84 protein-coding genes, 3 tRNA genes, 1 pseudogene and 2 riboswitches are annotated in these 101,804 nt (G+C 70.9%); of the genes and pseudogenes, 25 read left to right on the forward strand and 63 right to left on the reverse strand.

Annotated features, from left to right (window positions below; all coding sequences use genetic code 11):
* The first annotated feature begins 50 nt into the window (after positions 1–50).
* A riboswitch (SAM riboswitch) is annotated at positions 51–153 on the forward strand.
* A 16-nt stretch (positions 154–169) separates the two neighbouring features.
* Both M3E84_RS01125 and M3E84_RS01130 read left to right on the forward strand, forming a co-directional pair.
* Positions 170–1,381: a cobalamin-independent methionine synthase II family protein gene (locus tag M3E84_RS01125; protein WP_259894102.1), complete on the forward strand. Its 1,212-nt coding sequence runs from the start codon at positions 170–172 to the stop codon at positions 1,379–1,381.
* A gap of 115 nt (positions 1,382–1,496) precedes the next feature.
* Positions 1,497–2,690 carry a cobalamin-independent methionine synthase II family protein gene (locus M3E84_RS01130; protein WP_259894103.1) on the forward strand — a complete coding sequence of 398 codons (1,194 nt, stop codon included), beginning with the start codon at positions 1,497–1,499 and terminating at the stop codon, positions 2,688–2,690.
* Between the two features lie 82 nt (positions 2,691–2,772).
* Here the strand turns inward: M3E84_RS01130 and M3E84_RS01135 are convergent, their stop codons facing one another.
* Positions 2,773–3,345 carry a PaaI family thioesterase gene (locus M3E84_RS01135; RefSeq protein WP_259894104.1) on the reverse strand — a complete coding sequence of 191 codons (573 nt, stop codon included), beginning with the start codon at positions 3,343–3,345 and terminating at the stop codon, positions 2,773–2,775.
* A gap of 187 nt (positions 3,346–3,532) precedes the next feature.
* Here M3E84_RS01135 and M3E84_RS01140 point away from each other — a divergent pair, with 187 nt between their 5' ends.
* Together M3E84_RS01140 and M3E84_RS01145 are read left to right on the forward strand one after the other, a co-directional pair.
* A complete protein-coding gene (locus tag M3E84_RS01140; protein WP_259894107.1) occupies positions 3,533–4,069 on the forward strand; it encodes an NADPH-dependent FMN reductase in 537 nt (178 codons plus the stop codon).
* A gap of 178 nt (positions 4,070–4,247) precedes the next feature.
* Positions 4,248–6,326 (forward strand): M13 family metallopeptidase, encoded by a 2,079-nt coding sequence (locus M3E84_RS01145; protein ID WP_259894109.1) that lies wholly within the window; start codon positions 4,248–4,250, stop codon positions 6,324–6,326.
* Between the two features lie 80 nt (positions 6,327–6,406).
* Here the strand turns inward: M3E84_RS01145 and M3E84_RS01150 are convergent, their stop codons facing one another.
* On the reverse strand, positions 6,407–7,228 hold the full coding sequence (locus tag M3E84_RS01150) for a carbon-nitrogen hydrolase family protein (protein ID WP_259894111.1): 822 nt from the start codon (positions 7,226–7,228) through the stop codon (positions 6,407–6,409).
* Positions 7,229–7,354: 126 nt separating this feature from the next.
* Here M3E84_RS01150 and M3E84_RS01155 point away from each other — a divergent pair, with 126 nt between their 5' ends.
* Positions 7,355–7,750: a YidH family protein gene (locus tag M3E84_RS01155; protein WP_259894112.1), complete on the forward strand. Its 396-nt coding sequence runs from the start codon at positions 7,355–7,357 to the stop codon at positions 7,748–7,750.
* A gap of 5 nt (positions 7,751–7,755) precedes the next feature.
* Complete coding sequence (locus tag M3E84_RS01160; protein WP_259894114.1) at positions 7,756–8,157, forward strand: DUF202 domain-containing protein; 402 nt, start codon at positions 7,756–7,758, stop codon at positions 8,155–8,157.
* Between the two features lie 69 nt (positions 8,158–8,226).
* Here M3E84_RS01160 and M3E84_RS01165 read toward each other — a convergent pair whose 3' ends face one another.
* Positions 8,227–9,621, reverse strand: a complete 1,395-nt coding sequence (locus M3E84_RS01165) for an amino acid permease (protein WP_259894230.1) — start codon at positions 9,619–9,621, stop codon at positions 8,227–8,229.
* A 260-nt stretch (positions 9,622–9,881) separates the two neighbouring features.
* Positions 9,882–11,168: an adenylosuccinate synthase gene (locus M3E84_RS01170; protein WP_259894115.1), complete on the reverse strand. Its 1,287-nt coding sequence runs from the start codon at positions 11,166–11,168 to the stop codon at positions 9,882–9,884.
* 193 nt (positions 11,169–11,361) lie between these two features.
* Positions 11,362–11,461: riboswitch (SAM riboswitch) on the forward strand.
* Between the two features lie 124 nt (positions 11,462–11,585).
* Between M3E84_RS01170 and metE the strand changes: the two genes are divergently transcribed.
* Complete coding sequence (gene metE, locus M3E84_RS01180; RefSeq protein ID WP_311200408.1) at positions 11,586–15,014, forward strand: 5-methyltetrahydropteroyltriglutamate--homocysteine S-methyltransferase; 3,429 nt, start codon at positions 11,586–11,588, stop codon at positions 15,012–15,014.
* A gap of 110 nt (positions 15,015–15,124) precedes the next feature.
* On the opposite strand, the gene M3E84_RS01185 is transcribed toward metE, so the two are convergent.
* From M3E84_RS01185 to M3E84_RS01255, 15 genes are all read right to left on the reverse strand, one after another.
* Positions 15,125–15,544, reverse strand: coding sequence for a DUF3151 domain-containing protein (locus M3E84_RS01185; RefSeq protein ID WP_259894117.1), 420 nt, complete (start codon positions 15,542–15,544; stop codon positions 15,125–15,127).
* Positions 15,545–15,758: 214 nt separating this feature from the next.
* Positions 15,759–17,633, reverse strand: a complete 1,875-nt coding sequence (gene glmS, locus M3E84_RS01190; protein ID WP_259894118.1) for a glutamine--fructose-6-phosphate transaminase (isomerizing) — start codon at positions 17,631–17,633, stop codon at positions 15,759–15,761.
* A 194-nt stretch (positions 17,634–17,827) separates the two neighbouring features.
* Positions 17,828–18,973, reverse strand: a complete 1,146-nt coding sequence (locus tag M3E84_RS01195; protein ID WP_259894119.1) for a mannitol-1-phosphate 5-dehydrogenase — start codon at positions 18,971–18,973, stop codon at positions 17,828–17,830.
* On the reverse strand, positions 18,970–20,949 hold the full coding sequence (locus M3E84_RS01200; RefSeq protein ID WP_259894234.1) for a PTS mannitol transporter subunit IICBA: 1,980 nt from the start codon (positions 20,947–20,949) through the stop codon (positions 18,970–18,972). The genes M3E84_RS01195 and M3E84_RS01200 overlap by 4 nt, the downstream gene beginning before the upstream one ends.
* 514 nt (positions 20,950–21,463) lie before the next feature.
* Positions 21,464–22,486 carry a class II fructose-bisphosphate aldolase gene (gene fbaA, locus M3E84_RS01205; protein ID WP_259894121.1) on the reverse strand — a complete coding sequence of 341 codons (1,023 nt, stop codon included), beginning with the start codon at positions 22,484–22,486 and terminating at the stop codon, positions 21,464–21,466.
* Between the two features lie 122 nt (positions 22,487–22,608).
* The gene (locus M3E84_RS01210; RefSeq protein WP_259894123.1) at positions 22,609–23,700 is read right to left on the reverse strand and encodes a putative glycoside hydrolase family 15 protein; all 1,092 of its coding nucleotides are present in this window, start codon (positions 23,698–23,700) and stop codon (positions 22,609–22,611) included.
* Positions 23,697–25,511 carry a GT4 family glycosyltransferase PelF gene (gene pelF / locus M3E84_RS01215; RefSeq protein ID WP_259894124.1) on the reverse strand — a complete coding sequence of 605 codons (1,815 nt, stop codon included), beginning with the start codon at positions 25,509–25,511 and terminating at the stop codon, positions 23,697–23,699. Before pelF ends, M3E84_RS01210 begins: the two co-directional genes overlap by 4 nt.
* Positions 25,512–25,630: 119 nt before the next feature.
* Positions 25,631–27,073 (reverse strand): hypothetical protein, encoded by a 1,443-nt coding sequence (locus M3E84_RS01220; protein WP_259894126.1) that lies wholly within the window; start codon positions 27,071–27,073, stop codon positions 25,631–25,633.
* 374 nt (positions 27,074–27,447) lie between these two features.
* Complete coding sequence (locus tag M3E84_RS01225; protein WP_259894128.1) at positions 27,448–28,125, reverse strand: RNA methyltransferase; 678 nt, start codon at positions 28,123–28,125, stop codon at positions 27,448–27,450.
* Complete coding sequence (gene pyrE / locus M3E84_RS01230; protein ID WP_259894130.1) at positions 28,118–28,702, reverse strand: orotate phosphoribosyltransferase; 585 nt, start codon at positions 28,700–28,702, stop codon at positions 28,118–28,120. The genes M3E84_RS01225 and pyrE overlap by 8 nt, the downstream gene beginning before the upstream one ends.
* Positions 28,703–28,712: 10 nt before the next feature.
* Positions 28,713–29,744 (reverse strand): Gfo/Idh/MocA family protein, encoded by a 1,032-nt coding sequence (locus M3E84_RS01235; RefSeq protein WP_259894132.1) that lies wholly within the window; start codon positions 29,742–29,744, stop codon positions 28,713–28,715.
* A gap of 28 nt (positions 29,745–29,772) precedes the next feature.
* Positions 29,773–30,411, reverse strand: a complete 639-nt coding sequence (locus M3E84_RS01240; RefSeq protein ID WP_259894133.1) for a sulfate/molybdate ABC transporter ATP-binding protein — start codon at positions 30,409–30,411, stop codon at positions 29,773–29,775.
* Complete coding sequence (locus M3E84_RS01245; protein ID WP_259894236.1) at positions 30,408–31,301, reverse strand: ABC transporter permease; 894 nt, start codon at positions 31,299–31,301, stop codon at positions 30,408–30,410. Before M3E84_RS01245 ends, M3E84_RS01240 begins: the two co-directional genes overlap by 4 nt.
* Before the next feature lie 101 nt (positions 31,302–31,402).
* Positions 31,403–32,176 carry a molybdate ABC transporter substrate-binding protein gene (gene modA / locus M3E84_RS01250; protein WP_259894135.1) on the reverse strand — a complete coding sequence of 258 codons (774 nt, stop codon included), beginning with the start codon at positions 32,174–32,176 and terminating at the stop codon, positions 31,403–31,405.
* On the reverse strand, positions 32,173–32,577 hold the full coding sequence (locus tag M3E84_RS01255; RefSeq protein ID WP_259894136.1) for a molybdopterin-binding protein: 405 nt from the start codon (positions 32,575–32,577) through the stop codon (positions 32,173–32,175). Before M3E84_RS01255 ends, modA begins: the two co-directional genes overlap by 4 nt.
* Before the next feature lie 129 nt (positions 32,578–32,706).
* Here M3E84_RS01255 and nadE point away from each other — a divergent pair, with 129 nt between their 5' ends.
* Positions 32,707–33,528 (forward strand): ammonia-dependent NAD(+) synthetase, encoded by an 822-nt coding sequence (gene nadE, locus M3E84_RS01260; RefSeq protein WP_259894137.1) that lies wholly within the window; start codon positions 32,707–32,709, stop codon positions 33,526–33,528.
* Between the two features lie 45 nt (positions 33,529–33,573).
* Here nadE and M3E84_RS01265 read toward each other — a convergent pair whose 3' ends face one another.
* Complete coding sequence (locus M3E84_RS01265; protein WP_259894138.1) at positions 33,574–34,740, reverse strand: putative glycoside hydrolase family 15 protein; 1,167 nt, start codon at positions 34,738–34,740, stop codon at positions 33,574–33,576.
* Between the two features lie 485 nt (positions 34,741–35,225).
* On the opposite strand from M3E84_RS01265, the gene M3E84_RS01270 reads away from it, so the two are divergent.
* Both M3E84_RS01270 and M3E84_RS01275 read left to right on the forward strand, forming a co-directional pair.
* The gene (locus tag M3E84_RS01270; RefSeq protein WP_259894140.1) at positions 35,226–36,029 is read left to right on the forward strand and encodes an exodeoxyribonuclease III; all 804 of its coding nucleotides are present in this window, start codon (positions 35,226–35,228) and stop codon (positions 36,027–36,029) included.
* Between the two features lie 34 nt (positions 36,030–36,063).
* Positions 36,064–36,927 carry a hypothetical protein gene (locus tag M3E84_RS01275; protein ID WP_259894142.1) on the forward strand — a complete coding sequence of 288 codons (864 nt, stop codon included), beginning with the start codon at positions 36,064–36,066 and terminating at the stop codon, positions 36,925–36,927.
* A 40-nt stretch (positions 36,928–36,967) separates the two neighbouring features.
* Here M3E84_RS01275 and hutH read toward each other — a convergent pair whose 3' ends face one another.
* Together hutH and M3E84_RS01285 are read right to left on the reverse strand one after the other, a co-directional pair.
* Complete coding sequence (gene hutH / locus M3E84_RS01280; protein ID WP_259894144.1) at positions 36,968–38,578, reverse strand: histidine ammonia-lyase; 1,611 nt, start codon at positions 38,576–38,578, stop codon at positions 36,968–36,970.
* A gap of 150 nt (positions 38,579–38,728) precedes the next feature.
* On the reverse strand, positions 38,729–39,511 hold the full coding sequence (locus M3E84_RS01285; protein ID WP_259894146.1) for an IclR family transcriptional regulator: 783 nt from the start codon (positions 39,509–39,511) through the stop codon (positions 38,729–38,731).
* A 239-nt stretch (positions 39,512–39,750) separates the two neighbouring features.
* On the opposite strand from M3E84_RS01285, the gene M3E84_RS01290 reads away from it, so the two are divergent.
* Positions 39,751–41,211 carry an amino acid permease gene (locus M3E84_RS01290; protein ID WP_259894147.1) on the forward strand — a complete coding sequence of 487 codons (1,461 nt, stop codon included), beginning with the start codon at positions 39,751–39,753 and terminating at the stop codon, positions 41,209–41,211.
* 119 nt (positions 41,212–41,330) lie between these two features.
* On the opposite strand, the gene M3E84_RS01295 is transcribed toward M3E84_RS01290, so the two are convergent.
* The 9 genes from M3E84_RS01295 to M3E84_RS01335 all read right to left on the reverse strand — a co-directional run bounded on the left by M3E84_RS01295 (position 41,331) and on the right by M3E84_RS01335 (position 46,507).
* Positions 41,331–42,620 carry a hypothetical protein gene (locus M3E84_RS01295; RefSeq protein WP_259894149.1) on the reverse strand — a complete coding sequence of 430 codons (1,290 nt, stop codon included), beginning with the start codon at positions 42,618–42,620 and terminating at the stop codon, positions 41,331–41,333.
* A gap of 134 nt (positions 42,621–42,754) precedes the next feature.
* Positions 42,755–43,219 carry a hypothetical protein gene (locus tag M3E84_RS01300; RefSeq protein ID WP_259894151.1) on the reverse strand — a complete coding sequence of 155 codons (465 nt, stop codon included), beginning with the start codon at positions 43,217–43,219 and terminating at the stop codon, positions 42,755–42,757.
* The gene (locus M3E84_RS01305; protein WP_259894152.1) at positions 43,207–43,473 is read right to left on the reverse strand and encodes a hypothetical protein; all 267 of its coding nucleotides are present in this window, start codon (positions 43,471–43,473) and stop codon (positions 43,207–43,209) included. Before M3E84_RS01305 ends, M3E84_RS01300 begins: the two co-directional genes overlap by 13 nt.
* Before the next feature lie 168 nt (positions 43,474–43,641).
* Entirely contained in the window at positions 43,642–44,925 is a 1,284-nt protein-coding gene (locus M3E84_RS01310) for a hypothetical protein (RefSeq protein WP_259894154.1), read from the reverse strand.
* Positions 44,926–45,128: 203 nt separating this feature from the next.
* Positions 45,129–45,593: a hypothetical protein gene (locus tag M3E84_RS01315; protein ID WP_259894155.1), complete on the reverse strand. Its 465-nt coding sequence runs from the start codon at positions 45,591–45,593 to the stop codon at positions 45,129–45,131.
* A gap of 28 nt (positions 45,594–45,621) precedes the next feature.
* Positions 45,622–45,945 (reverse strand): ASCH domain-containing protein, encoded by a 324-nt coding sequence (locus M3E84_RS01320; RefSeq protein ID WP_311200410.1) that lies wholly within the window; start codon positions 45,943–45,945, stop codon positions 45,622–45,624.
* A 100-nt stretch (positions 45,946–46,045) separates the two neighbouring features.
* A tRNA-Phe gene (locus M3E84_RS01325) sits at positions 46,046–46,118 on the reverse strand.
* A 56-nt stretch (positions 46,119–46,174) separates the two neighbouring features.
* Positions 46,175–46,248: transfer RNA gene (locus M3E84_RS01330), tRNA-Asp, on the reverse strand.
* Between the two features lie 183 nt (positions 46,249–46,431).
* Positions 46,432–46,507, reverse strand: a tRNA-Glu gene (locus tag M3E84_RS01335).
* Positions 46,508–46,638: 131 nt separating this feature from the next.
* Here M3E84_RS01335 and M3E84_RS01340 point away from each other — a divergent pair.
* Both M3E84_RS01340 and M3E84_RS01345 read left to right on the forward strand, forming a co-directional pair.
* A complete protein-coding gene (locus M3E84_RS01340; RefSeq protein WP_259894156.1) occupies positions 46,639–46,986 on the forward strand; it encodes a metallopeptidase family protein in 348 nt (115 codons plus the stop codon).
* An 85-nt stretch (positions 46,987–47,071) separates the two neighbouring features.
* Positions 47,072–48,424, forward strand: coding sequence for a D-arabinono-1,4-lactone oxidase (locus M3E84_RS01345; RefSeq protein WP_259894158.1), 1,353 nt, complete (start codon positions 47,072–47,074; stop codon positions 48,422–48,424).
* A 176-nt stretch (positions 48,425–48,600) separates the two neighbouring features.
* Here the strand turns inward: M3E84_RS01345 and M3E84_RS01350 are convergent, their stop codons facing one another.
* The 11 genes from M3E84_RS01350 to M3E84_RS01400 all read right to left on the reverse strand — a co-directional run bounded on the left by M3E84_RS01350 (position 48,601) and on the right by M3E84_RS01400 (position 61,337).
* Positions 48,601–50,013, reverse strand: a complete 1,413-nt coding sequence (locus M3E84_RS01350; RefSeq protein WP_259894160.1) for an FAD-dependent oxidoreductase — start codon at positions 50,011–50,013, stop codon at positions 48,601–48,603.
* Between the two features lie 88 nt (positions 50,014–50,101).
* A complete protein-coding gene (locus M3E84_RS01355; protein WP_259894161.1) occupies positions 50,102–51,058 on the reverse strand; it encodes an ABC transporter permease in 957 nt (318 codons plus the stop codon).
* Positions 51,048–51,815, reverse strand: coding sequence for an ABC transporter ATP-binding protein (locus M3E84_RS01360; RefSeq protein WP_259894163.1), 768 nt, complete (start codon positions 51,813–51,815; stop codon positions 51,048–51,050). The genes M3E84_RS01355 and M3E84_RS01360 overlap by 11 nt, the downstream gene beginning before the upstream one ends.
* Positions 51,812–52,984, reverse strand: a complete 1,173-nt coding sequence (locus tag M3E84_RS01365) for an ABC transporter substrate-binding protein (protein WP_259894164.1) — start codon at positions 52,982–52,984, stop codon at positions 51,812–51,814. The genes M3E84_RS01360 and M3E84_RS01365 overlap by 4 nt, the downstream gene beginning before the upstream one ends.
* On the reverse strand, positions 52,985–54,412 hold the full coding sequence (locus M3E84_RS01370) for a sulfate adenylyltransferase subunit 1 (RefSeq protein WP_396415531.1): 1,428 nt from the start codon (positions 54,410–54,412) through the stop codon (positions 52,985–52,987). It lies immediately after the preceding gene.
* A 52-nt stretch (positions 54,413–54,464) separates the two neighbouring features.
* Positions 54,465–55,397, reverse strand: coding sequence for a sulfate adenylyltransferase subunit CysD (cysD, locus tag M3E84_RS01375; RefSeq protein WP_259894167.1), 933 nt, complete (start codon positions 55,395–55,397; stop codon positions 54,465–54,467).
* Between the two features lie 59 nt (positions 55,398–55,456).
* Positions 55,457–56,218, reverse strand: coding sequence for a phosphoadenylyl-sulfate reductase (locus tag M3E84_RS01380; protein WP_259894169.1), 762 nt, complete (start codon positions 56,216–56,218; stop codon positions 55,457–55,459).
* Positions 56,215–57,921: a nitrite/sulfite reductase gene (locus M3E84_RS01385; protein WP_396415532.1), complete on the reverse strand. Its 1,707-nt coding sequence runs from the start codon at positions 57,919–57,921 to the stop codon at positions 56,215–56,217. Before M3E84_RS01385 ends, M3E84_RS01380 begins: the two co-directional genes overlap by 4 nt.
* Positions 57,922–57,991: 70 nt before the next feature.
* Complete coding sequence (locus M3E84_RS01390) at positions 57,992–59,320, reverse strand: glycosyltransferase family 2 protein (RefSeq protein ID WP_259894174.1); 1,329 nt, start codon at positions 59,318–59,320, stop codon at positions 57,992–57,994.
* Positions 59,317–60,342 (reverse strand): hypothetical protein, encoded by a 1,026-nt coding sequence (locus tag M3E84_RS01395; RefSeq protein ID WP_259894175.1) that lies wholly within the window; start codon positions 60,340–60,342, stop codon positions 59,317–59,319. Before M3E84_RS01395 ends, M3E84_RS01390 begins: the two co-directional genes overlap by 4 nt.
* Positions 60,339–61,337, reverse strand: coding sequence for a WcbI family polysaccharide biosynthesis putative acetyltransferase (locus M3E84_RS01400; protein WP_259894176.1), 999 nt, complete (start codon positions 61,335–61,337; stop codon positions 60,339–60,341). The genes M3E84_RS01395 and M3E84_RS01400 overlap by 4 nt, the downstream gene beginning before the upstream one ends.
* A gap of 145 nt (positions 61,338–61,482) precedes the next feature.
* Between M3E84_RS01400 and M3E84_RS01405 the strand changes: the two genes are divergently transcribed.
* The 4 genes from M3E84_RS01405 to M3E84_RS01420 are packed head-to-tail and all read left to right on the forward strand — an operon-like array spanning position 61,483 to position 65,388.
* Entirely contained in the window at positions 61,483–62,481 is a 999-nt protein-coding gene (locus M3E84_RS01405; protein WP_259894177.1) for a glycosyltransferase, read from the forward strand.
* Positions 62,478–63,527, forward strand: coding sequence for a glycosyltransferase (locus M3E84_RS01410; RefSeq protein ID WP_259894178.1), 1,050 nt, complete (start codon positions 62,478–62,480; stop codon positions 63,525–63,527). The genes M3E84_RS01405 and M3E84_RS01410 overlap by 4 nt, the downstream gene beginning before the upstream one ends.
* On the forward strand, positions 63,524–64,516 hold the full coding sequence (locus M3E84_RS01415) for a glycosyltransferase (RefSeq protein WP_259894179.1): 993 nt from the start codon (positions 63,524–63,526) through the stop codon (positions 64,514–64,516). Before M3E84_RS01410 ends, M3E84_RS01415 begins: the two co-directional genes overlap by 4 nt.
* A complete protein-coding gene (locus M3E84_RS01420) occupies positions 64,513–65,388 on the forward strand; it encodes a glycosyltransferase family 2 protein (RefSeq protein ID WP_259894180.1) in 876 nt (291 codons plus the stop codon). Before M3E84_RS01415 ends, M3E84_RS01420 begins: the two co-directional genes overlap by 4 nt.
* Here the strand turns inward: M3E84_RS01420 and M3E84_RS01425 are convergent.
* The gene (locus M3E84_RS01425; protein WP_259894181.1) at positions 65,377–66,540 is read right to left on the reverse strand and encodes a glucose-1-phosphate adenylyltransferase family protein; all 1,164 of its coding nucleotides are present in this window, start codon (positions 66,538–66,540) and stop codon (positions 65,377–65,379) included. The two genes, M3E84_RS01420 and M3E84_RS01425, sit on opposite strands and share 12 nt — an antisense overlap.
* 182 nt (positions 66,541–66,722) lie before the next feature.
* Here M3E84_RS01425 and M3E84_RS01430 point away from each other — a divergent pair, with 182 nt between their 5' ends.
* The 3 genes from M3E84_RS01430 to M3E84_RS01440 all read left to right on the forward strand — a co-directional run bounded on the left by M3E84_RS01430 (position 66,723) and on the right by M3E84_RS01440 (position 70,338).
* Complete coding sequence (locus M3E84_RS01430; RefSeq protein ID WP_259894183.1) at positions 66,723–67,157, forward strand: YchJ family protein; 435 nt, start codon at positions 66,723–66,725, stop codon at positions 67,155–67,157.
* 352 nt (positions 67,158–67,509) lie between these two features.
* Positions 67,510–68,880: an NCS2 family permease gene (locus M3E84_RS01435; protein ID WP_259894239.1), complete on the forward strand. Its 1,371-nt coding sequence runs from the start codon at positions 67,510–67,512 to the stop codon at positions 68,878–68,880.
* A gap of 234 nt (positions 68,881–69,114) precedes the next feature.
* Positions 69,115–70,338, forward strand: coding sequence for an IS110 family transposase (locus M3E84_RS01440; protein ID WP_259894184.1), 1,224 nt, complete (start codon positions 69,115–69,117; stop codon positions 70,336–70,338).
* An 88-nt stretch (positions 70,339–70,426) separates the two neighbouring features.
* Here M3E84_RS01440 and M3E84_RS01445 read toward each other — a convergent pair whose 3' ends face one another.
* From M3E84_RS01445 to M3E84_RS01455, 3 genes are all read right to left on the reverse strand, one after another.
* Complete coding sequence (locus tag M3E84_RS01445; protein WP_259894186.1) at positions 70,427–71,308, reverse strand: spermidine synthase; 882 nt, start codon at positions 71,306–71,308, stop codon at positions 70,427–70,429.
* A 10-nt stretch (positions 71,309–71,318) separates the two neighbouring features.
* Positions 71,319–71,708 (reverse strand): N-acetyltransferase, encoded by a 390-nt coding sequence (locus M3E84_RS01450; protein ID WP_259894187.1) that lies wholly within the window; start codon positions 71,706–71,708, stop codon positions 71,319–71,321.
* A gap of 140 nt (positions 71,709–71,848) precedes the next feature.
* A complete protein-coding gene (locus tag M3E84_RS01455; protein WP_259894188.1) occupies positions 71,849–72,190 on the reverse strand; it encodes a thiamine-binding protein in 342 nt (113 codons plus the stop codon).
* Positions 72,191–72,407: 217 nt separating this feature from the next.
* On the opposite strand from M3E84_RS01455, the gene pta reads away from it, so the two are divergent.
* The 3 genes from pta (at position 72,408) to M3E84_RS01470 (ending at position 76,841) form a co-directional block, all read left to right on the forward strand.
* Positions 72,408–74,501 carry a phosphate acetyltransferase gene (gene pta / locus M3E84_RS01460; protein WP_259894190.1) on the forward strand — a complete coding sequence of 698 codons (2,094 nt, stop codon included), beginning with the start codon at positions 72,408–72,410 and terminating at the stop codon, positions 74,499–74,501.
* Between the two features lie 55 nt (positions 74,502–74,556).
* Positions 74,557–75,789, forward strand: a complete 1,233-nt coding sequence (locus tag M3E84_RS01465) for an acetate/propionate family kinase (RefSeq protein ID WP_259894192.1) — start codon at positions 74,557–74,559, stop codon at positions 75,787–75,789.
* Positions 75,790–75,893: 104 nt separating this feature from the next.
* Positions 75,894–76,841: an Abi family protein gene (locus M3E84_RS01470; RefSeq protein WP_259894194.1), complete on the forward strand. Its 948-nt coding sequence runs from the start codon at positions 75,894–75,896 to the stop codon at positions 76,839–76,841.
* A 3-nt stretch (positions 76,842–76,844) separates the two neighbouring features.
* On the opposite strand, the gene M3E84_RS01475 is transcribed toward M3E84_RS01470, so the two are convergent.
* The 4 genes from M3E84_RS01475 to M3E84_RS01490 all read right to left on the reverse strand — a co-directional run bounded on the left by M3E84_RS01475 (position 76,845) and on the right by M3E84_RS01490 (position 81,502).
* The gene (locus M3E84_RS01475) at positions 76,845–77,348 is read right to left on the reverse strand and encodes a phosphoribosyltransferase (RefSeq protein ID WP_259894196.1); all 504 of its coding nucleotides are present in this window, start codon (positions 77,346–77,348) and stop codon (positions 76,845–76,847) included.
* A gap of 61 nt (positions 77,349–77,409) precedes the next feature.
* Positions 77,410–78,435, reverse strand: coding sequence for an LLM class flavin-dependent oxidoreductase (locus M3E84_RS01480; RefSeq protein WP_259894197.1), 1,026 nt, complete (start codon positions 78,433–78,435; stop codon positions 77,410–77,412).
* Positions 78,436–78,497: 62 nt separating this feature from the next.
* Positions 78,498–79,754: a lipopolysaccharide biosynthesis protein gene (locus tag M3E84_RS01485; RefSeq protein ID WP_259894199.1), complete on the reverse strand. Its 1,257-nt coding sequence runs from the start codon at positions 79,752–79,754 to the stop codon at positions 78,498–78,500.
* 176 nt (positions 79,755–79,930) lie between these two features.
* Positions 79,931–81,502, reverse strand: coding sequence for a hypothetical protein (locus M3E84_RS01490; protein ID WP_259894201.1), 1,572 nt, complete (start codon positions 81,500–81,502; stop codon positions 79,931–79,933).
* Between the two features lie 327 nt (positions 81,503–81,829).
* Here M3E84_RS01490 and M3E84_RS01495 point away from each other — a divergent pair, with 327 nt between their 5' ends.
* Positions 81,830–82,486 carry a tyrosine protein kinase gene (locus tag M3E84_RS01495; RefSeq protein ID WP_259894203.1) on the forward strand — a complete coding sequence of 219 codons (657 nt, stop codon included), beginning with the start codon at positions 81,830–81,832 and terminating at the stop codon, positions 82,484–82,486.
* A 46-nt stretch (positions 82,487–82,532) separates the two neighbouring features.
* Here M3E84_RS01495 and M3E84_RS01500 read toward each other — a convergent pair whose 3' ends face one another.
* From M3E84_RS01500 to M3E84_RS01515, 5 genes and pseudogenes are all read right to left on the reverse strand, one after another.
* Complete coding sequence (locus tag M3E84_RS01500; RefSeq protein ID WP_259894205.1) at positions 82,533–83,297, reverse strand: WecB/TagA/CpsF family glycosyltransferase; 765 nt, start codon at positions 83,295–83,297, stop codon at positions 82,533–82,535.
* Positions 83,263–84,396 carry a hypothetical protein gene (locus M3E84_RS01505; RefSeq protein WP_259894206.1) on the reverse strand — a complete coding sequence of 378 codons (1,134 nt, stop codon included), beginning with the start codon at positions 84,394–84,396 and terminating at the stop codon, positions 83,263–83,265. Before M3E84_RS01505 ends, M3E84_RS01500 begins: the two co-directional genes overlap by 35 nt.
* Complete coding sequence (locus M3E84_RS01510) at positions 84,393–84,968, reverse strand: glycosyltransferase family 4 protein (protein WP_259894208.1); 576 nt, start codon at positions 84,966–84,968, stop codon at positions 84,393–84,395. Before M3E84_RS01510 ends, M3E84_RS01505 begins: the two co-directional genes overlap by 4 nt.
* A 33-nt stretch (positions 84,969–85,001) precedes the next feature.
* Positions 85,002–85,466: pseudogene (locus tag M3E84_RS12440) on the reverse strand (glycosyltransferase); the annotation flags it as partial.
* The gene (locus tag M3E84_RS01515; RefSeq protein WP_259894210.1) at positions 85,463–86,929 is read right to left on the reverse strand and encodes a hypothetical protein; all 1,467 of its coding nucleotides are present in this window, start codon (positions 86,927–86,929) and stop codon (positions 85,463–85,465) included. The pseudogene M3E84_RS12440 and the gene M3E84_RS01515, both read right to left, overlap by 4 nt.
* Before the next feature lie 341 nt (positions 86,930–87,270).
* Between M3E84_RS01515 and M3E84_RS01520 the strand changes: the two genes are divergently transcribed.
* The gene (locus M3E84_RS01520) at positions 87,271–87,936 is read left to right on the forward strand and encodes a YveK family protein (RefSeq protein ID WP_259894212.1); all 666 of its coding nucleotides are present in this window, start codon (positions 87,271–87,273) and stop codon (positions 87,934–87,936) included.
* Positions 87,937–87,967: 31 nt separating this feature from the next.
* Here the strand turns inward: M3E84_RS01520 and M3E84_RS01525 are convergent, their stop codons facing one another.
* From M3E84_RS01525 to M3E84_RS01560, 8 genes are all read right to left on the reverse strand, one after another.
* On the reverse strand, positions 87,968–89,359 hold the full coding sequence (locus M3E84_RS01525; RefSeq protein WP_259894215.1) for an AMP-binding protein: 1,392 nt from the start codon (positions 89,357–89,359) through the stop codon (positions 87,968–87,970).
* A gap of 114 nt (positions 89,360–89,473) precedes the next feature.
* Positions 89,474–90,859 carry an AMP-binding protein gene (locus tag M3E84_RS01530; RefSeq protein ID WP_259894217.1) on the reverse strand — a complete coding sequence of 462 codons (1,386 nt, stop codon included), beginning with the start codon at positions 90,857–90,859 and terminating at the stop codon, positions 89,474–89,476.
* A 123-nt stretch (positions 90,860–90,982) separates the two neighbouring features.
* Positions 90,983–94,681 (reverse strand): proline dehydrogenase family protein, encoded by a 3,699-nt coding sequence (locus M3E84_RS01535; RefSeq protein WP_259894219.1) that lies wholly within the window; start codon positions 94,679–94,681, stop codon positions 90,983–90,985.
* A gap of 181 nt (positions 94,682–94,862) precedes the next feature.
* Positions 94,863–97,352, reverse strand: coding sequence for a polysaccharide pyruvyl transferase family protein (locus tag M3E84_RS01540; RefSeq protein ID WP_259894220.1), 2,490 nt, complete (start codon positions 97,350–97,352; stop codon positions 94,863–94,865).
* Positions 97,353–97,416: 64 nt separating this feature from the next.
* Positions 97,417–99,504, reverse strand: a complete 2,088-nt coding sequence (locus M3E84_RS01545) for a glycoside hydrolase family 15 protein (RefSeq protein ID WP_259894222.1) — start codon at positions 99,502–99,504, stop codon at positions 97,417–97,419.
* Between the two features lie 310 nt (positions 99,505–99,814).
* Complete coding sequence (locus M3E84_RS01550) at positions 99,815–100,459, reverse strand: hypothetical protein (RefSeq protein WP_259894223.1); 645 nt, start codon at positions 100,457–100,459, stop codon at positions 99,815–99,817.
* Positions 100,460–100,624: 165 nt separating this feature from the next.
* Complete coding sequence (locus M3E84_RS01555) at positions 100,625–101,026, reverse strand: hypothetical protein (RefSeq protein WP_259894225.1); 402 nt, start codon at positions 101,024–101,026, stop codon at positions 100,625–100,627.
* A gap of 143 nt (positions 101,027–101,169) precedes the next feature.
* Positions 101,170–101,804: hypothetical protein (locus tag M3E84_RS01560; RefSeq protein WP_259894228.1), on the reverse strand; the 635-nt coding region annotated here is incomplete at its 5' end.

The following is a 101,804-nucleotide window of genomic DNA, read 5'->3' on the forward strand; positions in this document are numbered from 1 at the left end:
CGTTGGGGCGGATTGGGTTCGACGTCCGCGGCATGGCAGGATGATCGGCGTCACCATCACGAGCGACCGAGAGACCTTGGCTCGAAGACGTCGCAGCAACCATGCGGGGATCCGTCCCCAGCGCAGAGGTGCTCCCGCCAGGACCGATGGAAAGGACGTGCCTTCGCGCATGCTGAACACCGACCGCATCCAGACCACCCACGTGGGCTCCCTGCCCCGCACCCCCGAGCTGCTGGCCGCGAACGAGGCCTACCAGGCCGGCACGATCTCGTGGGAGGAGCTCGTGGCCACCATGCAGCAGGGCGTGCGCGACATCGTCGCCCGGCAGTCCGAGATCGGCATCGACATCGTCAACGACGGCGAGTACGGGCACACCATGTCCAGCTCCGTCGACTACGGCGCCTGGTGGAACTACTCGTTCTCCCGCCTGGGCGGGCTGAGCCCCTCCGACGAGGACCGCTGGGACCCGAACGCCGGCGCCAAGCGCTCCTCGCCGGGCAACATCGTGCTGACGTCGTTCGCCGATCGCCGCGACCGGCAGCGCTTCGCCGAGGCCTATGCCGATCAGTCCTCCGGGATCCTCACCGCCCGCAAGCGGGTGGCCCAGCCCAAGATCACCGGGCCGCTGACCTACACCGGCCACGACGCCGTGCAGGCGGACATCGCCAACCTCAAGTCCGCGCTCGAGGGGTCCGGGGCCGAGCAGGGCTTCATCGCAGCACTTTCCCCGGGCTCCTGCGCCCGGGTGAGCAACGAGTACTACGCCACCGACGAGGAGCTCGTCTACGCCTGCGCCGATGCCATGCGCGAGGAGTACCAGGCGATCGTCGACGCCGGGCTGATCGTGCAGATCGACGACCCCTCGATCGCCGAGTCGTGGGATCAGATCAACCCGGAGCCGTCCCTGGAGGACTACCGCTCCTTCATCCAGCTGCGCATCGATGCGCTGAACCACGCGCTGCGCGGGCTGCCGCAGGAGCAGATCCGCTTCCACCTGTGCTGGGGCTCCTGGCACGGCCCGCACACGACCGATCTGGAGCTCAAGCACCTGATCGAGCCGCTGCTGCAGATCGACGCCGGCGGCTACTCCTTCGAGGCCGCTTCCGCCCGTCACGGGCATGAGTGGCGCGAGTGGGCGGATGCCGCCCTTCCGGAGGACAAGGTCATCATCCCGGGCGTCGTCTCGCACTCCACCAACGTGGTCGAGCATCCGGAGCTGGTGGCCGAGCGCATCGAGCGCTTCGCCTCCGTCGTGGGTCGCGAGCGCGTCATCGCCTCGACCGACTGCGGTCTGGGCGGACGTCTGCACCCGCAGATCGCCATGGCCAAGCTCGAGTCACTGGCCGAGGGCGCGCAGATCGCCTCGAGCCGCCTCTTCTGACCCCCTCCCCACCGCCGAGTGGATACCCAGTTGCGCTATCTGCCTGAACAGCGCAACTGGGTATCCACTCGGCGGGGTGGCCGCATACCCATCTCACGCAGAAAGGAATCTCTTCATGCACCGCTCCGAGAACCGCATCCTCACCACCCACGCCGGCTCCCTGCCGCGCACCGATCAGCTCATCGAGGCCAACCGCGCCCGCACCGGCGGGCAGGACTACGACCAGCTGCTCACCGAGTCCGTCGTCGACGTCGTCCAGCGCCAGAAGGACCTGGGGATCGACGTCGTCAATGACGGCGAATACGGCCACGCCATGTCCGAGGACACCGACTACGGCGCCTGGTGGCACTACATCTTCGACCGCCTGGACGGGCTGGGCCCCGGCTCGGTGGACCTGTGGAGCCAGCCGGCCGTGCGCTCCGAGCCGGGTCAGGTGCGGCTCACGAGCTTCGGCGACCGTCGTGACCGGCAGCGCTTCCAGGACGCCTACACCGACCCCTCCAGCGGGATCTCGACCGGCAATCTGCCGCCGTTCCCCGAGTTCGTGGGCCCGATCCGCTATGTGGGCCAGGAGGCCGTCGCTCGGGACATCGCCAACCTCAAGCGCGCGCTGGAGGACACGGGCGCGTCCGAGGGGTACCTGGCTTCGCTCTCGCCGGGGTCGTGCGCGCGCCTGGAGGACAAGCACTACGGCGACGAGGACGAGGTCCTGCAGGCATGCGCCGAGGCCATGCGCGAGGAGTACCGGGCGATCACCGACGCCGGGCTGATCGTGCAGATCGACGACCCCTCGATCGCGGAGAACTGGGATCAGATCAACCCCGAGCCGTCGGTCGAGGACTACCTGGCGTTCACGGCCAAGCGCGTGGAGGCCATCAACTACGCGCTCGAGGGCATCCCCGCCGACCAGGTCCGCTTCCACCTGTGCTGGGGCTCCTGGCACGGCCCGCACACCACGGATCTGGAGTTCAAGCACCTGGCGCGCACCATGCTGCAGATCAACGCCGGCGCGTTCTCCTTCGAGGCCGCCAACGCCCGCCACGAGCACGAGTGGCGCGTGTGGGAGGACGTCTCCTTGCCCGAGGACAAGCTGATCATCCCGGGCATCGTCTCGCATGCGACCAACGTGGTCGAGCACCCGGAGCTGGTGGCCGAGCGCATCGAGCGCTTCGCCTCGGTGGTGGGTCGCGAGCGCGTGATCGCCTCGACCGACTGCGGTCTGGGCGGGCGCATCCACCCGCAGATCGCCGCCGCCAAGCTGGAGGCACTGGCCCAGGGCGCCGAGATCGCCTCGTCCCGCCTCTTCTGACACCCCACCCCACCGCCGAGTGGATACCTGGTTGTCCTAAGAGGCAGAACAGCGCAAATAGGTATCCACTCGGCGGTGGGGGTCAGAGCTCCTTGAGGAAGCAGGTGATGCGCACGGTCGAGATGCGGCGATTGTCCGCCTCGGCGCGCACCACCACCTCGTAGGTCGCGATCGAGCGCCCGAGCTGCAGCGCCTCCGCAGTGGCGATGACCCAGCCGCTGCGGGCGGAGGCATGGTGGCTCGTGCTGACCTCGAGCCCCACGGCCACGCGCCCGAGCCCCGCACCGTGGATGAAGGCCCCCATGGAGCCCAGCGACTCGGCCAGCGAGATCGTGGCCCCGCCGTGCAGCAGGCCCACGGGCTGGCGGTTGCCCTCGACCGGCATGCGCGCGACCACCCGCTGGGCCGAGGCCTCCAGGTACTCGATGCCGAGCTTCTCGCAGAGCTCGCCGCCGTGCGCGTTGAGCGCGGCCGCCTTGTCCGAGGCCTGCGCCAGATCAGCCAGGGCCTGCGGGATGCCGGACTCCGAGAGCTTCTGCGCCCCCTCCGCGATCCGCTGCGAGGACGGGGTCACGCGGCGCGCATCGGGCGGGGTGGGATCCTCGTGGGCTGCCGGGGACCGATCCTCGGCGGGCTGCTGATGGGGAGCGGTCATGACATCTCCTGGGGCTGTGCGATCGGCGCAGCGGCGCCGCGTGTGATCCGCTCCTCACGGTAGCCGAGTTCGCCCTGTGAGCCGACTCACGGCATCACCCCTGGACAGCGCAGACGCACAAAGCGGATGATGTGTCACGCATTTGCGGTCGACCCCCCGGCCGCGTGGAGACCTCAAGGAGACAGCTGTGAAGATCGGCATCATCGTGGGAAGCGTCCGTGACGAGCAGGTCGGCGCCTCCGTGGGCGAGTGGGTCCTGCGCCACGCCCAGGCCAAGGGCGGCGCCGAGTTCGAGCTCGTGAGCCTCAAGGACTTCGACCCCCCGGTCTTCTCCTCGGCCACCCTGCCCGCCATGGCGGAGAAGTCCTACGACGACGCCAAGGTCCAGGCCTGGTCCCGCGTGATCGACGACCTCGACGGCTACATCTTCGTCACCCCGGAGTACAACCACGGCGTCCCCGGCGGCTTCAAGAACGCGGTCGACTCGCTGGGCTCCGAGTGGAACGGCAAGGTCCTCGCCCTGGTCGGCTACGGCGCCGTGGGCGGCGTGCGCGCGGTCGAGCAGTGGCGCCTGATCATGGCCAACTTCTCCCAGACCGTCGTGCGCGCCGCCGTGGATCTGAGCATCTTCACCGACTTCGCCGACGGCGCCGTCGTGGACTCCGATCCCAAGGTCGGCGCGCTGAACGGCGTGCTCGACGAGGTCATCGCCGCCGGCGCCTGATCGCACACCGGGGGCCGCGGCCGGGCCCTGCATCCGCCTGAGACGACCCGGGGGCGACGCCCGCCCCCGTCGTCAGCTCCCCGGCGGCTCCGAGCACCTGCGCGCGGGGCCGCCGTCGTCGTCACGCGCTCGGCGAAGCGGGCCCACCGGCACCCTCCGGGGCCATTAGCCTGGCGTTATGACCGACAGCACCGCCATGCCCGGATCCGATCCCGACGAGACGCCGGAGGAGGCCCTGACCTCCCTGGACGCGACCACCTTCGACCGCGCGGTCCGGCCGCAGGACGACCTCTTCCGCTACGTGAACGGCCCGTGGCTGCGCGAGGCGAAGATCCCGGAGGACAAGGCGCTGATCGGAGCCTTCGTCGTGCTGCGCGACCGCGCGGAGGAGGCCGTGCGGGAGATCGTGACCGAGGCCCCCGGCGAGGACCCGGATCCGATCCGCGCCAAGATCGCCGATCTCTACGCCTCCTACATGGACGAGCAGCGCCTCGAGCAGCTGGGCGCGCAGCCGCTGAGCGAGGACTTCGCGGAGGTCGAGGCCGTCCAGGACGCGCAGGGGCTCTCCCGGCTGTTCGGCCGGCTGCTCGCCCGCGGCGTCTCCTCCGTGCTGGGCCTGGACACGGACGCCGACCCGGGTGATCCGAACCGCAGCCTGGTCTTCATCGGCCAGTCCGGGATCGGCCTGCCGGACGAGGAGTACTACCGCGAGGCCCAGCACACCGAGATCCGCGAGAAGTACCGCGAGCACATCGCCCGGATGCTCGAGCTCGCCGGGATCGAGCGCGCGCACGATCAGGCCGAGCGGGTCTTTGCGCTGGAGACCGAGATCGCCCAGCGCCACTGGGACAAGGTCGAGGTCCGCGACCTCACCAAGATGTACAACCCCCAGTCGCTCGAGGAGCTCCAGGAGCTGAACCGGAACCTCGACTGGCGCGCCCTGCTGCTCGAAGGCCTCGGCCTGCCGGAGACGGCGCTGGAGACCGTGGTGGATCAGCAGCCGTCGTTCTTCTCCGAGCTCGATCCGCTGTTCCACGAGGCGCGCCTGGAGGACTGGAAGGCCTGGGCCCGCTGGCAGATCGTGAACTCGCGGGCGGCCTATCTCTCCTCGGCGTTCGTAGAGGCGGACTTCGCCTTCTACGGCACGGTCCTGTCCGGCACCCCGGAGCTCAAGGAGCGCTGGAAGCGCGGCGTGGGCCTGGTCAACGGCGTGCTGGGCGAGGCGGTGGGCCGCGTCTACGTGCAGCGCCACTTCTCCCCCACGGCCAAGTCCCGCATGGACGAGCTCGTCGAGAACCTGATGGCCGCCTATCGGCGCTCGATCGAGACGCTGGATTGGATGACCGAGACCACGCGCGCCGAGGCCCTGCGCAAGCTGGCGGCGTTCACACCCAAGATCGGCTACCCGGAGAAGTGGCGGGACTACTCACCGCTCGAGATCCGCCCCGACGACCTCGTGGGCAACATCGTGCGCACCGCGGACTTCGAGCGCGCCGAGCTGATCCGCAAGGCCGGCCAGCCGATCGAGAAGCACGAGTGGCTGATGACCCCGCAGACGGTCAACGCCTACTACCACCCGCTGCGCAACGAGATCGTCTTCCCGGCCGCCATCCTGCAGCCCCCGTTCTTCGACGAGGACGCCGAGGACGCCATCAACTACGGCGGCATCGGCTCCGTGATCGGCCACGAGATCGGCCACGGCTTCGACGACAAGGGCTCCACGGCCGACGGCGACGGCCGCCTGCGCAACTGGTGGACCGACGAGGACCGCGCCGCCTTCGAGGAGCGCACCGAGCGCCTGGTCAGCCAGTACGACGGCCTGGTGCCGGACCAGCTCGCCGATCGCCCCGAGCCGCCGACCGTCAACGGGCGCATGACCCTGGGCGAGAACATCGGCGACCTCGGCGGGCTCTCGATCGCCTACAAGGCCTGGGAGCTCTCCAGGGGCGTGGCCGAGTCCGCCGATGACCCGGGTGAGGCGCGCGATCACGCCGCGGCAGATCCCGAAGCCTTCGACGCCCAGGACGACGACGGCTTCACCCCGGCGCAGAAGCTGTTCCTGTCCTGGTCCTTCATCTGGCAGCAGAAGGCCCGCGACGAGACCACTGCCCAGCGCCTGGCGGTCGACGTCCACTCCCCCAACGAGTTCCGCGCCAATCAGACGGCGCGCAACGTGGACGCCTTCCACGAGGCCTTCGGGACCTCGGAGTCGGATCTCATGTGGCTGGATCCCCAGGAGCGCGTGCGCATCTGGTGATCACCCCGGCATGACTGCGGCCGGCCGCTCCCTGCGACAAGGGTGCGGCCGGCCGTCGTCATGCTGTCCTGCGCGAGCGCTCAGCCCTGCTGCTGCCCGAGCGGCTGCTCGGCCAGGGAGCCGGGGCGGAACCGGCGGTTGGCCAGCGACGGCACCGTCGCCCGGACCTCGTCGACCCGGGCGGGGTCGATCTGGGTCACGAGCAGGCGCTCGCCCTCCTCGACCCGGGCGGTGAGCACACCCAGGGGGTCGCGGACCTGGGAGTACCCGACCGTGTGGTCGTTGAAGGTGTCTGCGGCCGCGACCCACAGGGTGTTCTCCAGCGCCCGCGCCGAGAGCAGGGTCTCCCACTGCCGGACTTTCTCCGGCCCGGAGAACCAGGCCGCGGGCACCAGGACCAGCTGGGCGCCGTCGTCGGCCAGGCTGCGGTAGAGCTCGGGGAAGCGGAGGTCGTAGCAGGTGCTCAGGCCCACGCGCATGCCGGCCACCTCGATCACGGCAGTGCCGGAGTCCCCGGGCCGGATGCGCTCGGACTCCTGGTAGGAGAAGGCGTCGTAGAGGTGCAGCTTGCGGTAGGCGGCCAGCAGGGAGCCGTCCGGCCCGGCGGCCACGAGCGTGTTGTACGGGCGGTGATCGTCCGAGGGCTCATAGGCCCCGGCCACGATCGTGATCCGCTCCTGGTGGGCCAGCTCCTGCAGCGAGGTGACGAAAGTGGGCCACTCGCGCGCGACGATCTCCGGGAAGCTCTCCCGGATCCCGCTCTCCACGCCGAGCATGGACTCCTCCGGGAACACCACCAGGTCCGCGCCGCGCACGGCCGCATCGAGAACGTGGCGGCGGATGGTCGCCAGATTCTCCGCGACGTCCGGGGCCGGGTCGATCTGGGCGAGGGCGAGTCGCACGGGGATCCTCCTTATGCGGCCACCGCGACGGGTGGCGGGTTCGAGCGTCCAGCGCACAGCCTATGACCCCCGGCGGACAGCCCCGAAAGGCCGGGACATCGTGCGGCGCCCGGTAGCGTGGCTCCCATGAACCGCACTGCGCAGCCGCCCGGGGATCCCGGGCGGTCTCCGTTCGCACGGCGACTGCTCGGCGGCGGCCTCGAGCCGGACCCGCGCTTCACCCTGGCCAACGAGCGGACCTTCCTGGCCTGGATCCGCACCTCCCTGGGGCTGCTGGCCGGCGGCATCGCGCTGGAGGCCTTCGCCGGGGAGATGATCCCCTCGGCCGTGCGCGTGGCCCTGGCCGCCGGGCTCATCGGTCTGTCCATGCTCGTGGCGATCAGCGCCAACGTGCGCTGGCTGCGGGTCGAGCGCGCCATGCGCCGACGCGCGCCGCTGCCGATCGCGATCATGGCCCCGCTGCTGTCGCTGGGCGCCGCGCTGGCCGCCGGCGTGCTGCTCGGCGTCCTGATCGGGCGCTGAGCCCCGTGCCCGTGCGCACCGGCCACGACGACGGACCCGTCCGGCCCGGCGGCATCCGAGACCGCCAGCGCACCCGCCCCGTCCGCAATCACCCGACCCACGACGACCCGGGTCTGCAGCCCGAGCGCACCTCACTGGCGTGGGGGCGGACCCTGCTGGCGCTCGTGGTGGCCTCCGCCCTGCTGCTGCGCTGGTTGCCGCATCACGGGATGGCCGCAGTGGTGCCCCTGGCCGCGGCAGCGGTGCTGGCGCTGGGCCTGTGGCTGCGGCAGGGCCTGCGCTACCGGCGCGGAGTCCGCAGCATGGCTCGGGAGACCGCAGCCCCCGATCCGGTCGAGATCGCGGCGGTCAGCGGAGCCGTCGTGATGCTGGGGGCGCTGAGCCTGCTCACGATCCTGTGGGCCTGATGCCCCGCCGACACGAAGAGGGGGCCTCGGTCTCCCGAGGCCCCCTCTTCGCGTCCTGGTCCCGCCGACTCAGCCGCGCGAGAGATCCGCCTGCGCGGGATCCACGGCCGGCTCCTTGGTGGAGATCTTGTGCCCGATCCAGAACGCCAGGAACAGCGGCAGTCCGATGTACGACGACAGCAGCGACATGGGCGTCACCGTACCGGTCACGAAGGCGTCGTAGCCCTGGCCCAGGATGACCAGCAGGCACATGATCAGCGCGACGATCGGCCCGGCGGGGAAGAACCGCGAGCGGAACGGCAGCTCGGACAGCGGGCGCCCCTGGGCCCTGAAGGCCCGACGGAAGCAGTAGTGCGTCCAGGCGATGCCCGCCCACACGATGAAGCCCGCCAGCGCCGAGGCGTTGAGCAGCCAGGTGTAGGCCGCGCCCTCGCCGATGAACGTGGTGAGGAAGGCCAGCAGGCCGAAGGAGGAGGTCACCAGCAGCGCCCGCATGGGCACACCGCGGCGGTTGACCTTGGCCAGGAAGGCCGGGGCCTTGCCGTCGGTGGCCATGGACCAGAGCATGCGCGTGGAGGCATACAGCCCGGAGTTGCCGGCCGAGAGGATGGCGGTGAGGATCACGGCGTTCATGACGGAGCCGGCGAAGGCCACGCCCGCGTTCTGCAGCACCAGCGTGAACGGCGAGATCGCGACGTCCTGGATGTCCGAGGCCAGCAGGTTCGGGTGCGTGTACGGCAGCAGGAAGCCGATCACGATGATCGCCAGTACGTAGAACAGCAGGATGCGCACGAACACGGTGCGGATCGCCTTGGGGACGGTGCGCTCGGGATCCTCGGCCTCACCGGCGGCCACGCCCACGAGCTCGGTGCCCTGGAAGGCGAAGCCGGCGACCATGAAGATCGCCAGTACCGACATGGGCCCGCCCACGAACGGCGCCTCCCCGTCGGTCCAGTTGCCGAAGCCGGGGGCCTCTCCGCCCATGATGCCCAGCACCATCAGGATGCCCAGCACCAGGAAGATCACGACGGCGGCGACCTTGACCGCCGAGAGCCAGAACTCGCCCTCGCCGTAGGCACGCGTGGACATCGCATTGAGACCGAAGACGATCAGCAGGAACAGCCCCGACCACACCCAGGCGGGGACGTCGGGGAGCCAGTAGCGCATGACCAGGGCCGCCGCCACGAGCTCCGCGGCCAGGGTGATGGCCCAGTTGAACCAATAGTTCCAGCCGATCGCGAAGCCGAACGACGGCGAGACATAGCGCGCCGCGTGATCGCCGAAGGATCCGGAAGTGGGGCGCCAGGCGGACATCTCGCCCAGGGACTGCATGAGCAGGAAGACCATGAACCCGATCGCGATGTAGGCCACCAGCGCACCGCCGGGTCCGGCCGTGGCGATCGAATTGCCGGAGGCCACGAACAGCCCGGTGCCGATCGCGCCGCCCATGGCGATCATGGTCATGTGCCGGGTCTTGAGGCTGCGGCGCAGGCCCTCGCCCTCGGACCGCGCCGCGGCGGGGTCCAGTCTGGTGCTCTGTGTGGACACGGTCAGTCACTTCCGACGTCGGGGATCGAGCAAGGCGAGCGCAGGCATCGATCGGGGGCGCCTGCATGCCCGATGAGGCGCAGCACGCCCAGGGGTCTGCCAGATGCTATCCGACACGGCCGGCGAGCCCGGTCCGCGCGATCCAGAGCGCCTGTCATCGCACAGGCGAGGCGACATCAGTCGATCAGGTCGCGCAGCTCGATCGTGTTCTCGCGGCCCGGGCCCACGCCGATCGCGGAGAACCGGGTGCCGGACATCTCCTCGAGCGCCAGGACGTAGTCCTTGGCGTTCTGCGGGAGATCGTCGAGGGTCTGGGCCTGCGAGATGTCCTCCGACCAGCCGGGGAACATCTCGTAGATCGGCTTGGCGTGGTGGAACTCGGTCTGCGTCATGGGCATCTCGTCGTGGCGCACGCCGTCGACGTCGTAGGCCACGCACACCGGGATCTCCTCGAGCCCGGTGAGGACGTCGAGCTTGGTCACGAAGTAGTCCGTGAAGCCGTTGATCCGCGAGGCGTGACGTGCCATGACGGCGTCGTACCAGCCGGTGCGGCGGGGGCGCCCGGTGTTCACGCCGAACTCGCCGCCCACGGAGCGCAGGCGCTCACCGGAGTCGTCGAACAGCTCGGTGGGAAACGGGCCGGCGCCCACACGAGTGGTGTACGCCTTGATGATGCCGATCGAGCGGGTCAGGCGCGTGGGCCCGATGCCCGCGCCCACGCAGGCGCCGCCGGTGGTGGGGTTCGACGAGGTCACGAACGGGTAGGTGCCGTGATCGACGTCCAGGTAGGTGGCCTGTCCGCCCTCGAGCAGGACGGTCTCGTCGCGGTCCAGGGCGTCGTTGAGCAGGCGGGTGGAGTCCACGATCATGGGCGCCATGCGCTCGGCATAGCCCATGAAGTAGTCCACGATCTCGTCGGTCTCGAAGGCGCGGCGGTTGTAGACCTTGAGCAGCAGCTCGTTCTTCTGCCGCAGGGCGCCCTCGATCTTCTGGCGCAGGATCGACTCGTCGAGAATGTCCTGCGCGCGCAGGCCCAGGCGCCCGATCTTGTCCATGTACGCCGGCCCGATGCCGCGACCGGTGGTGCCGATCGCGCGCTTGCCCAGGAACCGCTCGGTGACCTGGTCGAGGGTCTGGTGGTACGGGGCCACCAGGTGCGCATTGGCCGAGATGCGCAGCTTGGAGGTGTCCGCGCCGCGGGCCTCGAGGCCGTCGATCTCCTCGAACAGCGCCTGCGGGTTGACCACCACGCCGTTGCCGATCACGGGGGTGGCCCGCGGGGAGAGGATGCCTGCGGGCAGCAGCTTGAGCTCGAACTTGTCGCCGCCCACCACCACGGTGTGCCCGGCGTTGTTGCCGCCGTTCGGCTTCACGACGTAGTCCGCGCGGCCGCCGAGGATGTCCGTGGCCTTGCCCTTGCCCTCATCGCCCCACTGGGCTCCGACGATCGAGATGGCTGGCATGCGACTGCTCTCCTGACTGGGCCCGCACGAGGTCTGGAGGCTGCGCCACGCGCCTTGTGGAGGCCATGGCGGATCGCGCGCCACGGGCCGGGGGCGCGGCGGTCCGTGGCGATCCTATCGCGGGAGCTCCCGACGCCTGCGGGAGATCTCGGGGGTTGACAAGCGAGATCTCTTGGGGTGATATCTATCTCGCTATCTATCCAGAGCGACCGAGAGACCTGGCTCGTCGACGTCGCAGCAACCATCCCCGCAGATCTTGCGGGGAACGGTGCTCCCGCCAGGACCGATGGAGCGTCTTCTCAGACTCCCGTGGTCCACCGGACCCGTGCTCCGCCGCGTCTTCAGCGGCGGCGCGGGCCTCCGTGCGCACCCCGTGGTCTGCCCTCCATCGGGCATCCACGGAAAGGCGAACACGGAATGCCCGATCACCACCCCGCAGCACCGCGCTCGGATCGTCCCCCGGAGACGGGGGCGCCGTCGCCCCGCAGGCCGATCCCCGCGCTGTCCTACGAGCTCTACCCGCCGCGCAGCGCAGCGAGCACCGAGTCCCTGCTGCAGACCATCGAGGCCCTGGCGCCCACGGTGCCGGACTACGTCTCGGTCACCGCAGCAGTCGATCCGCAGCGCCGCGTCCAGTCGATGGCGCTGCTGTCCCACCTGATCTTCGAGACCCCGCTGCGCCCACTGGCCCACGTGCTGTGCACGGGAGTCACTGAGACGCAGCTGCGCGAGCTGATCCACGAGCTGCTGGACCTGGGCGTGCGCGGCGTCCTGGCCCTGCGCGGGGACCGGGATCCGGCCGTCGAGCCCGGCCCTGATGAGCTGCCCTTCGCCCGGCATCTGGTGGACCTGGTCCGCTCGGTCGAGCGCGACCGAGCCGCCCAGCTGTGCGCCGGCAACGTCTCGATCGGCGTGGCCGCCTATCCGATCAAGCACCCCGAGTCGACCTCCGTGCACCAGGACCTCGAGGTGCTGCTGGCCAAGCAGCGCGCCGGCGCCGACTTCGCGATCACTCAGCTCTACCCCGAGGCCGACGACTACGCGGCCTTCGTGTCCCGGGCTCGTCGCGCCGGAGTGGAGCTGCCGATCATCCCCGGAATCATGCCGGTCACGAGCCTGCGCCGGTACCTGCGCATCTGCGACCTGGCCGGCCTGGAGCCGGACCCGCTGCTGGCCCACAAGCTCGAGACGGCCGACTCGGACGCCGAGCGCCACCGGATCGGCGTCCGCTCTGCCGTGCACAGCGCACGCGCTGCCCTGGACTCCGGTGCACCGGGACTGCACCTCTACACGTTCAACCAGCACGAGGCCGCGCTCGATGTCCTGGAGCAGCTCGATCTGCCCCGCCCCACCCCTTCCGCCGGACTCGCCGGCCTCATCCCCGCATCCCAGCCCGCCGACGGGCGCCCCATCCGCACCTATGAGGAGACCGCAGTGACCATCTCGAACGACGCCCAGCCCACCGCCTTCCCGACCGCCACGATCCTGGGCTACCCCCGCATCGGCCCGAACCGCGAGCTCAAGCGCGCGCTCGAGTCGCACTGGGCCGGTCGCAGCGACCTGGACCAGCTCGAGGCCTCAGCCTCCGCGCTGCGTGCCTCGACCGCCGAGCGCCTCGAGCAGCTGGGCCTGGAGCAGGCCTCGGCCGTGCCCGGCTCCTACGCGCTCTACGACCACGTGCTCGACACCCTGATCGCCGTCGGCGCGGTGCCGACCCGCTTCGGCGACCTGCGCACCGAGACCGGAACCGTGGACCGCTCCGGGGAGTTCGTGCTGGCCCGCGGCGACGAGGCCCGACAGCCGCTGGAGATGACCAAGTGGTTCGACACCAACTACCACTACCTGGTGCCCGAGATCGGCGCGCAGACGCAGTTCGCCGCAGCGCCCGGCCGCCTGCTGGAGCAGCTGGCCGAGGCCTCCGAGCAGGGCCGGAGCCTGCGCCCCGTGCTCGTGGGCCCGGTGACCTTCCTGGCCCTGGCCAAGGACGACGGCACCGCAGCCGAGCCCATCGAGCCCCTGGATCGCCTCGAGGAGCTGCTGCCGGTCTACGGCGAGATCCTGGCCGCGCTCAAGGATGCCGGGGCTCAGTGGGTGCAGATCGACGAGCCGGCTCTGGTCGCCGATCACTCCCGCCTGTCGCAGGAGCAGCTGCGCACGGCGATCGAGCGCACGGCGAACTACCTGGCCCAGCTCGAGGACCGACCCCAGCTGCTGCTCACCTCCCCCTACGGCGATGCGGGCGAGCTGCTCGGCGCGCTGACCGGCTCGGGTGCCGAGGCCGTGCACGTGGACCTGGTCCGCGGAGGCCTCACCGATCAGCAGCTGGGCCTGTTCACCGGCCCCGAGGCCCCGGTGCTCGTGGCCGGAGTCGTCAATGGGCGCAACGTGTGGCGCACCGACCTCTCCGCCGCGCTCGAGCGGCTCGAGGGCTTCCGCGACGCCGGCGCCCGGATCTCCGTAGCCACGTCGAACTCCCTGATCCACGTCCCGCACACGCTGGAGGCCGAGCCCGATCTCGACCCCGCGATCCGCTCGTGGCTCGCCTTCGCCGATGAGAAGGTCCGCGAGGTCGCCGTGCTGGCGCGCGGGCTCGCCGAGGGCCGCGAGGCCGTGGCCGCCGAGCTGCAGGAGGCCGACGAGGCCCGCCGGTCCCGCACCTCAGCCCCGGGCGTGCGCATCGACGAGGTGCGCGAGCGCACCGCCTCCCTGACCGAGGCCGACTCGCAGCGCGGCACCGCCGAGCAGCGTCGCGCCGCCCAGGCCGAGCGATCGTTCGGCAGCGGCCGCCTGCCGGTGCTGCCCACCACCACGATCGGATCTTTCCCGCAGACCGGCGAGGTCCGCCGCGCCCGCGCCGAGCACCGCGCCGGGCGGATCGACGACGCCGCCTACGACGGCTTCCTGCGCGAGGAGATCTCCCGGGTCATCGCCCTGCAGGACGAGCTCGGCCTGGACGTGCTGGTGCACGGCGAGCCGGAGCGCAACGACATGGTCCAGTACTTCGCCGAGCACTTCGACGGCTTCGCGACCACCGCCAACGGCTGGGTGCAGTCCTACGGCTCCCGGGCCACGCGCCCGTCGATCCTGTGGGGCGATGTCTCCCGCGAGGGCGAGGGGCTGCGCGGCGAGGCCTTCACGGTCCCGTGGATCACCTGGGCCCAGCGCCAGACCGACAAGCCGGTCAAGGGCATGCTCACCGGGCCCGTCACCATCCTGGCCTGGTCGTTCGTGCGCGATGACCAGCCGCTGGCCGAGACCGCCGATCAGGTGGCCCTGGCGCTGCGCGATGAGATCGCCGACCTCGAGGACGCCGGGATCGGCATCATCCAGGTCGATGAGCCCGCGCTGCGCGAGCTGCTGCCCCTGCGCCGGGCCGATCGCAGCGCCTACCTGGACTGGTCGGTGGAGTCCTTCCGCCGGGCGACCTCCTCGGTCGACGATGCGACGCAGATCCACACGCACTTGTGCTACTCGGAGTTCGGCGAGGTCATCGCCAGCGTGGACGCCCTGAACGCCGATGTCACGAGCATCGAGGCGGCGCGTTCGCGCATGGAGGTCCTGGCCGACGTCCGCGCGGTCGGCTTCGAGCGCGGGCTCGGCCCGGGCGTGTGGGATATCCACTCCCCGCGCGTGCCCAGCGCCGATGAGATCGAGTCCCTGCTCACCCAGGCCCTCGAGCACGTCAGCTCCGAGCTGCTGTGGGTCAACCCCGACTGCGGCCTGAAGACCCGCGGCTACGACGAGACCCGCACCTCCCTCGAGCACCTGGTCGAGGCCACCGCCCGCGTGCGCGAGACGCTGGGCGCGGATCGCTCGGCCTCCGTCGAGGTCGCTTCGGCAGTCTGATCTCCATCCAGGGCCCTCGCGGCTCCTCGGTACGACGAACGGCGCAGCCCGCACACCCCTGCTGCAGGGGTGTGCGGGCCGCGCCGTTCGTCGTCAGGCCGTCGCCGGCCTCAGCCCTGGAGCTGCTCGGCGGCCGTGGGGTCGGAGTCGTTGAGGAACTTCTGGATGCGCTGGGCCTCGTCGAGCTCGCCGATGGCCGCTGCAGCGTGACCCAGGGCCGACAGGGCGCGCAGGAAGCCGCGGTTCGGCTCGTGGCTGTAGGGCACCGGGCCGTGGCCCTTCCAGCCGCTGCCGCGCAGGGCGTCCAGGCCGCGGTGGTAGCCCACGCGGGCGTAGGCGTAGCCCTCCAGCGTCCGGCCGTCGGCCAGCGCCTCCTCGGCCAGGATCGCCCAGGGAAGCTGCTCCTTGGGGAAGGTCTGCGCCAGGTCCTCGGCCTCGTCGCCGGCGTCGAAGCGCGCGACCATCTCCGCGTTCTCCTGCAGCAGGGTGGGATCGGGCTCGCCCAGCAGGTTCTTGCCGATGCTCGACATCGGTGCTCCTCTCGTCGTGCGTGTCCCGGCCTCACCGGGACGCTCTGCTCCCAGCCTATGCGTCGCGGCGCCGCGCCCGCTCGGCCGCCGAGATCGTGCTTCCGTGCAGCTCAGCCGCCGTGCGGGGCGCAGCAACGACGACGGCCCGGCAGCCCCTTGTCACAAGAGGGCGCCGGGCCGCCGTGCGGTCGCGCGGATCAGGCCGCGCGTGAGGTCACTCGACCGTGACCGACTTGGCCAGGTTGCGCGGCTGGTCGACGTCGTAGCCCTTGGCCTCGGCCATGGCGGAGGCGAAGATCTGCAGCGGCACGGTGGCCAGCAGCGGCTGCAGCAGCGTGGGCGACTGCGGGATGCGGATGACGTGGTTGGCGTAGTCCTCGACCGAGGAGTCGCCCTCCTCCGCGATCACGATGGTCTCGGCGCCGCGGGCGCGGATCTCCTGGATGTTGGAGACGACCTTGGAGTGCAGCGAGTCGCGCCCGCGCGGGGACGGGACGATCACGAAGACCTTCTGGCCCGGCTCGATCAGGGCGATCGGGCCGTGCTTGAGCTCGCCTGCGGCGAAGCCCTCCGCGTGGATGTAGGCGATCTCCTTGAGCTTGAGCGCGCCCTCCATGGCCACCGGGAAGCCGACGTGGCGACCCAGGAACAGCACCGAGGTGGTCTCGGCGAAGTCCTTGCCGAGCTGGCGGATCTGGTCCTCGTCGTCGATGACGGCCTGGACCTTCTCCGGCATGGCCTGGAGCTCCTCCAGGACGTCCTGGATCTCATCGGCGTACATGTTGCCGCGCAGCTGCGCCAGGTACAGGCCCAGCAGGTAGGCGGCGGTGATCTGCGCCAGGAACGCCTTGGTGGAGGCGACGGCGATCTCCGGGCCGGCGTGCGTGTAGAGCGAGGCATCGGCCGCACGCGGGATGGATGAGCCGTTGGTGTTGCAGATCGCCAGGACCTTGGCGCCCTGCTCCGAGGCGTGGCGCATGGCCATGAGGGTGTCCATGGTCTCGCCGGACTGCGACAGCGCGACGACCAGGGTCTTCTCGTTGACGATCGGGTCCCGGTAGCGGAACTCGTGGGCCAGCTCCACCTCGGTGGGGATGCGGCACCAGTGCTCGATGGCGTAGCGAGCGACCTGGCCGGCGTAGGCGGCGGTGCCGCAGGCGATCACGACGATCTTGTCCACGGAGCGCAGGACGGACTCGTCGATGCGCAGCTCGTCCAGGGTCAGCTTGCCCTTCTCGTCCAGGCGGCCCAGGAGGGTGTCGCGCACGGCCGAGGGCTGGTCGTGGATCTCCTTGTCCATGAAGGACGGGAAACCGCCCTTCTCCGCGGCCTCGGCGGACCACTGGACCTCGAACGGCTTGCCCTCGGAGGGGGCGCCGTCGAAGTCGGTGATCTCGAAGCCGTCGGGGGTGACCGTGACGATCTGACGATCCTCCATCTCGACGGCGGACTTGGTGTGATCGATGAAGCCCGAGACGTCCGAGCCCAGGAAGTTCTGGCCCTCGCCGACGCCGATGACCAGCGGGGAGTTCAGACGGGCCGCCACGATCTGGTCCGGGTGGTCGACGTGGATGGCCAGCAGCGTGAAGGCGCCCTCGAGGCGGGCGCAGGCCAGCTGCATGGCTCGGGTCAGGTCCTTCTCGGCCTGGTTCTCGTAGATGTCGGCGAGCAGTGAGGCGGCGACCTCGGTGTCGGTCTCCGAGACGAAGGTGAAGCCCTTCTCCGACAGCTCCTTCTTGAGCTCGACGAAGTTCTCGATGATGCCGTTGTGCACCACGGCCAGACGGCCGCCGGCGACGGCGTGCGGGTGGGCGTTCTCATCCGTGGGGCCGCCGTGGGTGGCCCAGCGGGTGTGCCCGATGCCCAGCGGGGACATCGGCAGGGGGCGCTCGGCGAGCTCGGCATCGAGCGCGGCGACCTTGCCGGCCTTCTTGCGCACCTCCATGACGCCGTCGGCGAGCACTGCCACGCCTGCCGAGTCATAGCCGCGGTACTCCAGGCGACGCAGTCCCTCCAGGACCACGTTCAGAGCATTCCGGTTCTCATCGATCTCGGGGGCTCGCCCGACATATCCCACGATTCCACACATGCCGGGAATGCTACCGCAAACCTGCGACCGCACACCGGTGTCGACGCAGGCAGCGGGCACCGGCCTGCGACGACAGGGCACCGAGTTCGTCACGCGTCGTCGGGCGCTGCTGCGCACCCGTCACACTGCGACGACGACGGCCCCCGCCCCATTCCCCGAAGGGGCAGGAGCGGGGGCCGACGAGGCAGTGATGATCAGGCCGCGGCGAAGACCTCGGACAGCGCTGGGAACAGCGGGTGCTCGTCGGCGATGCCGGTCAGCTCGGTGACCAGCGCATCGGTGGCCTGACGATCCCCGCGCGCGGCGGCCAGGCGGGCCTGCAGCTCGGCCGACTCCGGGTCCTCCGGGACATCGAAGGCCAGCGCCGCGGCGACGGCGGCCACCAGGGCGTCGGCGCTCAGGCCGCGCTCGGCGAGCTCGGCGGCGGGACCCACGAAGCGCTCGGTGCGGGAGATCTTGCGCAGCGGGGCACGGCCCACGCGCTCGACGGTGTCCGGCAGGTGCGGGTTCGTGAAGCGCGTGATGATCTTCTCGACGTAGGCCTGCTGGACCTCCGGGGCGAAGCCGAACTTGGCCACGAGCAGCTCCTTGGTCTCGGCCAGCACGGCCTCGACCTGGGAGCGGACCTGCGCATCGGCCAGGACGTCGGAGATCTTGGTGATCCCCGCCTGACGGCCGAAGTACGCGGTGGCCGCGTGTCCCGTGTTGACCGTGAACAGCTTGCGCGTGATGTACGGCTCGAGGTCCTCGACCCAGGTGATGCCCGGGACGTCCGGGGTCTGGCCCTGGAACGGCCCGGACTCCACGGCCCACTCGTGGTAGGTCTCGACCGTGACGTCCAGGCCCTGGCCCGGCGCCTGATCCGGGACGATCCGGTCCACCGCGGTGTTCGCGAAGATCGCGACCTGATCGGCCTCCGGGTACACCGCGCGGATGGCCTCGGCCAGGCCGTCGGTCGCGTTGATCGCGTTCTCGCAGGCCATGACCGCCACGCGGCCCTCGACCCCTGCCTCGACACGGGCGCGCAGGCCCTCGGCGATGGTGGGCGCGATGATCTGCAGGACCCGCGGACCCACGGCGGTGGTGATCATGTCCGCCGAGACGATCTGCTCGCGCAGCCCGTCCGGATCGGAGGCCGAGTTCACGCCGGAGAAGCCGGTGACCTCGTGATCGCGCGCGCCCTCGCCGACCTCGTGGACCACGTACGAGTCCTGGTCGTCGATCTGCTGGATCAGGGCGTCGGCGACGTCCGCGAAGACCAGCTCGTAGCCGGCCTCGTGGAGCAGGACCCCGACGAAGCCGCGGCCGATGTTGCCTGCGCCGAAGTGCAGTGCCTTCATGAGTTCACCTTTCCGAAGATGTCGAGGATCTCCTCGGGGGTCTGCGCCGCCTCGAGCTGGGCGACCGACTCCTTCTTGGAGAAGATCTTGGCGATCTTGGACAGCAGGCCCATGTGGCCGCCGTCCGCACCGGCGATGCCGATCACGAAGCGGGCCTCCTTGCCGTTCCAGTCCACCGGCTCGTCGTAGCGGATGAACGACATGGCCGAGGTGCGGATCGAGTCCTTGGCCTCGTTCGTGCCGTGCGGGATGGCCAGGCCGTTGCCCATGAACGTGGACACGGACTGCTCGCGCTCGTGCATGGCGGCCACGTAGCTGCCGTCCACGGCGCCGACCTCCACGAGCAGCTGACCGGCACGCTCGATGGCCTCCTCGCGGGTGGCCGCCGGGGCGCCCAGCACGATGGTGCGCGGGGTCAGGACCTGCTGCGACTCGGTCTGGCCGGACTGCGCGGACCCTGCGGGGGCCTCGGCCGGGGCGGCTGCCACGGCGGTCGCGGTGCCTGCTGCGGCACCGGCACCGGCGCCTGCAGCAGCGCTGCCCGACGTGCCCTGCTCGGCGGATTCCGCGCCGCCCTCGCGCTGCTCGCGGATCAGCTCCACGATCTCGTCGTAGCGCGGGGACTGCATGAAGTTGTCCACGGTGACGTGATGCGCCGAAGGCGTGGGGGTCGCCGCGCGATCGGCCAGGTCCTCGTGCGAGACGAGCAGGTCGTACTCGTCGGTCAGCGAGTTGATGGCCTTGTTGACCACGGTGACCTCATTGCCGAAGCCGGCGTCCTTGATCTTGCTCCGCAGCACGGAGGCACCCATGGCGGAGGAGCCCATGCCGGCGTCGCAGGCGAAGACGATGGACTTGATCTCGGGGATCGAGCCGGTCGAAGCGCCCGCGGCGCCGCCGGCTGCGAACATGCCGCCCACGGAGGACTTCTTGCCCTTCATGGCCTCCATGTCAGCGGCGGCCTTGGCAAGGTCGCCCTCCTCGGACTTGGACATGCGCAGGATGATGCAGGAGATCACGCCGGAGACCACGGTGGCCGTCAGGAAGCCCAGGATCACGCCGAGCATCTGAGCAGGCGGCGCGTTGCTGATCAGGAAGATGATCGAGCCCGGGGCTGCCGGAGAGCGCAGGCCGGCGTCGAAGAGCAGCTCCACGAGCACGCCGGACATGCCGCCCAGGATGGTCGCGATGAGCAGCTGGGGCTTCATGAGCACGTACGGGAAGTAGATCTCGTGGATGCCGCCGAAGGTGTGGATGATCGCGGCGGCCGGTGCCGAGCCGCGCGCCATGCCCTTGCCGAAGATCATGTAGCCGATCAGCACGCCCAGGCCCGGACCGGGATTGGCCTCCAGCAGGTAGAGGATCGAGTAGCCCTGATCGAGCGACTGCTGCGTGCCCAGCGGGGTCAGGATGCCGTGGTTGATCGCGTTGTTCAGGAACAGGATCTTGGCCGGCTCGATCAGCAGCGAGGCCAGCGGCAGCAGGGAGCTGTCGATCAGGAACTCGACGGCCGCGCCGGCGCCTTCCATGAGCAGCAGCATGACCGGGGCCAGCAGGAACATGGAGGCGATGGCCATGACCGCGCCGATGATGCCGGCAGAGAAGTTGTTGACCAGCATCTCGAAGCCGGCGGGGATGCGGGGCACGGCCCACTGATCCCACTTCTTGATGACCCAGGCCGAGAGCGGGCCCATGATCATGGCGCCCAGGAACATGGGCGAGGCGGGGGCCTCGCCGATGAACACCGGCGAGGAGGTCGCCAGGATGACACCCATGGTGCCCACTGCGCCCACGACGCCGCCGCGGACATCCGCCACGAGCTTGCCGCCCGTGTAGGCGATCAGCAGGGGCAGCAGGTACGTGACCATGGGCCCGACCATGGAGCCGATCTTCTCGTTCGGCGTGAAGCCGGCCGGGATGAACAGAGCGGTGATGATGCCCCAGGCGATGAAGGCGCCGATGTTCGGCATGATCATGGAGGAGAGGAAGGTGCCGAACTTCTGCACGCGGACGCGCGCTCCGCCCTTCTTCTTCTCGGTCTGCGCGGGGGCAGACGCGGTGGCGGTGGTGGACAAGGGACTCCCCTGGTGTTTCAAGTCGCCTCGCCTCGAGGGGCAGAGCCTGCAAGCGGGGCTCACGGACCGGTCTCGAAGGCGGAGTCGAGCGGTGGTGCGGCCTCCGGTCGGAGGGCGCGGAAGGCGTCGGTCTCGACGCGCGTTCGGTCAGCTGGTGGTGCGCTCGAGAAGAGCCCCACAAGGGGCAGTGCCCGGATGCTGCCCACATGCTAGTACCCCGGGTCACACCTGGGAACACGCTGCACCACATCTGAAAGGCCGAACCCGACAGGTGAGCGGGGGCCGCGGTTCTCGCACCGGGGCACCGGAGCGGGCACGAGAACGGGCCACCCTCCCCTGCAACGGGGAGAGCGGCCCGTGGAGCCGACGACGGCAGCGCTGCCAGCGCAGCGCGCCGCGGCAGGTCAGCGCAGGATCACTTGACGCTGGTGCCGGCCGAGCCCAGGTTCTCGCAGGCCTGAACCACGCGAGCGGCCATGCCGTCCTCGGCCTTGGCGCCCCAGACGCGGGGATCGTAGAGCTTCTTGTTGCCGACCTCGCCGTCGACCTTCAGCACGCCGTCGTAGTTGGCGAGCATGTGACCGGCGACCGGGCGGGTGAACGCGTACTGGGTGTCGGTGTCGACGTTCATCTTGATGACGCCGTAGGACACGGCATCCGAGATCTCCTGCTCGGAGGAGCCGGAGCCGCCGTGGAAGACCAGGTCGAACGGGCGGTCCTTGCCGTACTTCTGCCCGACCTCGTCCTGGATCTGCTTGAGCAGCTCGGGACGCAGCCGCACGTTGCCCGGCTTGTAGACGCCGTGCACGTTGCCGAAGGTCAGGGCCGTGATGTAGCGGCCCTTCTCGCCCAGGCCCAGGGCCTCGACGGTCTTCACGGCGTCCTCGGTGGTGGTGTAGAGGGTGTCGTTGATCTCCCCGACGACACCGTCCTCCTCGCCGCCGACGGCGCCGATCTCGACCTCCAGCACGATGTGCGCCTTGCCGGTGCGCTCGATCAGGTCCGCGCCGATGCGCAGGTTCTCGTCCAGGTCGATCGCGGAGCCGTCCCACATGTGCGACTGGAAGATGGGGTCCTCACCGCGGGCGACGGCCTTCTCCGACTCCTCCAGCAGCGGCAGCACGAAGCCCTCGAGCTTGTCCTGCGGGCAGTGGTCGGTGTGCAGGGCGATGTTGACGTCGTACTGCTTGGCGACCTCGCGGGCGAAGGCGGCGAAGGCCAGCGAGCCCACGACCATGTCCTTCTTGGAGGAGCCGGACCAGTAGGCGGCGCCGCCGGTGGAGACCTGGATGATGCCGTCCGAGCCGGCCTCCGCGAAGCCGCGGATGGCGGCGTTCAGGGTCTGGGAGGAGGTGACGTTGATCGCGGGGTACGCGAAGCCCTTCTCCTTGGCGGTGTCGAGCATCTGGCCGTAGACGTCAGGTGTGGCGATGGGCATGCCTGGCTCCTTCTTCCTCTGGAGGATCTCCGGACGGACGCTGAAGCTGCGCTGCCCGGTACGTGCTCCCTCCAGTCTAGGCCGTGCGTCCTCGCGGCGGCAGGCTCCGGCCAGCTGAGGCTTCAGTTGCCGGACGCAGCCGTGCCCGCACGCAGCACCACGCCGCGATGCGGCTCCAGCACAATCGAGCCGCCCACGGTCCGACCCTGCCCGTCGACGAGCCCGGGAGGCAGATCGATCCGCCGCCGGCGTCGTCCGTCCTGGTTCAGGTTCACGGCGGCGAAGCCGTGCGCGAACCGCCGCTGCCAGACGTGCCGATCCCCCTGCGGCTCCTCGAGGGGGGCACCCAGGTCCATGTCGAGCTCGGGGACGTGCTGGAGCTTGGAGTAGTCGTCGTGGCCGGTGGCCGAGTAGGCACCGCGGCCCTCGCCGAAGATCCAGAAGGCCGCCAGGCCGTACAGGAAGTTCGGGTGGGTGTCGGTGCCGTCCGTGGGGACCCGCAGGATCGACAGCCCAGGCCCGGCAGCCTGGGGCAGCTGTGCCTCGGCGGTGACGGGGTCGAACAGGTCGGTGGGGCTGTAGCCCAGCCAGACCTCCTCGAACCCGCCGCCCCAGCGCGCGTGCTCCTGCCAGCGCCCCGGGGTGCGTCGCGATTCGGCGATGTTGGGGATCAGGAGCTTGCCGCGGTCCTGCAGCCCTTCCCCGGCGGCCGCCACGAGCTCGCCCAGGGCCTCGCGGATCTGCGCCATGGACTCGATGCCGCGCAGCGGCAGGTCCAGGCCGTAGTAGTCGTCGTAGACGTCGTTGTCGGCCATGACGCCGTCGAACGGCGAGTCGGCGAGCTCGTCCACGACATTTCGGACCCATCGCTGCCGATACCGCGGATCCCACACGGCCATCTGCCAGTGCCCCGGATAGCGCTGCCACTCGATCCGTGATCCGTCCGGGCGCCGGGCGAACCAGTCGCCGCCGGCGCCCTCGGCCTCCGCGTGGGAGACGCCCGAGGAATGGACGGGCCCGGGCTCGTAGGAACGTGTGGAGGACAGGCACTTGTAGCAGATGACCGTCATCTCCGGGCGGCGGCGCTTGAGCTGCGCCGCCGCCTCGAGCTCCCAGGGCTGCAGGATCGCTGCCCGGTAGTGCTCGGCCGCGAAGTCGAGCTCCTCAGGGCGCAGAGGCTCGCCGTAGCGGATCCAGGCCCCGGCGCCGCTCACCGGCGGCGCCCGGACTCGCGGATCTCCGCGAGGTCGAGCACGGTGTCCAGCTGCGAGACCGCGGACTCGTCGGCCTGCTGGGCCGCAGCGGCCAGCGGGCCGTCCACCCGGTCGAGCAGCTCGTAGTCCTCGAGGTACAGCGAGGCCGGCACGCGTCCGGGGATCCCGCCGAGCATCCGGTAGAGCTGGTTGTAGGAGGCCATGACCTCGTGCAGCTGGAAGAAGTTCTGCACGCGGTCGCGAGCGGTCTGGCTGTAGGCGCGATAGCGCTCGGGATCGCTGATCACCGCGCGGATGCCGTCGGCCATCATGCGGGTGTCGCCGGCCTCCACGAGCTGACCGCAGGGGCCGTAGACCTGATCGTCGGCGCCCTTGAGGTCGTCCCAGAGCAGCTGCTGCATGCCGCCCACGTTGGTGCCCACGGTGGGGATCCCGGCGGCCATGGCCTCCAGGACCACGATCGGCTGGCCCTCGTTGTAGGACGGCAGGACCAGCAGGTCGAACTCGTGCAGCATCTCGCGCACGTTGACCGTGCCGTAGATCGTGACCATGTCCTCGAGGTCCAGGGCCTTGATCTTCTGCAGGCACATGTCGCGATAGCCCGGATCGTGCTCGGTGGGGCCCAGCACGTGCAGGTGCACGTTGCCGTGCCCGGACTCGCGCAGCATGGACATGGAGTCCAGCAGGTCGAGCAGGCCCTTGATGGGCACCAGGCGGGCGATGTAGACGAGGTTCCAGGTGTGGCTGGACGGATCCGCGAGCATGGACTGCATGGCCTCGACCCGGGCCATGTACGGGCGCTCGAACTCGTCGATGACCATGCCGTTGGGCAGCACGACCGCCTTGTCGATGTCCGAGCCCAGCGAGGCTGCCTCGGCGATCGCCGACGGGTAGAGGTAGGTGACCACCTTGGCCGACGGATAGCAGAAGTGGCCCATCTCGATCCACCAGGCCATCCAGGCCCGCTCCTCGGCGGAGACGTCGAAGGTGCGGTAGTCCCCGGAGGCGATCGGCAGGGCCATGTTGCGCCCCAGCAGGGTGTTCACGGTGTCGCGGACGTACAGGTTGTGCTCGGTGAGCAGGAAGGACGTGCCGTGCTCGCGCGCCGCGCCGGCGGCCATGAGCGAGGCATAGCCGGTCGTGTGCGCGTGGTAGACGCGGGCCCGCGGCATGGTCTCGCCCAGCACCGCATGCGCCAGCGAGAAGTAGTTGCGCAGCAGCCAGAACGCGTCCGACAGGGACATCCCGAGCCCCGGCAGGCGGCGGGAGACGCCCTCCATGAACTCGCGGGTGCCCAGCAGCGCCCACAGCGGGTACGTGCGGGTGGACTCGAGCATGCCCTCCTCGAGCAGCTCCCACAGGGGGCCGTCCTCGCGGCGCTCGGCCAGGGCCTCGAGCGCATCGAAGAGACGCTCGACGAGACGGCGCCGCTCGCTCGAGCTCATGCCCAGGGCCTCGGGGCGCACCGAGGAGAAGTCATGGCGGTGCTCGTCGAGGGCCAGGAAGACCGGACGGACCCACTTCACGTTCGAGGGGACGTCGTAGAGATCCGTCAGCGGGGAGTTCGAGTCCCAGGCGATGTGGATGATGCCGAACTCGATGTCCGGGTTGCCCACCACGATGTCGTGCACGACGGCCGAGACGCCGCCCTTGAGGTAGGGGTAGGTCGACTCCATGACGATCGCGACGTCGACATCGGGGTAGTCCCCGCTGCGGGCGGCGACGGCCGGGATGGACATATCGGTCGAGGGCGTGCCGAAGTCGGGGCGACGGCGGCCGAAGGCGCTGGTGAGGTGGTCGAGGATGCTCATGCGGAAGTCTCCTGTGCGGCGATGCTGCGCGGGTCTGGGTGTCGAGCGGACGACGGGGCGTCGGCAGGCGGGGCCTGCAGGGGGGTCGGCGCAGGAGAGCCCGGCGCCGACCCGAGGGGTCACCAGGCGACGGCGTGGCGCCAGAAGAGCGTGTACTCCGGCTGCGACCAGTGCCGCTTGTAGAGGACCCAGGCGATCGTGACCAGGACCAGGTCGGCCAGCAGGACCACGCCGTAGGCGCTGACCAGGGGCAGCAGCCAGAACGACAGGGCGAGCACGGCGATGTGGACGGCGCCCAGGGACTGCGGGGCGAACCGCTCGCCGATGTAGTCCAGCTCGTAGCTGAGCATGGTCAGCATCAGGAAGCACCAGGACGACAGGGCGACGACGACGGCGAGCATGAGCTGCTCGGGGAAGATCGAGCCCAGCACCAGGGAGCAGGCCAGGGTGAGGACCATTCCCAGGGCGCCGGTGCGCAGCACCGAGCGGTCGATCACCCGGGACAGGCGTCCCGAGGTCGAGATGAGCTCGTTCATGGACTCGCCCTGGATCGCGGCGTGCAGGCCCTGGATGGACTTGTCGACGGCCGGGGCGAGGTTCACGAAGTAGAAGTTGTAGGCCAGCACGGCAGGCAGCATGGCCATGAAGACCACGATCACGTGGAAGCCGCCGTCGGTGCTCAGGAAGAGCACGAACTTGTCCGCCCACAGCACGGCGCCGAGCAGCAGGCCGCGCACGAGGTCCTTGGCCACGTCCTGGTGCGCCAGGCGCTGCATGGCCGCGATGTGGCGCAGGTTCCCGCGGATGAACCAGAGCTGGGTCGCGGCGGCGGCCAGCGGCGGCAGCCACACCCAGGTGGGGGCCACGGCCAGCGCCAGGGCGTAGGCGGCCCAGGCGGCGGCCCAGTGGCCGCGGTTCTGGCCCACGTTGGCGATCACGAGCGACTGGACGAACAGCAGGTGCAGGAGGCACAGCACGCCGTAGAGCCCCACGGCCTGCAGGTTCCACCCGGTGGCCAGCCACAGGGGCACGGCGAAGAGGACGACCAGCGGCATGGACTGCACGAACATGGGCAGCCAGCCCTGGCAGAACCGCCGTGCGATCCGGTCCATGTCCTTCTCGGCCATCATCTCGGCGATGCCGCGGTAGGCCGGCATGCAGGCCGCCTGGGCGAGCCAGGGGGTGGTGATCGAGCTGGCCAGGATGATGTGCGTCAGCGAGACGCCCGCGAACTCCTGCTGGGAGATCGTCGGCGAGACCAGCGGGAACACGATGTTCAGCAGGATCAGCGGCGACAGGTAGAGCACCAGGGCCACGCCCTGGCGCATGGTGCCCGCGCTCTCGTGCTCTCCCACGATCGCGGAGTTGAGCCTGGTGCTGGGCATGGACATCACGGTCACCAGGCCGATGACCACGCCGGCGGCCAGGACGATGCCGCGCTGCCCCTGGGGGACGCTCGGCAGCAGCAGCGGAACGGCCAGCGTGGCCAGTGCCGCGACGGCGATGGTGATGATGCGTCGACGGCTGTAGACGTCGTGAAGGACTTCGGACACGGTGGCCATGGGCTCTCCCCGGAAATCGTGCGCCGACGAGATGACATGCCTGCGGACCCCCCGGTCCTCACGGACTCCCCGGTCCGCTGAGCTGTCAGACATTCCTGCGGGAATGGTCGTCGCGCCCCTCAAGAATGGGCCGAGACGACGGGAGCCTTCCCATCTTGTCGCGGTGACCTTCACCACGGCTCCGCTCCAACCAGGGACGATGAACTGTCATAGAGCGAGGTCATGCCCGCGATCTTGCGGATCGTTCATTTTCAGGACACGACCGCGATCACACCTGTTCGCGCTGGTCGCAGCGGACTATGACGAGTTGCTACGCGCGGGTACGATGAATTCGCACTTATATAGATGCAATAGCATTTCTAGAGAGGCAGGTCTCAGCTCTCACCAGCGGGGATCTGCCCGTGGACATGCCGTCGGATCCACGCATGCATGGTCACAGCTGCCGCGGCACCGGCATTGATCGAGCGGGTCGAGCCGAACTGCTCGATCGCCACGGTGGCCGTGGCCGCCTCCAGGACCTCGGGCGAGACGCCGGGGCCCTCCTGGCCGAACAGCAGGACGCAGCGCTGCGGCAGGTCGAAGAGCTCGAGCGGCTCGGAGCCGGGGACGTTGTCCACGGCGATCACCGGCAGCCCCTCCTGCCGCGCCCAGGACAGGAACTCCTCCGAGGTGGGGTGATGGCGCAGATGCTGGTAGCGCTCCGTCACCATGGCCCCGCGCCGGTTCCAGCGGCGGCGCCCGATGATGTGGACCTCCCGTGCCAGGAAGGCGTTGGCTGTGCGCACCACCGAGCCGATGTTGAAGTCGTGGCCCCAGTTCTCGATCGCCACATGGAAGTCGTGGCGCCGCTCGTCCAGGGCGGCGACGATCGCCTCCAGCCGCCAGTAGCGGAACTCGTCGGCCACGTTGCGCCGATCGCCGAGGCGCAGCAGCTCCGGATCCCAGTGCTCGCCCTCCGGCCACGCCCCCTCCCAGGGCCCGACGCCGACCTGCGGGGCCCCGGCTTCTGCCGGAGGCTCGGACCCTGCGCCCGGCGAGGAGGGCTCAGTCAAGCCCGAGCTCGTCCTTGCCGAAGGCGTAGAGGCAGGGAACGCCGGTGGATTCCTCGATGCGCTCCTTGGCGCCGGTGGCGCGGTCCACGATGATCGCGACCGCGACCACCTCCGCTCCGGCGCGCTGCAGGGCCTCGACCGCGGTCAGCGCGGAGCCGCCGGTGGTGGAGGTGTCCTCCACGACGACCACGCGGCGCCCCTCGACCGAGGGGCCCTCGACCTGACGGCCCATGCCGTAGGACTTCTGCGCCTTGCGCACCACGAAGGTGTCGATGGGGCGTCCGGCGTCGCCGGCTGCGTGCATGATCGCCGAGCCGACCGGGTCGGCGCCCATGGTCAGTCCGCCGGCGGCGTCGAAGTCGATCCCCGCCTCGTCGAGCAGACCGAGCATGATCTGACCCACCAGGCGGGAGGCCTCGTGCTGCAGGGTCACGCGGCGCAGGTCGATGTAGTAGTCGGCCTCGATGCCCGAGGCCAGGGTGACCCGCCCGCGCACGACCGCGAGCTCGACGATGAGCTCGCGCAGCCTCTCGCGAGCGGCGGCGGGATCCAGGGCGGTCTGCGTCTGAGTGGTCATGGTGGAGATTCTAGGCGGCGGGTGAGTCGTGATCGGGGTAGCGCAGCCCGATCTGGGCGCGCAGCTCGTCGAGCAGCTCCATCTGCCGGAGGGTGTCCGCCCACGGCATCACGGGAGATTCCTGCAGGCCGTCCTGGATGCAGCGGGTGGCCTCGCGCATCTCGTAGCAGTACCCCGCGCCGACGACATCGAAGCTCTCCTCCCGGCGCTCGCCCTGGGCGTCGGTCACCGTGAAGGACCCCGGGCGGTGCATGGGCGAGGCGATCTCGATCATGCCGTCCTCGCCGGAGATCACGGCCCGGCGCGGACCCTGGGACAGAAGCGAGACGGTCATCTGGGCGCCGCCGTGCTCGGTCTGCAGACTGATCTGCGTGAGTCCGTCGACGTCGCCGCGGAAGACCGCCGAGGCGCTCAGCCGGGTCGGCTCCCCGAGTGCCAGCCACGGCCAGTGCAGGGCGTAGCAGCCCATGTCGAGCAGGGCGCCGCCGCCGGCGTCGACGCGCCACAGGCGGTGCTGGTCGTCGTCGGGGCCGCGGAAGCCCAGGTCCGCCTGGACCCAGCGGACACGCCCGATCTCTCCGGCCTCGAGGATCTCGGCGATGCGGCAGCGCACGGGCGTGAAGCGCGTCCACAGCGCCTCCATGAGGAACACCCCACGCTCCCGGGCCAGCTCGATGGCCTCCCTGGCCTGCCCGGCGGTCATGGTGAAGGCCTTCTCGCACACCACGTGCTTGCCCGCACCCAGCGCGGCCAGCAGGTGCTCGTGGTGCTGCCCGTGGGGCGTGGCGATGTAGACGACGTCGACCTCCGGGTCGGCGAGCAGCCGCTGCATGCCGCCCGCTCCCCCGTAGGCCCGCTCGATCCCGTGCTCGGCGGCGAAGGCCTCCGCGGCCTCGGCGGTGCGCGAGGACACCGCGACCATGCGGGCGTCGTCCAGGGCGGCGATGCCCGGCACGACCTTGCCGGCGATCGCTCCGGTGGAGATCACGCCCCAGCCCAGGGTGCGGCCGGTGGCGGTCAGGACAGGATCGGAGGCGCTCATGGCCTCCATGCTGGCACGGGGGTGCGACTCAGCGGATCCGCCCGGACTCCAGGTGCAGGCTGCGATCGGCGAGCGCGCGGGCGTCGTCGGGGTCATGGGTGACCACCACGGCGGTGCGGCCCTCCAGGTGGCGCGCGAGCAGCTCGCGCAGGTCCCGGGTCCCGGCGGCGTCCACGGCGGCCAGGGGCTCGTCCAGCAGCAGCACCTCGGGCTCGGCGGCCAGTGTCCGGGCCAGGGCGACGCGCTGGGACTGCCCGCCCGACAGCTCGTGGGCTCGACGCCGCGCGAGGTGCTCGGCGCCGGTCTCCTCGAGCCAGCGGCGGGCCCGCCGTCGGGACTCGGCGCGCCCGGCCCCCTGGGCGCGGGGCCCGAAGGCGACGTTGTCGAGCACGTCCAGGTGGGGCAGCAGCAGCGGTCGCTGGGCCATGAGGGTGATCCGTCGCCGGTGCGGCGGAACCCAGAGGCCGCGGCCGTGCAGATCCATCAACCGGCGCCCTCCCAGCTCGAGACTGCCCCGATCGGGCACCAGCAGACCTGCCAGCACCTCCAGGATCGTGGACTTGCCGGAGCCGTTGGGTCCCCTCAGGGCAACGGTCTGCCCGTCGGCGACCTCGAGGCCGACGGCGAGGCCGCGCTGGGCGATCGCGAACTGCGCGCGCAGGCTCACGGGCGCTCACCGCCGGAGACCGGAGCGGCGACGACGGGCCCGTGGGGATCGTCGTCCCCGGGAGCAGGTTCTCCCCTGCCGTCGTCCCGAGGCCCGGCATGACGAGCGCCCACGGGACGGGCCCGTTCGAGCTGCCGGGGCGCGGAGACCCCCACGATCAGCACCGCGACCAGCACCAGGACGAGCGCCAGCGCCACGGCCGCCTGCGGATCGGACTCCCGCTGCAGGTAGATCTCCAGGGGCAGGGTCCGGGTGACGCCCTGCAGGGATCCCGCGAAGGTCAGCGTCGCGCCGAACTCCCCCAGGCACCGGGCGAAGGCCAGCACCGCGCCCGAGCCCAGCCCCGGCAGCACCAGCGGCAGCGTGACCCGGCGCAGCACCGTCGACGGCGATGCCCCCAGGGTGGCCGCGATCGCCTCGTGCTGATCACCGGCGCTGCGCAGGGCGCCCTCGACGCCCACGACCAGGAACGGCAGCGCCACGAAGGTCTGCGCGAGCGCGACGGCGGCGGTGGAGAAGGCGATCTCGATCCCGAGCGCCTCCAGGTGGCGGCCCAGCAGACCCGCCCGCCCGAAGACGTAGAGCAGGGCCAGTCCGCCCACCACGGGCGGCAGCACCAGGGGCAGCAGGACGACCGAGCGCACGAAGCGGTGGCCGGGCAGCGAGGTGCGCGCCAGGATCAGCGCCATGGGCGTGCCCAGCAGGATGCACAGCACCGTGCTCACCGCGGCGGTGCGCAGGCTGAGCCACAGCGCCTCCAGCGAGGCCTCCGAGGTGATCAGAGGCCAGAGCCGCCCGGGATCGATTCGCAGGACCATCCCCAGCACGGGCAGCGCGATCAGCGCCGCACCGACGACCGCGGGGATCAGCAGCCAGCCGGGCAGCGCCAGGCGGGGGCGCCCGGCACGCGGGGGCCGAACGGCACCTCCCCGCGAGCGCGCTGCGCCCTGGTCCCGCGGCGCACGGGTCGCCTGTCCTCGGACGTGATCGCTCACGGGGCCCCGAAGCCCTCCTGCTCGAGCCGCTGCCGCCCGGTGTCGCTGCGCACGAAGTCCGAGAACTCCTGGGCGAGCTCCTGGTGCTGCGAATCCGCCAGCACCGAGATCGGGTAGCGGTTGATCGCCTGGTCCGCGTCCGGGATCTCGATCTCCTCGACCTGATCGCCGGCGGAGGTCACGTCGGTGCGGTAGACCACGCCGACGTCGGCCTGTCCCGAGGTCACCTTGCCGAGCACGTCCGTCACCGAGCTCTCCTCGCTCACGACGGCCACCCGCACCCCGGTGATGTCCTCGAGCTCGACGGTCGCAGCACCGCAGGGCACGCGCTGCTCGCAGATCACGGTGTCGAGCTCGGAGGAGGCCAGATCCTCCCAGGAGTCGACGCCGCCGGGGTTGCCGGCGGGCACCGCGATCGTCAGCGTGTTGGTGGCCAGGATCTGCGGATCTCCCTCGAGCAGCCCCGACTCGGCGGCCTGCTCCATGGTCCGCTCATCCGCGGTGGCCAGGATGTCGGCGTCGGCGCCCTCCTGCAGCTGGGTCACCAGCGAGGAGGAGCCGGCGAGGCTCAGCTGGACGTCGACCCCGGGGTGGTCCTCCTCGAACTGCTCGGCCAGGTCCGTGAAGCTGTCGGTGAGCGAGGCGGCCGCGAATACGGTCAGTCTCTGCTGCTGCTCGTCGTCGCTGCCGTCATCCGCGCTGCCGCAGGCGCTCAGGCCGAGCACGGCGACGGCCGCGAGCACCAGCGGGCGCAGGATCCGCGCGCTCATCGCCCCTCCCCCGGGACGTCGACGACGACGTGGGTGGCCTTGACCGACGCGGTGGCGATCGAGCCGGGCTCCAGGCCCAGCTCCAGCACAGCCTCCGTGGACATCAGCGAGACCACGCGGTGCGGACCGCACTGCATCTCGACCTGGGACATCACGGTGTCGGAGCGGACCTCGGTCACCAGGCCGACCCAGCGGTTGCGCGCCGAGCTGACCACGGCCGTGGGGTCCTCCGGCTGAGGCGCCTGGCTCCTGGCCAGCTGCGCGAGCTCGAGCGCATCGACCGCGCCGCGGCCGGTGCGGTCGCGGTGCTCGGTGAGCCTGCCCGCGGCGATCCAGCGCCGGACGGTGTCGTCGCTGACGCCGAGGAAGGAGGCCGCCTGGGCCACGGAGAGAGCCTTCATGCCCCTCACCGTATTCGGGTTCCGCAGATGCGGCTGGAGATTGCCGGATGTTCCGCAGATCCGGCGTCACCGTCACGGTCGGCTGGCACCCAGCAGCTGCCGCCCCGGACGGCTGGCTACGATGAGTCCATGCGCAAACTGCAGAAGGCGATCATCGAGGAGATGGGCGTCCAGCCCCGGATCGATCCGGCGCAGGAGGTCCAGCGCCGCGTACAGCTGCTGTGCGATTACGCGGCGGCCTCCCACTGCCCCGGATTCGTCCTGGGGATCTCCGGCGGCGTGGACTCGACCCTGGCCGGGCGGCTGGCCCAGCTGGCCGTCGAGCAGATGCGGCAGGAGGGGCGGGAGGCCTCGTTCGTGGCCGTCCGCCTGCCCTACCGTGTGCAGGCCGATGAGGACGACGCCCAGGAGGCCCTCCGCTTCATCCGCGCCGACGAGGCGCTCACGGTCGATGTGGCCCCCGGAGCCGACGGGATCGCCGAGCAGGTCGAGGCCGCCCTGGGCGCTGCGACCAGCGACTTCAACAAGGGCAATATCAAGGCCCGAGTGCGCGCCGTGGCCCAGTACGCGATCGCAGGCCAGCGGGGCCTGCTCGTGCTCGGCACGGACCACGGCGCGGAGTCCGTGACCGGCTTCTTCACCAAGTTCGGCGACGGCGCCGCCGACGTCCTGCCGCTGTTCGGCCTGGACAAGCGCCAGATCCGCAGCATCGTCCGCCACCTCGGCGGGCCCGAGTCGCTGTGGTCCAAGGCACCCACCGCCGATCTGCTCGACGCCTCCCCCGGTCGCACCGACGAGGACGAGCTCGGGCTGGGCTACGACAGCATCGACGACTATCTCGAGGGCCGCCAGGTCCCCGACGAGATCGCCGAGCGGATCGAGGCTCGCTGGCGGATGACCCGGCACAAGCGCACCACCCCGGCCACGCTGCTCGACGACTGGTGGCGCTGAGCACTCGCTGAGAGGCCCGGGCGCCAGCAGCCCAGGCCGCCGCCCTCAGGCGCGGCGCAGCAGGATGCCCTGGTGAGGGCCCAGGACCTGGGTGCCGCGCATCGGGGCCCCGTCCGGGCCGACCATGCCCTCGGGCATCGTCACATGACGGCGACGCCGCCCGTCGGAGGCCAGGTTGACCACGGCCCAGCCGCCCTCGAACTCGCGCGACCACATGCTCACCACGCCCTCGGCAGGTCCCAGCGGGGCTCCGAGGTCCCACTGCATCTCCGGGATCCAGTGCGCCCGGGTGCCGTCGCGGGAGCCCGCGGCGAAGCGGCCGCGCCCGGCGCCGAAGACCCAGAACGCCGCCAGCCCGCAGCGCACGAGCTGCTGCTCCTGGGCCTGGTCCAGCTCGGTGCGACGCAGCAGCGACGGCGCGATCGGCATCCGCACGAGCACCAGCTGCTCGGCCGGCACCCGGCCCGGTCCGTCGCCGGTGATGAGCGAGGCCTGCTGCCGGGCGGCCCCGGGGTCGAGCATCCGTCCGTGGGCCGTGGTCAGCCACGTCGGCTCGCACACCCCGCCCCAGGCCGAGAGCTCGACCCAGCGCGCCGGCGTCCGCCGCGCATCCTCCACGACGGCGACGAGCAGCTTGCCGATCTCGTTCAGCGCCGCGCCGGCCTGGCGGATCAGGGCATCGTGCGCCTCGCGCAGCTGGGTGTCCGAGCCCAGATCCGGCAGCGGGAGATCCAGCGGGTAGTCGTCGAGGTCCAGGTCATCGGCCAGCACGCCGTCGAAGGGCGAGTCCGACAGCTCGCGGGCGACCGCCTCGGTCCAGGCGGTGCGGCAGGCGGGGTCCCAGATCCGCAGCTGCCACTGGCCCGGGTGGGCCTCCCACGTGATGTCCTCCTCGGCACGACTGCGGGCCACCCAGCCATGGGCCGCCGCCTCGTCGAAGGACAGCCCGTTCGGGCGCACGGGCCCGGCCTCGTTCTCGTCCAGGATCAGCGTGCGCCTGCGGCACAGCACCACGACCGCCGGGTCCTCGGACTTCAGCTGCTGCGCGGCGGCCGTCTCCCACGGCTCCAGCACGACCGTGCCGAGCTCGCCCACGGCGTGCCCGATCTCCAGTGCGCGCCTGCCCTCGCTGGCGACGCCTCCCAGCCGCACCCACGCGCCCGGACGTCCGCCCCCGATGCGCTCTCGAGCGCTGTCCGTCGAATCGGCCATGTGTTCCGCTCCCCCTTCTCGTCGGCCGGCGCGCACTGCGCACGACCCATGCCCGGTCGCGGACGATGCCGTCGCCGGGACTTCCCTGTACCGGGCGACGGCCCCCACCGTCGCCCCTGCGCCGCTGCCCGCGGCGCCGCGCGATTCCGCGCTGGGCAGACACATTGGAACCGACCGCGCATCGGAGCGGCAACGCGGGGCATGTCCCCTCAAGGGCGAACGGCACGGCCAGCACACCCCCCTGCGAGCCCCGAGGAGCACAGGATCGATGCCGTCCGGTTCCAACGACAATCATCATCTCTGCACGTCAGCAACGTGTTCCGGAGCACCCCGCTCGCACGTGGGCGGACACCGCCGATCGGGGGTCGGGCTGAATCGCGGCGGATGACTGTGACCCGTTGTGTCGACGGGCTCCCGGCATCCCGCCCGCGTGCTGCGTCGACTCCCCGGCTGCGGCGTCGGCCGCCCCCGATACCCTGGGGACCATGAAGATCGCCACCTGGAACGTGAACTCGATCCGTGCCCGCGCCGATCGCGTGGAGGCCTGGCTCGAGCGCACGGACGCCGATGTCCTGGCCATCCAGGAGACCAAAGCCAAGGACGAGTCCTTCCCTTGGGAGGCCTTCGAGTTCTCCGGCTACGAGGTCGCGCACTTCGGGCTGAGCCAGTGGAACGGGGTGGCCATCGCCTCGCGCGTGGGCCTCGAGGACGTCGAGCGCACGTTCTCGGGGCAGCCGTCGTTCGGCAAGGAGGGCCAGGAGGCCGTCCAGGAGGCGCGCGCGATCGCCGCCACCTGCGCAGGGGTGCGCGTCTGGTCTCTCTACATCCCCAACGGCCGCGGCCTGGACGACCCGCACATGGCCTACAAGCTCGAGTGGCTCTCCGTGCTGCGCGACCGCGCCCGCGAGTGGCTGCAGGAGGATCCCCGGGCGCAGATCGCCCTGGTGGGCGACTGGAACGTGGCGCCGCAGGACCACGACGTCTGGGACATGCAGTTCTTCCTGGACAACGGCATGACCCACGTCTCCGCCCCGGAGCGCCGGGCCTTCCAGGCGTTCCTGGACGAGGGGTATCGCGACGTCGTGCGCGAGCGCCTGCCCGGCCCGGAGGTCTACACGTACTGGGACTACACACAGCTGCGCTTCCCCCGCAACGAGGGCATGCGCATCGACTTCCAGCTGTGCTCCCCGGCGCTGGCCGAGCGCGTCACGGGCGCCTCGATCGACCGCGACGAGCGCAAGGGCAAGGGCGCCTCGGATCACGTTCCCGTCGTCATCGAGGTCGAGTGATGACCGCCGTCGTCGCGGTGCCGGGGTCGCTGCCGTGGCGCGGCTGAGCGGGCTCGGCAGCGCCTGGCGCGCATCGGCCGCACCGGCGCAGCGCTTCGCCCTGCGCGTCTACGTGCCGCAGGACGACCTCGACGGCATCTACCAGCCCCTGGTCCCCGCAGCGCTGCCGCCGGAGGAGGGCTCGGCAGCGCAGCTCGAGGAGCAGCTGGCCCGGCTGGCCGCCGCCGAGGACGGCTCCCTGCCTCCTCGCTTCGACGCCCTGTGGAGACTGCCGAGCTCAGCCGCTCCGGCGCACCCGGACGAAGGCCTGCCCAGGCCGCTGTTCCACCCGTCGCAGCGCCTGCGCCGCAGCCTGCAGCTGTTCGCCGCGGCCGAGGAGGGCGATCAGGACGCCGCGCTGCTGTCCCTGCTGCTGCCCCATGACGAGGTCGCCGGCCGCGCCCGGAGTGCTGCCCCCGAGCAGTTCCTGCCGCAGTACGCCCGCCAGTCGGATTGGACGGTGCCGCTGTCCTGGTTCGCCCTGTTCCTCGAAGAGGACCTGGTGCGTACCCCGTTCCGCGGGCGGATCGTCCACCGGCTGATCGCCCCTGCCTCTGTGGCCGCCCAGCGCGCCGGGGAGGCCTCCGGGGCCATCGCGTCGCTGCAGCGCGAGGACGTGGCCGAGCTCGCCGAGGATCTGCAGCGGCTGTCGCGATGGGTCGGCTCCTTCGGGCACGGGGCGCTCATCACCCTGGACTACGGCGCGGTCGCCGATCGCCTGCAGCCGGACGAGAGCCCCCGCGACATGGCCGATGCCATGGCCTTCGCCAGAGACGGAGACCTGGAATCCACGGCGCTCGCCCTGCGGCGGCTGGTGCGCCGCTGGCTGCCGATCGCGCAGCTGGAGCACGCGAGCTGAGCCGCACGGCGCTGCGGATCTGCCGCAGCCGCCCGTCTGCTCAGCCCTCCCCCAGGACGGCGTCCACCGTGGCCAGGAACCGGCCCGAGCGCAGGTAGTCCTCCGCCTCGGCCAGCTCCGGAGCCAGGAAGCGATCTGGGCCCGGGGCGCCTGTGCGGCCCTCGAGCTCGCGCAGCACCGCGGCCGCGGCAGGGCTCGGCTCCAGCGGAGCCCGCAGGGCGATCGCGCGCAGAGCCGTGAAGAGCTCGACGGCCAGCACGCGGCGCAGGCCCTCCACAGCCCTGCGCAGCTTGCGCGCGCCGTGCCAGCCCATCGAGACGTGGTCCTCCTGCATGGCCGAGGACGGGATCGAGTCCACGGACGACGGCACCGCCAGCCGCTTGAGCTCAGAGACCATTCCCGCCTGCGTGTACTGCGCGATCATCAGCCCCGAGTCGGTGCCCGGGTCATCGGCCAGGAACGGCGGCAGACCGTGCGAGCGCGACGGGTCGAGCATCCGATCGGTACGGCGCTCGGCCATGGAGGCCACGTCTGCCACCGGGATCGCCAGGAAGTCCAGGACATAGGCCACTGGCGCCCCGTGGAAGTTCCCGTTCGAGGTGACGCGTCCGTCCTCGAGCACCACCGGGTTGTCGATCGAGGCGGCGAGCTCCCGCTCGGCCACCTGGACGGCGTAGTCCAGCGTGTCCCGGGCTGCCCCTGCCACCTGCGGTGCACAGCGCAGCGAGTAGGCGTCCTGGACGCGGTCGTCGCCCTGCCGGTGGGAGGCCACGATGCCCGACCCGTGCAGCACGGCCAGCATGGTCGCCGCCGAGACCGCCTGACCCGGGTGGGGCCGCAGCGGCTCGTGCAGCTCGGGGCGGAAGACCTGGTCGGTGCCCAGCAGAGCCTCGACCGACAGCGCTGCCGTGACGTCGGCGATGCGCAGCAGGTCCCGCAGCTCGTCGAGGGCCAGGATCAGCTGACCGAGCATGCCGTCGGTGCCGTTGATCAGCGCCAGGCCCTCCTTCTCGGCCAGGACCACCGGCTCGATCCCGGCCTCGGCCAGCAGCTGCGGCACAGGGCGCTCACGGCCCTCGCGGTCACGGGCCCGGCCCTCGCCCATCAGCACCAGGGCGCAGTGGGCCAGTGGCGCCAGATCCCCCGAGCAGCCCAGGGAGCCGAACTCATGGACCACCGGGGTGATCCCGGCGTTGAGGACATCGAGCATGGTCTGCAGCGTCTCCGGGCGGATACCGGTGCGCCCGGAGGCCAGGGTCTTGGCGCGCAGCAGCATCAGGGCGCGCACGACCTCGCGCTCGACCTCCGGGCCCATTCCGGCCGCGTGGGAGCGCACGAGGGACTTCTGCAGCCGGGTCCGCTTCTCCTGCGGGATGTGCTGGTTGGCCAGTGCCCCGAAGCCGGTGGAGATGCCGTAGACGGGCTGCGGGTCATCGGCCAGGGCGTCGATGTGGCGGCGGACCTCCGCGACCCGGGCCCGCGCCTGCTCGGCGAGCTCGACGCGCGCTTCGCGGCGGGCCACGGCGATCACGTCCTGGGCGCGCAGCCCCCGGACGCCCAGCTCGATCGTCGACTGCTCACCGACCGGCCGGCGGCCTCCGGGCTCAGCGCCGTCCTGGCTGCTCGACGAGGGCGTCTCGTGGGTGCTCATCGTGCGTCGGCTCCTCCCTGGGGCGCCGGGATCCTCCGAGCCGCCCCGCGCTTGCAGGTGTGAGCCATGTCACCACAGGAGGCTGGGGCGGCTCCACCGCGCTGAGGGATCAGCGTCCGGCATCCCAGACTCCTGCACCGCTGCGCCGCCTCACTGCCTCGTCCCGTACAGGCGGGCGGAGAGCTTGTCGGCGGCCCGGCGCAGCCGCAGCACGTAGCGCTCGCGCTGCTCGTCATCGACCTGCCCGCCCTGGCTGCGGAAGGTCAGGGCCACACTGGCCACGGGCAGGTCGCGGTGATCCAGGGCAGCGACCGAGACCGTCTCCAGCCCTTCGGTGACCTCGCCCGTCTCCCGACCCCAGCCGCGGGAGCGGGTGCGCACCAGCTCGGCGGACAGCTCGCTGGGCGTTGTGATCCTGGCCAGGCCCTCGCCCTGATCGGCGAAGGCCTCCCGATTGGGGTACAGCGCACGCACCTGGGCGCGGGGAAGCAGAGCGAGCATCGAGCGCCCGGAGGCGGTGCGGTGCGCCGGGATGCGCACGCCCACGTTGGTCACCAGCGAGGGCCGACGCGGCGCGCGCTCCTCGAGCACGTAGAGGACGTCGCGGCCGTGCAGGGTGGCCAGGTGGGCGCTCTCCCCCAGGTCGTCGACCACGCGCGAGAGCACCGCACGGCCCATCCGAGCCAGCGGGTCCTGGCGCACATAGGCCGAGGACAGCTCGAAGGCCGCGACCCCCAGACCGTAGAGGTGCTCCTCCGGCAGCCAGACGACGAAGCCCTCCTCCTCCATGACCCGCAGGAGGTGATACACCGAGGAGCGGGGCAGCTCGAGCGCCGAGGCGATCGACGCCGCCGCCGCCGGACCGCCCCTGCCCGCCAGGTAGCGCAGGACGCGCAGGGTGCTGCTCGCCGCCGGGACCTTGGATCCGGCCATGGACTTCATCCTCCACGTCGTCGTGAATGCCCTGAGGGGCTCGTGCGCACAGGCGGCTCCGGCCTCCGTCGACCCCGGCTCGGTGAATGTGCATCCGTCACTGTGCCAGCCGAATCGGCAGAGGCGAACCGCACCTGTCAAGATGTCTGCTGCGGCTCGGGAGGATATGCCATGCCGAACACATCCTCAGCCCGCTGCCTGTCCGAGCGCACCCGCGAGCTGGATCTTCAGGAGACCCCATGACCCACCACGACCCTGCCCGGCAGCCTGCTGCCGCCGTCCTCGCTCCCGGCAGGAAAGGAACCGAGCTCAAGCGCGGGCTGAGCAATCGGCACATCCAGTTCATCGCACTGGGCTCGGCGATCGGCACCGGCCTGTTCTACGGCTCCGCCTCGGCCATCTCCATGGCCGGACCTGCCGTTCTGGTGGTCTACCTCATCGCCGGTCTCGCCGTGTTCATGGTCATGCGCGCCCTCGGCGAGCTGGCCGTGCGCCACCCGCTGCCGGGCTCCTTCGGCCAGTACGCGGCCCGCTACCTCGGCCCGTTCGCCGGCTACGTCACCGGCTGGACCTTCGTGTTCGAGATGGCCGTGGTCGCCATCGCCGACGTCACCGCGTTCGCCGTGTACATGAGCTTCTGGTTCCCCGGCACGCCGGCGTGGATCTGGATCACCGCCGTCATCCTGTTCATCGGGGCGATCAACACCCGCAACGTGAAGACCTTCGGCGAGCTCGAGTTCTGGCTCTCGAGCATCAAGGTCCTGGCCATCATCGCCATGATCGTCGGCGGCATCGCCCTGATGATCATGGGCGTCTCCTACGCCCCGGATGCCTCCCCCGGCCCGCACAACCTCTTCGACCAGGGCGGGTTCATGCCCCAGGGCGTCTGGGGGCTGCTCGCCTCGCTGTCGGTCGTGGTCTTCGCCTTCGGCGGCATCGAGACCATCGGCATCACCGCCGGCGAGTCCGACGACCCCGGCCATGCCATTCCCCGGGCCATCAACGCGGTCCCCTTCCGGATCCTGCTCTTCTACGTCATGGCCCTCGGCGTGATCATGTCGTTGGTGCCCTGGGACAGCATCGACGGCGAGACCAGCCCGTTCGTGCAGATCTTCGACGCCCTCGGCGTCCCGTGGGCGCCGTCGATCCTGAACCTCGTGGTCATCACCGCCGCGATCTCCGCGATCAACGCCGACACCTACGGCGCGGGCCGCGTCCTGTTCGGCCTGGCCCAGCAGGGGCACGCGCCCCAGGTCTTCGCCCGCGTCTCCCGCTCCGGCGTGCCGTGGCTGACGGTGATCGGCATGCTGCTCGTGCTCGCGCTCGGCGCGGTGCTCAACACCGTGATGAGCGACGTCTTCGTCTTCATCGCCTCGATCGCCACGTTCGCAACCGTGTGGGTGTGGCTGATGATCCTGCTCTCCCACCTGGCCATGCGCCGCGAGATCGGCCTGCGCGGCGGCCCCGAGTCCGATTTCCGGGTGCCCCTGTGGCCGGTGGCCTCCTGGGCCGCGGTGGCCTTCGTGCTGCTCGTGATCGTCGTGCTGGGCATCATCCCAGAGACCCGTGTGGCGCTGCTGATCGGCGTCGTGTGGCTGCTCCTGCTCGGGATCGGCTACCTGTTCATCCGCGGACGCGGCCATGCCCGCCCCGAGCTGGACGACCGCACCTCGACGACCCCGCGCGTCCGTGGGGGCTGAGCCGCCGACGGACCTCCGGAGGGATCGTGCGGCCCCGCTGTGTGCGTCTGAGCAGCTATACGCACACTGCGGGGCCGCCCGATGACCTGGCGACAGGGCGGAGGGCCAGGCGGCGACGCTCAGGCGGACGGGGTGCTCGACGTCGTGTCGTCCTGGTCGCGCTGCTCGCTGCGATCGCGCTGGTGCTGCTTGAGGACCTCGACGTCGATGGCGCCGGTGATGGCCTCGTCGTCGGCCACGGACTCGCCCGCATAGCGCTCCAGATGCTGCTCGTGGCCCTGGGTGTAGGTGCGTCGCGGGTCCTCGCGCAGCGTCAGCAGGGCGCGGATGCGATCGCGGCGGCCGGTCTCGCGCACGATCTGCACACGGCGGCGCACGGACCAGACCACGAACAGCGCGATCATGAACATGCCGACATAGCCGATCACCGGGTACAGGTAGGACATCAGCGTGGAGAAGCCCACGAAGCTGACGGCGTACCCGGCCAGGCACACCAGCGGGAAGACCCAGCGGTTGTGCCGCGGGCGCTCGGCGGTCAGGCGCCGACCCAGGGCGTAGAACATCCCGATGGTGGTGTTGAAGATCATCAGGAAGATCACCACGACCATGACCGAGGCCGCCGCGGGGTGGATGGTCTCGAACGTCGTCAGCATGGGCACGCTCGAGTCGGCGACCTGCGGAATGCGCAGGTAGAGCAGCACGGCCGCCATGACCACGAGCAACCCGCACATCAGACCGCCCAGGAAGCCTCCCCAGCGGGCCTCGCGGGTGTTGGGGAGATTGCCGCCGATCACGAGGCTCATGGACACGGCCAGCATCATGTTCATGCAGGCGTAGTTGATCCCGGACAGCCACCAGGGGCGCACGGGGGTCTCGCTCTGCCGGGCGATCTCATCGAAGGAGGACGTGTCCACGGGCAGCTGGAGCATCGTGTAGACGAAGGCGGCCAGGACTGCGAGCACGACCAGCGGCGTCACCAGCGAGATGATGCTGGAGACGCGGTCGACGTCGAGCTGACCCACCAGGATCACGATCAGCGTCATCAGCCCCGCCCCCATCCAGCTGGGCAGCCCGAAGTGCTGCTGGAGGGTGGAGCCGGCTCCGGCCACCATGATGAAGCCCATCGCGAACATCGTGAGCGTCACCGAGACGTCCAGGAACCGGGAGATCACCGGGTGGGAGACATTGCGGAAGACCTTGAAATGGTCCTCAGCCAGGAAGTAGCTGCCCAGCTGAACGATCACCAGGCCGCCGACGGCCATGACCACACCGGAGAGCACGGCCCCCACGATGCCGATCGATCCGAAGGAGATGAAGTACTGGATCACCTCCTGCCCCGTGGAGAAGCCGGCACCCACCACCAGCCCCACGAAGGCCAGTGCGGTCATCAGGACGGTGCGCATGCGCATGGAGTGCTCCAGGAAAGACGACGAGGCGCGCCCGGATCCGCACCGAGATGCAGGGCGGGCGCGGCTGCGAACTCTGACGAGTGTAGGCTCGAACGCACAGCAGGCTGAGGATCCCCCGGTCTCGTGGGACCTGCCTATTCGGTCCGTCCGGAGCCGCCGTCGGCACGCGCCGCACGGCCTCGCGCCTCCTCGATGAGCTCCAGGTCCAGCGCCTCGGTGAAGGTCTCACCCTGCGCCGAGGACTCCTTCAGATACCCGGCCAGCTTGCGCTCGTGGCGGGCGGAGAGGCGGCGCTTCAGGTCCTCGCGCAGGCGCAGCAGCGCGCGGATGCGGTCACGACGCCCGGTCTCCTGGGCCACCTGGACGCGTCGGCGCACCCACCAGACGATGAAGACGACGATCATCAGCATCCCGAGGTAGCCCACCAGCGGATGGATGTAGGACATCAGCGTGGAGAGGCCCAGGAGGCTCAGCCCGAAGCCGGCCAGGCACACCAGCAGGAACACGGGGCGGTATCGATGCGGGGCCCGCACCGTCAGGCGGCGCCCGAGGGCGTAGAACAGCCCGATCACGGTGTTGAAGATCATCAGGTAGACCACGACCACCTTGACCGCGGCCGCACCGGTGATTCGGCCTGCTGGGCCACGGTGCAGAGCTGGGAGAGGTCCTGCGGCAGGTCGGACATGGTCCGGAGGAAGGCCGCCAGGACCGCGATGACCACCAGCGGCGTGATCCCGGAGATGATGCTGGACACGCGATCGACGTCGAGCTGTCCCGCGCCCAGCTCGAGCAGCGTCATCAGCCCCGCCGCCGCGACCAGCAGCCCGGAGATCACCGCGCCCCAGGTGCCCACGGCTCCGAGCGACGTGAAGTACTACTGGATCATCTCCTGGCCGGTGGCGAACCCCGCCCCCACGATCAGCCCCACGAACGACAGGGCGACCTTCACGGCCGTCATCTTCGTACTGCGGGGTCCTCCTCGGGTGGGCGCAGGACGGGCCGAAGCCCGCCCTGGGTCGGATCAGGCTGGGGCGCGGTCGCCGTCCTGGTCCGCGGAGTCCTCATCGTCCGAGAGGTCGTAGTCCTGCTCCGTGCGCTTCTCGAGCACCTCGCTCAGCCGATCGTCGTCGGCGGGGGATTCCTGGACCGCCTGCTCGTAGCGCTGCTCGTGACCGGAGGCGTACTCCTTATCCGGGTCGCGGCGCAGGCGCACCAGGGCTCGCAGGCGGCCGCGTCGGGTGGTCTCCTCCGAGATCTCCGAGCGGTGGCGCACCCAGCCGTAGACCATGACCGCGACCATCACCATGCCGGTGTAGCCGATCGCCGGGTAGACGTACTGCATGAGGGTGTCGAAGCCGGCGAAGCTCACGCCGTAGCCGAGCAGGCAGGCGAGCAGGAAGACCGGACGGTACTTGTCCCGATGCGATGCCGTGAGCCGGCGCCCCAGGGCGTAGAACATGCCGATCGCGGTGTTGAAGATCATCGCGAAGATGATGAACACCATGATCGTGGCCATGACCGGATGCATGGTCTCGAACAGCCGCAGCATGGGCACCGACGAATCAGCGACCTCGTCCATGTTGAGGTACAGCGCCGTCGAGGCCAGCAGCAGCAGCACCGTGTAGAGGGTGCCGCCCATCAGCCCGCCCAGACCGGCCTCGCGCGGCTCGGCATTGCTTCCGCCGATCACCAGGCACATGGACACGCCCAGCAGCAGGGCCAGGCCGTTGTAGTTCAGCGCCGAGAGCAGCCACGGCTGCACCGGCGATTCCTGCTCCTGGGCGATCGCATCGAGCTGGGAGAAGTCGGAGGGGAGGTTGATCATCGTGAAGACGAAGGCGACCACGACGGCCAGGATGACCAGCGGCGTGAGCGTGGAGATGACGCTGGAGACCCTGTCCACGTCGAGCATCCCGACCAGCATCACCACCACGGTCATCACCGCCGCACCGGCCCAGGCGGGGAAGCCCCACTGCTGCTCGAGCGTGGAACCGGCCCCGGCCAGCATGACGAAGCCGACGGCGAAGAGGGTCAGGGTCACCCCGATGTCCAGGAAGCGCGAGATCACCGGGTTGGCGACGCTGCGGAAGACGCGGTTGTGCTCCTCGGCCAGGTAGAAGCTGCCCAGCTGGATGATCACGGCGCCTGCCAGGGCGAACACCACGCCCGCGACCAGGGCTCCGACGAGGCCGATGGCCCCGAAGGAGAGGAAGTACTGGATGACCTCCTGGCCCGTGGCGAATCCCGCTCCCACGAGCAGGCCCACGAAGGCCAGGGCGATCTTGAAGGATCTCTTCAGAGACACTGTGGGCAGGCTCCTGTTCATCTGTCGTCCGTCCCGGGGGCTCCGCCGCGGAAGGCCAGAGCGTGAAACGGCCCCCAGCCACGTGTCGTCCTGGGGGCCGCGGATCGTCCCGGTGGGCGCCGGTGCGCCGACGCTTCACTGTAAGTGAGCCTGCTGATGAACCCCAGCGCCGGGATCACATCCCGATCACGGACTTCAGCGGCTCAGCTCGCGCAGCGCCGGTCGATCCAGAGCTCGACGGGCTCCAGGCGCGTGCGCAGCGCGTCGAGCTCCTGCGGCTCCAAGCCCGTGCCGTAGCCCTCGAGCAGCCCGGCGGCCTCGTCGAAGTCGTCCTGCACGGCGGCAGGTGCCTCGTCGGCGGCAGCGCGCACGTCCGCGGCCGTCGCGGCCGGATCCAACGACGGGGCGCCGTCCTCCTCGGCCAGCGGCAGCAGGGTGAGGGCGAGGTACAGCTCGGACACGACGGCGCACTGCTCGGGCGCACCCGGTTGCGGCGCGGCCTGCTGACGCGAGCCGGTGCTGGCCTGCGCGCCGGCCTGCGTCCCCGGCACGACCTCCGGGCCCTCGAGGGGCATTCCGCCTTCGGCCGAGCATCCCGGCAGCACCACGACGATGGCCAGCAGGGCGGCCGCGGGCAGCAGACGATGCGGTGCGGGTGTTCGGCTCACGCCCTCACAGTAGCGGCCGGGCGAGCCGTCACGGGCGGCGCAGCTCGAAGTCCACGATGTCGACGGGGCTGTCTGCGGGCATCTGCGGATAGTGCCGGTCCAGCGCGGCCTGCAGCTGGGCGAGGGAGTCGAAGCCATCGCGCACGGCGTCCTGGTCGGTGAGCTCATCGCGGCGCACGGTGCGCACGGCAGTCACCTCGGCGGCGATCACGACGTCCTCGCCGGATGCCTTCTCGAACTCGATCTCGGCGGGACCCGGGACGAAGGGATCTTGGTATCGCACCGTCTGGCGCTTGCTGCCGTCGCGAATCAGGGTCTCGGAGCCCTCCCACGTGCTGATGCGGTGAGGAATCGGCCGCTCGAACGATGGGCGGAGTTGGAGGACACCCCCCGACAGGGGCGTCGGACATGCAGAAGACCCCCGCACAACAGTGCGAGGGCCTTCTGGGCTGTGGCTCCGACCGGCGTCGATCCGGTGACCTTACGATTTTCAGTCGTACGCTCTACCAACTGAGCTACAGAGCCAGGCATCCGGTGTCTCAGATGCCAAGACGGCCTCAGCTGAGCTGACGCCGTCCATGCGACCCTGACGGGACTTGAACCCGCGACCTCCGCCGTGACAGGGCGGCGCGCTAACCAACTGCGCTACAGGGCCTTGTGGAGTGCTTTCAGGCGGTCCCGCGGGACCTCCCTGCCGTTTTCCAACGAGGCAAGATATTAGCACCACGACAGCCCCCGCGCGCAAATCGAGGTCCGCGGCCTCCGCCAGGCCGCCCGGACACCCCGGAGACGACGAAGCGCCCGGCCGGCGGATGCCGATCGGGCGCTTGTGCGCTGCTGGTACCCCCAACGGGATTCGAACCCGTGTCGCCGCCGTGAAAGGGCGGTGTCCTAGGCCTCTAGACGATGAGGGCGAACCGCGCGCACCGCGCGCGGACGGAACCGGAGCATACCAGGTCCGCCCTGTCTCTCGAGGGCCCCGACGATGCCCGCGCGACGGGACGCAGCACCCGATGTCAGGCCCTCGCGCGAGGATGAAGGGGTGATGGACATCAGCGAGACCGAGTTCGAGTCCCTGGTCGATGATGCCCTCGACGGCATCCCCGAGGACATCTTCGCCATGCTCGACAACGTGGTCGTGCTGGTCGAGGCGCGGCCCCCGGAGGGGATGCCGGAGCTGCTGGGGCTCTACGAAGGAGTGCCACTCACCGAGCGGGACTCGTCGTGGATGGGCTCGCTGCCCGATCACATCCGCATCTTCCGCGAACCGCTGCTGCGCATGTGCCGCAATCGCGACGAGCTGGTCCACGAGATCACCGTGACCGTCGTGCACGAGATCGCCCATCACTTCGGGATCGAGGAGGACCGACTGCACCGACTCGGCTGGGGTTGAGGGCCTGTCTGCGCGCACAGTCTGGAGCCCGGGGCAGAATGTCCGCAGGAGACCACCGCACACCACTCGTCAGCAGGAGACCGCGATGACCGCAGAGCACGGACTGCCCTCGGAGACGAGCCCCGCGACCTGGAGCACCTGGGACCGCTCGGGGACGGCGGAGGGCGTCCGCACGCTGCGCCCCCAGACGATCCAGCAGCTCGCCGAGGCCATGGCCGCGGCCGCGGCGGAAGGGCTGAGCACCCGGGTCACGGGCACGGGCCACAGCTTCAGCCTTCTGGCTCAGCCGCAGCAGCTGCGCCTGGACACCACCGATCTCGTGGGGCTGCAGGAGGTCGACCGGCCGGGGCGTCGGGCCACGTTCCTGGGCGGCACCCCGCTGATCCAGGCCACCCGCGAGCTCGACTCCTGCGGGCTGGCCTTCTCCAACCTGCCCGACACCCTCCACCAGTCCATCGCCGGAGCGATCTCCACCGCCACCCACGGCACCGGCGCGGGCTTCCAGTCGCTGTCGGGCCAGGTGGCGGCGCTGACCCTGGTGCTGGCCTCCGGCGAGATCGTCGAGTGCTCCCTCTCCGAGCGCCCCGAGCTCTTCCAGGCGGCTCGGGCCGGGCTGGGCGTCATCGGCGTGATCGCCGCCGTGACAGTGCAGTGCGAAGACTCCTACCGCCTGCACTCCGCCGAGTTCAACGAGTCTCTGGAGCCGCTGATCGGGGGACTGGGCGAGCGCATGGCCTCGGCCGATCACTTCGAGCTGTACTGGAACCCGGGCAGCGACTCCGCCCACACGCACATCATGAGCCGCCTGCACCGGCTGCCCGCCGAGTGGTCGGCTCCCGGCTCGCGGGTGGCCCAGAGCGTGCGTCGCAGCGACGATGCCGTTCTGCGCCGCGCCCTGCCGGCGGCCCTGAATCGCCTGGCGGGGGCCGCTCCCCGGGCGATCCCGGGGCTGCACAGGCTGGATTCGCTGTCGCTGAGCTCGCGGCGCTACACGGATCTGTCGTACAAGGTCTTCGCCTCGTCACGGCCCGTGAAGTTCCTGCAGACCGAGTGGGCCGTGCCCCTCGAGCAGCTCCCGGAGACCTTCCGCGAGGTCCAGAAGGTGCTCGAGCGCGAGCGGGCAGACCTGGGCCTTCCGCTGAGCGTGCGCTGCTCGGCCCCGGAGGAGACCTGGCTGTCGCCGGCGCACGCGCGCTACACGGGGTGGATCACGGTGCGGCAGTTCTGGCGGCGCTGGCGCCCGGAGACCTTCGAGGCCCTCGAAGAGGTCTTCCTGGCCCACGACGGACGCCCCCACTGGGGAGGGCGCCACAGCCTGCAGGCCGAGCAGCTGCGTCCCATGTACGCCCGCTGGGACGACTTCCTGGCCGTGCGCGAGCAGGCCGACCCCCGGGGGCTGCTGCTCAACGACACCGCCCGCGGCCTGCTGGGCCTCTGAGCCGAGTCGCCACCCCGCCCCGGGCGGGTGGCGACGCCGTCGCAGTGGGCCGTGCCTGCGGCCCCGCGACCCGACGACGGCACGCACCGCCGCTGAGGACGCAGAAGCGCACCCCATCGAAGTTGACGGGGTGCGCTTCTGCGGCCTCGACGTCGAGGAGATGCGCCTCTGCGGCCTCAGCCCTGGCGGGAGACGTGGACCATCTCCTCGCGGTCCACGACCTTCACGCGCTCGCGCGGGCTGCCCGCGGCGTCGACGGCGGCGGCGCCCAGTGACTGCTCGTGCTCGTCGAGCTGCAGCCAGCCGTCCCAGGTGGTGTACTCGACGCCCTTGGACTCGAGGGTCTCCACGACCGCCTCGGGCTCGGGGCGCACGGCCGAGAGCTGGCCGCGGTCCTCCAGCAGGTGCGTGATGGTCTCGAGGGCATCCGACTTGGTGGCGCCGATCAGGCCCACCGGCCCGCGCTTGATCCAGCCGGAGGCGTAGACGCCATTGAGCACCGCGCCCTCGGGATCGACCACGCGCCCCTCCTGGTTGAGGATCACTCCCCGGTGGAGGTCGAACGGGATCTCCGGCAGCGGCGAGCCCAGGTAGCCGATCGCGTAGTAGACGGCGCCCATGGGGTGATCCACGTACTCGCCGATCGGGGACACGGAGCCGTCCTCGTTGAGGCGGGTGCGCTCGGTGCGCAGCGCCGCGACCTTCCCGTCCTCGCCCAGGATCGCCTCCGGACGCTGGAAGAAGTGCAGGTGCAGGCGGCGCGAGGCGGTCTTGGGGGTCTCGTCCTCGGTCCACTTGCGCAGGGTCTTGAGCATGACCTTGGCCTGGTTGGAGTCGCCGGCGGCCTCATCGGCCACGTCCTCCGGGGAGTAGTCCTCGTCGTGGACGATGACGTCGACGTCCGGGACCTTGCCGAGCTCGCGCAGCTCGAGCGGGGTGAACTTCATCTGCGCCGGGCCGCGACGGCCGAAGACGTGGACGTCCGTGACCGGGTTGGCCTTCAGCCCTCGGTAGACGTTGTCCGGGATCTCGGTGGTGAGCATGTCATCGGCGTGCTTGGCCAGCACGCGGGCCACGTCCAGGGCCACGTTGCCGTTGCCGATGACCGCGACCTGCTCGGCCTCCAGGGGCCACTCGCGCGGGTAGTCGGGGTGGCCGTCGTACCAGGCGACGAAGTCCGCCGCACCGTGCACGCCCTCGAGCTCGACGCCCTCGACCTCGAGCGGGGCGTCCTTGACGGCGCCGGTGGATAACACGACGGCGTCGTAGAGGTCCTCCAGATCGCCCAGGGTGAGGTCCCGGCCGTACTCGACGTTGCCGAAGAAGCGCACCGTGCCGCTGCCCAGGATCTGGCGCAGGGCCGTGATGATGCCCTTGATGCGGGGGTGATCGGGGGCAACGCCGTAGCGGATCAGGCCGAAGGGCGTGGGGTAGCGGTCGAAGAGGTCGATCGAGACCTCGACCTCGCCGCTCTTCACGGCCTCCGACTTGGCCAGCATGTCCGCGGTGTAGATCCCCGCGGGACCGGCGCCGATGATCGCCACGCGCAGCGGCCGTCCGGCGCCCTGCGACTGCGTCTGCTCCGTCATGTGTCTCTCCTCCTCGGCCCTCGCGGGGCCGTGCGTACGATTCTGCGGCTGATCCACTGAGGCCAGCCTAAGCAATGGGGTGGTCCACTCAGGACCGCAGCAGGCCGCGACCCCGCAGCAGCCGCTTCTCGAGCGGGTTGAACAGCAGCAGCTCGATCACGATGCCGACCGCCAGGATGGACAGCACGGCGGTGAGCACCACGGCCATGTCCGAGACCGTGCGTCCCTGCGCCAGCAGGGACCCCAGCCCGAAGCCGATAGAGCCGCCGATCGCGATGAGCTCAGCACCCATCAGCGAGCGCCACGAGAAGGCCCAGCCCTGCTTGAGCCCGGCCGCGTAGCCCGGCATGGCGGCCGGGAGCACGACCTTCAGCGCCAGCGTGGAGCCCGTGGCACCCATGATCCGCCCTGCCTTGAGCAGCTGCGGAGGGATCTGGTCCACGCCGGCCAGCATGCCGTTGACGATCGACGGGATCGCGCCCATCAGCACCACGAAGTACACCGTGGCATCCGAGAGCCCGAACCACACGATCGCCGCCGGCACCCAGGCCACCGACGGCAGCACCTGCATCCCCGAGATCAGCGGACCGACCGCGTTGCGCAGCCCCTGCCACGAGGCGATCAGCAGGCCCAGCGGCGTGGCCACGACCACCGCGATCAGGAAGCCGCTGATACCGCGCCACAGCGAGGTCCCCAGCGCACCGGGCAGGGTGCCGTCGGCGGTGGCGGCCCCGATCTGGCGGGCAACGTCGATCGGCCCCGGCATGATGTCCGGGCGCGGATCGATCAGGGCCACGAGCAGCTGCCAGATCAGCACGGCGGCCACGAGCGCGGCCAGCGTGGGGGCGGCGCGCTGCCGGAAGACCTCCCCCGGGGAGCGTCGACGGCGGCCGTCGGACTGCAGCGCGTCGAGCCCCGCCAGGGCGCTGTCCGGGGAGTCGGGATCGGCCGCCGACAGGGCGGAGGACGACGGGCCCGACGACGGCGTGCCGCGGCCCTGCACCCAGGGGGCCTGGGCGTCGGCAATGGTGCGATCAGCGGGCATGGCGACCGATCTCCTCCCTGAGCCGTCGGGTGATGATGCGGGTCAGCTCCGCCAGCGTCTCCTCGGTGCTCTGGCCGCTGGCCTCGAAGCCGTGGGCGCTCGGATCCTTCCAGGGCCCGGTGTCCCACTGCTCCACGATCCGACCGGGCCGCGAGGACAGCAGCAGCACGCGCTGGCCCAGGTGGACGGCCTCGGAGACGTTGTGGGTGATGAACACGATCGTCCGCCCGGTGACCTCCCAGATCCGCAGCAGCTCCTCCTGCAGGAGGTCGCGGGTGATGGCATCGAGGGCGGAGAAGGGCTCGTCCATGAGCAGGACCTCGCGCTCCTGGGCCAGCCCTCGGGCCAGGCCCACGCGCTGGCGCATGCCGCCGGAGAGCTCGTGGGGGCGCTTGTCCGCGACCTGAGGCAGGCGCACGAGCTCGAGCAGCTCCTCGGCCCGCTCGCGGCGCCGGGCACGGGGCACGCCGGCCAGCTCGAGGGCCAGCTCCACGTTGCGCCCGGCGCTCAGCCACGGGAACAGCGAGGCGTCCTGGAACATGAAGGCGCAGCCCTCGGCCGGGGCGGTGACGCTGCCGGCGGTGGGCTCCTCGAGCCCGGCGATGATGTTCAGCAGCGTCGTCTTGCCCGAGCCCGAGGCTCCGAGCAGGGTCACGAACTCGCCGCGGCGCACCTGCAGATCCAGGTCAGCGAGCACGGGCGTCCCTCCGAAGGACTTGGCCAGCCCGTCCAGGCTGATCACGGACTGCCCGCTCACTGCTGGGCCTCCACGGGCTCCAGGCCGCGCCGCTCGCGCACGCGGTTCAGCGGCTGCACATCCACCAGCCCCTCGAGCGAAGCCTCCTGCGTGACCCCGGCCGAGACGCCGTTGTCCAGCAGGGTCGAGTAGGTCGAGGCCAGGGGATCCGAGGTCCACTGCATCTGCTCGAGGGCGCTGATCAGCGTCTGCTCGGGCAGCCCCTGCCCCTGGGCGTCGACCATGGCCTCGTTGAGCATGGCGGCCTCGTCCTTCTGCGGCATCTGCTCGAGGTGGGCTACCGAGTCCTCGAGACCGTCCAGCAGCTTCTCCACGGTCTGCGGGTGCTCCTTCAGGTAGTCGGTGCGCACGGCCAGCACGGTCGTGGGGTACTGGCCGTCGGGCCACAGCTCGCCCTCGTCCACGAGCACGCGCCCGCCCTCCTCGGTGATGAGGGTGACCCACGGCTGAGGGCCCCAGAAGCCGTCGATCTGGCCCTGCCGGAAGGTCTGCAGCGCCTGCCCCGAGGGCATGGGCGTGATCGAGACGGAGTCCGGGGAGCCGGTGTCCACCTCGTAGCCGCGCTCGGCGAGCCACACCCGCAGAGCCACGTCCTGGGTGCCGCCCAGAGCGGGGGTCGCGAAGGTGCGCCCGGCCAGGTCGTCCTCGCCGGCGACGTCGTCGGAGACCACGAACTGCGCGCCCCCGGAGGTCGCCCCGCCGATGATCGTGATCGACTCCCCGCCGGACTGGACGTAGGAGTTGATCGCGGGGTTGGGGCCCATGAACGCGGCGTCGACCTCGCCCGAGTTCATGGCCTCGATGGTCGTGGGCCCGGTCGCGAAGACCTGGGTGCTCAGATCGGTCTCGCCCAGCGCCTCGGCGAAGAGGCCGTCGTGCACACCGGCCAGCGCAGGGCCGTGCGTGAGGTTCGCGAAGTAGCCCAGCGTGAGCTTCTCGGCGTCCGAGGTCTGGATCCGCTGGTCTTCGAGTGCCTCGAGCGTCCCATCGGCGCGCAGGACCGTGGCCGTCACGGACAGCACGAGCAGCACTGCCAGCCCCGCGAGCACCAGGGGCCAGCCCATGAGGCGGCGCTTGCCGCGCTGCCGCCCCTGGGCCACGCCGGCAGTGCGGGTGACGGTCTCCAGCGGCTCCGGTGCGCCGGCGCGACCGGGGCTGCGATCGGCCACTCAGCCCTCCCCGACCAGGCCGGCGGCCAGGGTGTTCCCGGACTGCTCGTCGATCAGCAGGAACGCTCCGGTGCGGCGCAGCTGGGCGTAGTCGTCCAGCGGCAGCGCCGAGGGGGTGCGCAGCACGACGGAGCCGATGTCGTTGAGCTCCAGGGACTGCGCCTCACGCAGCTGCATGGTCTCCAGATCCAGGGCCCCGACGATCTCGCCCACCATGGCCTTGACCGTGGCGGTGCCGTGCTTGAGCAGCACCCGCGAGCGCGGGCGCAACGGGGTCTCGCCGAGCCAGGCCAGGCGCGCCGTGAGCTCCTTGATCGGCTCCGGTGGGGTCGGCTCGGCGGCGGCGATGAGCTCGCCGCGGGCCACGTCGAGATCATCGGCCAGGCGCAGCGTCACCGAGCGCGGCGCCGCGGCCTCCGTGAGCTGCTCGCCCGGGAACGGGCCGGCCTGCTCGGCGGCCGTGCCGGCCACGTCGATGCCCACGACCGTGGTGCGACGCCCCGACGGCTGCACCACGACCTCATCACCCACAGCGACCGTCCCGGAGGCGATCTGCCCGGCGTAGCCGCGGTAGTCGCGGGTGGTCTCGGGGTCCACGCCCTGGGCCACGCCGCCCTGCGGGCGGATCACGTACTGCACGGGGAAGCGGAAGGGACGGGCCTCGCCGCGACCGGACTCATCGACCGTGGGCAGCTCCTCGAGGATCCGCAGCAGCGGGCGGCCGTCGTAGCCGCCCTGGAAGTACCAGGCCAGCCGCTCTGAGGGCTCCACGACATTGTCGCCCTCCAGCGCAGAGACCGGGACGACCTTCAGCCCCTCGAGCAGCTCCTCGGAGCCGATGCTGCGGGCCACCTCGGTGATCTCCTCTCGGATCTCGTCGAAGCGGGCCTGAGACCAGTCCACCAGGTCGATCTTGTTGACGGCCACGACCACGTGCGGGACGCGCAGCAGCGCGGCCACGGCCAGGTGGCGGCGGGTCTGCTCGAGCACGCCGTGGCGGGCGTCGACCAGCAGGACCACGGCATCGGCGGTCGAGGCCCCGGTGACGGTGTTCTTGGTGTACTGCACGTGCCCGGGGCAGTCGGCCAGCACGAACGAGCGGCGGTCGGTGGCGAAATAGCGGTAGGCCACATCGATCGTGATGCCCTGCTCGCGCTCGGCGCGCAGGCCGTCGGTCAGCAGGGCGAGGTCCAGCTTCCCCTCGCCGCCGCCGAAGCCGCGCTCGGCGGAGGTGCGGGCCACGGCCTCGAGCTGATCGGCCAGGATCGCCTTGGCGTCGTGCAGGAGGCGGCCCACCAGGGTGGACTTGCCGTCGTCGACGGAGCCGGCGGTCGCGAAGCGGAACAGCGAGCCGGGATCGATCGTGGAGGTCACGGCGGGAGCGGAGGTCTCGGTCACGGGCACCTTCTGTGGTTCGTCGGCGCGCATCGGCGCTGGGGCGTGGACGGGGCGGAGGCAGCGGGGCTCACGGCCCGGAGGATCAGAAGTAGCCGTCCTTCTTGCGATCCTCCATGGCGGCCTCAGAGATGCGGTCATCGGCCCGGGTGGCGCCGCGCTCGGTCAGCGTGGAGACGCCCACCTCCGCGACGACGTCGGACACGGTGGCGGCCTGGGAGACCACCGCTCCGGTGCAGGACATGTCGCCCACCGTCCGGTAACGGACCTGCTTCGCCTCGATGTGCTCGCCCTTGCGCGGCTGGGACACGGGGGTCACCGACATCCACATGCCGTCGCGCTGGAAGACCTCGCGCTCGTGGGCGAAGTAGATCGGGGGCAGGTCGATGTGCTCGCGCTCGATGTAGCGCCAGATGTCCAGCTCGGTCCAGTTGGAGATCGGGAAGGCCCGCACGTGCTGGCCCGCCGTGTGGCGCCCGTTGTACAGGTTCCACAGCTCGGGGCGCTGGTTGCGCGGATCCCACTGCCCGAACTCATCGCGCAGGGACAGGATGCGTTCCTTGGCCCGGGCCTTGTCCTCGTCGCGGCGCCCGCCGCCGAACACGGCGTCGAAGCGGTTGTCGGCGATCGCATCCAGCAGCGGGGTGGTCTGCAGCGGGTTGCGGGTGCCGTCGGCGCGCTCGGTGAGGCGGCCGTCGTCGATGTAGTCCTGGACGGAGGCCACGACCAGGCGAAGCCCCAGCCGCTCGACCGTGCGGTCGCGGAAGGAGAGGACCTCCGGGAAGTTGTGCCCGGTGTCCACGTGCAGCACCGGGAACGGTATCGCCGCCGGCCAGAACGCCTTGGCCGCCAGGTGCAGCATGACCACGGAGTCCTTGCCGCCGGAGAACAGCATGGCGGGGCGGTCGAACTCGGCGACGACTTCGCGGATGATGTGGATGGCCTCGGACTCGAGGGCGTCCAGGGCGGACTGCTCGCCCGTGGCGGACACGGCGGCAGACGCGGCGGTCTCTGTCATGGGGTCTCGCTCTCCTGAAGGTGCTGTGGTCTCGCGGTGCGGGCGACCCCGCAGGGGCATCAGAGGTGGATGCCGCACTCGATCTTGTCGCTGCCGGACCAGCGCCCGGCGCGGGGGTCCTCGCCCGGAGCGACCTTGCGGGTGCAGGGCGCGCAGCCGATCGAGAGGTAGCCCTCGGACAGCAGGGGGTTCACGGGCAGGCCGTGCGAGTCCGAGTGCTCCACGAGGTCGTCCAGCGACCAGCGGACCATGGGGTTGACCTTGACCAGCTTGTGGGTCTCGTCGAAGGACACGAGCGGGGCGTCGGTGCGCGTGGGCGACTCGTCGCGGCGCACGCCGGTGAACCAGACCTCGTAGTCCTGCAGGGACTCGGCCAGCGGCTCCACCTTGCGCATGGCGCAGCAGGCCGTGGGGTTCGTGCGGAACAGGTCCTTGCCGTGCTGCTCGTCCTGCTGGGCGACCGTCAGCTTGGGCATCACGTCGATCACGTTGATGTCGAGCATGGCCTTGGCGGCCTCCTTGGTGCCCTCCGTCTCCGGGAAGTGGTAGCCGGTCTCCAGGAAGAGCACGTCCACGTTCGGGATCTGCTCAGCCACCAGGGCCGGCAGCACCAGGTCCGCCATGGAGCAGGCCACGGCCACGCGGGCGTGCGGGAAGGTCTCGGCCACCCAGCGGATCGCGGCCGTGTGATCGGCCTCGCCCTGGGCCGGGACGTGGCCCTCGGAATCGAGCTCGGCACCCAGCTGGCGAGCGCCCGCGGCGGCCAGCTCGCGCAGCTCGTCCTCGCTGCGCATCGTCTTCTCAGCGGTTCCAGCGGTCATTTCAGATCGTCCTCCTCAGCGCGCGTGCTCCATGCGGCAAAGCTCTCGCCCGCCTCCCTCTGTTCTGCGAAGCGGCGGGTCAGCCGCTCCACGTATTCGGGCAGCTCGTCCTGGAAGACCTTGAGCCCGCGCACGGTGCGACCCAGATTGGCCTCGCCGCCGTGCTCCGAGCTGGTCAGCCCGCCGCCCAGGTGCACCTGGTAGCCGGGCTTGGGATCGCCGTCCTCGGTCGGCAGCAGCTGGCCCTTGAGCCCGATGTCCGCGACCTGGATGCGCGCGCACGAGTTGGGGCAGCCGTTGATGTGCAGGGAGATCGGCACGTCCAGCTCGAGGTCCTCGAGACGGCGCTCGAGCTCATCGATGGTGTCCGAGGCGACCTGCTTGGTCTCCACGATCGCCAGCTTGCAGAACTCGATGCCCGTGCAGGCCATGGTCGAGCGGCGGAACGGCGACGGCTTGACCTTGAGGTCGATCTCGTCGAGGGCCTGGATCGCGGCGTCGACGTCGTCGTCGGCGATGTCCAGCAGGACGATCTTCTGCTGCGGGGTCAGGCGCACCCGGTCCGAGCCGAAGCGCTCCATGATCTCGGCCAGCGCGGCGAGCTTCTCCCCCGGCATGCGGCCCACTCGCGGGGCCGCGCCCAGGTAGTTGAGGCCGTCCTTCTGCCGGTGCACGCCGATGTGGTCCGAGGGGCCGGTGGGCGCGGCAGGGGCGGGGCCGTCGGCCAGGGCGTAGCCGAGGTACTCCTGCTCCAGCACTTCGCGCATCTTCTGCGGCCCCCAGTCCTTCATGAGGAACTTCATGCGGGCCCGGTTGCGCAGGCGACGGTAGCCGTAGTCGCGGAAGATCGAGGTGATCCCGCGCCAGACGTCGAGAACCTGGTCCTCCTGCACGAACACACCCAGACGCTGGCCGAGGTACGGCTGCACCGACAGCGCGCCGGCGACCCACAGGTCGTAGCCGGGGCCGAGCTCGGGGTGCACGACGCCCACGAACGAGCAGTCGTTGATCTCGTGGGCCACGTCCAGCGACGGGTGCCCGGTGACCGCGGTCTTGTACTTGCGCGGCAGGTTGGAGAACTCGAGGGTGCGCACCTCGTCCTTCAGCGCCTCGATCGCGGGCGTGGGGTCGAGGATCTCGTCGGCGGCCGCACCGGCCACCGGGGAGCCCAGGATCACGCGGGGGACGTCGCCGCAGGCCGAGACGGTGTCGAGACCGACCTCGTCCAGGCGCCGCCAGATCTCGGGGACGTCCTCCACGCGGATCCAGTGGTACTGGATGTTCTGGCGGTCCGTGATGTCCGAGGTGCCCCGGGCGAAGACCTGCGAGATCTCGGCCAGGCAGCGCAGCTGGGCCCGGGACATGGCCCCGCCGTCCAGGCGCACGCGCATCATGAAGTACTCGTCCTCGATCTCCGCGTCCGACAGCGCGCCGGTGCGGCCGCCGTCGATCCCGGGGCGGCGCTGGGTGTACAGCCCCCACCACCGGAAGCGTCCGTGCAGATCATCGGGGTCGATCGAGGCGAAGCCCTCCTTCGAGTACTTCTGCTCGATCCGGGCGCGCACGGCGAAGCCGTCGTCGGCGGCCTTGAACTCCTCGTTGTGGTTCAGGGGCTCGCGGCCGTCGACCGCCCACTGCCCCTCCGGCTTGGGCTTGCGTGCGCGCGCAGGGCGCGAGGTGGTCTCGCTCGTCATGCCGACCATGGAACGACGACGGGGGCCGCCGCGTCACATGCGAGGTCACCCGGCGTCATCATTGACTTCTCAGGCTTGACTAAGTTATTGGCCCGGCTCTTGCGTCATCCCGGAAGACGTCCTCGAGCCGCGTGCCCGCCTGGAGCAGCGGCCAGCAGCGGATCAGGCGCAGCATCTGCTCCTCCGCGCCGACGGCCTCCCCGGGATCCCGGCCGCGCAGTCCCAGGGCGGTGCGAGCAGCGACCCGGACGGGGACGATCCGCGCGAGCACCTGGCCGCCGCCCGTGACCACCAGCGCGGGCGCATCGTGGGCCGCCGCCTGCTCGCAGGCCTCCTGCAGACCGCCCGGCGGGATGCGGCAGGCGCGCACCAGCTCGACCTCGAAGCGCGGGCGGACACGGGCGGCGCCCCCCGGCCCGCCGACGGAGGGAGCGGGCCTCCCCAGCTGCACCCGCGGATCGGCAGCCAGCATCTCCTCCAGCTCCTTTGCCATGTCCCCGGACCCGCCCGGGAGCCGCACGTGGACATCGCCGGATCCCAGCAGATCCCGCACCGCGAGTGCGGCCGTGCCCGTGCGCAGGTGCTCCTCCCTCTGCGCAGCATCGCCCCAGGTGACCAGGATGTCCGCCACGGCATGCACCATCCCCGAGGGCCGGGCGATCGGATGGGTGATCCGCGAGGCCAGGCGCAGGCTCTCGCGGTTCTTCTGCAGCACGGCCGCCGACGGATCGGCTTCCGAGCGCCCGCCCCAGTCGGCCCCGCGGTGCACCGCGCGCGCCGCCGGGGCATGCAGCAGCTCGCAGCCGCCCAGCACGGCCTGCCAGCCCAGCTCCCAGTCCTCCCCGCCGTAGCCGACCATCGCGGCGTCGAACCCCCCGAGGCGCTCGAAGGTCGAGCGGCGGCAGGAGAGCACCGCGGAGATCACGTAGCGGAAGTGGGAGTCGTCGTGGCGGCGCAGATGATCTGTCTGCGCCCACGCCCGGGCCAGCCACTGCGGCTCGCCCAGATCACGCGGCGGCTGCGCGGTGTCGTCCACATGGACCCTGGTCCCTACGACGAGGGCGTGGGGATGCTCGCGCAGGGCCTCCTCGACGGCGGCGAGGTAGCCCGGCTCGGGCACGGTGTCGCCATCGAGGAAGACCAGGATCCCGCCGCGGCAGTGCCCGGCCCCCAGGTTCCGCGCCGCCGCCGCTCGGAACCCGCGGTCCTCCTGGCGGACCACGCGCACCCCGGCGGGGACCCGGGGCGGGCACGCGGAGCCGTCATCGGCCACGACGATCTCCAGCGCCTGCACCGGCTCCTGCGCCCGCAGCCCCGCGAGCACAGCGTCCAGGCCCTCCTGGTCCTCGAAGTACGGGATCACCACGGAGATCCCGCCGCTGTCGGCCCCAGCGGACGCGAGCGTCATCGCAGCAGCTCCTTCCACGCATCCGCATAGGCCTCGGCGACCTGCGCCCAGCCCCACCGCGGCAGCGGGCGATCGGCCCGGGTCCGCCGCGGCTCGGCCAGCAGCTCGCCCACCGCGGTCCCCAGCTCCTCGCGCCGACGACGCAGCACGGCGCCGGGCCAGCGCTCGTCGATCTCGCGCATGTACGGGCCGTCCACCACGAGCGGCCGGCGCCCGTGGGCGATCCACGTGTTGAGCGAGCCCGAGGCGGAGACGTGCAGGTGCGGGCACACGGGGACGTCGACCGCCTCCAGCTGCCCCGCCAGCTCGGGCTCGGGGACGTAGCCCGTGAGCTCGAAGCGCACCCCGCGCGCCGCGGCGCGCTTCCGCAGCACCTGGACGTCGGCGTCGTGGCCCGCAGCACTCGCCCCGATCGCGCGCACCAGGGTCCCCCGCGGCACGGAGTCGATCACATCCTCGATGCCCTTGCCGGGATGCACGAAGCCCAGAACCCCCACGACCGCGCCATCGCCGGCGGCCGCGGGGCACTCGACGGGCAGAGCCTCCTCGAGGGGCAGCGGCACCGCGCGCACGGCGGTGCTCGCCCCGCCGTCGGGCCCCTCGCCGGCCAGCGCGCGCAGGGCCGCAGCCTCGTGCTCGGAGTGGGCGATCACCAGATCGGCGCCGCGCACCAGGCGGGCGAAGGCCGTGCGGCGGCGAGCGAACCTCTGCGCCCCCTCCTCCGGCTGCGGCACGTCGTGGGGGCCCACGCTCAGCAGGCCGCGGCCGCGCAGCCGCAGCACGGCCTCGACCGCGCAGTCCGCATCGGCGCCGAACAGGGCGTCGGTGAAGCTGACGTGCAGCAGCGCCTGAGCGGACGGCTCCGCGACGGGCAGCTCGACGGTCCGTCGCACGAGCCGGTGGTCGAACCCGCCGACCCCGGCCTCCCGCGCGGCGTGGAACAGACCCAGCCCGTGCCGGACCACCCCGTGGCTCTCGGGGCCCACGACCAGATGGCTGATCACCGATGCCCGGCGGCTCACGGCAGCAGCCCCAGCATGGTCATGCGCTGCCCGTGCCGGGCCAGGGCGCGCTCGATCAGCCGCGGCCTGGCCCGGCAGAAGGCGAGCTGCTCCCGGGCGATCCCGGCCTCATCGAGCTCCCGGGCGTCCCGGCCTGTGCCCAGCCGCCATCCGCTCGTGCGCGCGTCGGGGCGCAGGACAGCCCCGAGCGCCCTCGCGTGCGTCGGATCCACGGGGGCCTCCACCGAACGCAGCAGCTCGCGCCCGGGATCGGCGACGCCATCCGGGTCCGGGGCGAAGCCCAGCCCCCGGCCCAGCTCCTCCAGCACCCGCTGGGCCAGGATGCGCAGCGTCGCGTTGTCGGGGTGGTTGATGGTGTGCCAGTGCGGGCGGGCCTCGAGCGCATCCGACATGACGACCGTGCCATGGGCCTGCTCGCGTGCTCGCAGCTGCCCCACGGATTCGGCATGCAGGGCCTCCAGCGCCTCGGCCTCCAGCCGCGGGGCGTTCGGCGGCAGGGCGTCGGGCCTGAGGCCCGCGCCCGCCCGCGAGGCCTGCGCGATCGTGCGCAGATCCGAGTACGGCACCGCGGGCGGATCCAGCGAGCTGTCCTCCGGGTCCCGGACGATGACCTGGAACGGGTGCAGCCCGGCATAGCGCAGCACCGGGATGCGCAGCCGCAGGGACGACGACGGCAGCAGCGCCTCGAGCTGGCGCGTGCCGGAGGGCAGGCCGCGGTAGTCGTCGCGCACCGGCTGCATCACGAGCGCGTCGGTCCGGGCCATGAGCCGGGCGGCCGCCTCCGCATCACGGGTGCCCCACTCGAAGACCGGCGGGACGCGCACGGAGCGCAGGCCGGGATCGGCATCCAGCAGCACGCGCAGAGACTCCGCCTGGCAGTTGCCGATCACGACCACGAGGGGCAGATCATCCGGGGCGGCGTCGTCCTGTCCGGCGCGCTCCGAGGCCTGTCCGTAGAAGTCCGCATAGTGCTTCGCGCGCCCGTGGTTGCTCACCGTATGATGATAACGATACTTATGACCAGGGGCCCCGTGGGGTCTCTTCTGCGCGGAAGGCGGTGGAGGGCTGACAGCAGTGCATCGTGCTGTGCAGGGGAGTCAGAGGCTGCGAGCAGCGCCGATCCCCGCCCATCACCCCTATGTGGACGCCGTGGAGCCGCTGGCCGACTGGGACGGATTCGAGCTCGTCGCACCCCCCGAGCTCGAGACAGCAGGACCGGGGACCTGGATCCCGCACCCGCTGCTCGAGGCGCAGCGCCTGGCCGAGGACGCCGATCGCGTGGATGTCCTGCACGTGCACTTCGGCTTCGAGCACCGCACCCCGCAGCAGATGCGCGAGCTCGTCGAGCAGTGCCGCGCCTCCGGGATCCGTCTGGTGCTCACCGTGCACGATCTGTCCCATCCGCATCTGCGCACCGCTCAGGAGCAGCGGGAGCACCTCGAGCGCCTGGCCGTGCTGATCGAGGCAGCCGAGACCGTCATCACCCTCACCGGCTCGGCGGCCGAGGAGATCCACCGGCGATTCGGCCGCCGGGCGGAGGTCATCGCTCACCCCTGCGTCGTCGCGCCGCAGCGAGCGCGACGACTGCAGGAGCAGGTCCGCGAGCGCGGCGGGCCCTCGCTCGGGGTCGCCGTGTTCCTCAAGGACCTGCGGGCCAGCACCGTGCGGGAGCTGTCCTGGCACCGGGATCTGGCCGAGGGGCTCCGAGGGGTCGGCGCCCGACTCACCGTCTTCCTGGACGAGCGCGCAGCCGGCACCGAGCTGGGCCGCGGCCTGAGCGGCATCCAGGGCCTGGAGCTCGTGGTGCATCGGCGGATGGACGACGAGCGCCTGTTCACGCAGGTGGCCGAGTGCGCCGTCGTCGTCCTCCCCTACCTTCGCGGGACCCACTCCGGGTGGCTGGAGATGTGCCGGGACCTGGGCGTCGTGGTCGTGGCCCCGGACTGCGGGCACTTCGCGGATCAGGCCGACCAGCCGGGCGCGGTGCTCTCCTGCCGCACGGGCGACGGCCGCGATGCCGCCCGTGCGGCCGCACAGGCTCTGGGCGTCGCACCCCTGCCATGGGCCGGCGACCGCGCCGCCCAGGCCGAGCGCATCGCGCTGCGGCACCGCGAGCTGCTTGCCGAGGCAGGATCATGAGGATCGCCGTGATCGGCCCGTCGCGCATGCCGATCGCCCCGCCCTTCGGCGGAGGGCTCGAGGTCTTCGTCCAGCGCATGGTCGAGGGGCTGCGCTGTCGCGGGCTCGACGTCGACCTGTTCGCAGCCGCAGGCTCCCAGGGGCATCGCCGCGATCTGGAGTTCCCCGGCGTCGACTGGAGCGGGCACGAGCACGGCGCCCGCGACGACCGCTATCCGCCCGGCGCCCGGGAGTCCGAGACCGCCGCCTTCGCCCGCGTCTGCCGGCATCTGGAGCGCTCCGACTACGACCTGGTGCACAACAACAGCGTGCACCCCTCCATCCTGGAGCTGGGCCCCGCCCGTCGCCCGCCGATGGTCACGACCCTGCACACCCCGCCCCAGGACGACATGCAGGGCGTGCTCGGCCGGGTTGCGGGCGCCTCCGAGAGGTTCTGCGCGGTCAGCCGGTTCACGGCCTGCCAGTGGTCGCTGCCGCGCGCCGCGGAGGTGATCCACAACGGCGTGCAGACGGACCAGTGGCGCCCGGGCCCCGGCGGCGGAGGGGCGGTCTGGTTCGGGCGCCTGACCCGGGAGAAGGCCCCCCACCTTGCCATCGAGGCCTGCCGCCGGCTCGGGATGCCGCTGACCCTGATCGGGCGCTGCGCGGATCCGACCTACTTCTCCCAGCGGATCGCCGCACATCTGGGGGATCAGGTGCGCTGGCTCGGGGCCATGGCTCCGGAGCAGATCATGGACGAGGTCGGGCGGGCCTCGCTGGCCCTGGCCACGCCGCAGTGGGATGAGCCGTTCGGGCTCGTGCTGATCGAGGCGATGTCCTGCGGCACTCCCGTGGCCGCGTTCAGCCGCGGGGGCATCCCCGAGATCCTGCGCACCGTGCCCGAGCACCTGGCCCGGCCCGACGACGTCGACGACCTCGTGCGCGCGGCCCGCGCAGCCCTGCACCAGCCGCGCGCCGAGGCCCGGGCCATCGCGGTCGAGCGCTTCGACCTGAAGGTGATGATCGATCGGTACCTGTCCCTGTTCGAGGAGGTGATCGCGACGTGATCGGCCTGTACGCCCATCATCAGGGGGCCGGGCATCTCACCCGCTGCCGCGCGCTCGCCCGCGCCCTGGCCCCGTACGAGGAGGCGGTGATCCTCTCCTCCCACCCCGAGGCCGACGTGGTCCTGCCGATGGACGCCCCCGCCGACGAGCGCGGCGTCACCGCCCACGGGGCGCTGCACTGGGCGCCGCAGGGCCACGACGGATACACCGAGCGCATGGCGATGATCGCCGCGTGGGTGCGCGATCACCGCCCCTCGGTCGTCCACGTGGACCTCTCCGTCGAGGTGACGGCGCTGGTGCGCCTGCTCGGGGTGCCCACGACCGTCCAGGCCCTGCCGGGCATCCGCGACGACGCCCCGCACGAGCTCTCCTTCCGGCTGGCCGATCGGATCGTGGCGGCGTGGCCTGACTGGGTTGCGCTGCCGGCTCACCTGGCGCCGTCAGCCGAGCGGGTGCATCGGGTGGGCGGGATCAGCCGCTTCGAGGGCCGCGCCCTGTGCGCGGTGCGCGGTCGCGATGCGGCGATCCTGCTGGGCCGCGGCGGCCAGGACGGTTCGCCTGCCTACTGGCACGAGGTCGCGCGGATCGCCTCCGCTCACCTGGGCGGGCGCTGCCGGTTGCTCGGGCTCGACGAGTGGGTCGAGGACCCGTTCGAGGTCCTCTCCGAGGCGGGGGTCGTGATCACGGCGGCGGGGCAGAACTCCGTGGCCGATGCAGCCGCCGCCGGGGCCCCGATGATCGTGCTGGCCCAGCGGCGCCCTTTCGCCGAGCAGGAGACCACCGCGCGCATCCTGGCCGACGCCGGCCTGGCCGTGGTGCCCGAGGCACCCGGTCTGCCGGCGGCGGGCGAGTGGCCGCAGCTCATCGACCGCGCGCTGCTGCTGGGGTCCCCGCAGGACCGGCGCCGGGCATGGCAGGTCGACGGCGCCGCCAGCCGCGCCGCCGAGACCGTCCTCGGGGCGGCTGGACACGGGCGGGGCGGGTCATGAGCGCGCCGGCGGCGCCTTCCGTGCACGTCGTGACGGTGTGCTCGATCGGGCGGCGGGACCACGTCCTGCGCCAGCTCGAGGCCGTGCGGCGCTGGCTGCCCGCGGCCGTCCACCACACGGTGCAGATCGGCCCCGAGCCCTTCGAGGCCCCCGGGACCCGTCGGCTGGATCGCACCGGGCCCGGGCCCGTGAACCTGGCGGCCGCGCGCAACGCCGCTGGCGACACCGCCTGCGACGCCGGTGCGGACGTGATCATCTTCCTCGACGCCGACTGCCTGCCCGGTCCCGATCTCGGCGCGGCCTACACCGCTGCGGCTGCCGAGCGCCCCGGGGTGCTGTGCGGACCCGTGACCTATCTGCGTGCGCTGGACCGCCCCTACGACCTCGACCGGCTGAGCTCGCTGCGCAGCCCCCATCCCGCTCGCCCCGATCTCCCGCGCGGACAGGCCCGCTGCGCTCGCCCCGGGGAGCACGTCCTGTTCTGGTCCCTGAGCTTCGCGCTCAGCGCCGGGACGTGGCGGGGACTGCGCGAGCGCTTCGGCGGCTTCTGCGAGGAGTTCACCGGCTACGGCGGCGAGGACACGGACTTCGCCATGAACCTGTCCGCCCACGGCGTCGCGCTGCAGTGGGTGGGCGGTGCCGACGCGTATCACCAGTGGCACCCGGTGTCCTCACCGCCGGTCGAGCACCTGGACGACATCCTGCGCAACGCGGAGGTCTTCGCCCGGCGCTGGGGCAGGTGGCCCATGGAGGGCTGGTTCCAAGCCTTCGAGCAGCGCGGTCTGGTGGTCGCCGACGGACCCGGATGGCGCCGCGCGGGAGCTCCCGACGGCGCACCCGCCACCGACCCGTTCAGCGGGTCAGAAGCCTGAGGGCAGCGTCGCCGAGCGGTCGAAGCGCTCGGTCACGGCCACGCGGCCGTCGGCCCCGATCAGCGTGACGGCCTCGGCCGTGCCCCGCTTGGAGCCACCGGCGATCTCGGCCCCGGCATCGACGATCACGTTCTCGAGCTGCACCCCCGCGCCCACGCGCACGCCGTCGAGCAGCACGCTGTGGCGCACGACCGCGCCCTCCTCGACCACGACCCCCGGGCTGAGCACCGAGTGCTCGACCGTGCCCCGGATCCGGGAGCCCGCCGCGATCAGGGACTCCGAGACCTCCGCCGAGGCCGCGATGCGGGCCGGGAGCAGCTGCGGCTGCCCGGAGACGATGGGCCACTGAGGGTCATCCAGCACGGCGCCGTCGCCGTCGAGGATCTGCAGCTGCGCCGTCCAGTAGGACTGCAGGGTGCCCAGATCCATCCAGTACCCGTCCATCCGGTGCTCCACGACCCTGCGGCGCTGCACGAACCACGGGATGAGGTCGTGGCCGTAGTCCTCCAGCCCGCCCTCGGCCTCCTGAAGGTCCTCGAGCGCCTCGATCAGCTGGGGGCCGTCGAAGAGGAACATCTCTGCGGCCACGATCTGCCCCTGGGGGTCCTCGGGCTTGTACGCGAACTGCCTCACGCGCCCCTGTCCGTCGGTGCTCACCACGGAGTAGCGGGAGGGATCCTCGTCCACTCGGGTGGTGACCAGGGTCAGGTCGGCGCGCTGGCGCTGGTGGGTGTCGATCACATCCAGGAAGTTCAGCGTGTAGAGGTGATCTGCCGAGAGCACGAGCACCAGGTCCGGGGCGAACTCCTGGATGGTCTGCTTCTGCCGCAGCAGCGAGTCCGAGTTGCCCTGAGGGAAGCCCTCGCCCTCGGCCCCCTGGAACGGAGGCAGCACATGCAGACCGCCGTGCGTGCGGTCGAAGTCCCAGGGCCGCCCGTTGCTCAGGTGCCGATTCAGGGTGTGCGGCAAGTACTGCTCGATCACCCACACGTCCGACAGGTGCGAGTGCATCAGGTTCGACATCGAGATGTCGATCAGCCGGTAGGTCCCGGCCACCGGCAGCGCGGGCTTGACCCTGTGCTCCGTCAGGGCCTCCAGCCGGGAGCCCTTTCCCCCTGCCAGGACCATCGCCATCGTCCGCGGAATGCGCATGCGGGCCCTCTCCTCGTCGTGAGCGTCCTGCCGACGATCGTAGTCGCGCGATCCCGGGATGAGGGTGACAGAGGCAGGCCCGTGCCATAGTGTCCCGACCCACGGGCCGCCCGTGCGCTCCTCCCCTGCCCGGGAGGCGGCATCGCACCGCAGACCGGCCCTCCCTCGTCCCGAACGGATCCATGACGCTCCCAGCTGATACCACCCCGGCCGCCCTCGACCCGCAGTCGCGCTGCCCCTGCGGCTCCGGCGACATCTACGGCGGCTGCTGCCTGCCGCTGCACCGCGGCAGGCCCGCGGCCACGGCAGAGGCCCTCATGCGCTCGCGCTTCAGCGCCTTCGCGGTGGGCGATGATCAGCACCTGCTGCGCACCTGGCACCCCGACACCCGCCCCGAGACCCTCGAGCTGGACCCGGACCTGCGCTGGTACCGCCTCGACATCCACGGCACCACCGGCGGCGGCCCGTTCGAGGAGTGGGGCACGGTCGACTTCACCGCCCACTACCGGCCCATGCCCGGGACCGACGCCCCGCGCGGCAGCCAGCACGAGAACTCGCGCTTCCGCCGCGTGGACGGGCAGTGGCTCTACCTGGACGGCGCCGTCCACTCGGCCTGACGGAGGCTCCCGCGGCGCGGGCGTGTGGCCGGTTCCACAGCCCGAGGGTCCCTTCGGGCCGCGGCGGGCACGGCGCGCCGCCGTAGAATCAGCGGATCCGTCGGCGCCACCACCTGATCGACGGCATCCTTCTCGAGAGAGCCGCACTATGTCCTCACCCTCCTCCCGCGATGAGTCGCAGCCTCCCTGGCAGGCCTCCGACGCCCCGTCCGAGCACACCGCTCCCACCTCGGCGGAGCATGCGACCGCCGCCGTCGTCGACGGCCCCGCAGCCCCGTCGGCGCCGTCGTCCCCGCCGACGCCCAAGGGCGGCCTTGACCGCTGGTTCAAGGTGACCGAGCGCGGCTCCACCATGGGCCGCGAGGTCCGCGGCGGCATCGCCACGTTCATCGCCATGAGCTACATCGTGGTGCTCAACCCCCTGATCCTGGGGCTCGGCGCCGACTCGACCGGCGCCACGCTGGGCGTGGACCGCGTGGCTGCCATGACCGCCCTGATCGGCGGCGTCATGACGATCCTCATGGGCGTCGTGGCCAAGACCCCGTTCGCCGTGGCCACCGGCCTGGGCGTCAACGCGTTCCTGGCCGTCACGATCGCCACGACCCCCGGGCTGAGCTGGGCGCAGGCCATGGGGCTGGTCATCTGGGCCGGCGTGATCATGTTCGTGCTCGTGCTCACCGGCTTCCGCACCGCCGTGTTCAACGCGGTGCCGGCCTCGCTGAAGTCGGCGATCGTCGTGGGCATCGGCCTGTTCATCGCGCTGGTCGGCCTCGTCAACGCGGGCTTCGTGCGCCGCATGCCGGATGCCGCCGGGACCACCGTGCCCGTGGACCTCGGCGTGGGCGGCGAGCTGATCGGCTGGCCGCTGCTGACGTTCGTGATCACCCTGCTGCTGACGATCACCCTCATGGTGCGCAACATCCGCGGGGCCATCCTGATCGCGGTGCTCAGCGGCACTGTCCTGGCGCACATCCTGGAGGCCGTCGCGCCGTCCGGGTCCTCCGCCGAGAATCCGGCCGGCTGGTCGCTCGTGGTGCCCTCGACCCCCACCGGCCTGTTCTCGCTTCCGGACCTCTCCCTGGTGGGCGAGGCCGACCCGGTCGGGCTGTGGACCCAGCTGGGCGTCACGACCGTGCTGCTGCTGATCTTCACGATCCTGCTGTCCATCTTCTTCGACGCCATGGGCACCATGGTCGGGCTGTCCGAGCAGGCCGATCTGGCCCGGGACGGGAAGATCGAGAACGTCGATCGCATCCTGCTCATCGACGCCGCGGGCGCGGTGGCCGGCGGCGCAGGCTCGGTGTCCTCGAACCAGATCTTCGTGGAGTCCTCGACCGGCATCGCCGAGGGCGCGCGCACCGGCCTGGCCAACGTGGTCACGGGCCTGCTGTTCCTGGCCGCCATGTTCATCACCCCGTTGGTGGAGGTCGTGCCCTTCGAGGCCGTGGCCCCGGCCATGGTGGTCGTAGGCTTCCTGATGGCCAAGAACGTCGTGCGCATCGACTGGGACGACTGGGGCATCGCGGTGCCGTCGTTCCTGACCTTCGTGCTCATGCCGTTCACGTACTCGATCGCCGACGGCATCGGCGCCGGCTTCATCTCCTACGTGTTCATCCGCGTGGTGCAGGGCCGGATCCGCGAGATCCACCCGCTGATGTGGGTCGTGGCCGCGGCGTTCGTGGCCTACTTCGGCATCGGGGTGATCGAGGGCTGGATCCTCTGACCCCCCCGTTACCTTGTGAGCACCCCGATGGACGGGGTCTGGTCGCTCGACCGGGTATGGCTGTGTTGCCCTGCCATTCATGGTCCGGGGGGTGTTGCCGCCCGGTCGAGAGACACGCGTTGACCGCTGATAGGGACACGGCCCAGGACGCCCTGAGGTCTCTTCGTAACGTGGGTGCCGGCATCGAGTGTCAAGACTGCGACCAGCAGTGATGCGTTCAAGGAGGACGACATCATGACCTCTGGATTCGCCGTCGTGATCGGCCTCGATGTCGGGAAGACCGGGCATCACGCCTGTGCTCTCGACCCGGCCGGGACCAGACTCTTCGACAAGGCCCTACCACAGGACGAGGCCCAGCTGCGCGAGCTGTTCAGCGCTCTGCAGGCCCATGGGGCTGTGTTGATGGTCGTGGATCAGCCCAACACCATCGGTGCCCTGCCGATCGCTGTCGCTCGTGATCTCGGCTGCGAGGTTGCGTATCTGCCTGGTCTGGCGATGCGCAAAGCCGCCGATCTCTATCCCGGCAGGTCGAAGACCGATGCCAGGGACGCGTTCATCATCGCCGACACCGCCCGGACCATGCCCCATACGCTGCGGGCCGTGGACCGTGACAGCGACGTCCTGGCCGCGCTGAAGGTCCTTGCCGGATTCGATGAGGATCTGGCGCATGAGACCACGCGGGCGCTGAATCGGATCCGGTCCTTGCTCACGCAGATCCATCCGGCTCTCGAGCGCGTCTTCACTGGCGGCACGCTGGCCACCGGGCTGGTGCTGGATCTGCTGGAGAAGTTCGGCGGGCCCACCGGGCTCAAGGCGGCTGGACGGGCCCGGGCGCTGCGGTTCGCCCGCTCGCACTCACGCCGCGATCCCGAGGCCCTGATCGATCGGGTCTTCACCGCGCTGAGCGAGCAGACCGTGGTCGTTCCCGCGACCGCGGCGGTGGAGCTGGTGATCCCGAGAGTCGCCAGCCAGGTCAAGGAGCTCAAGGCTCAGCGAGCGAGCGTGGCCAAGGAAGTCGAGGCCATGCTGGAGGACTTCCCTCTCGCCTCGGTCTTGATGAGCATGCCGGGGATCGGCATCAAGACCGCCGCGCAGATCCTCCTGGCGATCGGTGACGGCACCGCGTTCGAGACCGCCGGACATCTGGCGGCCTATGCCGGAATCGCACCAGTCACGCGCAGGTCCGGGACCTCGATCCGTGGTGAGTTCCCCGCCAGAGCAGGCAACAAGCGGTTGAAGAACGCGCTGTTCTACTCAGCCTGGATCGCCTCGCACTGCGACCCGATCTCGAAGATCTACTACGATCGCAAGCGCGCTGAAGGCAAACGCCATAACGCCGCGGTGATCTGCCTGGCACGCCGACGCTGCAATGTCATCTTCGCGATGCTGCGAAACGGCACCTACTACCAGCCGCCAACCCCCAATCCCTCACCTGAGTCGACCGCTCTCGCGGCTTGACTCAGAACATAGGGACACCCCCCCCGCCGAGTGGATACTCAATTGCGCTGTTCGCCTCTATAGCGCAACTGGGTATCCACTCGGCGTATCAGGGGGTGGGGTCATGACGGGGCGGGACGGTCCCGACGAATGCGCGCACCCAGCTCGCGTCCTTGTGCTGAGCGGGCACCGGATCGATCAGCAGCTCGCGCTCCATGCCCGCGGCCTCCGGCGAGGCGGCCGCCGGCAGGGGCGCGTGCGAGGCGGCCAGCACGACGTTGCCGTAGCGGCGCCCCTTGAGCATCGCCGGATCGGCGACGGCGGCCACGTGCTCGAACACCTCGCGCAGCGCCGCTGCCTCCGCGCGGGCTCCCTGCAGATCGCGGGTGTCGCCCACGTTGAGCAGGTACAGCCCGCCCGGGGCCAGCACGCGATCGACCTGGTGGGCGAACTCCACCGTGGTCAGCGGCTCGGGCGTCACGGAGCCGGCGAAGACGTCGCGGATCACGACCTCGCGCGTGGACTCCGTCAGCGACTCGGTGACCTCCCGAGCCTCCCCGGCGCGCACGCGCAGCAGCGGGGCCCGCGGCAGGTCGAACCAGCCGCGCACGAGCTCGACGAGCCGAGCGTCCAGCTCCACGACCACCTGCCGGGCCTGCGGCCACTGCCAGTGCACCCACCGCGCCATGGAGCAGGCGCCGCCGCCCAGATGCAGCACGCGCAGGCTCGTGGGGTCCAGGTGCGCGGCCACGTGCATCCGCAGCAGCGCGGCCATCCACCGCATGTACTCGAAGTCGAGCTGATCCGGCCGGGAAGGGTCCACGTGCGAGGACGGGACGCCGTTGACGAGCACCGTCCAGGCCCCGGGGCTCAGGTCATCGGGACGCAGCTCCACCGCGCCTGTGGCGATCTGCCAGGTGCCGGCCTGCAGCGCATCCGGATCCGCAGAGGCCTGTGCATCGTCCCTGCGGTTCCTGCGCTGTCGGCCCATGCGCGCCAGTCTAGGAGCGGCGCATCCGGAAGGTCTCCTGCCCGGCCCACGGACCGTCGGCCTGATAGGACGGGCCGATGCGCTCGAACCCGTTCTTGGCGTAGAAGGCCTCCGCCCGCGCATTGCCCGCCATGATCCAGAGGTAGACCGGGTCGTGGCCCTCGACGGCCTCGTCGAGCAGCTGCCGACCCAGTCCGGAGCCGTGCAGGCGCTCCAGGACGTAGAGCTTCACGAGCTCGCGCTCGGGCTGCAGGCCGGGCTCGAACTGCAGCTCCCAGCGCTGGGGTCCGTCGCACACCGAGGCGAATCCCGCGGGCTCGCCCGTGCCATCGAGCCCCAGCACCACACGGCTGGTGGGGTCGGAGAGGAACTCGCGGTCCTCGGCGGCGATGTCCGCCACCGACTCCCCCGACAGGAGGGAGTCCGCAAAGTCCTGGCCGTACAGCGGCTGGTAGGTCTCGCGCAGGCAGGCGACGTGCAGTCGAGTCAGCGCGTCGGCGTCGTCGGGACCGGCGACGCGCGTGGACCAGGCGACGGAGCTCAGGACTCGTCCTGGGCTGCGTGCCCGCCCTCGAGCTGCTGGCGCTGGATCGCGGCCTCGAGACGCTCGACCTTGCCGTCGAGCTCTCCGGAGTGGCCGGGGCGGATGTCCGCCTTGAGCACGAGCGAGACGCGCGGGCCATAGCGCCCGACGGCCTCGGTGGCCTCCTTCACGACGGCCATCACCTCGTCCCACTCCCCCTCGATGGTCGTGAACATCGAGTCGGTGCGATGCGGAAGCCCGGAGTCGCGGACGACCTGGACAGCGGCTGCCACGGCGTCGTGGACGGAGCCGGCGGGGTTGTCCCCGCCCATGGGCGATACGGAGAAGGCGACGATCATGCCCCCAGCGTAAGCCTGCTCACCGGCACTCGGACAGGGCCCCCGTCGACGACCGCCATGTGAAACCCCGGGGAAGCCCGGGCAACGCCGGGTCCGGCGGCAGGCCCACCGCCTAGGCTGGACAGCAGACTGGTCTGTGCCCGTCGGCGTGCTCGGGGAAGCCCCGGGGACCACGCAGGGGCGGGGCACGGAGACGACCTCGACGAGGAGCATCCCCATGACCCAAGGCATCTACCTCAGCGCCATGACCCCGGCCGCCGGCAAGTCCCTGATCGCGCTGGGGCTGACAGACACCCTGTTCAAGAACTCCGACCGCGTGGGCTTCCTCCGTCCGGTGCACCTGGGCGAGACCCCGGAGCAGGACCCCATGCTCGCGCTCATGGCCCAGACCTTCGAGCTGCCGCCGGAGCGCTGCCGCGGCGCTGTCACCCTGGACCGGTGCCGGGAGCTCCTGGCCTCGGGCGATCACGACGCCCTGGACTCGGCGGCCGTGGACGTCTACGCGCAGATGGCCGAGCACTGCGACGTCATCGTGGTCGACGGAACCGATCTGCTGGCGCACAACGCCGCCACCGCGGAGTTCGACCTCAACGCGCGCCTGGCCAACAACATGGGCTGCTCGGTGCTGGCCGTCATCGGCGGTCAGCAGGCGGAGCACCCCGAGGACCTGCTCAACGCCGTGGAGGTCACCCGCACGGAGCTGCGCGACTCCAAGTGCGACATCTTCGCGATCATGGTCAACCGCTGCCCCGCCGACTGGGTGGACGAGGTCTCGCGCAAGGCCAAGCGCGGGCTGCACAACCTCCCGGTCTACGTCCTGCCCGAGGTCCCGGAGGTCATCAGCCCCACGGTCGAGGAGCTCGTGGAGTCGGCGGGCCTGCGCTCGGACCTCACCGACGTCACCCTGGACCGCGACATCAAGGGCGTGAAGATCGCCGCCATGAACGTGGAGCACTTCCTGGAGCTGCTCGTCGACGGCGATCTGGTGATCACCCCCGGAGACCGCTCGGACGTCCTCATGGCCACCCTGGCCGCGGCGCTCACCCCGGATCAGGCCACCCCCGCAGGCGTGCTGCTCACGGGCGGGTTCGTGCCCGAAGGCCTGGTCCGCTCGTTCGTGGCCGGCGCCCCATTCCCCGTGCTGAGCACCGAGGACGACACCTACACGGCAGCCCAGCGCGTCGGTTCCGCCCGCGGCCGGATCGTCAAGGGCGGGGCCCGCAAGGCCGCGGCCGCTCTCGGCGCGTGGGCCAAGCAGGTCGACGGCGAGGAGCTGGCCTCCCGCCTTCGCCTGGAGCGCCCCGAGCGGCGCACTCCCCTGCGCTTCCTCCACGAGCTCGTGGAGCAGGCCCGACGCGACCGCAAGACCATCGTGCTGCCCGAGGGCGACGACATCCGCATCCTGCGCGCCGCCGAGATGATCCACCGCCGGGGCTTCTGCGACCTGGTGATCCTGGGCGAGCCGGACGAGGTGGCGCGGCTGTGCGATGCCGAGGGCATCGACCTGGACTTCGAGGCCGACGGGCTCGAGCTGATCGACTTCCGCAACGACTCCGAGCGCCGCGAGCGCTACGCCGAGGCCTATATGCAGTACCGCAAGCACAAGGGCGTGGACAAGGACACCGCCCTGGAGCGCATGCTCGACGGCTCGTACTTCGGCACCATGATGGTCCAGCTCGGCGATGTGGACGGCATGGTCTCGGGCGCGGCCCACACCACCGCCAACACGATCCGCCCCGCGCTCGAGTTCGTGAAGACCAAGGAGGGCGTCGGCGTGGTCTCCTCGGTGTTCTTCATGCTCCTGGCCGACCGCGTGCTGGTCTACGGCGACTGCGCCGTGAACCCCAACCCGAACGCCGAGCAGCTCGCGGACATCGCCAAGGCCTCCGCCCAGACGGCCCGGGCCTTCGGCGTGGACCCGCGCGTGGCCATGCTCTCCTACTCGACCGGCTCCTCCGGGGTTGGCGAGGACGTCGAGCGGGTCACCGAGGCCACCCGACTGGTCCAGGCCGAGGAGCCGGACTTCCCCGTCGAGGGCCCCATCCAGTACGACGCCGCCGTGGACGCCTCGATCGCCCAGAAGAAGCTGCCCGGCTCCGAGGTGGCCGGGCACGCGACCGTGTTCGTCTTCCCTGACCTGAACACCGGCAACAACACATACAAGGCCGTCCAGCAGTCCGCCGGCGCCGTCGCCGTGGGTCCCGTCCTGCAGGGCCTGCGCAAGCCGGTCAACGACCTCTCCCGCGGCACCACGGTCGAGGACATCGTCAACACCGTGGCGATCACCGCGATCCAGGCCCAGAACGGCTGAGCCTCCGCCGCAGCGGCAGCCCAGCACACCGAATCCCACCATCCGAAGGAGCGCCATGCTCGTCCTCGTCGTCAACTCCGGCTCGTCGTCGCTGAAGTACCAGGTCCGGGAGGTCACCGCCGAGGAGGGCGGGGAGCCCTCCGCCTACACCTCCTCCATGCCGCGCGTGGACGAGCTCGTGAACATGGACGAGGCCACCCAGGGCGCCGAGAGCGGCGAGGTCATCACCGAGGGCCTGATCCAGAACATCGGCACCTCGGAGATCGAGGATCACACGCAGGCCCTGGAGCTGCTGGCCCAGCGCCTCGAGGAGGAGCTCGGCGAGCGCACGATCGACGCCGCCGGGCACCGCGTGGTCCACGGCGGCGAGCGTTTCTCCGCTCCCGTGCTGGTCAGCAACGAGATCATCCGCGCGATCGAGCGCCTGGCCCCGCTGGCCCCGCTGCACAACCCGGCCAGCGCCCTGGGCCTGCGAGCCATCCAGAAGAAGTGGCCGCACATGCCCCAGGTCTGCGTGTTCGACACGGCGTTCCACCGCTCCATGCCGGAGCACGTGTGGCGCTACGCGCTGCCCGAGGAGATGTACTCCGAGTACGGCGTGCGCCGCTACGGCTTCCACGGCACCTCGCACGACTACGTCACCGGCGAGGCCGCACGCTTCCTGGGTGTGGAGCGCGACGGCTTCGACGCGGTCGTCGCCCACCTCGGCAACGGGGCCTCGGCCACCGCGATCAGGGACGGAGCGTCCTACGACACGTCCATGGGCTACACGCCGCTGGCCGGGCTGATCATGGGCACCCGCACCGGCGATCTGGACCCGTCGATCGTCACGGCCCTGCTCGAGCGCTACCCGGATCTCGATGCTCAGCGCCTGGACCAGATCATGAACAAGGAGTCCGGGCTCAAGGCCCTGGCCGGCCACTCGGACATGCGCACGGTCGACGAGCGCGCGAAGGCCGGTGACGAGCGCGCCGAGCTGGCTCTGGAGATGACGGCCTACCGCCTGGCCAAGTACATCGGCGGCTACCACGTGGCCGTCGGAGGGGCTCAGGCCCTGATCTTCACCGCGGGCATCGGTGAGAACTCTGCCGAGTTCCGCCAGCGCGTGGTCGACAAGCTCGGGGCGCTGGGCGCAGAGCTCGACCCCGAGGCCAATGCCGTGCGCGGCGACGAGGTCCGCCTCATCTCCACGCCGGAGTCGCGCCTGGAGATCCTGGTGGTCCCCACCGACGAGGAGCGCGCGATCGCCGAGGCCACCGCTGCGCTGGTGAGCCGTCGGGCGAGCTGAGCCGCCCCGCCATCGAGTGGTATGCTTGATGCAATCGTTCAGCCCGCCCCGACCTCGGTCGGGAGCGGGCTGGATCTCTTTCTGGGGCAAAGGGGAGCCTCGAGATGTCCAGACCGCTCAAACCGCCGATGTCGACCCGGGACCACATCGCTCTTCTCCGTCAACGCGGCATGGAAGTCGACGAGGCACAGGCGACTCAATGGCTGTCCAACGTGAGCTACCACCGACTGGCTGCCTACTGGTACCCCGCCAGACGGCTGACCGCTGATGGGCGTCGAGAAGATTCGTTCGTCGACGGAACGTCGTTTGCCGATGTCGCTGCCCTCTATGAGGCCGACCGAAAACTACGCGGCCTGGTTCTGGACGGCATGGAACGCGTCGAGATCACCATGCGGACACGCATCGGTGAGCTCCTCTGCCAGAGCGACCCCCTCCTGTACAGGGATCCCAGCAGGTTTCGCCCTGGATTCGATCATTCAAGGTGGGTCGCTACAGCTCAGAGTCGCATAAAACGAGCCCAGCGGCGCGATGCGGCAATCCAGCACTATCGGGACAATTACGACGCGAACTACCCCTTCTGGGTGCTGGCAGAGGTGCTCGACTTCGCCGACATTTCGAGACTCTTCGACGGGCTCCCGGCCCGCGATCAGCGCACTATCGCCGAGGGACTCCAGATCGTCCTGGACCTTTCCGAGCTATCCAAGAACCAGCAACGCAAGGCCAAGGCCGTGTCACCGCTCGCGCGCTGGCTCGAGCAGCTAACGGTGGTGCGGAACACCTGTGCTCATCACGGGCGGCTGTGGAACACGTCCTTCGTGCCAGCGTCGACGACTGCCATGCGCGCTCAGGAGAGTCTGAAACAGCTGCCGCACGGTGAAAGCAAGCGGGTCTTCGGATCCCTCATCGTCATGTCCCATATTCTGCGCGTCACGTCACCGGGAACTACCTGGCCGAACAAGACGGCGTCCCTGGTCAACGACGAGTTCTTGCCCAACCCCTTGACCACTGATGACGCGCTGGGGTTGCCTCCCGGTTGGGGCGGGAGTCTGTGAGCCTCAGCCGGCCGGGGTGACCGGGGGCTCATCGGACCAGGGGAAGACGATCCACTCGTCGGTGGCCTTCCACACGAAGTCCGGGTCCACCAGGGAGCGCGGCTTGGAGTAGATGACGGCCGAGCGGGTGTCCGACTGGTAGCCCTTGAGCAGCTCGAGCACCAGGGCCAGGGTGCGCCCGGAGTCGGCGACGTCGTCGACGACCAGGACCTTCTTGGAGCTGATCGACTCGACATCGAGCATGGGTGCCAGCAGAACGGGGTCCGGCAGGGTCTCGTGGACGTCGGTGTAGAACTCGACGTTCACCGCGTCCAGCAGCTTGACGCCCAGTGCGTAGGACAGCGCGCCTGCCGGGACCAGCCCGCCGCGGGCCACGCCGATGATGATGTCCGGCACGAAGCCGCTGTCAGCGATCTCCTGCGCGAGCTCCCGGGTGGCGGCGCCGAAGCCCTCCCACGTGAGGATCTCCTTGCCGTCAACGTCTGCCGCGTCTGCGTGATAAGCCATGCACACACTCTAGTCCCCGCCCGCGCGCGAGGGCAGGGACGAGGACGACGACCGCGCAGGATCAGTCGGCGAGCATGTCCTGGACCAAGCGGCGGACCTCGGTGCCGTAGAGCTCGATCGAGCGCATCATGGCGCTGTGCGACAGGGTTCCGACCGCGTACTTGAGGTCGAAGCGGGCAGCGCCGAGAACCTTCTGATGGCGCACGATCTTGCGCGCCACGGTCTCCGGGGAGCCGACGTAATAGGCGCCGTCGGGCCCGGCCATCTGCTCGAACGCCTCGCGGGACAGCGGCGGCCAGCCGCGCTCGCGCCCGATCACCGCGTGATTGTGGGCCTGGGCGGGGAAGAACTCCTCGCGCGCCTGCTCGTCCGTCTCGGCCACGTGGCCCGGCGAGTGCCAGGCGATGGGCAGCTCCGGCTTGCCGAAGTGCTCCAGAGCCCGGCGATAGTGCTGCGCGAACGCGGCGAACGCCGAGGGGCTGCCGCCGATGATCGCGAAGATCACGGGCATCTCGTAGTGCGCGGCACGCACGACCGACTGCGGGGAGCCGCCCACCGCGATCCAGGCCGGCAGGCGCCCGGACTCCGTCTTGGGGTGGACCTCGAGTCCGTCGATCGCCGGGCGCAGACCTCCCTCCCAGGTGATGGGCCCCTCCGACTGCAGACGGGAGAACAGCTCGAGCTTCTCCTCGAACAGCCGCTCGTAGTCCTGCAGGTCGAAGCCGAACAGGGGGAAGGACTCCGTGAAGGAGCCGCGGCCCAGGACGACCTCGGCCCGGCCGGAGGACAGGGCGTCGACGGTCGCGAAGCGCTGGTACAGGCGCACCGGGTCATCCGAGGAGAGCACGGAGACGGCGCTGCCCAGGCGGATGGTCTCGGTGGCGGTGGCCAGTCCCGCCAGGACCGTATCCGGCGCGGAGACCGCGAAATCGCTGCGGTGGTGCTCGCCGACCCCGAAGAAGTCCAGGCCGACACGGTCCGCCTGGATGCCCTCGGCCAGGACGTCGCGGATGACCTGGGCATCCGAGAGGGGCTGACCGTCCGGGCCGGGGTGGACGTCGCCGAAGGTGTTGAGTCCGAGCTGCATGGCATCTCCTCTGATCGCGGGACGCCCCGAATCATAGTTGATACATCACGTAGATGCGAGGGTCAGTCGGCTCGATGCCTGGGCTGCAGTCCCCGAAGGTGCACCAGGAACCCGGTGACCATGGAGCCCGAGCGCAGCAGCTCGCCGATCAGCATCCACCAGGCCATGCCCACCGCAGTGTCGGTCCCCAGCAGCCAGGCCCCGCCCACCACCAGGACCAGCTGAGCCCCGCTGATGACCATGAAGAGCCGCTCGCGCCCGCCGAACATGAGCACGTTGCTCGTGGCCGAGGTCAGGGCGTTGATCAGCGTGGCCACCACCAGGATGACGGAAGCGCCCCACGTGCCCTGGTACTCCGGGCCGAGCAGATCGACGATCCGCTGCTCGCCCAGTACCAGCAGGAAGCCGAGCAGCAGCGTGGGAAGCACTGCCGAGACCGCGGCCGCCTCCAGCACGAGGGCGACCAGTCTGCCGCGTCGGGTCACGGACATCGCGATCCGAGGCATGAAGACGGTGGCCACGGCGGTGGTGCCCATGGCCCCTGCGGACTGGATGCGCTGGGCCACCTCGTAGGTGCCGGTGGCCGCCAGGGAGCGCGCGCCCAGCAGGAACATCAGCCCGCGCACGCTCAGCGCGGTCAGCGCGGACCCCGCCGCCAGGATCAGCGACTGACCCCACGGCACCGGCGGGACCGTCACGCGCGGCGGCGGCGGCCCTGCCGAGGGCGACAGCCGCCAGAAGGCGATGCTGATGATCACGAAGGCGGCCACCTGCCCCGGGATCAGCAGCTGCGGGGCGAGCAGCGCGGAGGCGATCGCGATCAGCAGCGCGAGCCCCGGCAGGGCCACGGACTCCAGGAACTGCCCCGCCAGCGGCGCCTGCCGCGCCACCCGCTGGACCATGAACAGGCGCCCCAGGGCCGAGGAGACGGCTACGCCGTAGAGGACGAGCACGAGCCCGCCGGTCCCCGCGGTGAGCTGGAGGATGAGGGACGCCGCCAGGGCGAGGACGGTGAGCACCGCCCAGATGCGCAGCAGGGCCCGGGCGTCGCGGCGGGCGATGGCGCGGGCCTCGTCGTGACGACCCTCGGCCCACAGCGGCGACTGCGAGCGCATGCCGGACGTGTCGAGCCCGAAGGTGCCGGCGGCGCGCGCCACCAGGGCCACAGCCCACATGATGCCGTTGAGCCCCACCATCTCGACGGGGAAGCGCAGGGCCACGACGGCTACCAGCAGCATCTGCAGGGCGGCTCCGCCGATGCGGATGGACATGACCAGCGCGGACTGCAGGGCGGCGGCGCGCCGTCTCTCAGCAGCCATGTCCCACCCGTCCCCCTCTCATGCCGTGCGATTTCCGTGCCGCGGCGCCGGACTTCCCGGTCCCCGCACCGCCCCCGCGGCGCGCAGGCGCCTGCCGGCGGGCCTGTCTCGCGGCGCCACAGTCTACGTCCCGCCTCCGGCGCAGCACCCGGGTCGGGCACCCCCACTTGTGCGGCTCAGGCACTTCGACCCGGGTCTCTCTCGGGCGGGTCCGAGCCGTCCGGCCGCCCCGGCTGCGGGCCGACGGGCTCGGGCCCGCCCTGTGCCCAGGGGACCGTCACTGCGGCGCTCGCCCAGGGAGCGATGGCCGCTCCCGACGCGGAGACGGGCTCGGAGGCGGATGCGGGGCCGGTCGCGGTCACTGGCTCGGGCGCGCCGACGGATGCCGCAGCGGTCGTCGGCTCCGCGGTCAGGGCGAGCACCACGCCGGAGAGCAGGAAAGGCAGCCCGTACATCGGCGGGGCCACGAACACCGGTGCTGCGACCGATTCGATGGCCATGGCCGCGAGCCACCCGACGCCCACGGAGCCGATCCAGCGCAGGTGCGGATCCTGGCTGCGGCGCATCATCCGCCAGGCGGGCAGCCCGAGCATGACTAGACCGCCGATGTAGCACAACAGGCCCAGGACGCCGGTCTCCGCCAGGGGCGCGGGCCAGAAGGTGTCCGAGAGGAAGTCGACCTCGTCGTGGCCCGTCATCCCCCAGATGCGCGTGTAGCCGAGCTCCTGGTAGTAGGGGCTGTAGTTCTGCGCGGCCGTGAACGAGGCGAACCGCCCGAAGCCCACGCCGAGCGGGAAGGCTCCCAGAGCCAGCGGGATGCTGTCCAGGGTCAGGCGGATGCGAGCGGTCTGGCTGACGTCGGAGAGGTACTCGGTCAGCGTGGCGTCCACGACGCGCGTGAGCGTGTCCCAGCCCAGGATCAGCGCCACCGGCGTGAGGATAGCCAGGCTCGTGAGGTACATGGCCTTCTTGCCCGGCAGCGACGCTCGGATCCCCAGGGAGACCACGAGGGCCGAGGCAATCGACTTGCGGCGGAAGGCCAGCAGGCAGGCGAGCCCGGAGCCGATGAGCAGCGCCAGGCTGATCCGGGAGCGGCGGATCGTGGAGCGGTAGGCCAGGATCGCGATGAACGCCAGGGACATCGTGGTCCCCAGTCCCACCGGGTGGGTGAACGGCCCGGAGAGGCTGGCGATCCCGCCGCGCTCGCTGAGCTCGACCGTGCCCGCGCTGATGAAGTCGTTCCACGCTGCGGGTGCGGCCGCGTTGGCCGCGGTGAACAGCAGGATCACGACGACGGCGACGGCGCCGCCGCGGATCAGCCCGGGGATGTCCTCGCGGCGCCAGTCCAGCTGCGCTAGGGCGAAGGCGAGCATGGGGCCCTTGAGGAACAGGAAGGCGCCGGTGGCGGTGATGCCCAGCGGCACCGAGTGCACGAGACCGCTCAGGACCCCGAGCAGGCCGAAGGCCAGGAAGAGCCACAGCGCGGCGAAGCAGCGGACCGATCCGTGATCGCGCAGCCTGCGCAGGGTGAACAGCACGACGGCCAGCAGCACGCACAGCTCGTCCATGTACCCCACAGCGCTGCTGCCGGTGACCGTCTGCGCCGTTTGGGAGATCACGGTCGACACGGCGACGACGCCGGCGAACGCCTTGGGCGCGCGGAAGGCCGCGCGCAGCAGCCACAGCACGGCAGCGCCACCGAGGGCGCAGACCGCCGCGAGCACCAGCGCCTCGGCAGGACCCGTCACCTCTCCCCCTCCCCCTGCGACGCTCCCCCGAGCGTCGTCCGCCCGCGCTCATCCGACGGGCGGGGCACGGTCTCCGGGCCCATGCTCGCACGTTCGGAAGGTCCTCTGCCAAAGGGCGTCCGGTTGTCCCCACATCTGACGTCGCGCAGCAGTTCAAGCGCCGCGCTCTCGACGCGCCGCCGCCGCGCCTGCCTATCATGAGCGCGCCGGGGCTGAGCCCCGAGCAGCGGCATGGCCGACGGCTTCCGGGGGGACCGTCGCGCCCTAGGCGCCGCTGGGATGACAGGGCGCGCCCAGGGCGCGCGGGGGACCGACGAAGGGCAGGCCATGCACCAGAGCTCGGCAGGAGAGCAGACCGTGACTCCGGCAGTGCGCGACATCAGCGGCGCGGAGCTGGGCTCGGCGCTGCGCCGCGGATGGTGGAAGGCGCTGCTGGGGCTGATCCTGGGGCTCGGGCTGGCCGCGGCCTTCGTCGTCACGCAGGCCCCCACCTACACCTCCGTGACCATGGCGCTCGTGCGCCCCTCCACCGACGACGCGACCTCGGTCGAGAGCCTGGCCGCCGAGGACCTGGCGCAGGCTCGCGCGGCCACCTACGAGTCGCTGGGCAACTCCGTGGTGGTGGCCGACGAGGTGCGCCGCGACCTGGAGCTGGAGAACTCTCCGGAGGACCTGCTGGAGCAGGTCACCGTGGTGTCCACGCCCGAGACCACCGGCCTGGAGATCACCGCCACGGCGGATTCGGCCGACGGCGCCGCCGAGCTGGCCGGGGCCTGGCGCGATGCGCTCAGCGATGCCGCCGACGCCGACGGATCCGGCGGGGCCGGGGATCGCGTGAGCATCGAGCCGGCCGGGGAGCCGACCGTGCCCGCGACGACGTCGGGCCTGTCCGATCCGGCCGTCCTGGTGGTCGGCGGGGCGGTGGGACTGCTCGTCGGCATCCTGGTGGCGGTGGGCACCACCCGGCCGGCGCGCAGGGCCTGAGACCGCGCGGCAGCCGCGCGTCCGCCGTCGGACGCGCGGGCCGCCGTCAGCCGCGGCGCAGCAGCTCCCTGACCAGGTACCAGAGGAACTTCGAGTTGCCGACCGCGTAGCGCTTGAACATCCGCCGCGGCTCCAGCACCAGGCGGAAGAGCCATTCAAGGCCGAGGCGCTGGATGATCGCGGGAGCCCGCCGGGTGCGGCCGGCCACGACGTCGAACGAGCCGCCCACCCCCACGCTGAGGCCGACGTTCATGGCTTCGCGGAAGCCGTAGATGAAATCCTCCTTCATGGGCGAGGGAAGAGCCACGAAGAGGATGTCGACGTTGAGCAGGCGGATCGTCTGCGCCATCTCGGCATCCGTCATGTACCGGCGCCAATATCCGTCGCGGTGGCCCACCACGTTGGCGCCGCGGGCGGTGAACTCCCGGCGCACTCGCCCGACCACGTCCTCACGAGCACCGAGCAGGAAGATCCGCTGCCCCTCCTGGGCGGAGAGATCGACCAGGCGGTTCATGACGTCGATCCCCGCCACACGCTGCGGAAGCGGGCGGCCCAGGAGGCGGGCGGCCCACACCACGGCCTGGCCGTCGGCGCTCACGAGCGTCCCCTGGTTGAACTCCTCGAGCTTGGTCGGGTCCTCGATGGCCGCCACGAGCTTGGCGGCGTTGACGGACAAGTGGTTCTGCCCCTTGCCTGTGGCGATCATCTCCCGCAGCCGGTCGATGGTCTGATCCATCGTGAGCGCATCGACGCCCACACCCATCACGTCCGTGCGCTCAGGCGCGACCTCTCGCCGCATCTGATCCGTCATCGGTTCTCCCCCCAGAGTCCCAGTCGGCCCGCCGTCCCGGCGAGGCCCATGAGGCCAGCGCGACAGCCGCATGGCCCTGATTCCACCGCATGTGCGCAAGCCCCCTGCCTCCGCTGCGGAACCCCCCGTCATCGCCCTGCAGGCCCAGCAGATACCGCACCGCGGCCTGCGGGTCCGGGACCGGCCAGCCGCGCTGCGCTGCGCGGGCCAGATACCCGACCGTGGTGGCCACGTTGTGCACATCCGTCGAGACCTGCCGGTCATCCGCCATGTACAGCGGCAAACCGTCAGGGCTGAGACAGCGGTCCTTCCAGAACTGCGCGCCGCGAGCTGTCGAATCCCCCGATTCGAAGCCCATCTGCTGCAGCGCCCACAGCGAGTCCAGGTTGTAGATCGTGTGGAAGCTGTCGATCCACTCGAGTCCCGGGCCCTCACCGTACGGCCAGGAGCCGTCCTCCGCCTGCGCGCGGACCGCCCGGTCCACGGCCGTGCGGATCAGCTCCCGATCTCCGTCCAGCATCGCCAGCGACTCCGCCGCCAGCAAAGACCCATTGTGCACCAGTCGGTCCGAGGTGGTCGTGTACCGGAAGTAGCCCGATGTGTGGAACTGCCCCTCCAGCCAATCACGGACGTCAGCGCTGACCCGGTCCAGCATCCCCGCCGCGGACAGGGCGCGCAGTGCGAAGGTCACCGCGATGACGTTGGGGCTGCCTGCCGGGTAGAAGGCCCAGCGCGTCTGGACGTCGAACTCGTAGCCCCACGGACCGCTCCCGCGTTCGTCGAGGATCCGCTGCGCGAGCTGCCTGGCCGTCTGCTCGTCGCCGGACAGCGATGCCGCCGTCGAGAACAGCGCCATCCCCTTGGTCATGCGCACCGGCGGAACGCGCGTGGCGGCGCGCAGACCGTGGCCCAGGCGCTTGTGCCCCTGCACCCACGCCTGGCGGGGGATCCGTCCACGCAGCACGCGCGCGTACGGCGAGAGCAGCCCGTCGTACGGGTCCGTCCCGGCGTAGTCGAGCTCACGGGCGAAGGCCATGGCCCGATCCAGAGCCTCCTCGACCTCCGTCCGCAGCTGCGGCTCGAGTCCCTGCGGCGTCATCGCTCATCCCCTTCCACCTCGGCATCGCCCCCGACGACAGCCTCCAGGATGTCGTCGAAGCGCTCCCGGTAGCCGTCCAAGCTGTATCCCTGCTCCCACGTGGTGCGTGCGGCGGCGCCCATGCGGGTACGCCGCGCGTCGTCGTCCAGCAGCGTCGCCAGCGCCTGCGACAGCGCTTCCGGATCCCCCACCGGGACGAGCATCCCGTTCTCGCCGTCGTCGACGACCTCCGGGACCGCCCCGACGGGCGTGACGACGGGTGCCAGCCCCCACGCCATGCCCTCGAGCAGCGACAGCGGGAGGTTCTCCGCCCGGCTGGGCAGCACCAGGATCTGGGCGCGGCGCAGCTGATCCTGCAGGGCCTCCGCGTCCAGCCAGCCCGTGAGCTCGACCCGCTCCGCGCGGTCCACGGCGGCCCGGAGGGAGCCATCGGGGTCATCGAGATCGCCTGCCAGGACCAGGACGGCATCGCGCCCGGCGCTGATCCGGGACCAGGCCTCCAGCAGCTCGGGGGCACCCTTGCCGCGTCCGACCCTCCCGGCGAAAACCACTCGCACCGGCGCTGCGCGCATCGGCAACCGGGATGGCCCAGGGACAGCATTCGGCAGGACCACGATCCGCTCCTGCTGCACGGCGAGATCTCGAGCGACGAACTCCGCCCATGTCTCGCCCAGAACAATCACACGTGCCGCCCCGCAGAACATGCTTCGGATAAGCCACCTGAGCGGTCGTGGCTGCGCGCGGAGGAAATCCGCGTAGCCCCCACCATGAAGGTGCAGGACATATGGGCTGCTACGGAGACGCACCAAGCTGGTCAGGATGAGCTTGCGCCAGGTGCTCCCTCGCGAGGCCACCGAGAAGACCTGCACCCGGCTGGCATGCGGCTGCAGACACCTAATTGCCGCGCTGAAGAAGGACTGCAGCCGGCACCGCCGAGGACCAGGAGCGCCTCCTGATTCCCAGAATTCGAGACGAGTGCGTTCAGACGACGTCGCCGCCAGATAGCCGGTCATCATTCCGACTCCACCTGCGGACCCTGGCCCAGGGCCAATGACGGATGCGTTGATCATGAGGCTCCCTTATGCGCCGCTTTCTTGACTGCCCAAGGAGGTACGCGCCGGTTCATTTCCTGAGGGTCTCTGGTTGACTGCGAATCACCGGTTCGCGCCGCCCGACGTCCGCTGCGCGGCTCTGCGGTCAGCGCCAGGCACAGACCTGCCACTGCGAACGGCAGCCCGTACATCGGCGGCGACAGGAAGACCGGTGCGACGACCGACTCGATCAGCAGCTGGGCGAACCAGGCCACGGTCACCGCACCGATCCACTTGCTGTGCCCATCCGCTGCCGAGCGCATCATCCGCCAGCCGGGGGCGATGAACATCACCAGCGCACCGAGATAGCACAGGGCGCCCAGGATCCCGGTCTCGGCCAGCGGAGCGGGCCAGAAGGTGTCCGAGAGGAAGCCGCCCATGTCGCCCTGGCCCAGGCCCCAGATCCGCTCGTAGCCCAGATCCGTGTAGATCGGGCTGTAGTTCTCGGAGGCGGTGAAGGAGCCGAAGCGGCCCAGTCCCACCCCGAGGGGGAATGCGCCGACAGCCAGCAGGAATCCGTCGATCGTCATCCGGATGCGAGCGACTTGATCCCAGTCGGTCAGGTACTCGGTGAGGGTCCCGTCGACGACGGCCGTCAGGGGCTCCCGCAGGAGAACGAGGCCCACAGGTAGGAGGATCACCGCACTCGTCGCGAACAGAGCCCGTGGAAGGGGCAGTGCGGCACGGACGCCCAGGGCCACGGCGATCCCCGCGACGATCGACTTGCGGCGGAAGGCCGCCACACAGGCCAGGCCGGTGGCGATCAGCAGGACGAAGGTGAGAGGAGTCCTGCGCACCAGCAGTCGGTAGAGGTAGATGGCCAGGAACGCCAAGGCCATGGTGGTGCCCAGCCCGACCGGGTGGTCGAAGGGCCCGGTCAGGCTCGTGAAGCCTCCGCGCTCGCTTGCCACATCCGTCCTGCTCACCAGATCGTTCCACGGGCCCGGAGCCGCGGCGTTGAGCGCGCAGATGAACAGGATCACCACGATCACCGCAGCACCCGCCCTGGCGATGCGAGGCAGATCTGCGCGACGCCAGTCCAGCTGAGCGACCGCGAAGCCCAGCGCCGGCCCCTTGAGGTACAGCAGGGCCCCCATGAGCGTGATGGACGAGGGCACGGCATGTACCACGCTGCTGATCAGGCCGAAGAGGATGAAGGCGAGCAGGAACCACACCGCGGCGAAGAAGCGCAGCGCATGATGATCAATCAGACGCCGAGCGCAGGCCACGCCCACGGCCAGCACGACGGCGAGCTCATCGCCGTAGTTGAGGATCGAGATGCCGCCCACCGTGCCCACGGTCTGGGAGATCATCGAGTAGACGACGGCAGCCCCGATGGTGGCCTTGGGATGCGCCAGGCAGAGCTTGACCGCCCAGGCGACACCGACCAGCAGGACCACGCCGAGGGCACCCCACGACAGGGCTGAGACTGCAGTCTGCATGTGTGCTCCTCCCCGGGACGGTCCCCGTGCCGTCGAATGCAGGGCGTCGACGCTCCGGATCCCCCGATCCGGTGCCAAGCACCTGCCGCTGCGCCCGACCGCTCCCCAGCGGCGGCACGCATCACGACATGATGGCACAACGTCACGTGCCTCCGGGCAGATGATCGTTCATGAAGGCTGTTTGTCCACTCAATTGCACGGTTCATGGCCGTATACAGCATGTGCGTCAGATCAGTGACAGTACTCTGGGAGACCGGACGGGAGCCTTCGCAGCACTGCAGCACCGTCCGCCTCGCTCTGGGGAGAGCGAACGATTCGAATTCAGGGGGAGCAGCAGAATCATGCAGACCAGCAGGCGCACCGAGGCCCAGTCCCGCATTCAGGGCGGCGATCCCATGGTCAGAGACATGTCCGCCGAGCATCTCGGGACGGCGCTGCGGCGGCGCTGGTGGGCCCCGCTCGTGGGCCTGATCCTGGGTCTCGGCATCGCGCTCGGGCTCGCGGCATCGGAGCCTCCGCAGTACGAGTCGGTCACGACCATGATGGTCCACGCCGGGGCGGACGACGACACCGCCGCCGAGCGTCTGGCCGCCGAGGAGCTGGCGATCTCCCGCACCACGACCTACGAGGCTCTTGGCGAGTCCCTGGTGGTCGCCGAGGAGGCCAAGAGCGATCTCGACACCGACAAGTCGGCCTCGGAGCTGCTCGGCGGCATCACTGTGACGGCCACACCGGCCACCACGGGCCTGGAGATCACGGCCGTGGGCGAGTCGCCGGAGGAGGCGAGCGCCCTGGCGGAGGCCTGGCGCGACGCCCTCACCTCGGTGGTGGCAACCAGCGCCGAGGACGCGCAGGTCAGCATCGAACCGGCGGGCAGCCCCACGACTCCCGAGGATCCCTCTGGCCTGAGCATGACCATGATCGGAGCCATGGGCGCCGCTGTCGGTCTGCTGCTGGGCATCATCGCGGCGGTCGCCACGACTCGCCCGCGTACGGAGCTGCGCTGACGGACCCCGCCGGTCGGGTCGCCACCTGGGCTCAGGCCCAGGTGGCGGTGGCCCCCTCGATGTGCTGGTCCACGAGCCGGTCCTTGCCGTTGGGCGGGATCTCGAGGTTCTCGACCAGCTCGAAGTCCAGCTCCACCTGGCCCTCCGTGCGCCAGCGCATGACCTGGTAGAAGTCCTCGAGCTCCTCGGCTGCGGCATCAGCCGTGGGCTCGACCCGCAGCGTCGCCTTCCCGGGGACGTCCTGCCGGAAGCGGAAGCGGCGGATGCACAGGAACTGATGGCCGTGGACGTTCAGGGACGTGGTGGCGAACAGCGAACCGTCGGCGCGGATCAGCGCCTCACGACCGCGCCGTGAGCGGATGTCCCGGAAGGTCGGCTGCCCCCAGGCATCCGTGCCCACGCGCTCGGCCGAATCGCCGGTGTCATAGCGCAGGAACGGCTGGCCCTGGATCATCAGTCCGGTGGTCACGATGCGGCCGCGCTGCCCCACCTCCACGGGCTGACCGTCCTCCCCCAGCAGCTCCGTGATCCCGTACAGGGGCTCGGAGCGGAAGGTTCCGTCGCGGTCCATGGAGGCGAAGCAGGTCCGCTCGCTGAGGCCGTAGAAGTTGGAGATCCCCGCGTTCGGGAACACCCGCTCGAACGTCTCCTGCTCGCCGGGCGTGAACTCCTCCGAGACCGCCAGGACACCGCGGATCTGGTGGCGCCAATCATCGTCGGGCAGCTGCTCCTCGACCAGACGAGCCATGTAGCTCAGCGCCGACGGATAGCCGTGCAGGTAGCGGATCCCGCGATCGCGCACCCAGCCCCACTGCTCCCGGATGCGCTCCGGGCCCAGGGCCTGGACGCGCAGCACCAGCTCGCCGGTGGCGCGCTGGAGGTAGTGGTTGGCGCCTCCGGGCAGATCAGCGGCACCGCGCAGGAACAGGCGCCAGTCGTTGAGCTCATAACCGGTGGCGCGGTGCCAGGCATCGTAGACATAGGCCCATTCAGCGGCCCCGCGCTCCCGATCGAGGTGGAAGAGGATCGGGTCGCCGGAGGTGCCGGACGTGGCTGTCAGCTGCACCCGGTCCTCCGGCACCGTGAGCATGCGCAGCGAGTTCTTCGACAGCGCCTCCCGCGTCAGCACAGGCAGTCGCGACAGCCGCTCGAGGGGGTCATCTCCGGCCTCACGGAGTGCCTCATAGCCCGGCTCGGACCCGTAGTAGTCGGTGCCGGCGGCGCTGCTCAGGAGCTGCCCGAGGCGATGCTCGCGCTCGGCCGCCGCCCAGGACGGCACGGTGCGCGCCTTGCGCAGCTCCCGCAGCGACTGCTGGAAGACGGGGCCGTAGCGCAGCGACGGCGGAACTGCACGCACGAACGTCGCCAGCTTCTCCCGCTGCTCGGTCGGCAGGTGGGCCACCTTCTCACGTAATGATCTCAAGCTCTCCCCTTCGAAAGAGGTCGCGCCGGGGGTCTTCGACTCAGCCGCTGAGAGGCGCAGTCCTCTGCCCCGACCCTACGTGTTCGTCCGCAAATTCTCCATGCGATTGCAGGATCATGACCAGGTGGTCGCCGCCCCCGGAATCTGCTGATCCACCAGACGCTCCTTGCCGTTGGCCGGGACCTCCAGACGGTCCACCACCTCCAGCTCGAGGTCGATGCGATCCCCGATGACCGCCGCCATCGCTCTGTGGAGCTCCTGGATCTGCGCATCGGTGGCTCCGGTGATCGGCTCCACGAGGAACGTGGCCTTGCCCGGTTCGTGCTGTCGGAACCCGAACTTCCGAGCTGCGAGCACCTCCATGGTGTGCATTCCGAAGATCGCGGCAGGCAGGAAGCTGCCGTCACTGCAGATCAGCCCCTCCCGCCTGCGTCGAGAACGGATCTCGCGGAAGATCGGCTGACCCCAGGGATCCGTTCCCGTGCGCAGCGCCGAGTCACCCGTGTCATAGCGCAGGAAGGGCTGTCCGGTGAGCCGCAGACCGGTGGTGATGATCCTGCCGCGAGCGCCGACCTCGACGGCTCGGCCCTGCTCATCGACCACCTCGACGACCCCGTAGAGGGGCTCGGGGTGGAAATCGCCGTCGTCGTCCATGACGGCGAAGGCCGTGCGCTCGCTCAGCCCGTAGAAGTTGGCCACTCGCGCCTGCGGGAACACGCGCTGCAGGATCTCCAGCTGGGCCTCTGTGAGCTCCTCCGAGACGGCGAGGACCCCCCGGATCCTGTGCCGCCAGTCATCGTCCGGCAGCTCGGTCTCCACCAGGCGACCCAGGTACGCGATGGCCGATGGCAAGCCGTGCAGATACTGGATCCCGCGCTGCGAGGCCAGCTGCCAGTGCTCCCTGATGAGCTCCGGACGCAGCGCCTGGACCCGCAGCACGACCTCTCCCGTGGAGCCCTGGACGAACCAGTCCGCGCCGCCCGGAAGCTCGGCTCCGCGCAGCCGCAGACGCCAGTCATCCGCCTGATAGCCGGTCCTCCGCTCCCAGGCGCTCAGGACGTAGGCCCATTCGCTGGCGCCCCGGCTTCGGTCGAGCCAGAACACGATGGGCTCCCCGGAGGTCCCGGAAGTCGCGACCCGCTCGAGCTGGCTCTCGGGCACCGTGAGCATCCTGCTGCTGTGCTCCGTCACCGCCTCCCGCGTGAGAATGGGCAGGCGGTTCAGCCGCTCCATCGGCGGCATCGTGGTCTCGACCAGCGCCTCGTACCCCGCAGCTGAGCCGTAGTAGTCCGTTCCAGCTGCGGCATCCAGCAGCGACTGCAGCCGTCGATCTCGTTCTTCGCGCCCCCATGAAGGCACGGTCCAGGCCTTGCGGATCTCCCGCTGGGTCTGCCGGAACACGGGCCCGAACCTGACCCCCGCTGGCACATGCCGGGCGAATCCGGCGATCCGCTCCCGCTGCTCGGGAGGCAGGTGGGCGATCGTCTCACGCAATGACATGGCTGTTCCCCTCGGCCGAGAGGCTGGTCGTGCCGCCGCTCCCCTGCGACGGCCCGACCGGCCTCGTGTTCACTAACCCTCGATTATCCACGATGGCGGAGGCCTCGACCGAGAGGCGGCGCGTCAGCCCATCAGCTCGTCCCGCAGCCGGTGCATGTCCGCGAACCGGTTGCCGAAGCGGTGCAGCGTGATCGACACGGCCTGCTCGTGCAGCATCTCCTGGATCTCCACGCGGGAGGCGCCCACGATCGGGTGCATCATGACGGCCACATCCGGGGTAGCGCCCAGAGCGACCACCAGGTCTGCGTCGGTACCGACCATCTTGATGCGCGAGCCCACGCCGAGCTCGAGCACCTCGGGATCGGACTCCGCTGCTTCGCCGCCGCCGAAGGGCAGACGATCACGCAGCTTCTGCACGGCGGAGCGCTGCTCCTGCGGCTCGGACATGGCGCGGTAGGCGGTGCGAGCGCCGAGCAGGTGCCGGGCCTCGGCCTGGACGCGGAACTGCTCATCGTCGGTCGCCGGGAGCACCTGGGTGAACAGAGCGCGGGCCGCCCGCGGCAGGGCCTCCAGCACGGCAGGCGCCGCCGAGAGCGTGGCCTCCGAACCGGAGCGGGCTGCGGCCAGGCCCACGCGGATCACGTCGGTGACCGGGGCGTCCTCCGCGGCGCGCACCACGATGTCGCGGGCGCGGTAGCGGAAGATGTTGGCCTCGCTGACCAGCCCCGTGGGGTCCTTGGCCACGCCGAACTCGGAGTCCCAGGCGCGCTGATCGGCTGCGGCACAGGCCCGCAGCCAGACGAGGTCCTCGTGCGGCAGCGCCTCGATCACCTCGGCGTCGCCCAGGACGTCGCGCACCGCGGGCAGCAGCCCCGGCTGGACCTCCACGGCGTCGCCGGAGCGGAAGGCGCCCTTGGTCCAGTGGCCCATCTGCGTGAGGTAGTTCGGGCCGCCGGCCTTGGCACCCAGGCCCACCGACGACTTCTTCCAGCCGCCGAAGGGCTGGCGCTGCACGATGGCGCCGGTGATCCCGCGGTTGACGTAGAGGTTGCCGGCATCCACGCGCTCGAGCCAGGTGCCGACCTCCTTGACGTCCAGGGAGTGGATGCCCGCGGTGAGGCCGTACTCCACCGCGTTCTGCCACTCGATGGCCTGGTCCAGGTCCTTGGCATGCATCAGGCCGAGCACCGGGCCGAAGGCCTCGTTCTCATGGAAGAACGAGCCGGGCTTGACGCCCGTCTTGATGCCGGGGCGCCACAGGCGCCCGGAGTCGTCGAGCTGCTTCGGCTCGAGCAGCCACTTCTCGCCCTGGTCGAGCTGGGTGAGGGCGCGCTTGAGCTTGTCCCCGGGCACCTCGACCGTGGGGCCCACGATGGCCTGCAGGTTCTCGGGCCAGTCCACGACCATGGACGACGCGGCGTCCAACAGCTGCTTCTCATAGCGCTCGGACGTGGTCACGGAGCCGACCATGATGCCCAGCGAGGCCGCCGAGCACTTCTGCCCGGCGTGGCCGAACGCGCTGGTGACCAGATCCCACACGGCCTGATCGCGGTCCGCGGCAGGCGTGATGATCAGGGCGTTCTTGCCCGAGGTCTCGCCGATCACCGGGCGGCCGCTGCGCCAGCCGCCGAACAGCTCGGCGGTCTCGTAGCCGCCGGTGAGCACGATGCGGTCCACGCCGGGGTGGCTCACCAGCTCCTTGCCGGTGTCTCCCTCGACGGCGTCCACGAGCTGCAGGACGTCGCGCGGCACGCCCGCCTCCCACAGCGCCTCCATCAGCGCCGCGGAGCAGCGCACGGTCTGCGGCGACGGCTTGTGGATGACAGCCGCACCGGCGGCCAGGGGCGCGACGGTCGAGCCGGTGGGGATGGCCAGCGGGAAGTTCCACGGCGGGGTGACCAGGTCCAGGACATCGGGCTCGAACTCGGCGCCGTCGACCTGCTCCAGCTCCTCGGCATGGCGGGCGTACCAGCGGCAGAAGTCGATGGCCTCGGAGACCTCGGCGTCCGACTGGGTGAAGGCCTTGCCGGTCTCGGCAGCGGCGACGGCCATGAGGTGCCCGCGGCGCTCGGCCAGCTTGTCGGCAGCGAGGTTGAGGATCTCCGCGCGCTCCCGGGCCCCGCGCTCGCGCCAGCCCTTGGCAGCATTGCGACCGGTCTCGACGATCTCGGCGACGTCGTCGAGCTCGAGCGAGTCCGGGGTGGCCAGACCCTGGTACCAGGACCGGTCCGTGATCAGATCCCGCAGCTCGAGCGCCCACTTCTGGTTGGCCGGGATCGAGATGTCGGTGTCCGGCTCGTTGCGGAAGGGCTCGTCGAGCGGCTGATGGCCCTGGTAGCCGCTCTGGCGCCCGGCGGCCTCCTGCGTGCGGTCCTGCACGCGGTGCGGGCCCGGGGCCCGCTCGCCGTCCAGGACCATGCCCTCCTCGAGCAGCTGCTCGACGGCGGCGCGGAAGCGGCCCTCCTCGCGGCGGAAGATCTTGTTGCCAGGCTCGATCTCGAAGATCCCCGACATGAAGTTCTCGGACTCGGCATTCTCCTCGAGGCGGCGCACCAGGTAGGCCACGGCGACGTCGAACTCCTCCGGGGCCACGGCGGGGACGTAGTAGAGCACTCCCCCGACGTCCTCGGACACGGCGATCGACTGCTCGGCGGCCATCCCCTGCAGCATCTCGAACTCGATGCGCTCGGAGACCCCGCGCTGTTCGGCGAGCAGCTTGGCGAAGGCGATGTCGAAGATGTTGTGCCCCGCCACGCCCATGCGCAGACCGCGCAGTCGCTCGGGCGTGAACACCCAGGCCAGCACGCGCTTGTAGTTGGCATCGGTGGACTGCTTGTCCGGCATGACGGCCAGCGGCCAGTCGTGCATCTCGGCGTCCACACGCTCCATGGGCAGGTTGGCGCCCTTGACCAGACGGATCTTGATCTGCGCACCGCCCTCGGCCACGCGCCGATCGGCCCACTCGGAGAGGTGCTGCACGGCGCCCAGGGCATCGGGCAGGTAGGCCTGCACCACGATGCCGGCCTCCAGGTTCTTCAGCTCGGGCCGCGAGAGCAGCGTGGTGAAGACCTCCATGGTCAGGTGCAGGTCCGAGTAGACCTCCATGTCCAAGTTGATGAACTTGCTGCCCGCCGGAGCGTCGGCGGCCTTGCGGTACAGCGGCAGGAGGCGCTCGACCACGCGCTCGACGGTCTCATCGAAGCCCCAGTGCGACAGCTGCGGGACCACGGAGGAGACCTTGATCGAGGCGTAGTCGACGTCGTCGCGGGCCAGGAGGCGCTCGACGTCGTCCAGGTGCTTATCGGCCTCGGCCGTGCCCAGGACCTCCTCGCCGAGGAGGTTGATGTTCAGCGAGTCGCCGCGCTGGGTGATGTGCTCGACGGCCTTGCCGAACGGGCCGGGGCGGGAGTCGACCACCAGGTGCCCGACCATCTGGCGCAGGCGGCCGCGGGCGATCGGGATGACGACGGCCGGGGCCAGGTGGCTCATGTAGCTGCCCGAGATGATCTGCGACCGATCCAGCGCGGACAGGGACTTGGGGGCGATGCTCGCGATGCGCTGCAGGGCGCGAGCGGCGGCGACGCTGTCCTCGGTGCGGATCACGCGGTCGACGAAGCCGACGGTGAAGTCCAGGCCGTTGGGGTCCTTGAGGATGGCCGAGAGGCGGTCCGCGGCATCCGAGTCCGCCGCACCCTCCTCCGAGAGCTGCTGCGCCCTGCGCATCCAGGTGGTGGCCTGCGCGACCGCCGGATCGATCAGGCCGGCCAGATCGGCGAGCTCGGCGGGACCAGCAGGGAGGTTGTCAGTGGGAGGAGTGACCATGAGGCGATTCGCTTTCAGGCACGTACTGCGGGGATGACCGTGGCACTCCCACGGTCATCGGCCTCGAGTCAGGGTTCGCACGTGGGAATCTTCGCTGCTGGGCCGATCTCGCAATCCTATGAGATGCACCCCACACCGCGCACACTATGAGTCTGCTGATGATTCTGTTCCGCCAGACGGCTCAGCGGCGCCGGAAGGCCCAGGGCGCGATCCGGCGCAGCACGCGCCTTACCCGGCTGATCAGGGAGTGCTCCTTGACCCGCTGCTCGGCCGCCAGGATCAGCTCCCGCTGAGCCTGCATGTCCTCGAGGAGCCGACGGTTCTGCTCGAGCACCTGCTGCTGGCCCTCCTGCATCTGCTCGAGCCGCCCGCGCAGGTCCTGGACCTCGCGGGCCATCCACAGCGGCAGGCCGATCCCGTTGCGATCCGTCCACTCGCGCAGATGCCGCTCCCGCACCGCCAGGTCGTGCTTCTCGTGCAGGGACTTCCCCGCGAACATCGAGTTGCCGTCCGCGCCCAGCGCGCTGGGGCGCTGATGCCAGAACGCGAGCGGGCGCCCGGGCAGGAATCCGATGCTCGCGCTCGAAGCGACCCGCAGGTTGAACTCCCAGTCGCCGACGGCCGACAGGGATTCGTCGAAGTCCCCGACGAGCCCGTGCAGGCTGCGGCGGTAGAGGAAGCAGATCGGGACTCCGCGGTTGATGCTCAGCAGCTCGCTGAGGGTGATCGAGCTCTGCTCGGCCCAGAACAGGGCGCGCCCGGTCTCGCGCACGGACTTCTCGCCGTCGCGGTCGTCGATCTGCTCGTAGACGATCTCCGTGCGGGCCATGACCCCGGCATCCGTGCACGACGGCCGCTCCAGGAAGGCGACGGCGCGCTGGAGGAACTGGGGATCCCAGGTGTCGTCGTCGTCGTGGATCACCACGAACTCGCTGTCGGAGGCGGCCAGCCCTCGGTTGGAGGCCGCCTCCATGCCCACGCTGCGGCGGTGCGAGAGGATCCGGCAGCGTCCGCGGAAGCGCTGCTCCCGGGCCTCAACGAGCCGCCGCACCGGCTCGGGATCGCCGCCGTCGTTGACGATGACCAAGCGCCAGTCGGCCAGGGTCTGGGCCAGGACGTCGTCCAGTGCGCGCTCGAGCAGCAGCGGGCGGTCCTTGGTGCGCATGATGATCGCCACGGAGGCCGCCGAGCCCTCGGGAACCTGGGCCTGCGGGTCCGTCCAGTCGCGGCGCAGCACGCGGGAGAACTCGGTGCCCGCCCCCGCCGCCGGGACCTCCGGGACCTGCCCCGGGCCGGGCAGCGCCCCGGAGAGCCCCACCAGGACGCCGTCCCACCAGGCCGCTGCCGTCTCGCGCACAGCGGCCCGACGCGCCGGCAGATCGCCGGAGAACTCCCGGTGGCCCTCCACGGCCTCCTGGGTCCAGCGCTGGGCGGCCTGATGCGTGTCCCAGGCGGCCTCGCGCGGAGTGATCAGCGACGCCAGCGGGACCACCTGCCCGGAGATGCCCCAGGTGCGGCACGCGCCCTCCATGCGGACCTGGGAGTAGCGGTCCACGGCGATCGGCAGGACGCTCGCCCCGCCGGCCAGGCCGAAGACCAGCGGGTGATAGCGCGAGCTCACCACGTAGTCGGCGCTCAGGGTGCGCCGCATGCTGTCCGCGGCGTCCTCGATCGGGCGGTGGTCGGCCGCATGGCGCATCCGCGCGGCGACGCGCCGGTGGAAGGCCTCGTCGCCGTCGTGCTCACCCGGCCTGGCCAGGTGCGGCACGAACTCCACGACCCCGCGCGTGCGCTCGACCAGGGCGTCCAGCACGATCGCGTAGACCTCGGCGGCCTCGTGCTCCTCGAACGGGCCCGCGCCGGGGGCGAAGGTCGCCACGATCCGCGGGGCCGTGGGATCGGGCAGCGCCTCGGCGTCGACGTCCTCTGCAGGTGCGCCCGCGGCCGGGCTGTCCGACGGGGAGGGTTCAGCCGATGGTGCCTCCGCGAGAGGCCGCGCCGCGGCCGTCGACCCGCCAGGCGCCGCACCCGACTCCTGCGGGGAGTTCCACGGTGCGGAGAGCACCTCGAGCGCCCAGCCGACCGAATCGTCGGGGCAGGCGCGCAGCCCCTGATGGTCGGGGCACAGCTGCTGCGCCAGCGCCAGGGAGTCCGGGTCGCGCAGGCCCACCAGCACCGCGGTCTCGAGCATCCGCGCCAGCACGGGACGATCCTGAGGGCTGAGCTCGGGGCCCAGGGTCTGCCCGCTGATCACCACGGGGATCCCCAGGCTGCGGGCGATCTCCACCGCGGCGGCGCGCTCGAACAGCAGCCACCCGTAGCGGGAGTTCAGGTTGCCCCCGCCGCCGATCAGCAGCGCGTCCACGCCGCGCAGGGCCTCGATCAGCGCGAAGACCTGATCCTCCGGCGGCAGGGCGTCCGCGCGGCCGTCGAGCACGTCGCGGATCTCCCGGAGGTACCGCGCGCGATCCTCCGGAGGCCACGGGAAGCGCAGCGTGGGCACGGGCACGACCGCCTCGAAGCGGGCCGCGGTGTGCTGCGGATCCCGGGTGAGCATCACCGGCTCCTGGATCCCGCGAGCGCGCAGGGCGGCGACGGCGGCGTGGCCCATGGACTCGTCGCCCACGTGGTAATCGAGCTGTCCGACGTCGACGAGGATGGCTGCCTGCATGGCCCCGATCCTCCCACAGCCGCTCGGCGCGCCCCTGAGCAGGGCCGACGAGCCCCCGGCGGACTCAGCCTCCCCGGGTGAGATCCTCACCGTCGGCGGTCTCGGGGTCCTCCCCCGGGTCGTCGTGCACCACGGGAGCGGGTCGGCGTCCCTCCGCCTGATCGAGTGCGGCCAGCGCCTCGATGAGGCCGAGGTGTGAGCTCACGTGGGGCATATTGCCGAGCATCCGCCCGCCGCGCTCCGGATCGCCCTCGTAGGCGGTCGAGAGCAGCCCCAGATCGGTGGCCCGGCGCAGCACGCCGGCGAGCGTGCGTCGGGCCTCGTCGAGCTGACCGCTGCGCGCCTGATAGGCCGCCAGCCACAGCGTCACCCCGAAATGCGGGCTGTCCGGACCCTCGAAGCCGTCCTGGCCGATCTGCGATTCGAAGTCCGCGCGATCAGCCCCCGGCGGCATGGACACGTTCTGGTAGCGGCGCAGCAGCCCGGACTCGGTGCCCAGCTCCTCTACGATGCGCTGGGCGGTGCGCACCATCCGCTCGTCCTCCCAGTCCACGAAGCCCAGAGCGGGCAGCTGCAGCAGCGAGGCATCGACGCTCTGAGCACCGTAGCGCTGCACGAACGTCCCCACGGCGGGGTCATAGCCCGAGGTCCAGATCTCGAGCGCGAGCTGGTCGCGGTGGGTCTCCCACAGCTGCAGGTCGCCGTCGAGCCCGTGGGTGCGCACGGCCTCCACCCCGGCCTGCAGCGCCGCCCACATCATGACCCGGGAGTGCGTGTGGAACTCGCGATCGCCGCGCATCTCCCAGACGCCCTGGTCCGGCTCCTCGTACGACGCCACGACGTGGCCCAGCAGCGCCTTCTGGATCGGCCAGGACAGCTGATCCTCCTCCAGACCACGGCGGCGCAGCTTCTCGAAGGCCACGAGCAGATAGCCCGCGGTGTCCGACTGCAGCTTCCCGGAGGTCGAGTTGCCCACGCGCACCGGCCGTGAGCGCTCGTAGCCCGGCAGATCCACCGTGTGCTCGGAGGTCTCCCGCTCGCTGCCCAGGCCGTACACGCTCTGGATGTCCTCGGCAGCTCCGGCCACCGAGCGCAGCATCCAATTGCGCAGCTGCAGGGCCTCGCGATCGTGGCCGTGATCGAGCATGACCTGCAGCGCCTGTGAGCTGTCGCGCAGCCACGAGTAGCGGGCGTCCCAGTTGCGCTCCCCGCCGATCTGCTCCGGCAGCGACATGGACGGCGCCGCCACCAGACCGCCGCTGCGCTGGTGCATGAGCGAGCGCACGACCAGCAGGGACCGGCGCACGGCCTCCTCCCGGTCCTCGAGGCTCAGCAGGGACTCGGCCTCATCGGCATCGGCGGGGGCGTCGACCCGACGGCGGGCCTGATCAGCCTCCGCCTCCTCATCCTCCGCGGGCTGCGCGCCCTCCCACTGCTCGTCCCACTCGCGCCACGTGTCCAGGGCGTTGCGCAGCTCGTCGCCGGCGTCGACGGGCGGCGGCGGGGTGCGGTGCGACTCGAAGTGCGTGAGCACCAGGTCCCGGGTCTGACCGGCCGAGACGGTGAAGCGCGAGACGTGGCGCGGCCCGTTCTCGTCATCGACGCGCTCGGCGGGGACCTCGCTGCGCAGGACCATGGCATCGGCACCGGCCAGGGCGATCAGCTCGTCGTCGCCGACCTCTCCGGTCTCCGGGTCCTCGAAGCCGGCGAAGTGCGAGATCCAGGGGGTGATGCGCCCGTAGTCGAAGCGCAGACGCAGGTCCTGGACCATCTCCACGTCCCCGGTCAGCCCCTCGATGCGCCGCACGACGTTGAGCTGGGTGCCCAGCGGCATGAAGTCGGTGACGCGCACCGAGCCGGTGTCGGTGATCCACACGGTGTGCAGCACGAAGGTGTGCTCGGCGTAGAAGCGATCGCCCACCCGGCACTGATCGCGCCACTGCTCCTCGGGGAGGTCCTGGCCGTCGTCGTCCACGGTGGCGGACGGGGCCAGCAGCCAGCGGCCGTCGTCGGCATCGCCCAGGATCGCCCCGAAGACCGACGGGGAGTCGTAGCGGGGCACGCACATCCAGTCGATCGAGCCGCGGCGCGAGATCAGCGGCCCGGTCTGCATGTCAGAGAGCAGCGCGTAGTCCTCGAGGGGGGAAGCCATGGCACCAATCTGACATATCCGGACGCGCTTCGTGCGCACGGGGCGGCGGGCTCGACGATCTCCCGGTCATCGAGCAGCCGCCCCGCGGCCCCGCCCGCCCGTCAGGACGCGCGGGCACTCTCCCCACCTGCGGGCCTCGGTCTCCCGGCCTCGGCCCGCGGGCCGGCCGCCCCTGCCCGGGGCGGCCACTCTCCGCCCGGCGGATGCGGGCGGAGGCCTGTCCGTCGCCGGCCCTTCGGGAACCGACGACGAGTCGTGCACCGCGCCTGCGACGCGCAGGGCGCCGCGGCAGCGGAAGTCTGTGCGCGGATCAGTCCAGTCGCTGCGCGGAGGATCTGCGCAGCAGCGCCAGTCCCCCCACGAAGGACCCGGTGGCCAGCAGCGCCAGCACGAGCCTCTGGGCATCGCGATCGGAGGACACCTGCGGCTGCGAGCCGGAGGCGGCCAGCCCGCTCTCGGAGGCCGGCACCGCAGCGACCGTCTCCGACTCAGGCACCTGCTGACGGGCCACGGAGATGTCGATGCCGTCCATCGACCCGACAGCGCGCAGCGCCTCGGCGCCGGCCAGGTCAGGGCTGTCGCCGTACCAGGTGCTCAGGGCCTCGTCCTCGCGGCCGGGCTCCCAGACGGTGACCTCGAGCAGCACGGGCGCCCCGGGCCGGGCGGCTCCCTGCAGCAGATAGCGGCCCTCGGAATCGGCCTGCACCGAGCCGAGCGGTTCGCGCCGGCCGTCGAGGCCCGGGGCGAAGGCCTCGACCCGTGCCGTCTCCCGGTCGCTGAGCCCGTCGACGATCCCGGAGATCTCGAGGGGAAGGGTCAGGGACTCCTGCGCGGATGCCGTCTCGACGGCCGCCGGCGGGGTCTGGTCCTGCGCCAGGGCGGGAGCCGCAGCACCCACCAGCAGCAGCGGGACGGTCGCGGCGATGATCTCAGCGGAGCGTCGAACGGACATCATGTCCTCCTCGGTTCGTGTGCTATTGCAATCTTTGCATAGGCACATCACGAACGCAAACCTCTGCTGCTGTCGTCGCCGAGAAAGCCTCGAGGCCGCACCTGAACCGCCCATCGGCTTCGATGGGTCGCACAGGTGCGGCCTCGAGAATCGCGGCGCGGGCTCAGCTCACTGCTCGGGGTGCACGCGCTGGCCGAACTGCGGGCCGGATTCGTCATCTCCCGGCTCGGCCGAGGAAGAGGCCTTCTCGGCCTCCGCGGCCCTCTGCTCACGAGTGGCCCGGCGCTGGGCGTAGAGCTTGGCGGAGGAGCGGTTGACGCCGGTGCCCTCCCCCAGGGCGGGGTCGTTGGGCTTCTCGATCATCATGAGAGTCGCGCAGACCACCACGGAGGCGATGAACGCGATCCCGCCGATGATCAGGCCCAGGTCCAGCCGCAGACCGCCCTCGGTGCCGCCCGCGCCCACGACCGAGGCGATGCCGAACGCCACGAGCCCCAGGACCGCGGACACCGCCAGGGGCGCCTTCACGTCCGGGGCGCGGCGCGTGGACCGTCCATTGTCTCCAGCCACTGGGCTGTCCTCCTGAAGTCGTCGTCATGCGGGCCCGACGGCGGCCGCTGCGCCTGACGCAGCGGCGGGTCGTCGAGCGGGTGAGCGCTCCCGCGCGAGCGCCGCTCGGGCACCCAGGCGTGCAGGAGGCACACCGTTCCAGTCTACTCCGCGCCGCGCGGGTCCGGATCGGCCCGGACCCCGCCGGAGCGGGACTCATGGCGCAGGGTGAGCCCCGCGAGCAGCAGCAGGACGCCGGAGATGATCGCCGCCCCGCCCACGACGCCCAGGATCGCGTGCGGGCCGAGCCCGGCCACGAGCAGCACGCCGATCGCGGCCGCAGCGGTGACCAGGCCCACGATCTGCCAGTCCTTGGCCAGGGGATGCAGGCCGCGGCGCGATGTGCCCAGCCAGCCCTCCGGCAGACCCACCAGGAACAGCACCACCGAGGCCACCAGCGCCAGCGTCTCGGCGGAGGCGGGGATCATCACCACGGCGACGCCGCCGAGGACCCACATGATCCCGGTCGAGCGCGGCACGGTGGCCAGCCCGCCCAGATCCAGGCTCTCGTGCTCGCGGGAGCGCAGGTCGCCCCACAGCACGCACGCACCCACGCCGGCCATCCACAGCCCGAGCAGCCAGATGCTGAAGCCCAGGCCGGGGTCCGTCACGAAGATCGTGCAGGCGGCGAAGATCAGCGTCAGCAGGGCTCGCACCACGGTGGGCGCGACCAGGCTGCGCAGGGCTGCGGGTTCGTGGGACACGGGCATCAGCTTCCGGGGACGACGGCGGCGGGGGG

It is taken from the genome of Kocuria sp. p3-SID1428, from assembly GCF_025149945.1.
GTDB lineage: Bacteria > Actinomycetota > Actinomycetes > Actinomycetales > Micrococcaceae > Kocuria.

What these genes read in the sequence shown, in the direction of transcription:
- M3E84_RS01265 (WP_259894138.1), bottom strand. Translation starts at nt 34,740, where the DNA reads ATGGCCGATTCGACGGACAGCGCTCGAGAGCGCATCGGGGGCGGACGT.
- M3E84_RS01195 (WP_259894119.1), bottom strand. Translation starts at nt 18,973, where the DNA reads ATGAAGGCACTGCACTTCGGCGCAGGCAACATCGGCCGCGGCTTCGTC.
- M3E84_RS01550 (WP_259894223.1), bottom strand. Translation starts at nt 100,459, where the DNA reads ATGATGTCCGTTCGACGCTCCGCTGAGATCATCGCCGCGACCGTCCCG.
- M3E84_RS01185 (WP_259894117.1), bottom strand. Translation starts at nt 15,544, where the DNA reads ATGTCGAGCATCGGCAAGAACCTGCTGGGCGAGCCCGATCCCACCCTG.
- cysD (WP_259894167.1), bottom strand. Translation starts at nt 55,397, where the DNA reads ATGACAGAGACCGCCGCGTCTGCCGCCGTGTCCGCCACGGGCGAGCAG.
- M3E84_RS01520 (WP_259894212.1), top strand. Translation starts at nt 87,271, where the DNA reads ATGCAGACCAGCAGGCGCACCGAGGCCCAGTCCCGCATTCAGGGCGGC.
- M3E84_RS01130 (WP_259894103.1), top strand. Translation starts at nt 1,497, where the DNA reads ATGCACCGCTCCGAGAACCGCATCCTCACCACCCACGCCGGCTCCCTG.
- M3E84_RS01380 (WP_259894169.1), bottom strand. Translation starts at nt 56,218, where the DNA reads ATGACCGCTGGAACCGCTGAGAAGACGATGCGCAGCGAGGACGAGCTG.
- M3E84_RS01505 (WP_259894206.1), bottom strand. Translation starts at nt 84,396, where the DNA reads ATGACGCCGCAGGGACTCGAGCCGCAGCTGCGGACGGAGGTCGAGGAG.
- nadE (WP_259894137.1), top strand. Translation starts at nt 32,707, where the DNA reads ATGCGCAAACTGCAGAAGGCGATCATCGAGGAGATGGGCGTCCAGCCC.
- M3E84_RS01135 (WP_259894104.1), bottom strand. Translation starts at nt 3,345, where the DNA reads ATGACCGCTCCCCATCAGCAGCCCGCCGAGGATCGGTCCCCGGCAGCC.
- M3E84_RS01155 (WP_259894112.1), top strand. Translation starts at nt 7,355, where the DNA reads ATGAACCGCACTGCGCAGCCGCCCGGGGATCCCGGGCGGTCTCCGTTC.
- M3E84_RS01430 (WP_259894183.1), top strand. Translation starts at nt 66,723, where the DNA reads ATGACGCTCCCAGCTGATACCACCCCGGCCGCCCTCGACCCGCAGTCG.
- M3E84_RS01220 (WP_259894126.1), bottom strand. Translation starts at nt 27,073, where the DNA reads ATGGCCACCGTGTCCGAAGTCCTTCACGACGTCTACAGCCGTCGACGC.
- M3E84_RS01145 (WP_259894109.1), top strand. Translation starts at nt 4,248, where the DNA reads ATGACCGACAGCACCGCCATGCCCGGATCCGATCCCGACGAGACGCCG.
- M3E84_RS01425 (WP_259894181.1), bottom strand. Translation starts at nt 66,540, where the DNA reads ATGCGCATTCCGCGGACGATGGCGATGGTCCTGGCAGGGGGAAAGGGC.
- pyrE (WP_259894130.1), bottom strand. Translation starts at nt 28,702, where the DNA reads ATGACCACTCAGACGCAGACCGCCCTGGATCCCGCCGCCGCTCGCGAG.
- M3E84_RS01480 (WP_259894197.1), bottom strand. Translation starts at nt 78,435, where the DNA reads ATGCAGCTCGGACTCAACACCTTCGGCGACGTCCACCCCGGCCCGGAC.
- M3E84_RS01170 (WP_259894115.1), bottom strand. Translation starts at nt 11,168, where the DNA reads ATGCCAGCCATCTCGATCGTCGGAGCCCAGTGGGGCGATGAGGGCAAG.
- M3E84_RS01510 (WP_259894208.1), bottom strand. Translation starts at nt 84,968, where the DNA reads ATGCGCGCAGCGCCGGTGCGAGTGGTTTTCGCCGGGAGGGTCGGACGC.
- M3E84_RS01455 (WP_259894188.1), bottom strand. Translation starts at nt 72,190, where the DNA reads ATGATCGTCGCCTTCTCCGTATCGCCCATGGGCGGGGACAACCCCGCC.
- M3E84_RS01295 (WP_259894149.1), bottom strand. Translation starts at nt 42,620, where the DNA reads ATGCGCATGCGCACCGTCCTGATGACCGCACTGGCCTTCGTGGGGCTG.
- M3E84_RS01445 (WP_259894186.1), bottom strand. Translation starts at nt 71,308, where the DNA reads ATGGGCCGACAGCGCAGGAACCGCAGGGACGATGCACAGGCCTCTGCG.
- M3E84_RS01530 (WP_259894217.1), bottom strand. Translation starts at nt 90,859, where the DNA reads ATGTCATTGCGTGAGACGATCGCCCACCTGCCTCCCGAGCAGCGGGAG.
- M3E84_RS01410 (WP_259894178.1), top strand. Translation starts at nt 62,478, where the DNA reads ATGAGGATCGCCGTGATCGGCCCGTCGCGCATGCCGATCGCCCCGCCC.
- M3E84_RS01270 (WP_259894140.1), top strand. Translation starts at nt 35,226, where the DNA reads ATGAAGATCGCCACCTGGAACGTGAACTCGATCCGTGCCCGCGCCGAT.
- M3E84_RS01370 (WP_396415531.1), bottom strand. Translation starts at nt 54,412, where the DNA reads ATGCGCGCCGACGAACCACAGAAGGTGCCCGTGACCGAGACCTCCGCT.
- metE (WP_311200408.1), top strand. Translation starts at nt 11,586, where the DNA reads ATGCCCGATCACCACCCCGCAGCACCGCGCTCGGATCGTCCCCCGGAG.
- M3E84_RS01545 (WP_259894222.1), bottom strand. Translation starts at nt 99,504, where the DNA reads ATGGCTTCCCCCCTCGAGGACTACGCGCTGCTCTCTGACATGCAGACC.
- M3E84_RS01390 (WP_259894174.1), bottom strand. Translation starts at nt 59,320, where the DNA reads ATGACGCTCGCGTCCGCTGGGGCCGACAGCGGCGGGATCTCCGTGGTG.
- M3E84_RS01290 (WP_259894147.1), top strand. Translation starts at nt 39,751, where the DNA reads ATGACCCACCACGACCCTGCCCGGCAGCCTGCTGCCGCCGTCCTCGCT.
- M3E84_RS01495 (WP_259894203.1), top strand. Translation starts at nt 81,830, where the DNA reads ATGCACCAGAGCTCGGCAGGAGAGCAGACCGTGACTCCGGCAGTGCGC.
- M3E84_RS01540 (WP_259894220.1), bottom strand. Translation starts at nt 97,352, where the DNA reads ATGCAGGCAGCCATCCTCGTCGACGTCGGACAGCTCGATTACCACGTG.
- pta (WP_259894190.1), top strand. Translation starts at nt 72,408, where the DNA reads ATGACCCAAGGCATCTACCTCAGCGCCATGACCCCGGCCGCCGGCAAG.
- M3E84_RS01475 (WP_259894196.1), bottom strand. Translation starts at nt 77,348, where the DNA reads ATGGCTTATCACGCAGACGCGGCAGACGTTGACGGCAAGGAGATCCTC.
- M3E84_RS01385 (WP_396415532.1), bottom strand. Translation starts at nt 57,921, where the DNA reads ATGGTCGGCATGACGAGCGAGACCACCTCGCGCCCTGCGCGCGCACGC.
- hutH (WP_259894144.1), bottom strand. Translation starts at nt 38,578, where the DNA reads ATGAGCACCCACGAGACGCCCTCGTCGAGCAGCCAGGACGGCGCTGAG.
- M3E84_RS01340 (WP_259894156.1), top strand. Translation starts at nt 46,639, where the DNA reads ATGGACATCAGCGAGACCGAGTTCGAGTCCCTGGTCGATGATGCCCTC.
- M3E84_RS01125 (WP_259894102.1), top strand. Translation starts at nt 170, where the DNA reads ATGCTGAACACCGACCGCATCCAGACCACCCACGTGGGCTCCCTGCCC.
- M3E84_RS01235 (WP_259894132.1), bottom strand. Translation starts at nt 29,744, where the DNA reads ATGAGCGCCTCCGATCCTGTCCTGACCGCCACCGGCCGCACCCTGGGC.
- M3E84_RS01465 (WP_259894192.1), top strand. Translation starts at nt 74,557, where the DNA reads ATGCTCGTCCTCGTCGTCAACTCCGGCTCGTCGTCGCTGAAGTACCAG.
- pelF (WP_259894124.1), bottom strand. Translation starts at nt 25,511, where the DNA reads ATGAGCATCCTCGACCACCTCACCAGCGCCTTCGGCCGCCGTCGCCCC.
- M3E84_RS01515 (WP_259894210.1), bottom strand. Translation starts at nt 86,929, where the DNA reads ATGCAGACTGCAGTCTCAGCCCTGTCGTGGGGTGCCCTCGGCGTGGTC.
- M3E84_RS01350 (WP_259894160.1), bottom strand. Translation starts at nt 50,013, where the DNA reads ATGACGGAGCAGACGCAGTCGCAGGGCGCCGGACGGCCGCTGCGCGTG.
- M3E84_RS01345 (WP_259894158.1), top strand. Translation starts at nt 47,072, where the DNA reads ATGACCGCAGAGCACGGACTGCCCTCGGAGACGAGCCCCGCGACCTGG.
- M3E84_RS01165 (WP_259894230.1), bottom strand. Translation starts at nt 9,621, where the DNA reads ATGACCATGATCGCCATGGGCGGCGCGATCGGCACCGGGCTGTTCGTG.
- glmS (WP_259894118.1), bottom strand. Translation starts at nt 17,633, where the DNA reads ATGTGTGGAATCGTGGGATATGTCGGGCGAGCCCCCGAGATCGATGAG.
- M3E84_RS01470 (WP_259894194.1), top strand. Translation starts at nt 75,894, where the DNA reads ATGTCCAGACCGCTCAAACCGCCGATGTCGACCCGGGACCACATCGCT.
- M3E84_RS01535 (WP_259894219.1), bottom strand. Translation starts at nt 94,681, where the DNA reads ATGGTCACTCCTCCCACTGACAACCTCCCTGCTGGTCCCGCCGAGCTC.
- M3E84_RS01285 (WP_259894146.1), bottom strand. Translation starts at nt 39,511, where the DNA reads ATGGCCGGATCCAAGGTCCCGGCGGCGAGCAGCACCCTGCGCGTCCTG.
- fbaA (WP_259894121.1), bottom strand. Translation starts at nt 22,486, where the DNA reads ATGCCCATCGCCACACCTGACGTCTACGGCCAGATGCTCGACACCGCC.
- M3E84_RS01440 (WP_259894184.1), top strand. Translation starts at nt 69,115, where the DNA reads ATGACCTCTGGATTCGCCGTCGTGATCGGCCTCGATGTCGGGAAGACC.
- M3E84_RS01485 (WP_259894199.1), bottom strand. Translation starts at nt 79,754, where the DNA reads ATGGCTGCTGAGAGACGGCGCGCCGCCGCCCTGCAGTCCGCGCTGGTC.
- M3E84_RS01200 (WP_259894234.1), bottom strand. Translation starts at nt 20,949, where the DNA reads ATGATCATGCCGAACATCGGCGCCTTCATCGCCTGGGGCATCATCACC.
- M3E84_RS01500 (WP_259894205.1), bottom strand. Translation starts at nt 83,297, where the DNA reads ATGACGGATCAGATGCGGCGAGAGGTCGCGCCTGAGCGCACGGACGTG.
- M3E84_RS01435 (WP_259894239.1), top strand. Translation starts at nt 67,510, where the DNA reads ATGGGCCGCGAGGTCCGCGGCGGCATCGCCACGTTCATCGCCATGAGC.
- modA (WP_259894135.1), bottom strand. Translation starts at nt 32,176, where the DNA reads ATGAGCGCGCGGATCCTGCGCCCGCTGGTGCTCGCGGCCGTCGCCGTG.
- M3E84_RS01355 (WP_259894161.1), bottom strand. Translation starts at nt 51,058, where the DNA reads ATGCCCGCTGATCGCACCATTGCCGACGCCCAGGCCCCCTGGGTGCAG.
- M3E84_RS01255 (WP_259894136.1), bottom strand. Translation starts at nt 32,577, where the DNA reads ATGAAGGCTCTCTCCGTGGCCCAGGCGGCCTCCTTCCTCGGCGTCAGC.
- M3E84_RS01420 (WP_259894180.1), top strand. Translation starts at nt 64,513, where the DNA reads ATGAGCGCGCCGGCGGCGCCTTCCGTGCACGTCGTGACGGTGTGCTCG.